99 protein-coding genes (2 of these 99 only partly in view) are annotated in these 115,343 nt (G+C 46.7%); 38 read left to right on the top strand and 61 right to left on the bottom strand.

Going from position 1 to position 115,343, the window contains the following annotated elements; genetic code table 11:
* From MHI52_RS06670 to MHI52_RS06620, 11 genes are all read right to left on the bottom strand, one after another.
* Nucleotides 1–427, bottom strand: the beginning of a protein-coding gene (locus tag MHI52_RS06670; protein ID WP_127547891.1) for a baseplate J/gp47 family protein. It extends 713 nt beyond the left edge of the window; the window shows 427 of its 1,140 coding nt (coding positions 1–427); its start codon is at nt 425–427; the stop codon falls past the left edge of the window.
* A 4-nt stretch (nt 428–431) separates the two neighbouring features.
* Entirely contained in the window at nt 432–887 is a 456-nt protein-coding gene (locus MHI52_RS06665; RefSeq protein WP_127547893.1) for a DUF2634 domain-containing protein, read from the bottom strand.
* On the bottom strand, nt 880–1,290 hold the full coding sequence (locus MHI52_RS06660; protein ID WP_127547895.1) for a hypothetical protein: 411 nt from the start codon (nt 1,288–1,290) through the stop codon (nt 880–882). The genes MHI52_RS06665 and MHI52_RS06660 overlap by 8 nt, the downstream gene beginning before the upstream one ends.
* Nucleotides 1,283–2,269 carry a phage portal protein gene (locus MHI52_RS06655; protein ID WP_405158708.1) on the bottom strand — a complete coding sequence of 329 codons (987 nt, stop codon included), beginning with the start codon at nt 2,267–2,269 and terminating at the stop codon, nt 1,283–1,285. Before MHI52_RS06655 ends, MHI52_RS06660 begins: the two co-directional genes overlap by 8 nt.
* A complete protein-coding gene (locus MHI52_RS06650) occupies nt 2,266–2,895 on the bottom strand; it encodes a LysM peptidoglycan-binding domain-containing protein (protein ID WP_127547967.1) in 630 nt (209 codons plus the stop codon). The genes MHI52_RS06655 and MHI52_RS06650 overlap by 4 nt, the downstream gene beginning before the upstream one ends.
* Before the next feature lie 54 nt (nt 2,896–2,949).
* Nucleotides 2,950–4,692, bottom strand: coding sequence for a hypothetical protein (locus MHI52_RS06645; protein ID WP_405158707.1), 1,743 nt, complete (start codon nt 4,690–4,692; stop codon nt 2,950–2,952).
* A gap of 182 nt (nt 4,693–4,874) precedes the next feature.
* The gene (locus tag MHI52_RS06640) at nt 4,875–5,309 is read right to left on the bottom strand and encodes a phage tail assembly chaperone (RefSeq protein ID WP_017690174.1); all 435 of its coding nucleotides are present in this window, start codon (nt 5,307–5,309) and stop codon (nt 4,875–4,877) included.
* Nucleotides 5,310–5,483: 174 nt separating this feature from the next.
* Nucleotides 5,484–5,891, bottom strand: coding sequence for a phage tail tube protein (locus MHI52_RS06635; protein ID WP_124117078.1), 408 nt, complete (start codon nt 5,889–5,891; stop codon nt 5,484–5,486).
* Between the two features lie 150 nt (nt 5,892–6,041).
* A complete protein-coding gene (locus tag MHI52_RS06630) occupies nt 6,042–7,505 on the bottom strand; it encodes a phage tail sheath subtilisin-like domain-containing protein (RefSeq protein ID WP_405158706.1) in 1,464 nt (487 codons plus the stop codon).
* Entirely contained in the window at nt 7,505–7,693 is a 189-nt protein-coding gene (locus MHI52_RS06625; protein ID WP_249911568.1) for a hypothetical protein, read from the bottom strand. Before MHI52_RS06625 ends, MHI52_RS06630 begins: the two co-directional genes overlap by 1 nt.
* Before the next feature lie 400 nt (nt 7,694–8,093).
* Entirely contained in the window at nt 8,094–9,017 is a 924-nt protein-coding gene (locus MHI52_RS06620; protein ID WP_127547903.1) for a hypothetical protein, read from the bottom strand.
* 405 nt (nt 9,018–9,422) lie between these two features.
* Here MHI52_RS06620 and MHI52_RS06615 point away from each other — a divergent pair, with 405 nt between their 5' ends.
* Nucleotides 9,423–9,899, top strand: a complete 477-nt coding sequence (locus MHI52_RS06615; protein ID WP_405158705.1) for a hypothetical protein — start codon at nt 9,423–9,425, stop codon at nt 9,897–9,899.
* Nucleotides 9,900–9,947: 48 nt separating this feature from the next.
* Here the strand turns inward: MHI52_RS06615 and MHI52_RS06610 are convergent, their stop codons facing one another.
* Nucleotides 9,948–10,535: a DUF3238 domain-containing protein gene (locus MHI52_RS06610; RefSeq protein WP_405158704.1), complete on the bottom strand. Its 588-nt coding sequence runs from the start codon at nt 10,533–10,535 to the stop codon at nt 9,948–9,950.
* A gap of 422 nt (nt 10,536–10,957) precedes the next feature.
* Here MHI52_RS06610 and MHI52_RS06605 point away from each other — a divergent pair, with 422 nt between their 5' ends.
* Nucleotides 10,958–11,302 carry a DUF3139 domain-containing protein gene (locus MHI52_RS06605; protein ID WP_405158703.1) on the top strand — a complete coding sequence of 115 codons (345 nt, stop codon included), beginning with the start codon at nt 10,958–10,960 and terminating at the stop codon, nt 11,300–11,302.
* Nucleotides 11,303–11,306: 4 nt separating this feature from the next.
* Here the strand turns inward: MHI52_RS06605 and MHI52_RS06600 are convergent, their stop codons facing one another.
* The 8 genes from MHI52_RS06600 to MHI52_RS06565 form a co-directional block, all read right to left on the bottom strand.
* Nucleotides 11,307–13,157 (bottom strand): DUF4127 family protein, encoded by a 1,851-nt coding sequence (locus tag MHI52_RS06600; protein WP_405158702.1) that lies wholly within the window; start codon nt 13,155–13,157, stop codon nt 11,307–11,309.
* Nucleotides 13,158–14,104: 947 nt separating this feature from the next.
* Nucleotides 14,105–15,064, bottom strand: coding sequence for a hypothetical protein (locus MHI52_RS06595; protein ID WP_405159365.1), 960 nt, complete (start codon nt 15,062–15,064; stop codon nt 14,105–14,107).
* Between the two features lie 293 nt (nt 15,065–15,357).
* The gene (locus tag MHI52_RS06590; RefSeq protein ID WP_405158701.1) at nt 15,358–15,993 is read right to left on the bottom strand and encodes a VOC family protein; all 636 of its coding nucleotides are present in this window, start codon (nt 15,991–15,993) and stop codon (nt 15,358–15,360) included.
* Nucleotides 15,990–16,448: a VOC family protein gene (locus MHI52_RS06585; protein WP_076327336.1), complete on the bottom strand. Its 459-nt coding sequence runs from the start codon at nt 16,446–16,448 to the stop codon at nt 15,990–15,992. The genes MHI52_RS06590 and MHI52_RS06585 overlap by 4 nt, the downstream gene beginning before the upstream one ends.
* Before the next feature lie 47 nt (nt 16,449–16,495).
* Complete coding sequence (locus MHI52_RS06580; RefSeq protein ID WP_405158700.1) at nt 16,496–17,071, bottom strand: NADPH-dependent FMN reductase; 576 nt, start codon at nt 17,069–17,071, stop codon at nt 16,496–16,498.
* A 188-nt stretch (nt 17,072–17,259) separates the two neighbouring features.
* Nucleotides 17,260–17,994: a response regulator transcription factor gene (locus MHI52_RS06575; RefSeq protein ID WP_169480232.1), complete on the bottom strand. Its 735-nt coding sequence runs from the start codon at nt 17,992–17,994 to the stop codon at nt 17,260–17,262.
* An 18-nt stretch (nt 17,995–18,012) separates the two neighbouring features.
* Entirely contained in the window at nt 18,013–19,737 is a 1,725-nt protein-coding gene (locus MHI52_RS06570; RefSeq protein WP_405158699.1) for a GAF domain-containing sensor histidine kinase, read from the bottom strand.
* 42 nt (nt 19,738–19,779) lie between these two features.
* Complete coding sequence (locus MHI52_RS06565; protein WP_253506193.1) at nt 19,780–20,262, bottom strand: ArpU family phage packaging/lysis transcriptional regulator; 483 nt, start codon at nt 20,260–20,262, stop codon at nt 19,780–19,782.
* Nucleotides 20,263–21,092: 830 nt separating this feature from the next.
* On the opposite strand from MHI52_RS06565, the gene MHI52_RS06560 reads away from it, so the two are divergent.
* From MHI52_RS06560 to MHI52_RS06550, 3 genes are all read left to right on the top strand, one after another.
* Nucleotides 21,093–21,536 carry a helix-turn-helix domain-containing protein gene (locus MHI52_RS06560; protein WP_082219000.1) on the top strand — a complete coding sequence of 148 codons (444 nt, stop codon included), beginning with the start codon at nt 21,093–21,095 and terminating at the stop codon, nt 21,534–21,536.
* A 42-nt stretch (nt 21,537–21,578) separates the two neighbouring features.
* Nucleotides 21,579–21,995 (top strand): ImmA/IrrE family metallo-endopeptidase, encoded by a 417-nt coding sequence (locus MHI52_RS06555; protein WP_017690190.1) that lies wholly within the window; start codon nt 21,579–21,581, stop codon nt 21,993–21,995.
* Nucleotides 21,996–22,167: 172 nt separating this feature from the next.
* Complete coding sequence (locus tag MHI52_RS06550; protein WP_405158698.1) at nt 22,168–23,967, top strand: 5'-nucleotidase C-terminal domain-containing protein; 1,800 nt, start codon at nt 22,168–22,170, stop codon at nt 23,965–23,967.
* A 597-nt stretch (nt 23,968–24,564) separates the two neighbouring features.
* Here MHI52_RS06550 and MHI52_RS06545 read toward each other — a convergent pair.
* Together MHI52_RS06545 and MHI52_RS06540 are read right to left on the bottom strand one after the other, a co-directional pair.
* The gene (locus tag MHI52_RS06545) at nt 24,565–26,349 is read right to left on the bottom strand and encodes a proline--tRNA ligase (RefSeq protein WP_282322221.1); all 1,785 of its coding nucleotides are present in this window, start codon (nt 26,347–26,349) and stop codon (nt 24,565–24,567) included.
* A 370-nt stretch (nt 26,350–26,719) separates the two neighbouring features.
* Nucleotides 26,720–28,666, bottom strand: a complete 1,947-nt coding sequence (locus MHI52_RS06540) for an FAD-dependent oxidoreductase (protein ID WP_315373371.1) — start codon at nt 28,664–28,666, stop codon at nt 26,720–26,722.
* A 435-nt stretch (nt 28,667–29,101) separates the two neighbouring features.
* Between MHI52_RS06540 and MHI52_RS06535 the strand changes: the two genes are divergently transcribed.
* Nucleotides 29,102–29,773, top strand: coding sequence for a 3'-5' exonuclease (locus MHI52_RS06535; protein ID WP_017690193.1), 672 nt, complete (start codon nt 29,102–29,104; stop codon nt 29,771–29,773).
* Between the two features lie 57 nt (nt 29,774–29,830).
* On the opposite strand, the gene MHI52_RS06530 is transcribed toward MHI52_RS06535, so the two are convergent.
* The 3 genes from MHI52_RS06530 to MHI52_RS06520 form a co-directional block, all read right to left on the bottom strand.
* Nucleotides 29,831–30,832 (bottom strand): YafY family protein, encoded by a 1,002-nt coding sequence (locus MHI52_RS06530; RefSeq protein WP_288991167.1) that lies wholly within the window; start codon nt 30,830–30,832, stop codon nt 29,831–29,833.
* A 121-nt stretch (nt 30,833–30,953) separates the two neighbouring features.
* Entirely contained in the window at nt 30,954–31,658 is a 705-nt protein-coding gene (locus tag MHI52_RS06525) for a hypothetical protein (protein ID WP_017690195.1), read from the bottom strand.
* Nucleotides 31,659–31,865: 207 nt separating this feature from the next.
* Nucleotides 31,866–32,033 (bottom strand): hypothetical protein, encoded by a 168-nt coding sequence (locus tag MHI52_RS06520; RefSeq protein ID WP_164783260.1) that lies wholly within the window; start codon nt 32,031–32,033, stop codon nt 31,866–31,868.
* Between the two features lie 330 nt (nt 32,034–32,363).
* On the opposite strand from MHI52_RS06520, the gene MHI52_RS06515 reads away from it, so the two are divergent.
* The 6 genes from MHI52_RS06515 (at nt 32,364) to queF (ending at nt 36,491) form a co-directional block, all read left to right on the top strand.
* Nucleotides 32,364–32,819: a hypothetical protein gene (locus MHI52_RS06515; protein ID WP_036611459.1), complete on the top strand. Its 456-nt coding sequence runs from the start codon at nt 32,364–32,366 to the stop codon at nt 32,817–32,819.
* An 18-nt stretch (nt 32,820–32,837) separates the two neighbouring features.
* The gene (locus tag MHI52_RS06510) at nt 32,838–33,542 is read left to right on the top strand and encodes an AIM24 family protein (RefSeq protein WP_036611462.1); all 705 of its coding nucleotides are present in this window, start codon (nt 32,838–32,840) and stop codon (nt 33,540–33,542) included.
* 373 nt (nt 33,543–33,915) lie between these two features.
* Nucleotides 33,916–34,596, top strand: a complete 681-nt coding sequence (gene queC / locus MHI52_RS06505; RefSeq protein WP_282322222.1) for a 7-cyano-7-deazaguanine synthase QueC — start codon at nt 33,916–33,918, stop codon at nt 34,594–34,596.
* On the top strand, nt 34,593–35,084 hold the full coding sequence (queD, locus tag MHI52_RS06500; RefSeq protein WP_036611465.1) for a 6-carboxytetrahydropterin synthase QueD: 492 nt from the start codon (nt 34,593–34,595) through the stop codon (nt 35,082–35,084). Before queC ends, queD begins: the two co-directional genes overlap by 4 nt.
* Nucleotides 35,077–35,850, top strand: coding sequence for a 7-carboxy-7-deazaguanine synthase QueE (gene queE / locus MHI52_RS06495; RefSeq protein ID WP_315371496.1), 774 nt, complete (start codon nt 35,077–35,079; stop codon nt 35,848–35,850). The genes queD and queE overlap by 8 nt, the downstream gene beginning before the upstream one ends.
* A 149-nt stretch (nt 35,851–35,999) precedes the next feature.
* A complete protein-coding gene (gene queF, locus MHI52_RS06490) occupies nt 36,000–36,491 on the top strand; it encodes a preQ(1) synthase (RefSeq protein WP_036668798.1) in 492 nt (163 codons plus the stop codon).
* 138 nt (nt 36,492–36,629) lie between these two features.
* Here the strand turns inward: queF and MHI52_RS06485 are convergent, their stop codons facing one another.
* Nucleotides 36,630–36,842 (bottom strand): hypothetical protein, encoded by a 213-nt coding sequence (locus tag MHI52_RS06485; protein WP_101314161.1) that lies wholly within the window; start codon nt 36,840–36,842, stop codon nt 36,630–36,632.
* A 254-nt stretch (nt 36,843–37,096) separates the two neighbouring features.
* Between MHI52_RS06485 and MHI52_RS06480 the strand changes: the two genes are divergently transcribed.
* The gene (locus MHI52_RS06480; RefSeq protein ID WP_315371497.1) at nt 37,097–38,371 is read left to right on the top strand and encodes an MFS transporter; all 1,275 of its coding nucleotides are present in this window, start codon (nt 37,097–37,099) and stop codon (nt 38,369–38,371) included.
* A gap of 421 nt (nt 38,372–38,792) precedes the next feature.
* On the opposite strand, the gene MHI52_RS06475 is transcribed toward MHI52_RS06480, so the two are convergent.
* From MHI52_RS06475 to MHI52_RS06440, 8 genes are all read right to left on the bottom strand, one after another.
* Nucleotides 38,793–39,281 carry a prolyl-tRNA synthetase associated domain-containing protein gene (locus MHI52_RS06475; protein WP_282322223.1) on the bottom strand — a complete coding sequence of 163 codons (489 nt, stop codon included), beginning with the start codon at nt 39,279–39,281 and terminating at the stop codon, nt 38,793–38,795.
* Between the two features lie 58 nt (nt 39,282–39,339).
* Nucleotides 39,340–40,185 (bottom strand): EcsC family protein, encoded by an 846-nt coding sequence (locus MHI52_RS06470; RefSeq protein WP_282319150.1) that lies wholly within the window; start codon nt 40,183–40,185, stop codon nt 39,340–39,342.
* A gap of 194 nt (nt 40,186–40,379) precedes the next feature.
* Nucleotides 40,380–41,360: a family 43 glycosylhydrolase gene (locus MHI52_RS06465; protein ID WP_282319151.1), complete on the bottom strand. Its 981-nt coding sequence runs from the start codon at nt 41,358–41,360 to the stop codon at nt 40,380–40,382.
* 883 nt (nt 41,361–42,243) lie between these two features.
* Nucleotides 42,244–43,659, bottom strand: coding sequence for an arabinan endo-1,5-alpha-L-arabinosidase (locus MHI52_RS06460; protein WP_405159364.1), 1,416 nt, complete (start codon nt 43,657–43,659; stop codon nt 42,244–42,246).
* Nucleotides 43,660–43,715: 56 nt separating this feature from the next.
* The gene (locus MHI52_RS06455; RefSeq protein ID WP_036611483.1) at nt 43,716–44,558 is read right to left on the bottom strand and encodes a carbohydrate ABC transporter permease; all 843 of its coding nucleotides are present in this window, start codon (nt 44,556–44,558) and stop codon (nt 43,716–43,718) included.
* Nucleotides 44,559–44,584: 26 nt separating this feature from the next.
* On the bottom strand, nt 44,585–45,475 hold the full coding sequence (locus MHI52_RS06450) for a carbohydrate ABC transporter permease (RefSeq protein WP_036611613.1): 891 nt from the start codon (nt 45,473–45,475) through the stop codon (nt 44,585–44,587).
* Between the two features lie 157 nt (nt 45,476–45,632).
* The gene (locus MHI52_RS06445; protein WP_036611486.1) at nt 45,633–46,973 is read right to left on the bottom strand and encodes a sugar ABC transporter substrate-binding protein; all 1,341 of its coding nucleotides are present in this window, start codon (nt 46,971–46,973) and stop codon (nt 45,633–45,635) included.
* A gap of 132 nt (nt 46,974–47,105) precedes the next feature.
* A complete protein-coding gene (locus MHI52_RS06440) occupies nt 47,106–48,017 on the bottom strand; it encodes a glycoside hydrolase family 43 protein (RefSeq protein WP_405159363.1) in 912 nt (303 codons plus the stop codon).
* 397 nt (nt 48,018–48,414) lie between these two features.
* On the opposite strand from MHI52_RS06440, the gene MHI52_RS06435 reads away from it, so the two are divergent.
* The 4 genes from MHI52_RS06435 (at nt 48,415) to MHI52_RS06420 (ending at nt 51,696) form a co-directional block, all read left to right on the top strand.
* The gene (locus MHI52_RS06435; RefSeq protein WP_036668788.1) at nt 48,415–49,332 is read left to right on the top strand and encodes a transcriptional regulator; all 918 of its coding nucleotides are present in this window, start codon (nt 48,415–48,417) and stop codon (nt 49,330–49,332) included.
* A 272-nt stretch (nt 49,333–49,604) separates the two neighbouring features.
* Nucleotides 49,605–50,522, top strand: a complete 918-nt coding sequence (locus tag MHI52_RS06430) for a YafY family protein (protein ID WP_127547927.1) — start codon at nt 49,605–49,607, stop codon at nt 50,520–50,522.
* Nucleotides 50,523–50,605: 83 nt separating this feature from the next.
* On the top strand, nt 50,606–51,115 hold the full coding sequence (locus MHI52_RS06425; RefSeq protein ID WP_127547929.1) for a DinB family protein: 510 nt from the start codon (nt 50,606–50,608) through the stop codon (nt 51,113–51,115).
* 11 nt (nt 51,116–51,126) lie between these two features.
* The gene (locus MHI52_RS06420; RefSeq protein WP_353882117.1) at nt 51,127–51,696 is read left to right on the top strand and encodes a YdeI/OmpD-associated family protein; all 570 of its coding nucleotides are present in this window, start codon (nt 51,127–51,129) and stop codon (nt 51,694–51,696) included.
* A 73-nt stretch (nt 51,697–51,769) separates the two neighbouring features.
* Here MHI52_RS06420 and MHI52_RS06415 read toward each other — a convergent pair whose 3' ends face one another.
* Entirely contained in the window at nt 51,770–52,642 is an 873-nt protein-coding gene (locus MHI52_RS06415) for a helix-turn-helix domain-containing protein (RefSeq protein WP_405158697.1), read from the bottom strand.
* Nucleotides 52,643–52,806: 164 nt separating this feature from the next.
* On the opposite strand from MHI52_RS06415, the gene MHI52_RS06410 reads away from it, so the two are divergent.
* Both MHI52_RS06410 and MHI52_RS06405 read left to right on the top strand, forming a co-directional pair.
* Nucleotides 52,807–54,321: a glycoside hydrolase family 43 protein gene (locus MHI52_RS06410; protein ID WP_127547933.1), complete on the top strand. Its 1,515-nt coding sequence runs from the start codon at nt 52,807–52,809 to the stop codon at nt 54,319–54,321.
* Between the two features lie 314 nt (nt 54,322–54,635).
* Nucleotides 54,636–56,936, top strand: a complete 2,301-nt coding sequence (locus MHI52_RS06405; protein WP_405158696.1) for a helix-turn-helix domain-containing protein — start codon at nt 54,636–54,638, stop codon at nt 56,934–56,936.
* A 151-nt stretch (nt 56,937–57,087) separates the two neighbouring features.
* Here the strand turns inward: MHI52_RS06405 and MHI52_RS06400 are convergent, their stop codons facing one another.
* From MHI52_RS06400 to MHI52_RS06365, 8 genes are all read right to left on the bottom strand, one after another.
* Nucleotides 57,088–58,140: a glycoside hydrolase family 18 protein gene (locus MHI52_RS06400; RefSeq protein WP_340032122.1), complete on the bottom strand. Its 1,053-nt coding sequence runs from the start codon at nt 58,138–58,140 to the stop codon at nt 57,088–57,090.
* 5 nt (nt 58,141–58,145) lie between these two features.
* Nucleotides 58,146–60,779, bottom strand: a complete 2,634-nt coding sequence (locus tag MHI52_RS06395; protein ID WP_405158695.1) for a transglutaminase domain-containing protein — start codon at nt 60,777–60,779, stop codon at nt 58,146–58,148.
* 7 nt (nt 60,780–60,786) lie between these two features.
* Nucleotides 60,787–61,809, bottom strand: coding sequence for a carbohydrate-binding family 9-like protein (locus tag MHI52_RS06390; RefSeq protein ID WP_405158694.1), 1,023 nt, complete (start codon nt 61,807–61,809; stop codon nt 60,787–60,789).
* A 63-nt stretch (nt 61,810–61,872) separates the two neighbouring features.
* Nucleotides 61,873–63,159, bottom strand: coding sequence for an alpha-L-fucosidase (locus MHI52_RS06385; RefSeq protein ID WP_405158693.1), 1,287 nt, complete (start codon nt 63,157–63,159; stop codon nt 61,873–61,875).
* A gap of 107 nt (nt 63,160–63,266) precedes the next feature.
* Nucleotides 63,267–64,862 (bottom strand): extracellular solute-binding protein, encoded by a 1,596-nt coding sequence (locus tag MHI52_RS06380; protein ID WP_405158692.1) that lies wholly within the window; start codon nt 64,860–64,862, stop codon nt 63,267–63,269.
* A 41-nt stretch (nt 64,863–64,903) separates the two neighbouring features.
* A complete protein-coding gene (locus tag MHI52_RS06375) occupies nt 64,904–65,812 on the bottom strand; it encodes a carbohydrate ABC transporter permease (protein ID WP_036668765.1) in 909 nt (302 codons plus the stop codon).
* Between the two features lie 16 nt (nt 65,813–65,828).
* Nucleotides 65,829–66,800 (bottom strand): ABC transporter permease subunit, encoded by a 972-nt coding sequence (locus MHI52_RS06370; protein WP_340983239.1) that lies wholly within the window; start codon nt 66,798–66,800, stop codon nt 65,829–65,831.
* Between the two features lie 934 nt (nt 66,801–67,734).
* Nucleotides 67,735–68,658 (bottom strand): S-layer homology domain-containing protein, encoded by a 924-nt coding sequence (locus tag MHI52_RS06365; protein WP_315371906.1) that lies wholly within the window; start codon nt 68,656–68,658, stop codon nt 67,735–67,737.
* Between the two features lie 361 nt (nt 68,659–69,019).
* Between MHI52_RS06365 and MHI52_RS06360 the strand changes: the two genes are divergently transcribed.
* From MHI52_RS06360 to MHI52_RS06350, 3 genes are all read left to right on the top strand, one after another.
* Complete coding sequence (locus MHI52_RS06360) at nt 69,020–70,762, top strand: ABC transporter ATP-binding protein (RefSeq protein ID WP_076214585.1); 1,743 nt, start codon at nt 69,020–69,022, stop codon at nt 70,760–70,762.
* Complete coding sequence (locus tag MHI52_RS06355) at nt 70,755–72,572, top strand: ABC transporter ATP-binding protein (RefSeq protein WP_282319157.1); 1,818 nt, start codon at nt 70,755–70,757, stop codon at nt 72,570–72,572. The genes MHI52_RS06360 and MHI52_RS06355 overlap by 8 nt, the downstream gene beginning before the upstream one ends.
* A 104-nt stretch (nt 72,573–72,676) precedes the next feature.
* A complete protein-coding gene (locus MHI52_RS06350; RefSeq protein WP_127547949.1) occupies nt 72,677–73,177 on the top strand; it encodes a hypothetical protein in 501 nt (166 codons plus the stop codon).
* Nucleotides 73,178–73,211: 34 nt separating this feature from the next.
* Here MHI52_RS06350 and MHI52_RS06345 read toward each other — a convergent pair whose 3' ends face one another.
* Nucleotides 73,212–73,643: an Lrp/AsnC family transcriptional regulator gene (locus MHI52_RS06345; protein ID WP_405158691.1), complete on the bottom strand. Its 432-nt coding sequence runs from the start codon at nt 73,641–73,643 to the stop codon at nt 73,212–73,214.
* A 131-nt stretch (nt 73,644–73,774) separates the two neighbouring features.
* On the opposite strand from MHI52_RS06345, the gene MHI52_RS06340 reads away from it, so the two are divergent.
* Complete coding sequence (locus MHI52_RS06340; protein ID WP_405158690.1) at nt 73,775–74,527, top strand: MBL fold metallo-hydrolase; 753 nt, start codon at nt 73,775–73,777, stop codon at nt 74,525–74,527.
* A gap of 524 nt (nt 74,528–75,051) precedes the next feature.
* Here MHI52_RS06340 and MHI52_RS06335 read toward each other — a convergent pair.
* Nucleotides 75,052–76,557 (bottom strand): alpha-N-arabinofuranosidase, encoded by a 1,506-nt coding sequence (locus tag MHI52_RS06335; RefSeq protein WP_051449607.1) that lies wholly within the window; start codon nt 76,555–76,557, stop codon nt 75,052–75,054.
* A gap of 182 nt (nt 76,558–76,739) precedes the next feature.
* Between MHI52_RS06335 and MHI52_RS06330 the strand changes: the two genes are divergently transcribed.
* Nucleotides 76,740–77,645, top strand: a complete 906-nt coding sequence (locus MHI52_RS06330) for an ArsR family transcriptional regulator (protein WP_036611621.1) — start codon at nt 76,740–76,742, stop codon at nt 77,643–77,645.
* A 120-nt stretch (nt 77,646–77,765) separates the two neighbouring features.
* On the opposite strand, the gene MHI52_RS06325 is transcribed toward MHI52_RS06330, so the two are convergent.
* The 5 genes from MHI52_RS06325 to MHI52_RS06305 all read right to left on the bottom strand — a co-directional run bounded on the left by MHI52_RS06325 (nt 77,766) and on the right by MHI52_RS06305 (nt 88,277).
* Nucleotides 77,766–78,560, bottom strand: coding sequence for a C40 family peptidase (locus MHI52_RS06325; protein WP_047841902.1), 795 nt, complete (start codon nt 78,558–78,560; stop codon nt 77,766–77,768).
* 526 nt (nt 78,561–79,086) lie between these two features.
* Nucleotides 79,087–82,362 carry a glycoside hydrolase family 48 protein gene (locus MHI52_RS06320; protein WP_405158689.1) on the bottom strand — a complete coding sequence of 1,092 codons (3,276 nt, stop codon included), beginning with the start codon at nt 82,360–82,362 and terminating at the stop codon, nt 79,087–79,089.
* An 88-nt stretch (nt 82,363–82,450) separates the two neighbouring features.
* Complete coding sequence (locus tag MHI52_RS06315) at nt 82,451–85,444, bottom strand: glycoside hydrolase family 9 protein (RefSeq protein ID WP_340984854.1); 2,994 nt, start codon at nt 85,442–85,444, stop codon at nt 82,451–82,453.
* A gap of 342 nt (nt 85,445–85,786) precedes the next feature.
* Nucleotides 85,787–87,523 (bottom strand): methyl-accepting chemotaxis protein, encoded by a 1,737-nt coding sequence (locus tag MHI52_RS06310; RefSeq protein ID WP_083677324.1) that lies wholly within the window; start codon nt 87,521–87,523, stop codon nt 85,787–85,789.
* 202 nt (nt 87,524–87,725) lie between these two features.
* Nucleotides 87,726–88,277: an undecaprenyl-diphosphatase gene (locus MHI52_RS06305; protein WP_127547959.1), complete on the bottom strand. Its 552-nt coding sequence runs from the start codon at nt 88,275–88,277 to the stop codon at nt 87,726–87,728.
* Nucleotides 88,278–88,461: 184 nt separating this feature from the next.
* Here MHI52_RS06305 and MHI52_RS06300 point away from each other — a divergent pair, with 184 nt between their 5' ends.
* On the top strand, nt 88,462–89,457 hold the full coding sequence (locus tag MHI52_RS06300) for an LCP family protein (RefSeq protein ID WP_340983247.1): 996 nt from the start codon (nt 88,462–88,464) through the stop codon (nt 89,455–89,457).
* A 139-nt stretch (nt 89,458–89,596) separates the two neighbouring features.
* Entirely contained in the window at nt 89,597–90,850 is a 1,254-nt protein-coding gene (locus MHI52_RS06295; RefSeq protein WP_340983248.1) for an acyltransferase, read from the top strand.
* 37 nt (nt 90,851–90,887) lie between these two features.
* Here the strand turns inward: MHI52_RS06295 and MHI52_RS06290 are convergent, their stop codons facing one another.
* Complete coding sequence (locus tag MHI52_RS06290; RefSeq protein ID WP_315373220.1) at nt 90,888–91,625, bottom strand: hypothetical protein; 738 nt, start codon at nt 91,623–91,625, stop codon at nt 90,888–90,890.
* A gap of 219 nt (nt 91,626–91,844) precedes the next feature.
* On the opposite strand from MHI52_RS06290, the gene MHI52_RS06285 reads away from it, so the two are divergent.
* Nucleotides 91,845–92,804, top strand: a complete 960-nt coding sequence (locus MHI52_RS06285) for a hypothetical protein (RefSeq protein WP_405158688.1) — start codon at nt 91,845–91,847, stop codon at nt 92,802–92,804.
* A gap of 23 nt (nt 92,805–92,827) precedes the next feature.
* Nucleotides 92,828–93,088, top strand: a complete 261-nt coding sequence (locus MHI52_RS06280; RefSeq protein WP_223199858.1) for an NHLP leader peptide family RiPP precursor — start codon at nt 92,828–92,830, stop codon at nt 93,086–93,088.
* Between the two features lie 77 nt (nt 93,089–93,165).
* On the opposite strand, the gene MHI52_RS06275 is transcribed toward MHI52_RS06280, so the two are convergent.
* A complete protein-coding gene (locus MHI52_RS06275; protein WP_127548308.1) occupies nt 93,166–95,064 on the bottom strand; it encodes a HAMP domain-containing sensor histidine kinase in 1,899 nt (632 codons plus the stop codon).
* Nucleotides 95,065–95,217: 153 nt separating this feature from the next.
* Nucleotides 95,218–95,499: a hypothetical protein gene (locus MHI52_RS06270; protein WP_036611533.1), complete on the bottom strand. Its 282-nt coding sequence runs from the start codon at nt 95,497–95,499 to the stop codon at nt 95,218–95,220.
* Between the two features lie 144 nt (nt 95,500–95,643).
* Between MHI52_RS06270 and MHI52_RS06265 the strand changes: the two genes are divergently transcribed.
* From MHI52_RS06265 to MHI52_RS06250, 4 genes are all read left to right on the top strand, one after another.
* Nucleotides 95,644–95,805 carry a hypothetical protein gene (locus MHI52_RS06265; protein WP_017690239.1) on the top strand — a complete coding sequence of 54 codons (162 nt, stop codon included), beginning with the start codon at nt 95,644–95,646 and terminating at the stop codon, nt 95,803–95,805.
* 121 nt (nt 95,806–95,926) lie between these two features.
* Nucleotides 95,927–96,298, top strand: coding sequence for a hypothetical protein (locus MHI52_RS06260; protein WP_036611534.1), 372 nt, complete (start codon nt 95,927–95,929; stop codon nt 96,296–96,298).
* A gap of 39 nt (nt 96,299–96,337) precedes the next feature.
* Entirely contained in the window at nt 96,338–96,529 is a 192-nt protein-coding gene (locus MHI52_RS06255; protein ID WP_076327356.1) for a hypothetical protein, read from the top strand.
* A gap of 161 nt (nt 96,530–96,690) precedes the next feature.
* Nucleotides 96,691–98,151 (top strand): IS1182 family transposase, encoded by a 1,461-nt coding sequence (locus tag MHI52_RS06250; RefSeq protein ID WP_405158687.1) that lies wholly within the window; start codon nt 96,691–96,693, stop codon nt 98,149–98,151.
* Nucleotides 98,152–98,319: 168 nt separating this feature from the next.
* Here the strand turns inward: MHI52_RS06250 and MHI52_RS06245 are convergent, their stop codons facing one another.
* On the bottom strand, nt 98,320–99,534 hold the full coding sequence (locus tag MHI52_RS06245; RefSeq protein WP_036612104.1) for an MFS transporter: 1,215 nt from the start codon (nt 99,532–99,534) through the stop codon (nt 98,320–98,322).
* 256 nt (nt 99,535–99,790) lie between these two features.
* Here MHI52_RS06245 and MHI52_RS06240 point away from each other — a divergent pair, with 256 nt between their 5' ends.
* From MHI52_RS06240 to MHI52_RS06230, 3 genes are all read left to right on the top strand, one after another.
* Nucleotides 99,791–100,441 (top strand): peptidylprolyl isomerase, encoded by a 651-nt coding sequence (locus tag MHI52_RS06240; RefSeq protein ID WP_315372497.1) that lies wholly within the window; start codon nt 99,791–99,793, stop codon nt 100,439–100,441.
* A gap of 483 nt (nt 100,442–100,924) precedes the next feature.
* A complete protein-coding gene (locus tag MHI52_RS06235) occupies nt 100,925–101,188 on the top strand; it encodes a YqkE family protein (protein ID WP_076251319.1) in 264 nt (87 codons plus the stop codon).
* Nucleotides 101,189–101,394: 206 nt separating this feature from the next.
* Nucleotides 101,395–102,189: an SDR family NAD(P)-dependent oxidoreductase gene (locus MHI52_RS06230; protein WP_036612094.1), complete on the top strand. Its 795-nt coding sequence runs from the start codon at nt 101,395–101,397 to the stop codon at nt 102,187–102,189.
* Nucleotides 102,190–102,326: 137 nt separating this feature from the next.
* Here the strand turns inward: MHI52_RS06230 and MHI52_RS06225 are convergent, their stop codons facing one another.
* Nucleotides 102,327–103,088: a TIGR02206 family membrane protein gene (locus MHI52_RS06225; protein WP_315372498.1), complete on the bottom strand. Its 762-nt coding sequence runs from the start codon at nt 103,086–103,088 to the stop codon at nt 102,327–102,329.
* 262 nt (nt 103,089–103,350) lie between these two features.
* Here MHI52_RS06225 and MHI52_RS06220 point away from each other — a divergent pair, with 262 nt between their 5' ends.
* Entirely contained in the window at nt 103,351–104,325 is a 975-nt protein-coding gene (locus MHI52_RS06220; protein WP_076327360.1) for a ring-cleaving dioxygenase, read from the top strand.
* A gap of 149 nt (nt 104,326–104,474) precedes the next feature.
* Here MHI52_RS06220 and MHI52_RS06215 read toward each other — a convergent pair whose 3' ends face one another.
* From MHI52_RS06215 to MHI52_RS06205, 3 genes are all read right to left on the bottom strand, one after another.
* Nucleotides 104,475–105,182, bottom strand: a complete 708-nt coding sequence (locus MHI52_RS06215) for a stalk domain-containing protein (protein ID WP_036672368.1) — start codon at nt 105,180–105,182, stop codon at nt 104,475–104,477.
* A 268-nt stretch (nt 105,183–105,450) separates the two neighbouring features.
* The gene (locus MHI52_RS06210) at nt 105,451–106,296 is read right to left on the bottom strand and encodes a hypothetical protein (protein WP_051449833.1); all 846 of its coding nucleotides are present in this window, start codon (nt 106,294–106,296) and stop codon (nt 105,451–105,453) included.
* Nucleotides 106,297–106,494: 198 nt separating this feature from the next.
* Entirely contained in the window at nt 106,495–107,772 is a 1,278-nt protein-coding gene (locus tag MHI52_RS06205) for a methyl-accepting chemotaxis protein (RefSeq protein ID WP_036672371.1), read from the bottom strand.
* Between the two features lie 294 nt (nt 107,773–108,066).
* Between MHI52_RS06205 and MHI52_RS06200 the strand changes: the two genes are divergently transcribed.
* Nucleotides 108,067–109,500: an aspartate ammonia-lyase gene (locus MHI52_RS06200; RefSeq protein ID WP_405158686.1), complete on the top strand. Its 1,434-nt coding sequence runs from the start codon at nt 108,067–108,069 to the stop codon at nt 109,498–109,500.
* 120 nt (nt 109,501–109,620) lie between these two features.
* On the opposite strand, the gene rpoN is transcribed toward MHI52_RS06200, so the two are convergent.
* Complete coding sequence (rpoN, locus tag MHI52_RS06195) at nt 109,621–110,925, bottom strand: RNA polymerase factor sigma-54 (protein ID WP_405158685.1); 1,305 nt, start codon at nt 110,923–110,925, stop codon at nt 109,621–109,623.
* A gap of 128 nt (nt 110,926–111,053) precedes the next feature.
* Entirely contained in the window at nt 111,054–112,601 is a 1,548-nt protein-coding gene (pruA, locus tag MHI52_RS06190; RefSeq protein ID WP_405158684.1) for an L-glutamate gamma-semialdehyde dehydrogenase, read from the bottom strand.
* A 320-nt stretch (nt 112,602–112,921) separates the two neighbouring features.
* Here pruA and MHI52_RS06185 point away from each other — a divergent pair, with 320 nt between their 5' ends.
* The gene (locus MHI52_RS06185) at nt 112,922–113,845 is read left to right on the top strand and encodes a proline dehydrogenase family protein (protein ID WP_405158683.1); all 924 of its coding nucleotides are present in this window, start codon (nt 112,922–112,924) and stop codon (nt 113,843–113,845) included.
* A 226-nt stretch (nt 113,846–114,071) separates the two neighbouring features.
* On the opposite strand, the gene MHI52_RS06180 is transcribed toward MHI52_RS06185, so the two are convergent.
* On the bottom strand, nt 114,072–115,343 hold the 3' portion of the coding sequence (locus MHI52_RS06180) for a beta strand repeat-containing protein (RefSeq protein ID WP_405158682.1). It continues 885 nt past the right edge of the window; 1,272 of the gene's 2,157 nt are visible here — the last part of the coding sequence; the start codon falls outside the window, past its right edge; the stop codon is at nt 114,072–114,074.

Below are 115,343 nucleotides of genomic sequence, written 5' to 3'. Positions count from 1 at the left end.
AGCCCTCTGCATCCAGTTCCACACGCCCCACCGTCTCATATTCGAGCGAAGCTTCAGCAGATACTTCATCCGCGAGCGTAGCCACGACCGTGCCCACAGGCACAACTTTCCCCGGCGTACCCATGAACCTCACTGCACCTTGTGCCGCCACAGCAGCCCGCCGCGTGATGCCGTGCTCTCCTGCCCGCAGATCCAGCTCTTCCGAACGAAAATTCGGATCACTGCTCGCCGCAGTACTAGCAAACCCTCGCCGAAGTAATTCCTGCGCCCACAATGCCGCTTCAGACAGCATAAACGCAACCGGAGCCTCCGCATCCCACAGAAACGATCCTTCCGACTTATCCAGATCCGCGGGCAGACGATCCAGCATACGCTGCATAATCTGTTCCTCCGTCTGGTCCTCCAAATAACGCGGAATCTCAGCCATCCCGTCAGATCACCTCACTTTCCAGAATAAACATCTCTTCCTGCACACTCGCCACCCGGCACGAGAACATGCACTGCTCCCGATTCCAATCGAACGTGAACTGGTCTACCGATTCCGTGCGTGGATCAGCCAGCAACGTTTCCGTCACCATCCGGGTAATCTCACTTTCCATCACACCTCGGCTATCACCCTGACCCACCAGATCCTCCAGCTCCGAACCATAGTTTCGAGAATAGATCACATGTCTGTAACGTGGCGTTTTCACTGCCTTAATGCACCATTGCACCCAGGCTTCATGTGCATCCGCTGCGGCTACTTTACCACTTGGGGTCAATACAAAATCCCCTACATCGTAATCAAATCGCCAGCTCCGCCCAAAGCGTACCTCTTCCGAATCCGCCCCCGACAGATCCTCCTCATCTCCCCATACCACACCCGTTTCCGGGAACAGACTAGGCATTCGCACTCACCACCTTACACAGCACCACAATGTCATTGCCGCCATTCACGCGCATCGCCAGCACACGATCTCCCGCTTTCAGACCTTTGCCAAGAGACAACACCGTTTCTTCCACTTCCTCTTCTTGCAAAAGAAACCGTCCCGTGCCCGTCGTTCCGCCGTTTGCCACGTCAGGTATACCGGAAATCGCGCCAGCAGCCTCGCGCTCCGGCAGTCCAAGCGTGCCCGGCAACTCGGCCACGAGATAATCCTGCACTTCGTGCTTGAAATCATCCAGCTTCACGCCGGATGAGGTCATCGTACCCAGTACCGCGCCCAGCCCGCTCACGGCCTGACGAGAATGTGTACTCATCGCACCCCGCATGACGTCGGCAAAATGCCCATACGGATCATCTTTATTCAAGGTAATACCTCCTTTTCACCAGCTCGGCTGTCCCCAGTTCCAACGTCATCATTCCAGGTCCGGCAGACAGATCACGGCTAACCGACATGACGATTAGCTTCAGTCCTTTTAACAACACCGCGTCCCCAGAACGAATCGTATTCACATCCGGTGCGGATATCGTAAAGGTCTCCTGAATACCCGTCAGATGACTTTTCGCCAGTTTTTTCGCGGCGGTTGTCGATTTCACCTGATCGTCCTCTACCAGCTTTTGCAATGTGCCCAGTTCTTCCACACGATCCTGCTCAATCGCAAGCACTTTGGAAGGAACTTCTTTGCCACTCGGTGACTCCGACGCCGCCATGACTTTAACTTTGGTAACCGCCCCTTCGAGCGTACGCATCTGGGTCAGATCAATTAGTCGATCAAGTTCATACACCTTTGCATTACTTCCAACCTGGAAGAGCTGCAACCCACCGGGCGTCATCCGTGGATGGTACATTTCCCCGCCGGACTTCGCCGTTTCTTTCAGATCGGCAAACATCATCGAGAAGATCGTCTGTGACCGATACACGGCTTTTCCCAGCTTTGTCTTGGTTTCCGGCAGCGTAGCATATGGAATCTTCCACTCTTTGGCGTAGGTTTTGAGTCGCTGCGTAGCGGTCTGATCCTTCGGCAGCAGGAACTCGTCCTCCGATTTTTCCAGATATATCATTCGGTCGTACACCGTGAGAGACAGCCGCTTGGTGCCGCTGTTCGAGCTTTCCACCTCCCAGATGACCGCAGGATGCAACAGATGAACCATGGATTTTTCGCCAAAAGGAACCCCGCTAATCCGCACCGCCATGCCCGGTGAGATCGAAGGCAAACCGGAAGATGCTGACACCGCCAGCCGGATGTTAGCCTGATAGGCAATCTGGTCGAGCGAGTCCTTCAGCGTAATTGTCTCCACCAGCTTGGTGATGTCATATTTGTCGTCGACAATGACCTTGTAGGTCATGGCATCACCAGCTTTTGCCCGGGCTTGATCCGGTTTGGATCACTCCCGATGATCTTTGCGTTGAGCTTGTAGATCTCGTTCCATTTGGAACTGCTACCCAGCTCAAGCTTTGCTATTTTGGACAGGGAGTCGCCAGATTTGACGGTGTAGGTCTTGCTACTCTTTTTCAAATCGGTACGAGAACCTGACTTGCCCCCGGATGCCGCAGAACCGACCTTCTCCACCTTGGAATCACGCCATGTGCGCAGGGTCAGGTCGAAGTAAATATCTCCTGTCTCCCCCCCACGAAAGCTCGAATTAAGCGAAACAATAAAAACAGGCACGTTCACGCCCGTCTCTGAAATGATGAGGCGCAGCGGCTTTTTGGAGATCAGAAATGTGTTCAGGACATTCATCGCTACACGCGGATCAGGCAAATCTTCGTACATGCAATAGAAGGCATCATACTCTTTGGGAAAAAAAGAAGAGAAGGTGATCTCCTTCACCTTCTCCCCCTGCGCAAAATCAAACTCGCCATGCTCCAGCATATTAATCGTTTCATACCCTTTGGACCTGGAAATACTCACCTCTTCCGGGTTCACCGGGAATTGAAATGATGTGCCGCCATCCTTCAGCGTAAATGCCATTTTGTTAGGACCTACTTCATCTTTAAGTACAGACATACACGGCCTCCTTTCTGCTTAGGCCATAATCGTTTTTCGGTTTTCCATCGCGCGGCGGAACTCGCCCGTAATCCGTTGTCCGACCTGCTTGGTGACAGCATCGTAATCAATCGCATTTTCGCGCACAGTCACCTGCACCGCACCTGGTGGAATATTTATCGCAATCTGATTGGTAGTTTCGGTTTTGAAATCCTTCAAGTATCCGGACAGGCTGCTCATCTGGTCTTCGGATATTTGTACCGTCATTGTGGAAGATTTCCCATTCGTCTGCGCACCGTTACCAAGCGCCATTGCTTGGTTCTGCATCATGCTTGTTCCCATGAATCCAGCAGAGGTAGGCTGACCGACCTTGCTGTTCATATATGCGGCTGGGCCTGTCATGGTCAGTGCCGGTGGCATATAGGCAGGTGCCATCTGCGGAGTAGCGGGTACGGAAGGTGATGAAGCTACCGTTGCGACCGAGACTGTCTTTTCTTCTTTTTTAGAACCAAAACCGAAAAAGCCGGATATGCCATCCGTGATTTTTTTTGTTTTCTCAGAGACGTAATCGGCTGCACCCGACAATGCGTCCCCTACACCCTCGGTAGCACTAGACATGAAGTTTCCAATATCCTTCGCTTTGTCTCCAATCCAACCGCCTGCTGCACTTCCGGCCCAACCCCCTACTGCACCACCAACCCATGTTCCGATGCCAGGCAAAAGAACGCTACCGATGGCGCTACCAATCGCAGTACCTGCTGTGCCGCCAATCATCGAACCCACCGCTCGGCCACGCTCTTCCGGGGGTGCTGTCGCTACATTTGCCACATCAGCAAGCATGCTGATGGGTCCAAGCAACCTTTTTGCTCCTTTGGCAAAACCACTACTTAAATTATCCATCAATCCATTACCAGCCAGCATGTCGGTTAAAGATCCCAATCCACCATCCGCAAATCCTAATCTACCGCTTCCTCGTATTCTTCTACCGCCTCCCCTATTACGGTTGCGATCGGTCGGAGGAGTTGGAGTATCAGGTACAGGATTGGGTACTGGTGATGGGCCCCGGTTCGAACGATTACTAGACCTTCTACCACTTCGGTAATTTCGTCTTCCACGATCTGATCCACCACCATCCGCATTCGGTGAACGAACTCTACGGTTTTTGCCCATCTTTCCACCTGCGCAACAGCAACATTTGGATGCTGGACTTCTGGTTGGATCAGATGCAGGACTTTCTTCTTTTTTCTTTTTGAATTTATCAAATATTCCCTTGATGTTATTAAATACATCAAACAAACTATTAACCTTTTCGGCAAGGTCAAAAATCCATTTATCCAACCAACTCTTAGGATCTTCTTCCTTCGTAGCATTAGTGATATTTTTATTGTTTTGAATCACGACAGCCATAGTAGGACCCGAAGCCCCTCCTTTGCCCATCGCCACTTCGATCTTCTGCCGAACTTCAAGGGATACTGTTCCCGAAGCCGTAACCATCTGGTCCCTGAATCTATTCAGTTTAACCCATGCGCGATCCAGTGCCGGACTCAGCTTATCAATCAACCCAATCGTCGGTGTGATTCGCAACCTGCTGATTCGCACAGCCATACTATAAATATGCTCCAACCTGCGTCCAGTCGTTCTCAGCTCATTATTCACCTTGATCAGACTCTGATAACGAACTCTGCCCAGACGTTCCGTGGAACGCTGAATCTGATCTAGGTATCGAAGGGTTGTCCGCATTTCCGCATTAGATTTGGATAAACCTACAATCATTTCTGCCATTTTTTCACCTCCTAGCCTATTTCGTTATCGATTCATTTGCGAAGTTATCGCTGACATTTCCTCTTCCGAGAACGCAATTAACAGCGAGCGCTCCCCACGTGGCAAAGACCAGAACTCTCCGGGCCGGAGATGATGACGTACCCACATGTGATACAGGAACGTGGTCATTCCGCCGGAGTGAATCAGTTTTTTAGGTCTTCAATCTCCACACCAAAGCCGGACAGCTCCAGCACTTTATCGCCTACAGCATCCAATTCACCAGCCAGCAACATACGACGTACTGCCTGTTCGCCACCGGACAACTTCATGCGGCCGGTAATGCGTGTGTCTCCCCAGCCGGACAATTCCAGGCTGCGGACTTTCAATTTCACGGTTGCTTCGGAAATGAGCAGCGCGTTAAACGTTTCGGTGTCCACCTTTTCCTCTGTGCGGCCTTTGGTCGTTTTTCGAATGGTACAGCGTTCGCGAATGTGATCCACTTTGGAGGAAGTCAGTCCACGCAAGGTCAACAGCAGATCCAGACGCTGAATGCGCACATTTTCCTCTGGCAAACGTTCTGCTGCTTCAAACAACTGATCCAAAATCTGTTCTTCGGACATATTTTCATTCATACTCATCGGGCGTTATCTCCTTCTCATTTCACAAATGGGTTTATCTATGCCAGCTTCCAAGCCTGTAGAGACAACAAAGAGACCGAGATCATCTCGGCCCGCATTGGTGTCCATATTAATATGAAGTAACTATGCAATCACGCTTGAGCAAACTAGCTCAATTCGTGCCTATTACAAAGCTTAATTCGCCACAATCGGATTCAGCAATTCAAATCCTTCAAACGTAAAGCCTGTTTCTTCCGGTACTTCTTCGCCAGCTGTCCAGTTGGCAAGCTGAATTTTATCCACCATACAACCTTTAAGCAAAACGCTCTCATGTCCATACGATTCAGGGTCGTTCAGCTTGGAAATAATCTCGAATTTGGTGAAGCCGCGCTGGATCATATCCGAAGTGACTTTGTAGCCGGTCATCGTGCCTGTTCCTTTTTTTGCGCCGTTTTTGTGCACTTTCCAGTCGTTACCGACCAGATTCAGCTCACGCTTTTCAATCTCCACACTCGCTTCCAACTTGTTAATGTTTGTCTGCCACACACCATCGATATGCAACTGACCATGGGTACCGAGAATTACTCTTGACGCATCCAACATATATTTTCCTCCTTGGGTTCGTTGAACTAATAAATATTACACGGTATAACTCCGCAGTCAGAACAATCTTCCGATCGCTGTTATCGTGTAAACCATCAGTTCAACGTGTAGTAATTATTCTAGAAAACGGTTCTTTCCTTTCACACAACCTTATTGCACGTAAAATGTACCAAACAACTGCTCCATCACATCCGTCAGCTTCACATTCCATTGCAGGAATACCTGATCTGCTTCCGGTTTGAGAACTGGTGCCGTACCATAATATGCCGGGTCAAGAATGACATCATAACCGTCGGCTTCAATCACATTGCTCTGTGCGAGCAGCGCCAAATAGGCCTTCATGGCACTAATCAGTGCCTGACGACCCTCTTCGGTATTGTTTACTTTACCGATATACGTATCTTCCGCGGAACGCTGCAAATCCGTGTTGATCGCATCCAACACACGAATGGAACGGATTTTTTTCCACGCATTATTCTGTCCAGCGGCCGGAGTTACAAGTGTATTTACACCGCGAAGTGCTTTCACCTGACGTCCATCATGGAAGAAAATAAATACGCCATTCTGTACCGCCTGCTCCTGTTCTGCACGCGTCCAGCGACGTGTCACATCATCGAACGGAGTAGCTGCATAGGTTGTGGATTGGTTCAGACGTTGTCCGGCGATCAGTCCTGCAACATAAGCAGACGTTTCCGCCGAGCTGTAGAATGCATCTCCAAGGCGCACGCCTGTACCGACATTAATCACACCTTCATGGTTGAGCGTAAGCGAACGTGTTGACGCTTTTTGTGCTGCTGTAGCAGAAGTATCGTCTGCTGCGGAACCGCCAAATACAGCCACCACCGGTTTGCCTTCACTACGCACACGTTTCACCCATGCCGCAAAACTCGCAAGCAGAGGTGCATCTGCCGCCTGATCCAAAGCCAAGACGTCGAATTGCTCCCCTTCCAGCGCACCCTGTACAGCAATGTATTCTGCATTGGTCAGGTCATCGTTGCCACTTACGCCGCCTTTGAATGCCGCACCCGCAATTGTTGCAACTACACCTGCACCATCGCCAATCGCCTGAGCCGTTACCCAGACATTTTGTTCATCCGCGTTAATCTCTTTTGCCAGAGAAGCTGCTGTAATATCCGCTGTCAGGAGCGCATACAACATCCGGTTACCTTCGAAGAGACGCACTTCATGCTTCGTATTATCAATCACACCTGGCTGGATGGTGACGTAGAATCCATTTGCACGATCCCCCGGATACTTCGCGTCCAGTTGCAGCACATTGGCATCACTGCTATCCTTCAAGGTAAGCGTAGCTACTTTGGCCGCAGCACTTGCTACCCGATAAGCGAGCAACTTCTTCGGCCCACCCAACAGGGCGAGCTTCAAGGAAGTATAAGCCGTACCGTTATCCAGCACATTCGCCGCATAAATACGTTCAATCGCCGCTTCGCTCCCTACTTCAACAAAAGTCCCTACCGGACCCCAGTTGGCCTTGATCGGCACAACGACGGTTCCCCGCGTACCCGCTTGAATGGCCGAAGATGCTGCCGCCTGAAAATTCATATATAAGCCCGGAAGGACCGGACGATTTGTTTGCTCCCAATTTCCACCTGCCATTATCCCTTCACCTTCGCTTTCATAAATTGGTTAATTCGTTCCTGCGTTTCTTCAATGGAAAACGTCTCTTGCGCCGCTTCGTACAGCGCACCGTACAGCACCTCTGCCTTAACGGCAAAGAGGGCTTCTGCATGATTCATCAGTTCTGCCCGTGTATACCGCGGGGCTGTCTGTTTGCTTTTTTTCACTGAGCTTGCCATCGCCATCTCACCTCATTTGTTGGATTACTGATTTCGTGAATCGTTGATCTTTAAGCTTGATCTATGAATTTTCGATCCTATGAACCATGAATTTGAAGCTATAATGTTGAAGCTACATCTATCATCTCAAAGCTATAATCTGGAACCACTCTTAAAAGTGCATGTTCAAAAAGATCGGTTTTCAGTACCGAGAAGATGGGATGAAGTTAGAAATGGAGTAGCAGAGCGTAGGGAAAACTACAATGTTTCCGAAGGAAACATACTTCGTAAGCTTATGCTTATTAGGCTGAATTCCATATTCGATGCTGATGATGCCGTTAGGCATCCTTTGTAATCAAAAGCGGGCTTTTTGAATAACCTCTAATAGAAGGTTCCTCTCGACTAACGTTTACTCCATACCTTTGCTATGGTGAATCTCACGAATCAAAGGTACATTCGTACCCGGACGACGAATCCGCTGTTGCAACGTCAGGCGAATCTGACCATTCAAATACGCATCCGTCTGTAAATCTGCCGTGACTTCATCCACTGTGATATATCGCGTGTTACCTTGGTGCTCTTCGCCACCCGTTTCAGTGACGGCAAGACGAGATTGCACTGCAAGTTGCTCTACCAATCGAGTAACGGTCTGCCGTGTTAGCACCGGATGATCGGTGAGCACATGCCCAATCCACTGTTGTCGAACCTCCAATGCCGAAGTGCCCGCCACAGACGTGCTGCATCCAGCCAATCGCCATAACACAGACGGCATCTCATATCCTCCAGGCCAGGCATCACCATATACCGACCAGTTCGAACCAAGTTCCGATTGTGTCCAGTCTTGAAGCGCAGCTAACCACGCGTCCCCTGTTTCAGCGAGGACAACTCCCGAGTCTTCGGGAACATACACTCCGAACCGCAGACTGCGCGTAACCATGCCAGACCCTGCATCCACCCGGTCACTATCTGAAGAACCCAAATAGATGCAAGTGAAGGCCTCACCTGCTTCATCCACCAGTCTTACCTGGTGCAACCCTTCGATTAGATCAGCTGACCAAGCTTCCACTTGTTCAGCGCCACCATCTTCCGGGCGAGCGTAGGGTGAGATTTTAATAATCCGTCGATATCCCGCCCAGGCAGACTTCGGCACTTCTTCGGCAAACGCAACGACTGCACAAGGCCCGGCCAACATTTCGCCTGACGCAGGTACATCCAGCACACGACCGTTCCAATCTGGAACAAGTACCGCGAGCTTCTGTTTCAGCGTTTTTTTAATGAGCGTACTCATTTTACTGGTGCTCATGTCAGTGTTAATCTCATTTCTCATAGACACATTCATTTCGCCCCCTTTGTCTGCAAGTTTGAGACCTGCCCACACCGTGCAGCGGCAATGCAGCAGCAGTAGACTCCCCCTTTTAACTCAGAGTCGTATTCCGACCGAACCAGTAACGGGACTACATTCACCGCATCAAAAAGACCGGCCACCTGGCCGGTCTGTACATTAGCGTATGTGCTTTCGGTGCGTCCCTTGTTATTGATCCGATAATACAATCTTACACCCTCTCATACCTAGCGCGGATGGTGATTGGTATGACTTAGGTGCTATTAAGGGAGTATCTCGGGTGGAAAAAAGACGACTCTAGATTGTGATTTTTTTCTCATTCATCTAGACAAATAAACTGTAAAAATATACTATTGAATAAAGTGATAGCGTTATATCATGATTGGAGGCGAAGTAATGAAAAAATCGGATTTAATTTATATATGGGTGTTGATCTCTAGCTACTGTGCAGGAATAGTTGCCTACACTTTAAGCATGTTTCTTGTGTATAATGAAGAAGTTAGTGATTGGGGACAACTAATTACTTGGACTGCACCGACTTTTTTCACAGTAAACTTGTTATTATTTATTTTGTCCGTTTTCTTTTTGAAATTGATTAATAAATACTTTTTTTGGACACAAACCATTTTATTTGCAATTGTAGCAATTATTCCGGTTTATATTATTCCATTCCTTTCTGGTTTTTTTAATTTCGCTAGTATTAGTTTCCCTTTTACTCAAGAAGGATTTTTATTTTATACATTCTTTTTAATTGCAGCTCTTGTTTCATCATATGGAATATGGGTGGCGCAAAAGCGCTTAAATCCTAAATCATTTCTATTAGTATCTTTTGTTATATTTATTTTATTAATAATTACCATCATTTTAAATTAAACGATAGAAAGCGAGCTACCATTGACCTGGCAGCTCGCTTTCTTTTATTTATACTGTTTTGTTAACCTCTCTTTCCATTGAACCAAATAAGGATAGCGGTGTATCTCCTGTTACACGAGGATCATGCGTATAAATTCTGATAGGAGTTCCCTTGTCAACTCGTTTATAAATTTCATGAGCCGGGTACCCATCATGTCTTCCTTTCACTGTAACCTTACCCTGATTAGTAACGGTTACCGAGTATTCCCAATCAATTGGAGGAGCATCACCATTTAATGGGTTAGCCGCACTAGCTCGGAGTGAGAACGAAGCAGATGAGCTTGTAATCACTTTGTTAGAAATGGTTAAACCAGTATCGGGAGCATGGCCGTGTGCCTGACGCAATACTTTCCCACTGGAGATCTCGACCGTTCTTTCTGTTGTTGAGCCCGTAGATTTAAAATATTTAATTTCCTTAGAGCTGAAATCGACTACCATATGCTGTACCATCTTCGAAAGCTCAGGTTGATTCTCTGTATTATACGTAAAATCTCTATTATTACCATTATATTGAATTATCACTTGAGATGTACGCATATATTCAATCCAAGCCTGAGGAATAAATGCTGCGAAACGGACTTCAACGATATTTGCCATTATAAAAAACCTCCATTTTTCGTTTTTTTAAAGTATGAAATATTAGTACCTTTATTTTCTACCCTCCTCTATTTGAAATCGTAAGCAAATGCTATCGAACCAGTAACTGGACTACTTCACCGCATCAAAAAGACCGGCCACCTGGCCGGTCTTTACATTAGCGTATGTGCTTTCGGTGCGTCCCTTGTTATTGATCCGATAATACAATCTTACACCCTTTCATTCCTAGCGCGGATGGTGTTCCGTACGACTTCGGTGCGATTAAGGGAGCCGTTCGGGTGGAAAAAAGACGATTCTGGAATCATCATTTTAAAGAATATCTAAGTAAGTTTTAAGATCAATTAATTGATGAATTTATCCAAATATATTAAAATTTCATTATCAAATTCATTGTCGCTTACGTAAAAGAAGGAGAAATACCTATGAGTAAAACATTCAAGATCACTTCACTGGCTGTCTTAGCATTTATACTCGGGATATCCTGCTGGGCCTACTTCGGACTGTTTGGTAATCCGCTCAAGAAAAATGATGCTGAACAACAGATAACCACTTACCTTATTGAACAGAAAGGTTATTCACCAGAACAGCTTATTGAAGTACAAGGTACCTACTCTTCAAAAAGCTCTGAAGCACCTTACGGTGCCTCAGTAACATTCGCGGATGAACTCGAAGCGAAGTACCAATATATCATTTTTAACAACGGAGAGATTAAGCAGTACAGTCATACCAGTGATTACCCTAAACATGAGGAACCCATGGTGAGATAACAGTTTAGTTCAGCGTAACCTGCGGGTTCAACGTAATCTCAAATGCACGGCCCCAGATGAAATCAGGATTCGTATATTCCAGCAGCGCATTGCTATACGTCGCATAGGACAATTCGTCATTACAGATCTGCTTAATCGCCACATTGCCTGTCTGGAAGGCTGTTTTATTCGCAAGTGCGGTGGTATAAGTCTGCATCAAATCACGGAGCAATGTTTGCAAATGGGCATAGTCTTCCTCTGAGTTGAACAGCAACATATTCTGATCCGAAAGGGTAGCTACGTTGGTATACAGCGCATGGGCTCGGGAATATGTGCGGATGTCCGCAATCGCTACCGCTTTGTAGTAGTAATCCTTCAGGAAACGCTTAAACAGCAGTGAGCCATGCGCATTCATAGCATCTCGCAACTTATGCTCATGCTTCTCTGTTGTGATCAACGCGTACCTCGACTGCCCCATACCTACAGCAATACCGATCTTGTTACCCGGTGTATTCCAGGCACTGTATCCCAGAACGCGTCCGGTATATGGACTGTTTAGCAACGCTTCAGCAACATCAACATTGGCTGGTCCTTTACCTACAAAATCAATCAATACCGAAGGCAGACCTTGCTCACTATTCAGCGTCAATTGCTCCAACGCAGCCTGCACCTGATCCAGAGCCGTAATGGCAATAATCTCAATGTCGATGCCCGTGTTCTCCCCGGAATTACCTGGGTGACCCTTCGTCATACGATCCAGTTCGGAGGTCATGTCAAACGGGACAACTTGATCGGCTGCTACAGCCACTAGCTGTTCATTTTCCAAGCCAGCACCCACATCCGTCACCACATCCGGTTCAGGATATGCCGAATCCGCTACAAGCACACCACCTACAATATCCACATGACGAACCACATTCTCGTGTACATCCATGTATTCATACGTGTTAATGATGGTATTGCCGTGAGGACCAAAATATTTCACTGCGTAACGTGTCCTCGCCCCGCCTCGGAACAACTGGTTAGCCATGCGAGCAACCAAAGCGTGCCCCAGACCATCCGCATCCGGCAATACGATAGCTCGATCCGGATTTTGCCCATTGGTTCCACCCAGCCATTCATTGATCCGCGCTTCTACATATTTGATTTCATTGATCTGAACACCCTGCGTGTTGGCATCGTCGACTCCAACTGCAAGGAAATCGATATAACCTGTGCGAGCCAGCTGATCCAGAATGTACAGATTTGTTTTGAATTTATGCTGTCTTGTATTGTAATACTGTTCTTTATCAAAATAGGTCGTTGTCCCATATTCCACTCCATCCGGGGACAGGTTATAACCTTCAATAATATCCTCAAACTCAGTGTATGTCTGACGTGGCTGCTGCATCAACGCACGGGACTCATTATACGCATCGAGCGCTAAGCCATCTGCAAACGAGGTCGTAGCCAAACGCATGATCGTGTCCATTACGAATACAGGTTTGCGTGGGTATTTCTGCTTGATCACGCGAATCACATCCAGCAAACGAGTAGTTTCCTCATCGTATTCTGGATAGGCACCCCCTCCATCTCCGCGGAGCTGACGACTGCCAATCAGACCGCCATAAGCGAGCATATCGGATGAGATAATGAATCCGTCGACCTTGGCAGCATGTTTCAGAATAAAGTCGTGAATCTTGGACGGTTTGCCATAAACCGGCGTGGAGGTGCCGAGCAGCGTTGTGCCATCTACGGTTTTCTCCGAGTCCAGACGATTCTTAATATCACTCAGGTTTGGTGTAACGATATGGATACCGGCTGCTTTCCCTTGCACAATCACATCATCCAGATTCGCTGGACGATCATCCAGTGGAACATACAATACTGTTTTCATATCACGTAGCCTCCTGTTATCTGTTTAGTCTTTAATACCCGATCAGGGCAAGGATGCAATCACCGAATTAAAAAACGGCCCCTTGGCCGGCTGTACGTCAGCGTATGAGCTGTCGGTGTGTCTTCCTTGCTGCTGATCCGATAATACCATCTTACCGCCTTTTCCCACTCGCACTGATGGTAATTGGGATGAATTACGCCTGAATATAGTCGTCTCTATGGCGGTTAATTGTAAATTTTAATCTGAATAAAAATAAAGGATATCCTCCAATTCAAGCAAGCTATACGATGATGGATTCTAGAATGATGGGTGGCCGTGTCCAAAAAGCTTGAAGTCCCAGTCCGCTAATTCTGGCGAATGGATAGATGATTTTCTAAGGAACGTGGGACGTCTTATTTGGTATTCAGGTTCTCTTTTTAAATTATAAGGAACATCAGACACCCTATTTTCTAAAAAACCTGACATTAACGCTGAAAATGGCTGTTTATTCTAATATAACTTGTCTCAGGTTCCTTAGATTTCTACAGACGCTTCAAATCCTTGAATAAGACGCCTCCGATTCGTTAGCTCTCACGCCTCTAGGCTTTGCTCCAACCGCAAACCGGAGGGGAGACCTCGAATCCATCTGGAGCAGGGCTCTGCATGAGAAGGGAGACAATCCGCCTTTTACGATATCACGAGCGTTTCTCGCACATGAAGGACATGGGCTCGTAAATGAAGGGTGCGCTCTCGAACATGTAGCGAATGGTCTCGCAGATTCTGGATACAGTGCGCTTGCAGACTCCGGACACATTCGGATCCGCTTCGGCTTTTAGTAGCTTGGAATATTAACGCTAGAACACCAAAAAGCACCTGCCAGCTTTGGCAAGTGCTCTTCATTTTGATTCTATATCGTTGGTTCCATATCCTTCGTTCTATATCGTTTGTTCCATATTGTTGGCTCTATCTCACCCGATGATATAACGAAAATTTTCCCATGTTCCCGGTACGTGCTCCCCGTTCTTCGCATGGTGATAGAAGCTGAACGGGAATTTAAATACATGACCTCCGTTCCAGTCACGGGAACGTCTGTCGGTGAGCCAATATTCCAGTTCATGAGGGAGCGCCACTGATCGTTCCGCCCGTTCTAGTGGCAGCAGGTCTACGGGTGATTGCAATGTCGGCATCTCCTGTTCAATATCCACATCTCGGCTTAAGCGTAGTGCCTTCACCATGATAAGGAAGGGCGGAATGCCTTTGTGGAATAATGCCGGATAACCCAATTCATATAATATGTTAAGCGCATGTCCATAGGTGAGCATATGACCGATCAGATCATGATGCGCTTCCGCGTGATAGATAGTCTGGAACGCACCAAGCTCATCCAGAATCAGGCGTGACAACTGCGTTGGATCTTCGATCTCAGGGAAACCATCGCTGTTTTCCGGCTTCAGACTGCGAATTTCTTTCATCGTTGTGTTCATCCAGGATCTTCCCGGGATGGTTCGATCGAATGAATCGATCAGTTCAACCAGCCGACCAATATCCTCCGCAGTACCCCATCCATCCAGTTCGCGAATAGCTTTCAGACTGATTGCCCCGTAGATGGCCTGGTGTCCAACCCAGTGCAGTTCTCCAATCGTTCGATCCAATGCGTCCGTAATACACGCCTCGGCATCTTCCCTGGGCATCATCTCACCAATCGGAGAGGTCTGACCAGGGCTGATTCCATGCTGGCGAAGCATGGCTTTTGCTTCGGCGGTAACACTGCCGGCGGCAAGGGCAGTGAGACGATTTTCCCGCAACCAAAAATATGCCGCAATCGCACCCGCCCCATAATGGGCGTGCCACAGATCTCCTGTACGTTCCCGACTGGAAACGATAATCGCTAGTCCATCTTCCAACAAACGTCGATCCAAGCTTGCCACCACCCTTCATCATCTGTAAGCCTGACAGAACAACCTTCCAATCACTGTTATCCCCAGATTTTTTTTCGATCCCCTTTCCTAAGGGAAAATCCGGTGATAAATGTGAGATTATGCTTACGAAGTAGCTTTCTTTCAGAAAGCTTTCAGCTTCGCTTTTTCAGGTTTTTTCTGTCCTCTCCGTTATCGTGTAAATTTAGTTCAACTTATATATCCTAATTATTAAATAAAGCGTTTACTTCTATAACATGATGGAAATGCTCCACATATGCCTGTTTTGCCCCGGAATACAATCTTTAGCCAATTCGAAGCTTGCCCACGCCACGGATGGATACTTCCAGCGGATAGATCTGTGCTTTTTGCTTGGAGAAAAACCACGTCCGATCCTTCCTCACCACAATAAACAGACCGTGCACATCTCCTACAGGAGCAAAGGTATCACTAACCTCACCCCAGCGCGTGAGTCCAATCTGATGAAGCTCATTCACCGTAGACAGAACATCCTCCGTCACCAGTCCAACTTCACACACCTGTAATATATCTTGAGTCGAGAAGTCATGGTCACTCTCGTTCTGAATACGATGATGAGCAATCAGCTCAATAATATTGCCTGCTGGATCTTCGAAATAGAGAGAATGAGAGTTCCAATTAGTAGAGTACGTCTCATCCCGATCTCCTTCTCTGCTTAAAACAACACGTGATGCAGCCCACTGCTTCGCTTCCTTGAACCGATTCGTCGGAATCGACCAGGCCACATGATAAAAGGGCTCACGATCTGTTTCACACGTTTTGAAAATCATCTTTGTCCTTCCAACCTGCAGGTTGAAGGCCTGATCCGTCGCATTGGACACCTCCATTCCCAACGTATCACGATAAAAATGCTTGAGGTCCTCCATCCGTGTTGTATATAACTGTAATTCTTCAATCATCATACGGTCTTCTCCTGCATCTCCTCCCACTGACTCCACGGCACCATGCCGAGTTCAGGCTTCGCTTCATCCGGGAGCATGGCGATGAATTCAAGCAAATGACCATCTGGATCCTTAAAATATACAGATACCGCAGGCATCCAGCCGAAGACGTACAGTTCACCGATATCATCATTCAGGAAGTTCTGTGTCTTGATCCCTTTGTTCTCCAAGTGAGCCACCGCGTGTTTCATATCCTCCAGAGATACATGAAAAGCAAAGTGCTGACGTTTCACCTCGGAAGATTCCTTTTGCCACAATCCCAGCATGGCTTTGCCTTTTCCACCAATCCAGTAGAAGGAGTTCCCACGTTCTTTCTGCCCGTAGGCATGAGGTAAACCAAGGACCGTTTCATAGAAATGATGGGATCTCTCCAGATCCGTCACGTTTAGATGTGTTTCAAATATGCCAGTAATCATAATGCTCAACCTCTTTTCCTTTTCCGATTTTTCATCTTCCTTGGTTCTCAACTCATGGTTGAATTCCGCGCATTCGTTAACGTCTGTGCCAGATTTAAAAACGATCCAATAACCCGCTGCACCCGGTCCTCTATATCCTGACTGCCTTCGTACTCTTCATATCCGTCAAATGTCGCTTCGAATCGTCTGCGCTGCGCACCACCAATGGATATCCACTCCTGGGCATTGATGCCATGCAGATTGCGAACAATCGCTTGCAGTTGTAAAAGCGAACTTACCCCCACCGCTCCGCCAGAGGAGCTGATGGACAGGACGAGCTTGCCGCTGAAATGAGCCTGACTCAGGTGATCCAGTGCATTTTTGAGCACACCGCTAATACTGCCGTGATACTCTGGTGTAGACAGGATGATCGCATCAGCCGCGAGCATACGTGTATTCAGGTCTGCCAGATGTTCATGATCCGCTTGTTTTTCATCTGGTGCGTAGAATGGGAGTGGTGTCTGATACAGATCAAACAGGCTGGCCTGATGTCCCTGACCGCGAATAATCTCCACAGCATACTCTCCCAGACGTGTACTGGTTGCATTGTTCCGATTGCTTCCTGCCAAAATAACAATATTCATTCATGTCACTCTCCTTGGTTTTTTAATAATTCAAACTCTCATGTTTCAACCGATCTGTTATTTCTACTCTTATCTTACCTTTCTTTTGCATCCAAATCGTCAGCAGATAGACTTAACTTGAAATGCCAAAAAACTCAACCTTTAGGTTGAGTTTATACGACTTAAGTATGAACATATGTCGGAATTGGTCACACGACCCAGCCATTTCTTACGGCATGAAGAGCCGCTTGCGTCCGATCTGCCAGCCCCAGTTTGTCGAGCAGATGACTGACATGGGTTTTGACCGTTTTTTCGGTGATGACCAATTGAACTGCAATTTCCTTGTTGCTCAATCCTTGAGCAATCAGCCCCAAGACTTCTTGTTCACGGCGAGTGAGCATATCCAGTCCGCCAAGAGACGCTTCAGTTGATTTCCCCTTCTGCTTTGGCTCCTGATGTTGATTGTCTGCTGACCGATCTGTCAGTATATGCTGTGGTTGCTGTTCATTTATGGACCAATCGGATGAAGCCATCACATGCATCAATTGACCTGCTGCGGCAGGATGCAATTCCACCTGACCTGCATGCACATTGCGAATGGCTACAGCCAGATCCTCCGGTTCAATATCCTTGAGTAGATATCCTTTAACTCCTGCGCGAACAGCAGGAACGACATGATCCTGATCCGAAAACGAGGTGAGCACAATGATTCGCGTTGCTGGCAATAACGTGCGCAGCCTTCTGGCTGTTTCGATTCCGTCCATGACCGGCATATGCAGATCCATTAATACCACGTCAGGTTTTAACGCTTCCGCCTGAGCCAGTGCTTCCTGTCCGTTCGATGCTTCGCCCACAACCTTCATGTCTTGCTGTGTCGTCAAAAAAACGTGCAACCCCCGTCTCACCATCGCATGATCATCTGCGAGCAAAATCGTAATCGGCATCTCTTCTTCCCCCTGACTTTATACAGATTCGAACGGAAGTGGAATGACTGCCGTTACTGTCGTTCCCTTACGGGAAGAACTCACTATTTCTAAGTTGCCTCCGAGCGATTGAGCCCGTTCCTTCATAATGGACAGGCCAAGGGAGCTTCCAGACGACGCTTTTGGCCTGTTCGCACCACCTTTTCCCTGATCTGTGACAGTGAGCACCACTTCATGATTACTTAACTTGAGGGTGACCTCAGCAGAAGGAACATCCGCGTGTTTCCGTACATTATTCAGCGCTTCCTGTCCGATTCGCCACAATGCTTCTTCTATATTACGTGGTAAAGACCGCATTCCCGTCCGATTCGTCACCACTTGAAGACCCTGGCTGGTGCCGTATTCCTGTAGTGCATGGAGCAGCCCTGCTTCCAGTCCCGCGGGACGGAGCTGCATAATCAATGCGCGCATTTCCTTGAGAGCCTCCTGAGACAAAGCCCGAATATCCTTCAACGCTTCCGTTGCCGGGAGCAACTGCTCGGAGCCGGATAACATACTTTCCGCACCTTTAGCCGTTAACGATAGTGAAAATAAAATCTGATTAACCGAATCATGCAGATCGCGAGCCAACCGGTTTCTCTCTTCCATTCGTGCAAGTTCGCGACGATTCTCCGCCAGCTTCAGACTCTCCCATGAGGCCGCAATATGTTCGGCCAATGCCTCCAGCACTTCACGGTCCGCCTGTGCAGGACCTGATGTTCCTATTCCGATCACCAGAATTCCCGTTTCTCCCGGCGTATGGTACGGAAGTGGAGCAGCAATTCCCGAGGCAATGGAATTCGTAGTCTGGTCAGGCTTGCACAGGGTAAATATTTCAGCGATCTCTGTCCCAGACAGAGATGTTACACGATGACTATTGATTACATGGTTAATGTGGCTCGTCACTTCGGAAGATAACGGAGTACCTGATAACGTTCGAACCGTATCATTTGCATAGGCTGCCTGCAAAACGAACATTCCGCTTTTCTGCTGAATGATTGTAGCAAAAGGCCAATCATAATGCTGCCCAAGCAGCTGTACAACTTTTAAACAAAAAGCATCAGAATTGGTGCATTCGTTCACTGCAAGACCCAAGGCCGTGCTGAACTCCCCCAGCTTGGCATACAGATCAGCTCGTCGCTGCTCCGTGCGATACAATCTCATCCGCTCTACCGCACTACCAATCTGGTATGCCACGCCCTGTAACAGCGCCAGTTCACTGTCGCTGAAATGTTCCTTGGCTGGCGCAGCCACGTTGAGCAGGCCGAGCATCTTCTCACCTGACCTTAACGGGACGGTTGCATGGTGGGTAATATCATGGGTATCTCCCCATTGGAATTCCACCGCATCCTCCAGCCGTTTACAGTTAATGATGTTGACCGCATGATTGAGTTGACCGTCCTTAAAGCGGTTCACACACCAGCAGGTACCCGTTCGCATGGGCTCTTTATCTTCACGCAGTAATGCCGGGGGCAGATTGTAATCCGAAACACAGGTATAGTCTCCACGTTCATCAATCAGAAACATCCAGCCTGCCGTTAATCCGGTCAACTCCAGTAATTTGCCGACCACGGTATCCAGCATTAAGTTCAGATCATTGGACGTATTGAGCGTTTCCGCGATTGTCTTCAACGTGATCATTTCCTGCATTCCGACTTCTTCCGACATGGCAGACTTCTCTCCTTTGGCTGTACCAACTGTGGTTTGTTCAACTATTGTAACCAATCCACCTTGGATATTAAAGGATCAACTTCTTCAATCGCTCACTCAGCCAAGCTTCTGTCGCTCTTTGCGGGACACAGACAAAGGCTCCATATTAATCAGACCTCGATCTGACAGAGCCAGTGCCATTTTATAGAAAGCACGTGTACGAATCTTCGTATACGTATCCTTGCTGACAGGCGGATCAAACACATGGTTATACACTTTATAGTCAAACACATCATCGTCTTTCAGATATCGTTCACAGACGAGTACACGTTCCTTTTCACTCAGCCGGGATACAACAAAATCAATCGTATCGCAATATGCCTGACGCGCGCGCTGCAAGTCCACATTGTAGATTGCCGTTCTCGCCGTGGAATCCCCCGTCACATTGGTTGCACCGTGGAAACGCTCGGCGTAACTTGCCGTCACCATAACCTCTCGTTCTTCAAATGCAATGGTTTTATAGATTCGGTATTTTTCCAGCGCAGCTTCAACAGCTGTTTGCGTTTTGCGTCGGTCCAATTCGGGTAGCATCAATTCCATATTTATCTTCCTCCTTTAGTATTCTTTATAAAATAAATTTCTAATAGTTTCGCATGATCACTCCGATGACAGACAACCTAGTTAAACATGCAACCACTTCATCTTTAGCAATTTCATTTCTCAACTCATATCACTCATTCAATTTTTCACATGAAATTGTTTTGCAATCGTGAACGATGGCAAAACGCTCTTATCCATAGAGTTGTCCAGTTCCCTAAAAAAGTAACGACATTTTTTCAATTTTCCCCTGTTGCCTTTTGGAATCACTCCAAACTGCTATAATCCGGGGAATTCAACTTTTCAGAAGGTGATTACAAAACACACGTTCTGCCTCAACTTTACATTTTGTTCGTATAGTGTTCGTATTTCTATTTGAGGATACCACTTTCTGGAGATCGGAGTAAACCTCCATTTTGGTTCGTTTTGACGATAAAATAAAACCTTCGCTCTCATTTCCTATGCCTTTTGGCATAATTGTTTCATATCTCTTTACCTAATGGTATATATACGTTATAGTACTGTTTAATTAATGAACTTCCGTACAAGTCATTTGATTTTTATAAAGAAGCCACTGAGATTTTTAGGGAAGGGACTTAGGTGTGTATCACGCGCATACGCAGTGAAGGAGACGGAATCGATTCTGAAGAAGCGAAGCGTTCGCCTTTATCCCCGGATTTCTCCCTTTAGAGAGGGAAATAGGAAATCTGGGGATAACAGCGATCAAAAGAACGATCCGAATCCGAAACGGGCATTGAACGCACACCTACCTCCCCCATCCAACTGCCTTCTTTATAACTCAAGCACTTGTACGAATCGAAGGAGTTGGCATAATTGTGGAGCACGCTTTTGGTCCTTATATGAAACAACTGCGCGAGCAACAGGGATACAGCATCAATCAGCTCGCCGAAGCAGCTGGAATAAGCAACTCACAAATTTCACGTATTGAGAATGGGGTCCGGGGTGTGCCAAAACCAGCGACCATCCGCAAGATTTCAGATGCACTCTCGGTGCCCTATACAGAGATGATGAAGCAGGCTGGTTATATTGAACCAGGGAGTGCCGCTGAACTTCAGGACGTACCGGAATGGGCTACATACAAAGACCGTCGTGATTTCAAAAAGATGCTGGAGGACGATGATGATCTGATGTTTGACGGTATTCCACTCGATGAAGAGGACAAGAAACGAATCAAGGATGTGCTGACAGGTCTGTTCTGGGAAGCGAAACAGATGAACAAACGCAAAAAGACAGACGAATCGGACAATCGCCCATGAGGCATGACCCACTGAATTTAATGAGGCAGCAGGTGAGATCATATGGATGACATCGTAACAAAGCTGATTCGAAAACACCGGACCAACTGCCCGTTCAGCATTGCCCGCGCGGTTGGAATACAGATTCGTTTCACCAATTTGGGGAAGTCCACCAAGGGACTGTACTTTCGCAAGCTCCGGCGCAGGTTTATCGTCATACACAATGATTTGCCGCCGGAGTGGCAACGGTTCGTGTGCGCCCATGAGCTTGGACACGACCGACTTCATAAAGGTATTAATCGATTCTTTCTGGAGGAACATTCCTATTTTGCTCCAGGCAAGCTGGAAAGACAGGCTAACCGTTTTGCCATTCAATTGCTGACCTCCGGAGTGATGCCTGAACCGGATGAATCTTTGGAGAAATTTTGTTTGCGTACCGGACTGCCACGTGAAGCGCAGCATTTTTTTTACACTCTTTAAGAACATATGTTCTTTCTGAAGATTATATTTTCCAACAGCAGATTTACATGTCACTTTCAGGTTACTTATTTTTACGTAATTCGCGAGATTTCCTAATAATAGTCTGTTAAAATACTATTTGAGCTGTGTAAATGCTCAAGTAGATTATTATTTTGGGAGGTTTCGGAATCATATGAAAATCTGGAAGAATTACGTTTCACTTCTGCTAACGGTCTGTTTGCTGTTTGGCAGTGTAGGTATTGCCGCAGCTGCAACGGATACCACTCCGGGCACAGGTAAACACATTACCATTCTACATACGAATGATACGCATGCCCGTGCAGTTGAATCTTCACCTGCTATGGGTTTTGCCAAAGTAGCTGGAATCGCTGACAAATATCGTAGCGAAAACCCGAACACACTCTTGCTCGATGCTGGAGATGCTGTGCATGGTACAACATTTGCCACTCTTGTGAATGGTGAGAGCATCGTGAAAGTCATGAATGAAATGGGGTACCAAGCCATCGTACCGGGTAACCACGAATTCAACTATGGTTCAGATCGTCTGATCGAACTGGCAGACATGATGAACTTTCCCATGCTGAGTGCCAATGTGAAGAAAAAAGACGGAACACGTCTCTTCGATCCTTATCTCATTAAAGAAGTAGATGGCGTGAAGATCGGTATCATCGCTTTGACTACACCGGAAACGTTATACAAAACGAATCCAAAAAACGTAGAAGGTCTTGATATTACAGATCCATATGCGGAAGCTAAAGTTCTGGTAAACGAAATCCGCAGCAAAGTAGATGTTGTTGTTGTACTGGGACACCTTGGACAAGACGCGTCCAGCACCGATACTAGCTTTAAAGTTGTTAAAGAAGTCCCTGGCATCGACGTATTCATCGATGGTCACAGTCACACTGTACTGCAAGATGGCCTTGTATCCGATAACGGAACATTGATAGCAAGTGCAGGAGAATACACCAACTATGTAGGTGTCATCGATCTATGGGTAGACGGTGGTAAAGTAACAAAGAAACAAGCAACATTAATTGATGAAACGGAAGCAAAAGACATCAAACCAAATGAGAAAGTCGCGACTCTCGTGAACTCCATTCAAAAAGAACAAGAACCTATTTTGAAAGAAGAAGTAGCCAATACAGCTATTCTGCTGGATGGTAAACGTGAACAGGTACGTGCAGGTGAAACTAACCTGGGTGACCTGCTTGCAGATGCCATTCGTGATGTCAGCAAAGCCGATATTGCACTGACTAACGGTGGTGGTATCCGTGCTTCCATCGAAAAAGGGATCGTAACCAAAGGTGATATCATCACAGTGCTTCCTTTTGGTAATCAAGTAGTAACCCTTGAAGTGAAAGGGTCCGATATTCTGGCAGCCCTTGAAGTCGGTGTAGCTTCCTACCCTGAACCAAGCGGTGGATTCCCGCAAGTATCTGGTATCAAGTTCAAAATCGATACTTCCGCTGCAGAAGGTAGCCGTGTACATTCCGTAACCGTGGGCGATAAAGCCCTTGATCCGGAAGCAACGTATACACTGGCAACGAATGATTTCACAGCTGTTGGTGGTGACGAATATAACATGTTTGCCAAATATCCAACTACGGGTATGTATGGCGCGCTGGACGAAGCATTGATCAATTACATGCAGAAGCTTGGCGCTGTAGACATCAAAACAGATGGTCGGATCAGTGAAGCGGTAAAACCTGCAGTAGAGCCGGAAACTCCGGCAACAGAAACACCAGCTCCAACCAAGCCAAAACCAGAAACACCAAAACCGGAAAAACCGTCTAAACCAACGCCGAGCAAACCAGCTCCAGCCAAACTGCATGTTGTGAAATCCGGAGATTCCCTGTACTCTATCTCCAAACAATACGGCACAACTTGGCAGGCATTGCAAAAGCTGAACAATATCAAAAATCCACACTGGATTTATCCAGGTCAACAATTGAAATTGCCTGCAGCTTCTTAAGCTCAGCAAAGCAAAGTGCATATAGGCATGACCGCTTATAGTGCATCAGCATACCGATCTATCTTGTCATAACTAAAAGGGTGTCCCCAAAGCCAGATTACTGGTTAAGGGGACACCCTTTTGTATCTCCGTTCTTAAACATCAATCCATATCAGATACTTGAACATTTCCTGTGGACATATCCTGCTGATCCTGACAATCATCTGAGGCAAAAATAAATCCCAGCCTGGCCTTTACGGACCAACTTCATCATGTGCCTTCCACACCGAACTATATAAAAACTCTCCGGAATGACCGTGTTCATGCGGTTATTGTACTTTTATTTCGACATCTCTATCTTCTCAACATTGCATACTTGCACATAAATCCGCCTGGGTATGATCATCTTCAAATCCTTAATCATAAAATCATTTGTATACTAAATACAACTATCCAAATATAGTTATTTCGTATGATATCACTCATAAAATCCTACCAAATTTTATGCCTATAGCCCTCTTTTTCATGCTCACATTGAAATTTTAGCAATCAAAATCAGCTACCGCATCATATTCGGTACTATTATATGAACTCATATAATTAGCGATTCCCCTGAATTTAGGAAGTGAGCTGTTCCTTCACATAAAGCACAGCTTCCTGTGCAGTCAACCCGATTCGTTTCGATTCACCTGTTGCTGCAAGTGCGTGTGACCCCAGTTCGACCTGTCCTTCGGCTGCTCCTCGGCCAATAACGATCTGCACAGGCAATCCAATCAGCTCCGCATCCTTGAATTTCACACCTGGACGTTCATCCCGGTCATCAACCAATACCGTGTAACCGCCATCGATCAATTGTTGTTCCAGTTCGAGGGTGAGCTGACGCTGCTGCTCATCCTTCCAACTTACTGTAATCAGATGCACATCATAAGGCGCAACAGCGGCAGGCCATCTTATGCCTTCATCTCCTGCATACTGTTCAGCTATCGCAGCCATCAGGCGGGATACGCCAATGCCGTAACATCCCATGACTGGCGCACACTGGCGACCATTACGATCCAGGAATGAAGCACCCATGGCATCACTATATTTCGTTCCCAATTTGAATATGTGTCCAACCTCAATACCTTTGGTAAACACAAGTGGCGATCCACATGTTGGACAAGCATCCCCTTCCGCAGCAAAGCGGATTCGTTCTACTCGCTCCAATGCAAAATCAACCCCTGGGCGTACACCGGAAACATGCACATCCACTTCATTGGCTCCTGTAATTGCACTCTTCATCACTGCCACGTCAGCGTCCACCACCATCGGCAGATTTAGTCCAATCGGACCCAGGAATCCTACCTTCAGATTTGGATGTGCCGCAATGGCTGCATCGTCTGCAAGGATCAGTTCCTCTGCCCCCAACACCTGCTTCAATGCGATGTCATTCAATTCATGATCTCCACGCACAAGCGCAGCGACGAGCTGACCATCCGCCACATAAACCAGCGTTTTGATCATATTTTCAGCCCCTTCGCCCACAAAAGTGGTTAACTCTGCGATCGTACGAACGCCAGGTGTCGAGATACGTACTACGGTTTCCACTCCTGAATGTTGATCCGTTTGAAGCGCGGAGTCTGCATTCGCAGAATCAGCTGGAACTTCCAAGCTTCCTTCTTTTTTCTCCATATCTCCAGAAGTCTGATAATCCGCTTTCTCCAGATTTGCAGCATATCCACAATGTTTGCAGGTTACAATTGTGTCCTCACCCACATCAGCAAGAGCCATGAACTCATGTGTTTCTCCTTGACCGCCAATCGTTCCTGCGTCCGCCTCAACACGGATATAGTCCAGACCACAACGCTCCAGAATGCGACTATACGCCGTGTTCATAGCCTGATAAGTCCGATCAAGCTCTTCCCAGTCCGAAGCAAAAGAGTACGCATCCTTCATGATGAACTCACGACCACGCAGCAATCCAAATCGAGGACGGCGCTCATCCCGGAACTTGGTTCCGATCTGGTACAGGGTGAATGGCAACTTACGATACGAGCTCACCTCGTCCCGCGCTAAAGCGGTTACGACTTCCTCATGTGTTGGTCCAAGAGCAAATTCCCGTGCATGACGATCCTTCAGACGCATCAATTCGGGACCATACTGTGTGTATCTTCCGGATTCTTCCCACAACTCCGCAGGCTGCATAATCGGCAGTAACACTTCCTGACATCCAGCACGATCCATCTCTTCACGAACGATCTGTTCAACATTTAACAATATACGCCGTCCAAGGGGCAGGTAACTGTATATCCCTGCTGCCAGTTGGCGAATCATGCCGGAACGCAGTAACCAGCGATGTCCCGCTGCATCTGCCTCCGCTGGCGCTTCACGTAATGTTGGGACAAGCATTTCACTTTGACGCATCATAACACACTCCTAATCTTCTTTTTTTTGTTATCAAATACGGCGCATAAACAGCAAAAAGACACATCCGTCAAGGGACGAATGTGTCGTGGTACCACCCTTATTTAACTGCAAATTAATCCGTTCGCAACCTATGCGATCTGTAACGTGCAGTCCTACGGGGCATAACGGGCCCTGCCGGCGGAGGTTGCAACCCTGTATGGGCATTCTCTTCCGCAGCTCGCGAGGTAGGAATTTATGAAGCAGCTACAGGAACCTTGCACCACACTGTTCCCTCTCTGTTGAAGCTGGCTTGCACAATCATGTCCTCGTTATAACGCTGTTATCATTTTTGACCACATTAGTTCATTTACAAGTAATTGTCAACCAATTAGTCGAATACAACTCCAGAATAATACTCCACTACATCACGAATGAGCATAAACGCATCCCCATTTGTAAGATTGTTCTTGTCAGCAATGCCAGCAAGCGTGTCGGCACTTATAAAGTTTTGTGTTTGCAAATGAGCAAGTGCCTGTTCAAGTGAAGTTTCCGTTTCTGAAGATCCCATTGCCAGACATAACATATACGCAGCCTGATCCAACGTTAAAGGTAGGGTTACGGCATTCTCCATATTTGCTAGAGCTTGGTCAGCACTACCTGTGTAGGCTTCTGGAAACATCGCTTGCATTCTTTTCAATTTACTTAAAAATCGTTCTGGATTCATTCCTTTATCCAGTTCCCAACCATCGTTATTATAATTGCCTGAAGTCATATACATACTCGCTGCAGCCAGCAATCCCTTGTAATCCTTATGCTCCATATAATCAGGCTGTTCGAAACGATGTACTTTCAGATCCATCCCCTGATTCTCCAGCATCTTACGTAATTCAGATGCTCGCTCTTCGGAAGTTGAGAGTTCGCGGAAGGACTCCTTATGGATATATGCCAGCTTAACCGCCGCTCCTGCTGCTTCTCCCTCTGCCATTCCCAGTGGGACAACTCTTGCACTACCGTGTGGGATTGTATCAAAACTTGCTGCACGTCCAACGACGAGCAAACCATCAACCTTTAGCGGTACAAGCGAGCGAAAAGGTACACCATATTGAATCGGACTCAACATAATCGTGCCGGGATTTCCAACACTCGTGCTCTGAATATCAATATCGTATGAGCCGTATCCAATGGCATCCCAATGATCACGATTTTCCATGACATCAGCTAATGTTAATCGGTACTCGCCATAGATATGACGTGATTCTCTCACGTAAAGCTCGTCTGCTGTTCCAGCATATTTTAGCCCTGCAAATTCATCATAATTTTTCTTCAGAAAATCAACAATTAGTGGGGCTTCTTTACGCCCGATTTCCAGACCTTTTTTCACAGATATCGGATCTAACGGATCTACCCCAAAGATTTGCATCGTATTAATCAAGATTGTATCATCATTTTGTCTTCCGATATTCAGACTTCGAATCTTAATATGTTGTGGATTGGAGGATTCATATTTTCTAGCATCACCGTACCCCCAAGCACTCATCTTATCAACCCCGGTTCCCTCTCTTTCCCTAAACTTTTGCCATACCTCATCAGTAACACCGCTTAACTTGAATACAAGCGTAGAGACCATTTTGGATTTACCATCTCCAATATCTTGTCTACCTATGGAGTATGGAACTCCTGCAGCGGCTGCAATATCCGCATCTTGCGTTGCATCAATGATGGAGCGGGTTGAAATCTGAACAGTTGTTCCATCTTCTTTAGTTATGCTCATACCCGTTATTGTCGTGTGATCTCCCGTAGATTGTTCAGTAAGGGGGACTAATTCCTTAACATTCATCAACAGGTCAATATTAGGTTCAGAACGAACCATCCGATAGAAAATGTTAGCCGCTGTATTGGTATCAAATGAACTACCCTCGATCTGGTCGAACCATTCCTGGAAGATACCTTTGTTCAAAAAGTCAGGCTGCCGCAAACTACTCAATAACTGCGGTTGTTCAGGGGAATAATTTAGATCCAGCGTATTAAGACCTCCCTCGGTCAACAATCCTCCCAACATGTTGCGATCTCTTGCTTCCACCAGCAATACACGCATCCCATTACGAGCAGCTGATAAGGCAGCAGTAATACCTTCCGGATCCGTTCCGGCTACAATAACGTTATAGGAATCTTTCAGGTTTAGTGTAGATTGCACGTCCTCCAAAGGCTGCCATACATAATTATTATTAAATTTATAATTCTTGTTCCAAATATAGAATGCACCATATGCAGCGCTCATTAAAACAATAAACACACTGGCTATAATTGCTGTTATTTTCAATTTTCTACTAATCAAAGAAACAAACCTCCATATGTACTTTAAATTCAATAATACTAACTCGTGAAGTAGTTTTCCTATGTTATACCAACAACCGACTAACTTTTTCTCCTTTCCTACATGAGTATGCTATAAATAATAAAAAACTCCCCAACACTTCAAACCGTGTTAGGAAGTTCTGATAATAAGACGTAAAATTCTACTTTTATGTTGCCATAAATACAAACAAAACATAGGAAAGTCCCTAACTTTCCTCATTATAACGACCACTTTTGGCGAAGTAAAGACTTACCAAAACCGGAAATGCATTAGAAAGATCATTAAACACTCAGACTGTCCGTTCATCCTGACTACAATGAATTCTCTGGCGATGGCTGACATGGCAGCACGTTCCCTGTAATATAGAGAAATAGAAATCTATCACAGGTATTAATCGATAAAGGAGCTTGTCCTATGCCATATATCATATATGATCTTGAATTCACGGTAAGCCGCAATACTCGCTATTCTTCTGAAATTATTGATATCGGTGCCGTCAAAGTTACGGAAAGTGCGGATGGATTGGTCGTAACGGATACGTTCCATACGTATGTTCGTCCTTCCAATAAGTCTGTTCTTTCCACTGACACGATTCAGTTTACAGGTATCACACAGAAAGATATTGATGCAGCCCCTCTTTTTCCGGCAGCACTGAATCAATTCATCGCCTGGATGGGAAGTGACCCCTATTACATGTGTTCCTGGGGACCCGATGACCGCAGCAAACTGATCTCTCATTGTCGCACCCATCAACTTGATGTGGCCTGGATCACCAATCATAACGATCTCCAGCAACAATGGTCCCGCACCGTTCGTAAAGAAGGTAAGTTCCGTCAACTCGGACTCGCTCAGGCTCTTGAAATCTGCGGAATTGAATTTGATGGTACCCAGCATCGTGCCTTGGATGATGCCATCAATACAGCCAAGGTGTTTATGCATCAATTTGACCGTTTCACTCTGGAAAACAACTGTGCAGCCGATGATGAGGGCATTACATCCAAGGTTGTTTATTCCAGCTCCACAGAAGATGAAGAGAAAGAATCTCCATTTGGCAATCTGGCAAGCCTTTTCAAAACCAAAGAGTAACCGTCCACAGCACAGTACTTAATCGTGTTTTGGCTTAGGATAGGTGGCATTCTAATCTCAACTTTTATTGTACATTTGTTGCCAATAGTTTAGACGTTCTTTCATCTTGATGCGGCAGATCTCCGGTTCGAGAATTTCCGCATCAGGTCCATATTTAGATATCCATACAAGAAATTCGTCAACATCACTTAATATGGCTTCAAATAACAGGCTACCTTCCGGTTCAATGGTTAGGATGGGTCGTAAAAAAAATTGCTCCTGCATCACACGCTCCACAGCATGGGGTGCAAATCGAATTTTGAACGCAGTCCACTCCGTACTTCCCTCGTATGCCCAAGGAATGCGGAAGTGCGATTGCATCAGATAATCCTCTTTGCGAAACGTGCGTGGCAATATTCGTATCTTTTGCAGCCGGCTCACCTGAAATATTCGAAGTTTCTCCGACAGGTGACAATACCCTAACAGCTCAAATCTGTATTCACGAGGGATAAGACAGTAAGGATCTATACGTACGATCCCTTTTTTACCTTGAGACAGATACTCCCCTTCAATGGTGTTCTGTGAAATGCCAGCCTGAAGCAGGGTAATCATGGATTGATTCTGCGAATCGTTGTTTTCATTTTGCCATGCGGGCAATCCCGCTTTGAACAATCCACTAATTTGCTCCGACCATTCCACTCGTTCTGTTTTGTTTTTCTGACTCGCAGCAACCACTTTCTCATAAGCGCTCTCAAAAGCAGGTTTCAGCAAAGGACGAATATTCTCCATAACTTCAGCAAGATGCATGAAGGCTTGGGCTTCTTCATCAGACCAATTTAGCGGATACATGGCAAATTGGCTGATAAACATGTACCCTTGCCCGTGTCCCATATTGGCGATCGGGATATGCATTGCACTGAGGGCCTCCATGTCGCGGTATATCGTCCTTTCCGTCGTCTCGCATCGCTGGGCGAGCTCACGTGCCAGTATGCCTGGCTTCGCCTGCACCAGCGTTATAATGCGCATTAATCGGATTAGTCGGTCTGTCATTTTGCCGGACCCTCCACGATGTTGTTTCAATAAATTTGATACAACTCCATCCATTATTTAATATGATATTGATACATACATTCGACCTTCTCCTAAACTTCACCTTCAAATATGTAGACTCTCTCTATACCGTTAACATCTGAAATCAACCCTATTCCCCTAATATCTTTTTTTCACGATCATGATATCCTGTTGTAAACGTGATCTCATAGTGATAACGCAACTTTTCAACGATCTCGGCTTCCGCGTAATAGTCCAGATCTTGCTTCCGCGCAGCTTCAATTAACAAGGCATCAGCATGACGACGTAACATATTACTTCCTTCTTGAACCCGGCCTCTTTCGTAGGCGCGCAGGGCTTGTTTGATCAAGGGTACCGTTTCACTTAATTTGATCGTCTTTTCCACCTTGGGATCTTCTGGCTGTCGCAGCATGCCCAGATGACTGGTGTACTGAATATACAACTGTTCTCTTCGTAACAATACACGTTGACTTTGCTTCAACTTCCTTGTGCTCCAGTAGGCTGAACATACGGCAGCTTTTCCTGATACACGGGGTCCCATGACGAATTCAAGCAAAATTTGTTTACTTTCTCCCTTGTACATATCCCCAAGCCTCAATAACCAGCCAATATCCGTTTCTTTGGAACGACATCCATAAATGCCTTTTAGCTGTACTCCATATTCCGGTTTGAGCAAAAGTTCCAAATCTCTTGATACAATTTTGGGTGCTATTTTCCTAAGTCTTTTGGCAGGGGCACCGTTACGCCACTCTACCATCATATATACGGGGTCGGCTCCCCCTGTCGGTATGGCCTCTTTATTCCACGAATAAGATACTTCAAAGACTGAGTTCACTGGTAGTCTCTCCCCCGATTTATGTGTATTATCTTCTAAGTTATCAGGGTGAATGGACACTATATTGTCACGGAACACATGTTCTCATTAAATTTTTCCAATATATTAGTTTTATATCCCTAAATCCGTCTCAATACGACAATAAACGACGAAAAAGCCTGGCATTATGCCAAGCTTATCAATCACTTATCTATGACAAGTCCCAAATTAAACAGTAGGATGATCGATTCCCATTTTGTGTAAATATTGTACACTATCTGCTTCGTTTACCGGTGCATAGGTGACACTGTCAATGACCAGCTTACGCCCTACTGGCTCTCCATTAACAGTGATCATAATTGTTTTGGTTGATGTGTTCTGATCTGCTGTATACATATGTTTCTACTCCTTCATGTTCACGATCTTATATTCAATCGGATATATTGGTATCGTTCATTAAATTGCGCATTTGTGAATAGCATGCACCCGGAACTGAAGTAAAAGATCTGTAAAACGGTCCGGTATGCTTGCCTATCGTTCTATTACCCCGCAGATTTGTAAGCTAAACAGCCCTGTTCCTAAATAATTTTATATATTTCGGGTAATAAAACGATATCATCTTGAACCCATCGTCCCGGTTTTGACGTATAATGTAAGAGCCGTATTTCAACAATAGACGACGAATTCGGCGATTGATCTATCTAACCGAAGAAAGAGGTGTTAACGATGCCAAAATCCATTCAGGGTTATTTCATTCGGGTGTTATTCACCACATGCATTCTATTTACCGTTTCGATCGCTTCGACAGTAAGTGCAGCCAGTGCCAATATTTTTACGGATATATACAGCGGATGGGAGCGAGTCTCCGAACTGCCCGGAGAAGTGAACGCTCTGCAGGAAAGTTATAAGCAAACGATGGAGCAATTAAATCAAACGTCTGCTCAGTTGGGACAAGCCCAGGCCAATGTCGAAGCATTTAAGACCCAGAACGAACAACTACTGGCTCAGAACCAGAAACTAACTGAAATGGTAAGTAAATTACAGGACGACCAGAATGCCAAAGCAGCTACCACCAAACGAATTCAGACGACGATCATCACTGTCGTTTCTCTCATATTGGGTTACTTTGTTCTGATTCGTGTGATGCGCTGGGGAATGCGTCGCCGTTCGGGCCGAGTATAAAAGAACAGGAGCAACTGCATGAACATACACCTGAACAATGCTGAAGCAAGCGGAGCAGGACAAGTCGTCACATTTTCACTGATTAAAGATGACCGACTTCATATTTTACATCCGCAGCAAATTGTGGCCTTCCGCGGTCCGAGTGGGAGTCGCAATGATAAATTCATGAATATCACGGGCATATATCGCAAAAAAAAGCTGATTAAATCCGAAATCACCGGACCTTGCCAATTTGTGGCTGCCCTGCCTCCCGGATTCACGATGAAGGAAGTGGAGCTCACGGAGGACAGTGATCTGCTCTATGACTTCCGCCACCTGTTCTTCTACTCTGATGGTGTAACCATGCATACCAAAATTCAGAAAATCAAAAACATGCTAATCACCCGTGATGCAGTGAAAATGAAATTTTCCGGCAAAGGCAAAATCGGATTGCTCACTCAAGGTCAGGTCTGCCAACAGGAACTTCACCCAACAGCGCCGCTCTATGTGGATGCTGGTAGCATTATTGCCTATCCCGAAAATGCACATCTGGAACTCACCGTATATGGTAACAACCTTGCCAGTCAGCATATGAATTATCATTGGAAGATGACAGGACATGGATCTGTACTCTTTCAGGCGGGACGTGAGAATCACCGCTTGGAACAGGATCTTAACGATGAGGGACTGTTCAAACGAATTCTGAAAGAAGTGATCCCTTTCGGCAATGTATTGATCAAATAAGCTGTTAGTTGATGGAGCCGACCAATTAGCTTCCACTATGCTCCAGTGGGGTGGTCACCACACCGTTTCATGTTATAATGGTTCAGACAATTGAAGAAGAAAATCCATGCCTGTGGCATGGGAGAGGTTCGCGAACTCCCTCTATAAGACTTGACCATGTGATGGTCAGTATAAGTCTTGCGTACACATTGCGGTCACCATGCAATCATGTACGTAAAAAACTAAGGACACTTACTCTTGCCTGCTTTTTTGAAGCGGTTATCGGGAAGGTGTGTTTTTTGATGGATGCCAGTTCATGAACTTCTCTGTTCTTCCGACACTCTATGCCTATGTGCATGGTTTGATCTCAAGAAGATAGAGAGGTTTTTTTATGTTGAACGAAGAAAAAGCAGTCGTTGTATTCAGCGGCGGTCAGGATAGTACCACGTGTCTGTTCTGGGCCAAACAACAGTTTGCCGAAGTCGAGGTTGTTACGTTTGATTATGGTCAGCGCCACAAGCTGGAGATTGAATGTGCAGCCGAGATCGCTCGTGATCTGGGCGTACAGCAAACGGTACTCGATATGAGCCTGTTAAATCAGCTTGCCCCCAATGCGCTCACTCGCACGGATGTGGAGATTACACATGAAGAAGGCGAACTGCCGAGTACATTTGTAGATGGACGAAATTTGCTGTTCCTCAGTTTTGCGGCCATTATGGCCAAGCAAAAAGGAGCACGTCACCTGGTTACAGGTGTATGTGAGACGGATTTCAGCGGATACCCGGATTGCCGGGATTCATTTGTGAAATCGATGAATGTGACACTTAACCTGTCGATGGACTATCCATTTGTCATTCATACCCCGCTCATGTGGCTGGACAAAGCCCAAACGTGGAAGATGGCCGATGACCTTGGTGCTTTTGATTATGTCCGTGAGCGTACTCTGACCTGTTATAACGGCGTGATCGGCGATGGATGCGGAGATTGCCCCGCTTGCAAACTACGCAAAGCCGGACTGGATCGTTATGTACAGCAACGTACTGCTGTTGAATCGGCGGGAGTGGATGTACGATGAGAGAGCCTGGAACATTCCGTATTGTAGAGCATCTGCAACGCATCGGAGAAGATATTCTGCCCACCCAGCTACGCTACCACCGCAAACGTGTGCTTGTAAGCAAAGAATTCACCTTTGACGCAGCACATCACCTGCATTGTTATGAAGGCAAGTGCAAGAACCTGCACGGTCATACGTATAAAGTTATTTTTGGTATCAGCGGTTATCCGGGTGAAACCGGGCTGACGGTTGATTTTGGACATATCAAAGATATATGGAAAACTCAAATTGAAGGATATCTGGATCATCAGTACCTCAACGAGACACTTCCTTTAATGAATACAACGGCTGAAAATATGGTCGTTTGGCTGTTCGAACAGATGGAACATGCGCTCCAGACGGAACCCTATGCCGGGCTGACCGATGGTGGGCGGACGGAGTTTGTCCGACTCTTCGAGACACCCACCAGTTACGCAGAAGCGAGACGGGAGTGGATGATAGATGAGTAGTGTGACACACCAGGTGAATGAGACGGGCTCTCGCAAAGAGGCTCGTATTCCCGTGATGGAGATTTTTGGTCCGACGGTTCAAGGCGAAGGCATGGTCATCGGACAAAAAACGATGTTTGTTCGTACCGCCGGCTGCGATTATCGCTGCTCCTGGTGCGACTCGGCCTTTACCTGGGACGGCAGTGGCAAGGACCAGATTCGGATGATTACGCCAGAGGATGTATGGGAAGAATTGCGCCGCGTTGGCGGCACCCGTTTCTCCCATGTGACCATCTCTGGCGGTAATCCCGCCCTGCTCGCTTCGCTGGGCGGATTGGTTGCTTTGCTGCGGGAGAACAGCATCCGCACCGCGGTGGAGACACAGGGCTCCCGCTGGCAGCCTTGGCTGGCGAACATTGACGAAGTCACCGTCTCGCCCAAGCCACCGAGCTCCGGCATGGACACCGATTGGGCCGTGCTGGATGATCTGATCGAACGGCTGGCCGCTGGCCCGGTAGAACGAAGTCACAGTCTGAAGATCGTGATCTTCGATGAGACAGACTTGGACTATGCCCGCCGTGTGCATGCACGGTATCCGGGCACGGATTTATTTTTACAAACCGGGAACCCGGATGTGACTTCCGCCGATACGCCAGATCTGGCGTCCTCGCTGCTCGCTCGTTATGAGTGGCTGATTGACCAAGTCAGTGCCTCCGATGACCTGAATGATGTTCGTGTGCTTCCACAGCTTCATACGTTGGTATGGGGCAACAAACGCGGCGTGTGATGGGCAGTATGGGTGGAATGGGCGGCATGATGTAAGGATGAGGGCGAAAGGTCCTTAGAAAATAAGAGAATTCAACAGGCAAAAAAATGCCTATTCATATATACCGCGAGGCTTCGGCTTTGACGGAAACAAGGAGCGTTTAATAACCGATGAGACAACCTGATGAGATGCAAGATGTGACGTTGCTGGGCAACCAGAACGTTAAATATACGTTTGAATATGATCCCGGAATCTTGGAAAACTTTGACAACAAACATCCGTACCGCGATTATTTTGTGAAATTCAACTGCCCGGAGTTCACTAGTCTGTGCCCGATTACGGGTCAGCCGGACTTTGCAACGATCTATATCAGCTACATTCCGGATGTGAAAATGGTCGAGAGTAAATCACTCAAGCTGTACCTGTTCAGCTTCCGTAACCATGGTGATTTCCACGAGGATTGTGTGAATATCATCATGAACGACCTGATCAAGCTGATGGACCCCCGCTACATCGAAGTATGGGGCAAATTCACACCGCGCGGCGGTATCTCCATTGACCCGTATACGAACTATGGTAAGCCGGGAACAAAGTACGAGCAGATGGCCGACCATCGTATGATGAATCATGATATGTATCCGGAAACGATTGATAATCGTTAATTCGTCAGGTTCATCCATTCTGTATAAAATAGAATCATAGAATGCCAAAAGCCGAACTCTTCAAATCTGAAGAAGTTCGGCTTTTTAGTATAAACCTTTAGAAACTCAGACTCTCGATGCAGTGGGATCGCAGCGCATTCAAGTAGATTGATCATTCTTCAGTTTTTTGACTTTTTTGATGTAATGTCGCAACATCAGCACACCAATTGACTGACAAATGATAAATATGACGATAGCAACAGACAAAGATGCTGGGGCAACATATATAGCCTGAAACGTTATTACAACCATATACAAAATAGTCATCACCAACTCACGTTTGGCGGATTCATAAGGTGATAAGGATTTCATATCCATCCCTCCTCCATCCTTATTACACATAAATATAGGTCTTCTTACAGTAGATGCTAAAGTAATACGTTTATTTTGTAAATGTAATGCTATTAAAAAAACACCTCGGAAATAGAGTTCAATTCATCAACGTTTTCCCTTGTTCCCCTTGTCGGTCCAATCAATCTATCCTATTATGTAACAATATGCTTACACGCATATATTACAACATCAGGCGCTGATCCCTCGTGACCGCGACCAAAGGAGAATTGTACATGTCTACTCAATCCACTTTAACCAAGGACGCCACAGCGCGTTCGAAAGCCCCACCCGGATCGGATGCCCAAAGCACCGTTTACCGGATACTCATTGCCATCAGTTTGGTTCATCTCTTCAATGATTCGATCCAGTCGGTTATTCCAGCCATTTTTCCGATTCTAAAAGATTCCATGCATCTCACGTATACTCAGATCGGATGGATCTCATTTGCTATTAACTTTACCGCATCCATTATGCAGCCTGTCGTAGGCTGGTTTGCTGATAAAAAACCGACACCATCTATCCTGCCCATTGGCATGGGTTTTACATTTACCGGCATGTTGCTGTTGGCCTTCGCCGACAGTTATATGGCTGTCCTGATCTCCGTTATCTTTGTCGGTCTGGGTTCCGCCGCTTTCCATCCGGAAGGTTCACGGGTATCCCATATGGCTGCTGGTCAACGCCGTGGACTGGCACAGTCCATCTTCCAAGTTGGTGGTAACGCCGGACAGTCCCTTGCCCCATTGCTTACACGCTGGATCTTTATCCCGTTTGGACTGTTCGGTGCCATTGGATTTACAGGCATTGCTGCCATGGGGATTGCAGTTCAGATCTACATAGCCCGTTGGTACGGACGTATGCTGCAATCGGGAGGATATCTGCGTAGACAGGCTACTGCACGTCGTGCACCCAATCCTGCTTTGCGCAAAAAGATTACTGCCGCCATTACGCTATTAATCTTGCTCGTTTTTGTTCGTTCCTGGTATATCGCTTCCATCGGCAGCTTCTATGCGTTTAATCTGAAAGATACTTTTGGATTGTCCACAGAGGACGCGCAGATCTATATCTTCTTGTTCCTGGCTGCTGGAGCACTTGGTACGTTCTTCGGAGGCCCACTGGCAGATCGATTCGGCAAACGTAACCTGATCTTCCTGTCCATGGCTGGAGCTGCTCCGCTGGCTCTGTTGCTACCCTATGCGAATCTGTTCTGGACAGGTGTACTGCTAACCATTATTGGTTTTATCATGTTATCCAGCTTCTCGGTTACGGTTGTATACGCGCAAATGCTGATTCCGGGCAAAATCGGAACGGTTTCCGGTCTAATTACTGGTCTGGCATTTGGTATGGGAGGCCTGGGCGCACTCGTGCTGGGGAACTGGATTGACGTCTTCGGCGTATCACCGGTAATGCAGATGTGCAGCTTCCTGCCCCTGCTCGGGATTTTCACATTCCTGCTTCCATCCGATAAATTACTCAATATCTGGGCGAAAGAAAATGGTAGTGAGGAATAAAGAATACATCAACAGGTGTCCACTTTTTATTCTATATTAGATCCATTCCTTACGTGGCAGCATCGCCTTATAAGACGTTATCTTGCGCTAACGAACCTGACAGCACTTATTTGAACGAATACTGCCGGTTTCGCAATCTAAAGAATCTGAGCAACGCTATTCCTGAGAAAAAGGCCGAAAACCTTGGAATGTGCGTGTGAGATGCAGAAATAACGTGTCTGAGATTCTTTAGAAATCGGGATTAGTGAAATATCGCCGAATAACGTCTGCTGAGTTCGTTAGATTTCACTTTAGTCACCAACATTTGTAGTCTAAATAAAATGTTTGAACCATAACAAAAGGGTTCTTGCCAACTCTGTATTCACAGACTGGCAGGAACCCTTTTGTTATATATGTTTTTCTCGTATTTAGCTTCAACCATTTATTCCACGTCACACATGACAACGCTGCTACCTTGAGCTGTAATCAGTTCCTTCACATCTTCAAATTCAAGAAATACCGTTGCCGTATTTTCCATGGGATGAATTCCAATTTTCTGACCAACTAAATCCTTGTCAAAAACTACGGTCACGTTTTTCTGAATATTATTGAGAACCCCCATAGGGTTGACGTGCCCTTTTTCCAATCCGAGGAACTCCAACAAATCCTTTTCACTGGCAAAACTTAATTTGCGGCTAGGTATCTTTTCGCTTAAACTTCTCAAATCAACTGACTTCGTTCCAGCAATCGTCACCAGATAATAGTTGCGCTTCTTGTCATCACGCAGAAACAGATTTTTAACGATACGTTCTGTATGTGGAATCTGATAAGAGAATATTTCCTCCATCGTGTATACTGCGGGATGTTCAATACTTTCGTAAACGATATTATTGCGATCTAAAAGATCATAGAAACCCTGTTTGTTTAACATATCAAATTCATCTCTTTCAATATAAATATTCTTCTCTAATATTACTTCTTCTGTAATATTACTTCAAACGCTGAAGGATCAGCCGTTTCTTGTACAACATTTTGCCTGCTTCGGCTACATCTCGAATTGTATTTTTGTTGCTCACGGAACCAAACACCATGCCGGCAATAGGCACGAGTTGGAACAGTTTCTTCCAACCAAAGGATTCACTGTAGGAGTTAAACACTTCCCGCCATCCCTGCATCTGCGATACCACTTCAATTGGCTTGTCCGGATCGTCGTAGGCGGCCAGTTCTTCAATGATCGCTTTCTTGCCTACAATATCGGCGGAAGAGAATTGCAGACATTTGACAATGAAGATGCGCTCCAACGGTTCATCCGGATCATAACCATAACATAGAGCCATCTCTTGCAGTACCTTCAGAGAAAGCCCCATCACCATCGGAATATCTGCTGCTATGGTTACAATGCCACCAAACCCTGTAGCTGCTCCCTGAGCCGCGGCAAACTTGGTTCGACTCTCTGTGATGTTATCGGCCACCCGGTCCAGCACCTGAAGTGGCAGATTCTCTACACTATGAATCTTTGCTGTCCCCTCCGCTTCAGATTCCTGCTCCAGACGATAGGTCGTGTCCATCATGGAATAACCGGACCTCTCAGCTTCCTCTTGCAGCAGCTTGGCTACTTTTTTCTTCTGTACGAGGAACTTGCCCCCATTCTGCACATACTGACCCACGTCGTTCAGGGAATCTCCGATCTTCTGTTTCAGCGCTTTAGGCATCACTTTATCCAACATCGCAAAGGGCAAACGCCCGATTTTATCCCAAATAAACAAGTCTTTCTGTTGTTTCTCCCATTTCAAAATCTGTTCAAGTTCCTTGTCCAACGTCTCGCGTGAATCCATATGTGATCCTCCTAATAGGTTCTGCATCGTAATCTGTATCTCTCTCATACGCAGAAATCATCGTTGTGGTTGCTTTGTTTTGTGTCCAGGACACATATGTTCAGGCCACTCTATCTTATCGTTCACACCCAGAAGAGCCCTTAATCAGCATCACTCGCTAACTAAGGGCTCTCATATTAAGGTTTCATTACCTCTTATTTTGCTTCTGCTACTGCGCTGCCATCTGGGACCGGAACACCGAAATCAGGTGTGCCATCTTCACGCCAATGAATCACTTGAGCACGGGCATGGCGGTTCGGATCATACAAGGGATCACCCTCGATGTCTTTGTAATTACGCGCATGATAAATCAGAATATCGGTCTTGCCATCCGGTGACACCGTAAAGCTATTATGACCCGGGCCGTATTGGCCGTTCGCTTCACAAGTCTGGAATACCGGCTTGGGTGATTTCACCCAGCTGGCCGGATCAAGCAAGTCGGCATTTTCATCTGCAGTGAGCAGACCCATACAATAATTGTAATCAGTCGCGCTGGCCGAGTAGCCGATGAACAAACGCCCATTCCGATGCATCACGGCTGCTCCTTCATTGACCTTAAAGCCGATGATCTCCCAATCATACTCTGGCGTAGAGATCATAACCTGTTCGCCGCGTAGCGTCCATGGGTTCTCCATTTCGGCAATGTACAGGTTGGAGTTGCCCACAATATCGGGATCTTTCTGTGCCCAGACCAGATAGCGGATTCCCTTATGTTCAAAGGTCGTTGCATCCAGCGCGAATGATTCCCACCGGGTGTGAATCTGCCCTTTCTCTACCCACTCTCCTTCGAGTGGATTCGCGGAATCGTTCTCCAGGACATACATCCGATGATCGAACAGACCTTCGTTGGTCTCACTGGTGTGAGCGGCAGCGTAGTGTATGTACCATTTGCCATCGATAAAATGAATCTCCGGTGCCCAAATGTTGGCACTCATTGGCCCTGTGTCACGCTTCGTCCAAGCCGTTACCGGCTCAGCATCTCTTAACTCTTCCAACGTCTCTGCTCTTCGGATTTCAATCCGGTCAAAGGCTGGCACGGAAGCGGAGAAATAATAGTAACCGTCTGTATGACGGTACACCCACGGATCAGCACGTTGCTCCAGGATAGGATTAGTAAATGTAATGGAATCAGTCATGGGAATGCTCCCCTTTCAAATGTTGTTTGACTCGTAGTTTGGGGATGTAACCCAATTGCGAAAAAGCGAAAACCCTTTTGGGGTGGTGCACAGCGGATGCTCGGGGGTGGCAGGGCCTTGGTGCTCTCTTGTCCTCCGATTTCTCTTTCCACCGCTCTTAGCGGTTGAAATCGGATGCCAAACTCGCTCCTGCGGCTCCTCCCTCCCCCTCACTGCTTGTGCACCCTCGGAGCGGTAGCTCGCTCTTACCGCGCTCGCTGGGTTACAACCTCACTTCGAGCCATTGTGTGGCTCGATCTTATGGGGTCGACCACTTCGCAGGGTCAACTCTCCCCCATGTAATGTAGGGCTAGCCGCAGAGATACAGGCTAGCTTTGTGTTGCACAGCGGACGTTCGAGGGTGGTAGGGCCTTGGTGCTCTCTTGTCCTCCGATTTCTCTTTCCACCACTCTTGGCGGTTAAAATCGGATGCCAAACTCGCTCCTGCGGCTCCTTCCTCCCCCTCACTGCTTGTGCACCCTCGGAGCGGTAGCTCGCTCTTACCGCGCTCGTTGGGTTACAACCTCACTTCGAGCCATTGTGTGGCTCGATCTTATGGGGTCGACCGCTTCGCAGGGTCAACTCTCCCCATATTTAGTGCATGATTGGCCTCAGACATAGGCCAGCACAGATGAATCTTAAGTGTCTATCTGCGTTAGCGCAGCTTAATAGGACAGCTTGCATGCACAGCGGACGTTCGGGGGTGGCAGGGCCTTGGTGCTCTCTTGTCCTCCGATTTCTTTTCCCCACCGCTCTTGACGGTTGAAATCGGATGCCAAACTCGCTCCTGCGGCTCCTTCCTCCCCCTCACTGCTTGTGCACCTTGGCGCAGCAGCTCGCTCCCTTACTCCTCCGCTGCGCTGATCTGCTTGCCCCAGACCGCCACACCGTGGTCATCGAGGCCTGTTACCACCAACGCGGGCTGGCTTCGCTCCCAGTCCCAGGACGGGAGCAGCTTCAGCTCTTCCGTGGAGGCTCCGCCCCATGGGCTTTCTTTCCACTTCAACGTCAGTGTTTGTTTGTCATCAAATGTCCAGGTTCCTGAACCTTTTTCACTTTTAATTTTACCGTTACTTGTTAGGGTATAAGGAACGGCTTGAATCTGCCCGTCTACGGACGGATCAAGCGCTATACCTTCCCACTCCCCCGCAATCATGGATTTCGGAATGTCCTGCGCTGTCTCACCTGCGTACCGTTCAGGTGAAACCACAGGCCAGCCATCCTTCGTCCATAACATTTTGCGCACATGCAGATAGGGCCAGTTTTTATCCGTCTCGCCCCGTGCATGATGCACGATGTAATAATCGTCTCCGTCCTTCAGAACCGAGTTATGTCCGGGCGCAACCCAGCCCTCGCCTTCTGTGAAGCGATAACCGCCGAGAATTTTGGTGCCGATCTCATATTGCGGCAGATGATCCGTATCCAGCATGTTCATGCCATTCATGTCCGTGTACGGTCCTGTGATTGAATCAGCACGCGCAACCCGCACGTTATAATCTTCGAACAAGGAATCATACGAGACGAACAAATAATACTTTTTGAACTCCGGGTTATACACAATGTATGGACCTTCCACTGCGCCCTCTTCAGTTGCACGATCCCGAGCAGCAATGCGAGTACCGTAACCCTCGTCCTTGAATTTCCCGGTGTCGGGATCAAGTGGCGCAATGTAGATTCCGTCAAAGAATGAACCGTATACCATCCACGAATTACCCTCGGCATCCACAATGGGATTGGCATCAATGGCATTTAATTTGTCTTGTTCATTCGCAGAGGTTTTCACAACGAGTCCTTCATCTGTCCATGGACCTTCGGGAGATGAGGATGTCTGAAGACCAATAGCCGACTGTGTACTGCCAAAAGAAGAAGCCGAATAATACATCCGATAGGTATCACCAGCCTGAATCACATCCGGTGCCCACAGATTGACCGCACCTGTCCAGTCCAGCGCTTCTTGCGGAATCCCGGGCAGAGCCTGACCTACCCATGTCCAGTGGATCAGATCATCTGATTTGCGTACCATGACGCCGGGTTTCGCTTCTCCTGCTACACGAACGTCTGTGGAATAGACGTAGTATCCCTGGTCTGTTTTGATAATGGCCGGATCATGCGCATTGTTAACCGTCCAGCGTGATTCATCGTCCAAAATGGAAGTGTCGTACAACTGAGTATCTTGAGGAGCTTCAGGAAAGACGGGACGGGACACCGTTTCTCCTGCTCCAGAACAACCCATAGCTCCAACAACCAACAATAACAACATGGAAGCAACCACTCCTTTTCCTGAATTCGACCACCGTCGGAATTTCTTCCGCTGGTTCATCCCTTCACTCCCGAAATGGCAACCGATTCAATAATCTGTTTCTGGAAGATCAGGAAGATGATTAATACAGGTAACAGAGCCACAATCGACGCCGCCATAATAAGCGGGTAATCGGTTTGAATCGCATACGTGGCATTAAAGTTTGCTATAACGAGTTGTAACGTCTGCTTCTCCGGTGAATTCAGATAAATAATTGGTGCCAGATAATCGTTCCAGATGCCCATGAACCAGAGAATCAACTGTGCAGCAATCGCCGGTTTGATGAGCGGGAACGTAATACTGGAGTACAGCCGGAAGTAGGAACTACCGTCAATCTTGGCCGCCTCAATAATCGCATCAGGTACACTAAGCAGGTACTGGCGCAGGAAAAAGATCATGATTACGTTACCGAACAGACCAGGAACAATCAATGGTAACAGCGTATCCACCCAGCCCAGCTTTGCAAACATGATGAATTGTGGGATCATGACTGTTGGATAAGGAATCATCATGGATGCCAGCAACGCGAGAAACAGTTTGTTTTTGTGCGGGAATCTTAACTTGGCAAAAGCAAAGGCTGCGATACTGGACGTAAACGTACCCACCACCGTTACACTCACCGCAACAATGAGACTGTTTTTGATCCCGCTGAGTAGGGGACCGGCTTCCCAGATTTCTTTATACTTACCAAATTGGAATACTTCAGGTATCCATACAGGCGGAAGCGCGAACACATCCTGCTTCTCCTTCAATGACGTGGACAACATCCAGATCAGTGGTGCAATCATCGCAATCGCCCCAATCGCGAGTACGATAAAGATGATCGAGTTTGTTAATTTCCTCTTTTGACTGTAAGACATCTCCGGTTCACTCCTTTCCTTGACAATCAATCCCCATCATAGGCTGATTTTTCGTTCATTTTGAATTGCACCAGGGTAATGACAAAAATGAAAATACCAAGAATCATGGCCATCGCTGAGGCATAACCCATCTGCAAGTTACTGAAGGCTTTCTGCCAGATGTAGAAAACGATTGATGCCGAAGAGTATTCAGGACCACCCGTAGGTGTCATAATGTTCATCTCGGTGAAGATCTGGGAACCGCCAATGATATTTGTAACAATGAGGAAAAAGGTAACTGGCTTCACCATAGGCCAGGTGATATTGCGGAAGATTTGGAACCCGTTCGCTCCATCCAGCTCAGCCGCCTCGTAGTATGTACGTGATACACTTTGCAGTGCTGCCAGGTACAACAACATCGTGTATCCCAAGCCTTTCCACACCGTCATAATAATCAAAGCCGGTTTAACCGTGTCTTTGTTCGCGAGCCAGTTAGGACCTTTAATCCCAAACAGGTCAAGGAATTGGTTCACCAGACCGTAATCTCCGTTGTACGCCCAGTTCCACATAATGGACACCGCAGCGAGAGAAGAAATGACCGGGATGTAATAGATTACTCGGAATGTTGTGGTGCCGGGAATTTTACGATTTAGACCCATTGCCAGCAACAGCGCCAACAGCAGACCAATCGGGATACCGAGCATCAGGAAGAATGTATTAAACATCGCTTTGTAGAAAAGGTCATCCGTGAGCAAATCCTTGAAGTTGGCCAAACCGATAAAGTTCATCTGTCCCAGTCCGTCCCAATCCGTAAAGGAACCATAAAGGGAGTAGAGGAACGGGAACATGACAAAGATCAGCAATCCAAGAATCGGAGGTAAAATAAACAGATATCCGTACAGCATCTCTTTGCGATACAAACTCGATTTCGTAATCACGGCGTTCACCCCTGTTTCTAGTATCAGCATGTGGCATTCTTCGATTGAACCTTGTCGATCAACGAATGCCACATGCCCGTATGGAATCCAATAAGTTCCAATACGAATGATGCCAGCAGCATGATTGCAGGCTGCCGGCATCACCCTTTCCTATCTACTATTTCTGAGATTTCTTTTCTTGTTCAACCGCTTTGTCGAGCAGTTTTTGCATTTTCGGTTGTTGCTGCTTCACATAGTCTGCGGCTGTAATCTTGCCATCCAATACCGGCTGGATATCCGTGAAGAACAGGTCATACCATTCCGCATTGTACGTGTAGTTACCTGGCAGAGCCCGGCCGTAATCTTCAACGATATCAATGAATTCCTGTTTGTTGGCTGGTTTCGTGGATGTATCTTTGGCCCACTCGTCTGCCATATCAAGCAAGTTCGGAATCTGTACCTTGGCATCTACCAGTTGCTGCATACCTTCCTTCGAAGCTGTAAGGTAATTCACCAATGCTGCTGCTTCTTCCGGATGTTTTGTCTTCGCCGACACTCCGATTCCCAGAGATCCAATCCACGTTGCCGATTTGCCAGTCGACCCCGCAGGGAAAGGCAGCAAATCATAATCGAAAGGCAGTTTCTCAAATGTACTCATATCCCATGGTCCTACAGGGAAGAAAGCCATTTCACCTTTCATCCAGCGTTGATACGTATCCAATGTTTGCGCTTCCTCAATGGAAGGTGTAATTTTGTATACGTTCTGCATATCCGCGAAGAATTGCAGTGCTTCAGCGAATTTTGGATCATCAATCGTTACTTTTGTTTTGGTCTCATCCAACCAATCCCCACCGTTGCTCCATACAAAGGATTGCAGTGCCCACTGTACGTTGAATCCAGTACCGTATACATCCGGTTTACCATCTCCATTGGTATCCTTGGTCGCTTGCTGGTTCACCTTGATGAACTCTTCCCATGTGTATGGTTTATCCTTGTCAGGGAGTGGGATGCCCTCTTTTTCAAACAACGTTTTGTTGTAGCCCAGTGCAAATGGCCCCAGATCCTTCGGCATACCGTAGATATCACCTTGACCTGCCATTTGGCCGTCATAACGATACAGGTCCACGCCGTATTTCCAGATATTATCGAGATCAACATCCGGATTGTTTTCAATATACGAAGTGAGGTTCATCAGCACATTGCTGTTCACATACGCTTTCACGTCACCCGGATTGATATAAAATACGTCAGGCAAGCTGTTGCCTGTAATTGCCGCTCTTAGCTTGGTTGCATATTGATCCGCAGCCGTTACGATAATTTTGACTTTCACACCCGGATGATCTTCTTCGAATTTCTTGACCACCGCTTGGTATGCTTTCTGCTCATCAGTACCGCCGCGGAACATAAACGTTAACTCCTTGTCCCCACTTGCACCGCTGCTTCCTCCGCAACCTGCGAGTACCAGCGCACTTACCAGCATAAGAAGCATAAATGTGACCCAATTCTTTTTCTTTACCATCTGAACCCCTCCTGATCTGGACTTGTAACCGTATTCAATTGGATGAAATAAGATTTCTGTTGTTAAATTTATCAAATCCAGATCACTTTAGTCAACACTTTTATAAAACATTTTATATTTATATAAAATAAATCAGTATTTCGGCCAGCCACTCGAGTCCCAAAGCAAGTCATTAATCAGCAATTTCGGATTGCCATTATCCTCTGCATCATAGGCATGTCTTGCGATGACATTGCCGTTGTACACGTCCTGACCACCTGGACCTTTCCATTTCACATTGCCTGTATCCAATATCGTTCCGCCACCATTCAGCATATTAACTCCGTTTTTGTCCACATAAGGGCCTATTATACTAGTCGAACGTCCATAGACCATTTTGTAGGTACTGTTCACCCCTTGGCAGCAAGAATCAATGGAAGCAAACAGGTAATAATAACCGCCACGATATACAATACTTGGTCCTTCAATAGCACCTCCGTTATTCGGGCGCGCAGCAATGGAAGTTATACTTCCCGTTGGTTTCATCGTGTTTTTGTCCAACTTGACAATCTTCAGACCGCTCCAGAAAGAACCAAAGGCCAGCCATGGATTGCCTGAAGCATCAATGACCAGATTCGGATCAATGGCATTATAATTATTGGCGGTCGTGGTTTGAAGCACCAATCCTTCATCCTTCCACTGCCCTGCTCCAATGCTGTTCGCAGAAGCAAGACCAATCGCAGACCGATTGGAGCCAAAGGTGGAGATTGAATAATAGAGCCATACTTTTCCGTTATACTGCTCTACATCCGGTGCCCATACATCCAATCCGCTTTGTCCCGGAACGGCAGAAGCCCACCAGGATGGCTTACTTAAGAAGATTTGTGGAACACGATACCAGGACGAACCATTATCGGATTTCAATACTTGAATGCCCGGGCCGGTTGAAAAGGTGTACCAGGAACTGCCCTCTTTGATAATCGACGGATCATGAACAGCGGTATCTCCGGTCAGATTCCAGAATGCCGCCAAAGCTTTTGACTGACCTGCCAGCAGTAATACCATCACAAGTAATGCCGGTAACGCCAACCGTTTCCACTTAAACCTCTTCACATTGCTTAACTTTTCCAAACTGAACTCCACCTTTCCTGTTCAAATGGTTAATTAGGTTCATGAAGTATTGAATCAATTTAGGTATAATAGAATTATAAAAGCGGTTACATTACATTTCAATGGTATATTTCAAATATATGTGAACTGATTAACACTTATTTTAACCGGAATAGTGGACAAAATATAGATTATATTTTCGTATTTGCGCTATATACAAGGGTTTTGGCTTCTATTTCTCCACCCTTCCCTTCCATGAGGGAATGATTTATAATTATCTGAAATAAAACATATAAATGTGCAAATGTCTGTGTCGAAGACTTTGTTCAGAACGGGGAAAGGAAATCCACCTATGATTTATATTAAAGATCTGATGTCGGGTGTGAATATCTTCAAAGCGCTCAGTTCGGAAATCCGGATTCAGATCATCGAGCTGCTGGCCAAGAACCAAAGTCTTAATCTCAATGATCTTGCAACCAAGCTGGGACTGAGCAATGGCGCCATCACAATGCATATCAAGAAGCTTGAAGAGAGCGGATTGATCGAGATCAACACCGCCGTTGGCAAACATGGAATTCAGAAGATATGTTATCTCAATGAGGAAAAATTGATGGTTGATCTGCGTTCACAGGAGATTAACAATCGTTATGAGGTGGAAATTCAGGTCGGTCATTACAGCGATTATCAGGCCGCACCTACATGTGGTCTCGCTACCCGGGACAGCATTGTTGGAGAGTTCGATGATCCGCGGTACTTTGCTGATCCACTGCGAATTGATGCGGAGATGATCTGGCTGGCTGAAGGTTATCTGGAATATCGGATTCCCAACTATCTCAAGCCTAATCAGTCGTTTAGCGAAATTCAGTTGTCGATGGAACTGGGTTCGGAGGCCCCTGGCTTTTGTGACAATTACCCTTCGGATATTTACTTCTATGTCAATGGGATTGAGATTGGCTGCTGGACAAGTCCGGGGGATTTTGGCAATACACGCGGTACCTTTAATCCGGAATGGTGGCCTCCGCACTTGAATCAGTACGGCATGCTGAAGCTGATCCGGATTACACAGGAAGGCAGCTATATTGACGGATGCCGCATCTCGGACGTAACGCTGGACCAGATTGGGCTGGATTACAAAAGCGATATTCACTTCCGCATTGCCGTTACGGACGAACCTTTGAACAAACGGGGCTTAACGATCTTTGGTAAAAACTTCGGAAACTATGGACAGAATCTGCTCGCTCGGGTTCTCTATAACGTGCAAGAAGAGTAGAGCTGGCTCTGTCTATTCACTCGATATGAAGTTCGATCGATCTGCTAACGTAACTGTTCAACACAACAACAATCATGTGTCTTCGAAAGGGTGCTATCCAGCACTCTTTTTTTGTTTCATCACACCGAATAACTTGTCCAATCATGTTGGAACAAAACTTACTGCATGATATGACCTCCTATAGACCCTGTGTAATCCTCCATGTTGTTTACCCTGGCGTGATATAATAATGGCCTGTAATGACAAAATGGAATAACGGGCGGGGATACCTTTTGAAATTGGAGCGATTAATCTCAATCATATACAAACTGCTGAACCACGAAGTATTGTCTGCTTCCACCTTGGCTGAAGAGTTTCAGGTGTCCCCAAGAACGATCTATCGGGATATTGATGTAATCTGTGCCGCCGGCTTCCCGGTCGTCTCCCATCAGGGACTCAAAGGTGGCTACGGCATGATGGACGGATACAAGATGGATAAAAGCTTACTCGGTTCTTATGATGTAGATTCCCTGATTACGGTCCTGAGCAGTCTATCCACAGTATTCGAAGATGCACGTGCACAAGGCACGATTGAACGTCTGCAAACGATTGGACCAGAGCATCAAACCTCAAGTCTATCGGTGGATCTGGAGACTCGCCGAACAGAACCTGATGCCCTTCCTCATCTGCGTAAAGGTATTACGGATCATCAGGTTGTCCGTTTTGACTACATCAATACAAAGAATGAACATACACCCCGCCATCTGGAACCGGTAAGACTCCATTTTAAATATCGTAATTGGTATGTATATGGATTTTGCCAGACACGGCAGGATTATCGCGAGTTCCGACTGTCCCGGATGATGAACGTGCAACTGACATCGGAACACTTCCAACCCCACCTTGAGCTTCCCCAAGAGACGGTTGTGTCAGATCCGTCATGGCAAGATCAGGTAAGTGATGTAGTATTTCGGGTGAACCCGGAAGCGCTCGCGGAAGCCATGGATCATTTTCAACAGGCAGATAAGCAATTTCACGAGGATGGAAGTATGACGATGCGTATCCAGGTTCATCAACCGTTACAAGCCAAGTGGTTATGGTCGTTTCTACTTAGTTTAGGCAGTGGTGCCGAGGTACTTGAACCGATTGAATTAAGAGACATTCTGAAAGAACAACTTCGAAACGCACTTAAGCTCTATGAAGAAGTATGACACGCTGTTGTCATACTTCTTTTTTTATAATCATCTCAGTAAGTTCATCTAATCCATCGCCAAATTAAAGGAGACGATCATCAATGAATCATCCGGAACAAATGTATAACTACCACGCATGGGCCAACCAAACCATCCTGGGCAGAATCAAGGAACTGCCCTCTTCTGTACTGAGTCAGGAAGTGAACAGTTCATATCCAACTATTGCTCACGCACTCAGCCATATCTACGCGGTAGATAAAATGTGGTACGAGGTATTGAATGGCACCAGTATGCCCGAGGCACTGCAAGCATGTATACTGCTTAATGGTGAGATTCACGGTTCTGTAGATGAGTACATCAAACGTTTTACCGACCTGTCGACACAATACAGTGAGTGGTTACGAGGCCATGCTGATCTGGAGCAAACCACTCTACTCGATAATCCATTTGCAGGAGTTCGCGAAACCAGCTTATCCGATATAGTAATCCATGTGGTTAACCACGGAACCTATCATCGAGGCAATGTTTCTACCATGCTACGTCAATTGGGGCATGCCTCCATCATGAATGACTATTCACTCTTTTGGTATCAGGAACCGGCTCAGGTATAGTTGACAATCGGATGGAAAATGTACATTGTATCCCCGTGACGTCGAGGGATGAATTGAGAAATTGGTTGCAGACGCATGGAAAAGTTGAGAATTCTTGCTGGGTAATGATAAGCATAAAACCCGTGCCAAATACCCTGCTGTATTTGGACGTGGTTGAGGAGTCGCTTTGCTTTGGTTGGATCGATGGATTCAAAAAGAAAATATCCGAGACTCAATTAGCACAGCGATTATCTCCTAGAAGGAAACGTAGCTCATGGACTGAATTGAACAAGGAACGTGTCCGTCGTCTTGAAAAGTTGGGTTTCATGCATGACGAGGGGAGAAAGGTTCTTCCTGTTATGGACCCGAGTGCTTTCATTATTGATGGTGTAATCGAACAGAGGCTGAAAGAAGACCATCAGGTTTATGCAAATTTCATGGCCTTCCCTACCCTGTATCAAAACGTTCGGATCGATACGATCCAAAGTGTTAAGAATCAGCCAGCATTATTCCAGATCAGATTGGATAAGTTCATAACCAACACAAAGGAAAATAAAATGTACGGTCAGTGGCATGACAACGGACGGCTCTTGAACCATTGAATTTTCCCTGAGACAGCAGACAGGACCTCCATATGAGGAGGCCCTGTTTTGGTGTTTTATATTCGATCAGGTATTAATGAGTCTGCCTGTATGTTTTGGGAGACTTGCCAAAAGCTTTCTTAAACTGGCGGGTGAAATAATTACTGTCGTTAAATCCACATTCATACGAAATTTCCGTGATGGACAGATTCCCGTTTTTCAACAAATGACACGCCTTCTCCAGACGCAACTTTTGCAGATAAGAGATCGGGGTCATCTGATAATAGGATCGAAAAATCCGATTCAGATGCCTTATTGAGATATTCGACTTCCCCGCAATATCCTCTAGCGACAGTGGCTCCAGATAATGATCTTCAATAAATGAAATGGCATTTGCCAGATGCATCAGATTATTACCTTCGATCCCTTTCTCCTGCGTATCATATTGCCTCGACAAATAAACAACCATCTCCGTAAGACGTGAGATCAACATCGTCTGATACCCTTGCTGTTTACTCTGATACTCCTCAATCATGAACGATATCAGTGATTCTACATACTCCAGACTGGAAATGGATAACGCCAATTTACTCGGAAAGGAGTGAATATTACGATAAAACGGTTCCAAAACAAACAGCGCCTGGAAGCCGTTAGATTTTCTCAGATCGGGCCCAGCCGAAGCAAGCATCTCGGGACTGAACATAATGTTACAGATCCTAAAATCATGAGGGTCTTTATACGCATGATGGGTGTCGCCATTAATCACAAATGCGTTCCCTTTTTTAATAAAAAATTCCTCGGTGTTCACCACATGGGTTGCATGACCATTCAGAACAATCACAAGTTCCGTAAAATCCATATGATTATGAAGCTCCATGTCCTCAACATGTCCACCGTACTGGATAAAAAACGGAAATTGTTGATGGTCCGAGGTAAACCATCTCAAATATGCATTACTCAAAAGCATTCCCCTCCGCGAACATAGTTGGGTTGAATGTCTATATCATGCTATTCCAAGACCGAAAAATCAAGGTTCCATATACTTATAAGCGTTATAATTCGCCTTGTAGCAGGGATTTTCAATGTGTCCAGATTCATACTAAACTCTCGAAATGAATAGGAGCATAAATGATGAAATATACCAATCCGGTCATTCCGGGGTTTTATCCAGATCCAAGTATCTGCCGTGTAGATGAAGACTATTATCTGGTAACCAGTACCTTTGAATATTTCCCTGGTGTGCCCATCTTCCACAGCAAAGACCTTGTGAACTGGCGACAGATCGGCCATGTCCTCACAACAACTGAGCAACTCCCTTTAGCGAACGCGGGCAGTTCTGGCGGCATTTTTGCCCCAACACTCCGGCACCATGATGGCTGGTTCTACATGACAACAACCAATGTCAGCGGCGGCGGAAATTTTTATGTGCGTAGTGCCCTGCCCGAGGGACCATGGTCTGCTCCGATTTTTATTGATCAGGGCGGCATTGATCCCTCTTTTTTCTTTGATGAAGATGGACGTGTGTATTTTCAAACGGCCTGTAACGGCGATGAAGGCGAAGGCATCTATCAGTGCGAGATAGACATCACGACCGGAGCCAGACTAACCGATAGTCGATTGATCTGGACTGGAACCGGAGGAGCAGCCCCCGAAGCTCCCCACATGTATAAAATAAACGGCCTCTATTATCTGATGATCGCCGAAGGTGGAACCGAGTATGGCCATATGGAGACCATCGCTCGGAGCACAGAGCCATACGGACCATTTGATCCGTGTCCTCATAATCCGATTCTGTCCAATCGGAGCATGAAATCCAGCATTCACGCAACCGGTCATGCAGACCTTGTCCAGATCCAGGATGGAAGCTGGTGGGCCGTATGTCTGGGCCTTCGTCCAGCAGGTTACCCCATGCGACACCATCTCGGACGCGAGACCTTCCTGGCACCTGTCACTTGGACGGATGACGGTTGGCCGATAATCGGTGTGGACGGACATATTGAACCAGAGATGACCGGACCTTCATTGCCTGAGCATCCTTGGTCACCTCGGGCTATACGGGATCATTTTGACGAACCAACTTTGGACATGAACTGGATCTTCTTACGGAACCCGGCTCCGAATAGTTGGACACTCACAGAAAATCCCGGGCAACTCATCCTGCGGGGTCAGCCGGTTTCACTCGATGATGGACAAAATCCAGCCTTTGTTGGGCGTCGATTGAGCCATTTCTTATGCAATATGGCCACCGAGCTGTGTTATGAGCCATTTGCGAGCGGTGAGGAAGCCGGATTAACCTTATTTATGAATAATAAATATCATTACGATTTGGCTGTAACACAGGTCTATGGGCAGAAGAAAATCGTATTGCGGCGAACCGTCGGCTCTCTGCGAACCGAACAGGTGCTTGACTGTGACACGGGGCCGGTTGTATTACAAATCAAGGCTGACCGTAATCACTTCACGTTCCTCTACCAGCAAGGTTCATCCGATGCCATCGAAGTGGGTTCAGGGGAAACACATCTGTTATCTACCGAAGTAGCAAGTGGTTTCACAGGTGTGATGATCGCCATGTACGCTCATGCTCCATCGGGGGAGTGTACGCCTGCAAGTTTCGATTGGTTTGACTATGAACCTCTGGACGAATAATCGTTGTAACTCCTATATTCAGTAATAGAAAATATAATATATGATCAGCTAAAATTATCCCCTTAAAGTAGATACTCTTTGAAAAGCCTTGTGTGGTAGCATAAGGAAATGAGTGAACTTTGAGGGGATTTTGCTATAGCTATATCTTTCTTACGGATTGCACTGGAATTTATAAAAGAACCATTGCTTTATTAGAGAAGTTCTCCTAGTATTTTTAGAAGGAACACCCCAGCAGCTACCATCTTGGCAATAACTTCACTGCCCATATGAGAGCGCTATCGCTGCAGCACTAAGATAAACGGGAGGTTGCAGATATGAAATGGAATCACTTCAAGTCCAAGCTTCTGTTTAAGTACACCCTATCCTATATCTCCATTTTCCTTATCCCTCTTGTTATTTTAACCATCATTATTTATCACAACGCTGTGAACACGCTCCGTTCAGAGATTGAACAGACCAATGTCAATCAGCTCACTCAAGCCAAAACTGTCATTGATGATCGCATGAAAGAACTCCAAGACATCGCTTTTCGCATCGCCTACGATGAGCAGTTAACGCGGTATTGGACCCACCATCCGTACTATAGCCGGGAATCAATCGGCGCATTGGTCAAATACAAAGCCACCAGTTCCATTATCGATGAGTTATTCCTGTTCTTCCGTGAAGATGATAACATCTATTCTTCTCAAGGTTCTGAGAACCTGGATGTATTCACTGGCCGCTACAAATTTACTACGTGGAACAAAACAGACATGATCCGGGATTTGAATAACGTACAGTCCCCCACAATACGTCCAGCGGAGCAGGTCGTCCAAGGAACCAGAATACCCAATTCCATGCTGGCCTACCTTGTACCGATTGCACCTAACAATACGCCTGCCCATGGAACCGTCATGTACTTGATTCACGAGTCCAATCTGACGGGCTTAATTGATTCGATCCTCAGCGACTATCACGGAATGACTTATATTTTCGATAATTTCGGGCAAGTACTGGCAGCCAATTACAAGGGAGAAATCATATCCGAACAGGAAGTAAACGCTCTGTTTGCTCTTGAACCCGGAACGCACAGCATCTCCTTAAATCAAGAACCACATTCGGTTGTATCCGTTAAATCGGATGCGGGTTGGACTTATGTAACCGCTATGCCCAGCAACCAATTTTTTAGCCGAATCGTTCATATTCGCACCTTTGTTGTTCTTGTTTTCTCCTTCATGGTGGTGATGGGCACGTTCCTCGCCATTATGTTGGCCCGAAGACAGTACCATCCGATTTCAGACTTAATGGAGTTCATTCGGTTGAAAAATGATCCTGATCCATCCTCCACCACCAACGAGCTGGAATGGATCAAGAAAACACTGCATGATTATAGTCAGCGCGTAGATCTTCAGGAGCCCTATGCTCGCAATCATATTTTGCTCATGTTGCTGAAGCACGGTCACACCGGAGATTTCCCCTCTGAGTTTACGGATAAGCTTGGCATACGCTTTAACCGATCCCATTATTTTGTCATGATCATGGGCTGGGAAATGCATTCTTTTCCTATCGGTGGTAACCCCGAGCAACCTACTGTCATGCAGCTGATGAACGATGTGGACCTGCCGGAGTTGTCTGCATATGCTTACGGCGTAGAGCTGCCACAGGCAGACCAATTGGCCCTTATCGTGGGATTCGATGCCGAAATTGGGCATGAAGGAAGCCTGAATATCCGTATGGAGCCTATCGTTGAAAAACTGCAATGGATGGTGATTGAACACACCGGAGTTGCGCCCGCAATCGGGATAGGCAATCGGTACACTTATCCGAAACAGCTGAATCAGTCCTACATTGAAGCCTCGACCGCTCTGGAAGCATCGATGCTGCATGGACAGGGCAGCAGTACATACTTTAACGACCTTTCCGGTTCCGATGTACAGGATTCTTCCTTCTGGGTCCCTAAGGATGTGTTATTAAAGCTGGTTCAAAGCTTAAAACAAGGCAGCTATGATGTGGCAGTTCAGATGGTGTCAACTGCGTTGAATACCCTGAAATCCGAAATGCCGTCTGTACCGCTGCTGCGTTGCATCTGCTTTGATATTCTGAATACAATGCTCAAAACCGCTTCGGAGCTTGGAATCCACCATGTGGTTGATCAACTTCCAAGGATCACTTCCTACGACTCGTTAGAGGATTTGGAGAAAAAACTGACAGGCCTTGCCGCCGAAATCTGCGCCCATGTCGAGGCGAAGAGTGAGACGGAAGAAAGCTCTCTTATGAATGAAATCGTGGCTTATATCGATGCCAATTTCTCTGATTATGATCTCAGTTTAGGTACGATTTCATCGAAATTCACGATCTCTTCATCCTATTTCAGTCGTTCATTTAAAGAAAAGATCGGCATGAACTTTACCCAATATATCTGGCAGAAACGGATGGATGAGGTCATTCGACTACTGCTTCATACTACCGATCCGTTAAAAGATATCATCACGCGTGTCGGTTACCTGGATACACCAAACTTCATCCGTAAATTCAAAAAAGAGACGGGTTATACCCCAGGGCAATACCGTAAAATGCACCGTCCCAACGGCTCCGCCGATTCTCCTGATGATGATGACGAGGAATGTATTGGATAAATGGTGATATCGTCTAACATGTGCCAGATTCGTTAGACCAAAATATCGCAAACAAGGGGCCGTCCTATACGTCATGAGCATGACGTATAGGACGGCCCCTTCGTATGTTTTTAGTCCGAAGACATAATCTGCTTCGTCGCGGCCAGCGGCCTTATCCGATTTTCCCAGCCGGAAGAACCTTCAGCCCTTGATGCACTGCACCCAGCAAACGGTGAGTTGGATCACAGCCGTACTCCCAGAACATGATTCCGGCCAGACCTTGTTCCTTTACGTAATCACATTTGCATTGAATCGATTCTTCATCATCATAAGAAATGAGGCTGGATCCATTAAACAGAAATGGTGCACAGGCTTCTTCATCCCAATAACGAGTGTAACCATTCTTGTTAATGTACTTCGCTTCCAGCTCGGCAAATGATGGTCCATATCCGCCTGTACTACCGGCCATTTGATGGAGCCCGTAGTTTCGGTCAGGAACCTCAGTCCATATCCGGGAATAGAACGCAGCTCCGATCACAATTTTCTCCTTTGGAACGCCTGCGCTAACAAACAGGTTCACGGAAGCATCCGTACTGATTCGAAACAGATCTCCGGTTGGCGTGTACAGATTCGTATGATGTCCGGTCAGAACTTGAAAACCGCCACGCATATCATAGGTCATCAACTGCACGTAGTCCAGGTACTGCTGCACCTTAGCCATCTCTGTACCATCAACGTAGTATTGATCAGCCCCTGCTGCAATGGTGAGCAGATAATGACGGCCATCCTCTTCTCCCTTGGCACTCAGTGCCTCACGGATCGTCTTGAGAAGTAAAGTGAAATTCCGTTTATCATCAGGACTGGATGCGATACCAGCTTCACCGTAACAAGGATATTCCCAGTCCAGATCAATCCCGTCAAAAAGATATTCCTCCAGCACCCTAACCGCCGATGCAGCCATGCTGTCCCTCCCCGCCTGGGTTGAGGCGGCTTCAGAGAAACCGCCTGCGCTCCATCCGCCTACAGACAACAGCACTGTAAGATTTGGATGCTCCCGCTTGATGTTCCGAATCACATGGCCGTTTTTTAAATGCTCGGTGGTGATTGCATCATTCTTGACATGTCCAAAGGCTACGTTCAGATGTGTTAACTTCAAGAGATCCTCATGTGTCATGTCGGGGAGAACTGAATCAACAGCATAACCCGCAGCAATATATTTCGTCACTCTCTTCACTCCGATCTGTTCAATGATTGAGATATCGCAGCAGCAATCTGCAAGGCTTCCTTCCCGGTACCAATCTTGTACCCGGAAGCCATATAACGGATTTGGTACTGAGTATCCAGCACGAACAGATGTGGATAACCCGCTTCATAAGCCGCAGGCTTCAAATTGAAGCCGGACAAGGAAGCATAACTGGAATCTCGTACAAAAACCGTGCGTACAGGCAGTTTTGGATAACCAGCAGGGTCAAAGGCAGCGTTCCATTCCATATCTCCGATCATGAGTACGATTGGTATACCCAGCTTATCCAGCGGCTCTGCCAGCTCGCACAGTTCACGAATCAGATGTTTGGTCGGTTCCCGCTCAGGTTCAATCCAGGCAGCAATGGCACCCTCCGATCCCAGAAGTTCCTCCAGTTCTACCTCTGAACCGTCCAGAAGGGTCAGTATACTTCCTGGTGCCAGTTTACCCAGTACAGGAATATCAACCTCATTCTCACGATAAGACAATACAACCTCAGTGGTATCTCCAGCGTTCACGGTAAAGTAAACGAATCGTACTTTTGCCGTTCCATCTTTCAGACGAATGCCTGTCGTTAAGCGATAAGCTCCTGCCTCAACCTCATATGGCTCGCTATAGACATCCGTACTGCCATAAGGATAAATCAATGTCTTATAGACGCCATCTTCCAGACGGGCAAACGAGAAATTTTCGAAATAAGATGCTTCAGGTGTATCCTGCGGAACTTTTATATCCCTATGAAGTTGGAGCATCCCCCAGCTTGTGCTCTCCTGAGTTAGAGGTGAGGTGAGACTAAACACTGCATCCTCCCAGCCTCTATCACTTAGATACTGTGGTTTCTGTGCGCTGGGATGTAATCGGGCCGGAATACCCAAACTGCGACATACAGCCACAAACAAAATATCCAGGGACTGAAAGTCTCCCTTCATTAGACTAAACGTCCCTATTGGATTCCCTTTGCCTTTTAGATTAGGAAGATCTTCATAGTGTTCATATTGCTGTTCCAGTATTCGGGCAAGTTGCGAGGGATTCTCCCTGAAAGTTGCCGCTTCATCTGCCGAAAAGGCATTCTGGAATACACCCCGATAAGGGACCAGCATCTCATAGGAGATCCGCGGACACAGGATGTATCTCACGAACGTATATTCCGCCCATGATCCTTGTTGCGAGAGTGCACCGATCAGATGATCATCCAGCGTCTGTCGAAAAGTATCAATTAAATCTTTTTCATTCATCGACTCCAGCAACCGGAGCGGCCACTCATCGTATGGATTGGAACGTTCCTCTAGGAAAGCTACAATCTCCCGGCTGTTCCCCCGTGCCTTGCGGAGAATATCCCATACACGTACCGAGGGCAGTCCAACCTTTTTAGCCAGCGAGACAGCTTCCTCCTCACTCAGGAACGTGTCCTCATACTCGCTCCGGGTCTGCGCTCCTTCCTCCAGACGACGATTATGAATCTCAATCTTCTCTTCCGGTAATGCAACCACGACCTCTCCCTCCCTTTCCTGAGGAGGAACCATATCGAAATCTACAATCCCTGTAGGCTGCTCTGATGAGTTCAGCACAAGCTCTACATCCTTATTTTCCTGAGCCTTGAATAGGACCTCACTCCACTTGCCTCCGCTGACCCCACGAATCAAAAGGTCACCACGGCCAGTCTTAAAGGTCGCTTCCCCTTGTGCATCCGTCCTAATCTCGGCAATCGGATAGAATTCAGCCGAATTGTACAGCTCCAAACGGACACTCGCTCCGGGTACGGGCTCTCCCTGTTCATTTTTCACCTTCACATAGATGTTGCGTGTGGGCGCATAGTTCTCAAGTAAATTAATTTCCGTATATCCCTTTTCGGAGAGCGTAATATCCTCTGGTCCGGGATAGTCGGCATAGATCCTCGTATTAATCAGCATGGCCCTGCGGGCTGGCGGGCTGAACCACCCTTGATTCAGACGGGCTTCCGGCTCGCATGCCCCGATGTAATACCATTGACCATCTGCCCAGGCTTCTACCCAAGCATGATTGCTGTCACAGTGAGCCCAGCGCGGCGTATAGACCTGACGGGCAGGTATGCCGATGCTGCGAAGAGCGGCCACCGCCAGCGTGGATTCTTCGCCGCATCGACCACGAGCATTCCGGATCATCGTCAGCGGTGATATCGTGCGCAGATCGCTGCCAATATAGGTCGCTTTCTCATGACACCAGTAATTGGTCTCCAAAATGGCATCCGCCATGGATAACTTTGCTGTCCGCTCGGCTAATTCGTCATACATCAACCCGCGGTAATCTTCAATATTTTCTGTATTTATCCGATAAGGTAGCACAAAATGAAGGAACAGATGATCCGGAACGCGATCTCCCCAAGGCACACGTTTACGGGTGTCCAAAGCCCGGCGTACATGGCTCAAGAACAGGTCCCCGTTATAATCAGCCAGGTCGTTTACCGGCATATAGGCATATATATACTTCAATGCCCATGTCTCTTCTTGCGTTAGCTCCTGCTGAAAAATATGAAACAACTCCGATTTGCGGGCCTCTGCAAAACGCACCTTCTCCTGGAACTTCTGCTCGATCCTCTCCAATAACTGTGCATCAAGGGAAAATACCAAAGTTTGGCTGGTCATTGCGTTATCACTCCTTCCACAGCTTTCCGTCTTCCCGAATACAGATCAAGGCCGTTCCGTCCGAAGACGATGCAGTAATCTGGAACAGGCTGCGAGTCGTTTCAATAACAGGCTCACAGCTCAACGATTCCTCACCCAAAAGCAGCTTCACATCCTGTGTAAATTCACCATGGGTTTCATAATAATTACGTTCACGGTAGTAGAGCTTGCGAAGCTCCCATTTGATTCGTTCGTCTTCAGGCAACTCAAACGACTGATCCGTTCCGTCATCCGAGAATACAACATAACCCCATAACTCCGGGTAATGCATGTTGATAATACCCATAGGTGACCACACCCAGTTGTCCTCCGGATAAGGTTTACCCGTATCTGGATTCAGCACCTTGCGGTACTCACCGTCCTGTACCTCGGTTTGCCACTCCACACGCGAGAAGTTGACACGCCAGAACTCACCCGGCGCAGGTGGACGGATTCCTTCGGCACATTCCTTCAGACTGGCCCAGGGAATAGCGACTTCCACGCTCCATTTCCGATTCTCTGCACCAGGTCTGTTCAGTTCCCCATCGATATATACGGCCGTCTTGAGACCGCTGATATCCCAACCGTTAACCGGAGGCCCACCATCCCGATAAGGCTTCACTAATAACAGGTCCCATACCGTATTGAGCGCATTGATCTCGAACTCATAATATTGATGGGAATCCCCGTCGGGATCGATAAAAATCTCGAAGTCATTGTCATAAAAAATAACGGAATCACGTTCAGTCAGGGTAGCCCATATCTGATCTTCAATCAGCTCGGCAGCAAAATAGAAATAGTCGTCATCCCACAGCATTTTTACCCGTGTCTGTTTCTCTGGCTTCGGACGAAGATCACCTTCGATATCAACGAAATCCTCCGTCCAATGAGCCGCATCCCAGAATGCCTTATCCACACGACCGTCTAACACCAATGGTTCCTGCGCACGCTTGCATATATAATGTTTGGGAGCATACTCAATCCTGGGTTCTGGCACTCCAATTCTGTTCATGTCACTCTCTCCAATTCGTAAGGGAGGGCATGCATCTACCAGCACACGCCCTCCCCGTAATGGTTAGTTATGGGTGACAACGGCCCCAGAGCCGCCGTACATTTCCAGCTCCTCATCAAATTCGAGCTTAAGAACGGTCACCTGTTCATGCGTGTCCTCCGGGGTCATCTTGATCCACGTTGTCCCCGGGATATTGAACCAAGGCACGCCCCCATGAATCTCATGATTAAGCTCTTTGCCCGAATGCAGCACGGTAATTTTCTTGATTGGATTGCAGAGACCCTTGATGCACACATTCTCTTTTGGATCGTCATACACAAACAGGTACAGCGTCTTTCGATCCTCGGATACAGTGCTTCCCCCCAGATAATAGCGAGGCATAATGCCTTCACCCGTGCCAAAGACGGCCTCTTCATGGGTTCGGATCCAAGCTCCCAGTCCAAGCAGAATATCCTCCTGCCTCTGATCGATGGTGCCATCTTCACGCGGACCGATATCCAGCAACATATTACCGCCCATCGAAATGCAGTCGCAGAACATTCGAATGATCTGATTTAACGATTTGTATTTATGATCTGTTGGCACATAACCCCAAGATCTATTGATCGTGGTGCAGAATTCCCAGGGTCCCTCCGGTCTTGTGATCGGAATGCCTTGCTCAGGCGTTTTGTAATCCCCATAACCTTGAAGGCGGGAGTTGATGATGATATCCGGGTTAAAAGATTGCAGATAATGCTTGAACTCCGGCAGATTCCACTGCTCGGCACTCCGTTCCCAGTCCCCATCAAACCACAGCAGATCCACCTTTCCGTAATTTGTTAAAATCTCTTCCAGTTGATGGTTATTAAATCGCAGGAACTTCTGCCACTTTTCCTGAACTTGAACGCCGTCCACAGGACTTGAGTGCCGGTTGGCACTGCTGAGATCCTCAGGCACTTTTCCACCTTCATACACGCTAGGATAATCCGGGTGTGACCAATCAATGAGTGAGTAATACATCCCTAGATGAATGCCCTTTTCCCGAATCGCTTCCGCATATTCCTTCACAATGTCCCGATTCGCTGGTGTCTGTTTGACAACATTGAGATCACTATATTGCGTATCCCATAGAGCAACGCCGTCATGATGCTTCGTTGTTAATACGGCATACCGGGCACCAGACTTCTCAATCAATTCCGCCCACTTCTCCGCATTGAATTCCGATGCCGTAAAACCATCCAACTGTTTCATATATTCTTCATAGGATATCCTGCCATTATAGAAGGACCAGGATTCCGCAACCCCGTCCACCGCATAGATGCCATAGTGAATGAATATCCCCAGTTTGGCTTCTTCAAACCATTTCTGCATAACGGTTCACACCTCCCGCGAGAATTCTTATATGCGAAAAATTTAATGCAGCTAACAATATTGAAGCTAACTGCTCTCTTTCTGCATGGGATGTACCTCGATAGGCTTTATTGCCCCGAATTCCAGCGGTCATATGCCCCCTGATACAGTTCGATGATACGGTCACTGCCCATTTTCTCCATCTGTGCAATGTACTTATCCCAGTTCTCAAGTGGTTCCTGGCTGGTCACAAACTTCGCTTCCATCTGTTTAACGTACGTATCCAAGTCAGACAATAGAGCGGTTGCTTCGCTTTGCTCTTCATTTGTCAAATAAACGTTAGGAAATGGTGCTTTTCCGATAGGTACCAACTTCTCTTGATTTTGCGTGTCAATCCACTCATCAAATTCGGTGCGAAGACCCTTCGCTACATCCGGATCATTAATACCCGGTGTCAAGATACCAAAGTTCGGCGTGATTTTACCGCGGTATTCCTCACGATCCCCGCCGCCAGGAACGGGGAGCCACTCTTTCACGTGATTTTCCTTGTCTTTGAATTTCCACAGCACACCTTCCGGACCTTGATTGAACAGTGTCGCACCTTCATAACTGTATAAGTAATCGATCCATCGCATCGTCGCCTCGGGTGACGGGTTGCTGCTTGTAACAGCAAAGGTACCCCGAGCCGACATGCCCGGATGCTTGCCGTATACCGGAGAGTCTGCCACCTCGCTCTTCACGGGTGTCATTAGCGGATGATCCGTGCTGGGTTCACCACCGAGCGTGAAGTATGGATGGTAATCGTTGAACAGTGCAAGTTTGTTGCTTTCACCTTTAGCTTTTTTCTGATCACCTGTTTGAGAGAAGGTCTCATGATCCAGCAAGTCTTCCTTCCACAAGCGGTTCATGAATGTAAGATAACCTTTGTAACCTTCTTCTTGATAAGGATAGTGAACTTTACCGTCTTTATCGGAATAGATGCCTTCGTTGTACATTCCCCAGAAGCCGAAGAAAAACATGCGAAGATCATCCAGTTTTACAGAAGTAAGTGGAATTTCATCTTGCTGGCCATTGCCATTGGGATCTTCTTCTTTTACACGCTTGAGATACGTATACAATTCTTCCGTAGTCTTGGGCTCTTCTACGTTAAGTGCCTTCAAGAATTCCCCGTTGTACCACATTGGGCCTCTATACCACACGGCGGCTTTATCAATGAATGGGAGTGCATACATATGCCCATCAGGTGTTGTAAATGATTTGCGGACATCCGGGTTCTCATCGAGAATCTTTTTGATATTTGGGGCGTAACCTTCGTCAATGTATTTTTCCAACGGGATCAGGATGCCCTGGCTTCCATAAGTCACCTGTTCGGCTGGCTTGAGGTCCGCAGCATAGAACATATCCGGCAAGTCTCCGCTCGCGAAAACCAGATTTTTCTTCGTTTCAAAGCTGTCGATTGGTGAGAGCTGGTATTCCAGCTTGATGCCCGACAGTTTCTCCATTTCTTGCAGCACAGGCATCGTGCTCCAGTCGGCTACGCCCGCATCCTGGGACATGACCTTTAACGTTAGCGTTTTGTCTACAATGGGGAAACCTTCTTTTTTGACCCCCTCTACTTTGGTGGTCGTGCTTCCGTCTTCATTGGTTGAACCACAAGCTGCAAGCAATGTTGCGAATAAGGTGAGACAGAGTGTAATGGATGAAGCCTTGCGAAGCTTTTTCATAACAACAACTCCCCTTGTTTAATGTGGTATATGGATTAAGATCATCCCTTAACGGAACCGATCATAACACCCTGTACAAAGTAACGCTGGAGGAATGGATACACCGCAATGACAGGTAGGGTGGCAACAATAATGACGGCATATTTAACCAGTGCAGCGATCTCCGCTTTGGTATTCATCGCCGTGGCTGAAGACGTATCGATAGCGCCTCCCCCTTGAGCCGCCATTTCTTGAAGCACCAGAATCTGGCGCAGAAAGAGCTGTAGCGGGTACTTGGAGGAATCATTCAGATAGATCATGGCACTAAAATAGCTGTTCCAGTGTCCGACTCCATAGAAGAGCGCCATCACTGCAATGATTGGCATCGAAAGCGGGAGCACAATCTTGATGAACAACCGGGTGTTGGTACACCCATCAATATGCGCCGCTTCCTGTAACTCCTTGGGAATGGTCGATTGGAAGAACGTCCGGCATACGATAATATTCCAGATGGATGCAGCCCCGGGCAGAATAAGTGCCCACATGCTGTTCACCATACCAAGATCCTTGACCAGCAGGTAACTTGGGACAAGCCCTCCGCCGAAGAACATCGTTACCATAAACATCGCCATGAAGAATCCGCGTCCCACAAAGTCCGAGCGGCTGAGCGCATAGGCTGCCGGTAGTGTAACAATCAGGTTAACGATGGTGCCTACAACGGTATAGATAATCGTATTTTTGTACCCAATCCAGATGTTGGTGTTCTCAAACACCCGGGCGTAACCTTCAAACGTAATCCCTTTTGGAAGCAGCCACATCTCACCGGAGGCTACATATTTGGGATCACTGATTGAAGCACTGATGATGTATAACAGCGGATACAGCACAATGACGAGCGCTACCGTCAGATAGATGTAATTACACAATAAGAACAATTTATCACTTCTACTTTCTTTCACAGCGGATGACATGTATATTCCCCTCCTTTTACCATAGGCTGTTTTCACTGGTGCGGCGTGCAATCTGATTCACGGTAATAAGCAGAATCGCATTCACTACGGAGTTGAACAATCCCACCGCCGTAGAGAAACTGTACTGCGCATCGACCAGACCGGATCGATAGACAAATGTTGAGATGACATCGGACGAGCCCATGTTCAGCGGATTTTGCAGCAGCAGGATTTTCTCGAATCCGACGCCCAGAATACTGCCCATATTCAGAATTAACAAGATGGTGATCGTAGGGATGATCGCTGGAATGTTAATATGCAAAATCCGTTTGAACCGGCTCGCACCATCCACCACAGCCGCTTCATGCAGTTGCGGGTCCACACCCGATAAAGCGGCAAGGTATATAATGGTGCCCCAGCCTGCACTTTGCCAGACTCCTGATAGTACATACACTGTCTTGAACCACGCAGGGTCCGTCAGGAATTGAGGTGCCTGGAATCCAAGGGCCTGTACCAAATTGACAATCATGCCTGACGAGGGTGATAAAAAGGTAATGATCATCCCCGACATCACCACGACCGAAATGAAATGCGGTGCATACGTGACGGTCTGCACAGTACGCTTGAAGAAGGAATCCTTCACTTCATTGAACGATAACGCCAGAATAATCGGCAGTGGAAAACCTATAGCCAGCTCATACAAGCTGATGCTAAGGGTATTCCATAGTAAATCCCAGAAATAATACGAATTGAAGAAACGGATGAAATGATCGAATCCGACCCATGGGCTTCCTGTGACACCAAGCGTTGGGATAAAGTTTTTAAATGCAATTTGTATGCCGTACATCGGACCATAATGGAATATCAGAAAGTATAAAAAGGCTGGCGCAATAAACAGATACAACTCCCAGTTCCGAATCGTCCTTCTCCATAATTTATTTTTCTTGCTATTCGGAATCGTGTTTACCGTTAAGTTTTGCGTCGAGGGAGACTCCCCATTTAGCTGCATCAGTTGTTTCCTCCTTTTCTAATGAAAATCCGGCCGTTTGTGAGGAAGAGCGAAGCACTCCTGTTTTAATATAAGAAGGAGTTCCGAACCGCGTCTCCATAACGAGCGGCTCTGTTCCCCCTCTTAATTGGTAACGCTTACATACTGAGTTTATGGATCATTTTCGAATCCGTAAATATGCCATTTCCATCTTCACTTCTAAAATCACGGAATATACTGTTACAACAGGGGTTTACACTTTTGTTGCCAGCTTGTCATTGTCATTTCGCGGGTATAAAACATGTAGAATTTGACCTATTTCCCTCCTGTAGTTGTCATTGAGAGTTTCATCACATCAACTTGAAAGATGTCAGATCCGAACTTAGGTTAGAAAACAGACCTTAAAGTCAAAACCCACATATACGCATGGGACACGGTATTGATGTCTACAGCCATCATACTGAATTCTAAGGTTTGCAGGTTTCAAGGTTTTACCGACGTGATACAATGTAATATTATCTATCATACATCTCTCGCAAACTACAAGCCTGTAATGGCTTGCCTTTATTCTATATTTCTCCTCCCTCTTTCGTATATATGTTGTTTTTATCTTTGCCTTCAGGATACATAAACGCTTATAAACACTAGTAATTTGGAGTCATATATGTAAATTTTGCACAAGGTGTGGAATCTGAAAACAGTAGATATTTCGGAAAAGACCATTAAAAAAAGCCATTCCGCTAACACGAACTGGCTTTACATCCTAAGTAGATATCCATTTCTTTATAAAAAAGCGACAGGATTAATTACACTACATGTAATATAAATAATCATATGAAAACCTGTGTACAGTTTCAACTCAAATAAAAAACCACTCTCCATACATGTATGGAGAGTGGTTTGGAAGATACACATCCGTTTTAACCATGTTCAGTTTGTAGGGTTTGCAGTGAATTTACTTACCAGAAGGTTGAGCTTCTGCTGTATACCCTGTTGGGATATCCGTTTCTGCAGTCACATTGGTGATAACCATCGGATACATCATGTCTGGATCAGGTTGAATAATGGAATAGAGCACGATAGCGCGTCCATCCTTCTCCAATTTCACATCATCAATCTTCAATCCATAACCAGGATGCGGCATTTCAGCACTGAGTTTAACTTTGGTTGTTTTGTCATCAACCTTTGTCGTTGTTACTTCAGGTACAATCGCTTGTTGGCCTTCACCTGGATTGGTTGGAGTTGGCTCTGCTGAGCCGCCATTGCCGTGTTTATCCACAAATTCAAGTGCATTAAAGATCATGCTTGCAGCCTCCATACGGGTAAGCGACTGATCTGGACGGAAGTTACCGTCCTTATCCAGTTCAATGATGTTCATGTTCAGCAGGTTCTGGACTGCAGATATGGCGTCCTTACCGATTTTATTTTCGTCCTTAACAAGATTATACTTCATGATGACCGGATAATTCCCGGTTGTGTTAATCCCTTCATTCAGCAAAATGACAAACAGTTCACGTGTCATCTTGCCCTGCGGGTTCACTTCAACCGGAATGGACAGTCCATTCTGAGTAGCGGCCTGCACCGCATCGGCATACCACGTATCCGGACTGATTTTATTCTGAGCGGATGCTTCCGCAAATTCATTTTTCAGACCAAATGCATTCACAATCAGTTGAACACCCTGTGGCTCGGACAATGCAAGATCTGGACGGAACAGATCCGCTGTTACTCCGCTAACAATACCTTTTGATTTCAATGAATCCACAATCGACTTCTGACCTTCATCCTTCACATCTGTGAAAGCAAATACCGATGCACCTCCTGCTGTCAAAGAAACGCAGAGCGCAAGTGTTGCAGCCAAACCTTTTTTATGTTTCATTTCCTGGCACCTCCATATGATTAGTAAAGCCTATTTTTTACCTCTTCATTCCTACAGACGGGGCATCCTTAGAAAATGTTTCAGTAATTTCGACATCTGGTGAATACAACACGAGAACACGGCATAGAACCCTTCTCCAACGCCGATAATCTAAATCACCTGCTTTTTGCTAAGTGGCTTCGTTGACATCCCATCGGATTAGCGCAAAAATAAGAATAGAGAAATCTATCGGATGACGGATAAACAACGAACTGGATCGCATACAGTAAGAGGGCACGACGCGCTAATAACAGGTGTCGGCCCTTTTCTTGACTCCACCTGCTGAACTGACTTCACCTATAACAAAAGGAGAACAACGCTTATGTCCAAGAAAGGATTACTTCGCGGTTATGTTGTGTCGAACTGGCCTGTTTATCTGGTTGCTGTTCTTCTGATTATTGCCTCCAATGTCGGGCAAGCATCCTTGCCCCGCATACTCGGCAGCTTCACGGATCAGTTGATGCAGAACACGCTTCAGATGCAGACGGTCGTAAGGTACAGCCTGTCCCTTCTAGCTATTGCCATCGGGTATAATCTGCTGTTCGGTACCGGGCAATTCATGATTATGAAGCTCGGTCGACGCTTCGAATTCATGACGCGTGAGCGTATATTCAGTAAGTTTTCCGAACTTAGCGAACATTATTTCTCCAAACAGGGGAACGGAAAACTCCTCAGTTATGTCATGAATGACGTTACTTCCGTACGTGAAGCGATATCCAATGGTGTGACACTCATGACCAATGCCACCTTCCTGCTGTTGTCCTGCATTGTCATGATGCTACTTAGCGGGATTCCGTTGACGCTCATTTTAATCAGTGTTGTCCCTTTGCTGGCGATCCCATTTCTGGTCGTGTTTTTTGGTCCGCGGATTCGCAAGCGCTCTCGCGACGTGCAGGAAGCTCTTGCAACCATGACGGAATCGGCGGAAGAGCAGCTGGGTGGCATTCGCGTAACCAAGACGTTTGCCATCGAAGACAGTGCTCGTGCACGCTTTGGAACCACCGTCGATGAGATCAAGAGCAAACAGCTTCGACTCGTTCGTCTGTCTTCGTTGTTTCAAGCATTGCTCCCGCTGCTGGGAGCCATCTCATTGGTCGTTTCTCTGCTTGTCGGAGGTATTATGACCATGCAGAATTCTATTACACTCGGGAGTTTTGTCGCCTTAACCTTATATCTGCGCATTATTATGGGACCGCTTCAACAGATCGGCAATGTTATTAATACCGTTCAGCGCTCAGGCGCATCACTGGAGCGGGTGAATGACCTGCTCAGCGAAGTAGCAGATGTACGTGAACTTCCTGAAGCCACAGCGCTCCAAACCGTACAAGATATCACCATGGAGAATCTAACCTTCTCCTATCCTGGCAGTTCATCTCCTGCTCTCCAAAACATTCAACTCAATATCCGTGCCGGGCGAACGGTCGGTATTGTAGGCAAGACCGGCTCAGGTAAAAGCACCCTCGTTAAGCTATTGCTGCGTACATATGAACCACCTGAAGGAACAATTCGCATCAATGGTACCGATATTCGGCAGCTGTCGCTGGAAAGTCTAAGATCGCGCATCGCCTATGTCCCTCAGGATGGATTCCTGTTTAGTACCACCATCCGAGATAACATCGCATTTAGCGACCGGGAAGTATCGCTGGATACAGTGGAACATAGTGCACGGCAAGCCATGATCTATGATAATATTGTCCGTTTTCCTGATCGCTTCGATACACTGCTTGGCGAACGTGGACTCACCCTGTCTGGTGGACAACGTCAGCGAACCAGCCTTGCAAGAGGACTGATCAAACAAGCACAGTTACTTATTCTGGATGACAGTATGAGCGCGGTTGATGCCGTCACCGAGAGTGGTATTCTGCGCAGTTTGCGCGAGATTGGCAAGGGCAAGACTACATTAATCATCTCTCATCGCATCAGCGCGGTCCGTCATGCGGACGATATTATCGTTCTGGATGAAGGGCGAGTCGCTGAACAGGGAACACATGCGCAGTTGATGGCTGCCAAGGGGTTATATGCGGCCACCTACCGTTTGCAGGAGGAGGGATTACATCATGTCTAACACTAACGCTGAACTTCACCCAGATGCAGAGGCCGATCAGAGTAAACGAACTTCGTTTAAGGCCATGATGGCATACGCCAAACCGCATAAATGGGCTTTTGCCGGTATCTTCTTCTGCTCACTGCTCGGCATATCGGCAGATCTGCTGCAACCCTATCTGGTGAAGATCGCCATCGATGATCATCTGGCCGTGGGCCAGACCAGTGTGGGCTTTCTCGTTCAGCTCGCAGCCATCTTTCTTGGGCTGGCTGTCATCAGTTTTATTTTTACCTATATCCAGAATAATCTGTTGCAGCATGTGGGTCAGAACATTGTATCCCGGATCAGAAAGGACCTGTTCAAGCATATCTCCAAGATGTCCATGTCCTTCTTTGACCGTTTTCATATCGGCAGTCTGGTCACGAACGTATCCAGTGATACGGAGACCATCAGCAGCTTTTTCACTCAAGTACTGCTCAGTCTGATTCGGGATGGTATGATGCTGGTGCTCATTATCGTCTTTATGTTCCAACTTGATCCTGTGCTGGCGACATACTCCCTGATCGTTCTGCCTGTCATTGCGGTGGTTGCGGTATTATTCCGTAGTCGACTGCGAAAAGCTTATCAAAATGCCCGTACGCGTCTTTCCCGTCTGATCGCATTTACGGCGGAGAACCTGTCCGGTATGTTTCTGATTCAGGCTTTTCACCAAGAGGAAGAACAGAAGAAACGTTTCTCGGAACAGAACGCACTTCACCTGAAAGCCAACATTGCTCAAGCCCGCTCCAATGTTATCTTCAACCGGACGTTTGATATCCTTGGCAATGCGGCACTGGTTATGATGGTCTGGCTTGGAGGTCGCGCTGTACTGGGTGAGTCCCTGCAAGTCGGGGTATTGTATGCGTTTATCAGCTATATTCGTCAGTTCTTTCAACCGATTAACCAGATTACGATGCAATGGAATACATTCCAGTCCACGACCGTATCAATGGATCGCATCTGGAACATTCTGAATACACAGCCTGAAGTTGCCGATCCCAAACCCGGTATGGCTTCCTTGCTGGAACCAAAAAATGTGATGGGTCAGATTGATTTTAATGATGTGTCGTTTGGTTATCGGGCAGACCGGCCTTTGATCCAACAGATGAACCTGCACCTCTATCCGGGTGAAATGGTAGGTATCGTGGGAACAACAGGCGCTGGTAAAAGCACACTGATCTCCCTGCTCAATCGCTTCTATGATGTAGACAAGGGCAGTATCGAGATTGACGGTACCGATATCCGGCATCTGCCGCAGGCTAAGCTTCATCGGATCGTGGGTCTGATTCAACAGGAACCCTTCCTGTTCTCCGGTTCCATTATTGATAATGTGAGAATGTTTCGTGAGGATATTACGCGAGAGCAGGCAATTGAGGCCTGCCGGTTTGTCGGGGCACATGCGATGATTTCACGTTTGCCTCACGGATATGATACACATCTATCCGAACGTGGAAGCGGACTATCCGCTGGGGAGCGGCAGTTGATTTCATTTGCCCGGATCGTGGTGTTCCAACCCCGAGTGCTCATCCTGGATGAGGCAACCGCCAATCTGGACTCACACACGGAACAGCTTGTGCAGCAGGCGCTGGAATCGGTATCCCAGGGACGCACCACCATTGTCATTGCTCATCGCCTGTCTACGGTGATGCATGCCGATCGAATTCTGGTGATGGAAAATGGTGAGATTGTGGAGGAAGGACCGCACCAGGAACTAATCACAGCCAAAGGTGTATATGCAGACTTGTACACCCATGCGCGTGATGCAGGTAAAAATTCAGCTATATCAGGGTAATGAACCTGAGTTATAGTAAATACAGAACGTTGAACATGCCGCTCTGCTTATGCAGGCGGCACGTTTGGCATATCGATCAGCATTGTTAATTAGGAGGAACATCCATGCAACAACCCGAAACACCCAAGCGTGACCATCAGCAGATTCGTTACCAACGCAGCACAGCTCTATGGAAGGGAAGTTTATGCTTCCTTTTCCTTCTCTTGTGCGTGAGCTTATTATGGATCATCGTGGACGGACAAGCCGAAAGACTGGAGACCATATACTATTCCATTGCAGCCGTGCTGGGTATGTGGTTGATCGGACCGCTGTTCTTCATGTTTGTGTCACGACTAACCAAAACCCCTGCCGTGTTGTTATCCTGGGATGATGATGCGTTAAGCACGGGCAAACGTAAGATTGCTTGGAGCCAGATTCGCAAAGTCGAACTCGCCTCACCTGCCCGCAGCAAGTGGCTCCTGTCCGCTTCTCCCATGTTTGTCCTGTACTTAAAGGACGGCACACGGTCTCATATTCAGACAGATCATCTGCTGAGCAAAAAAGAGCTGAACCAGGCTGTGTCCTTACTTCAGGAGACTTTGCTGGAACAGAAACAGGATCGTTGAGTACCGGGATGGATGAGGACAAGCTCCCCACACATCACTGTGATTTCTCTACACCTATGGACAGGCTGACTTTGTAATTGCCGTAAGGCAACAACGCTTCAAGTAGTTGACCAAGCTGCTCTGTGGTGCCTGTCTGCACTCTCATCAGATAACAGCCTTCTCCGCTGACGCGATGGACTTCAACGATGTCCTCACGTTCAGCAATGAATGTACGAAAGGCGGCATGTCTGTCGCCGGAGTTCAAGAAAACTGTGACAAAGGCCTGTAGGCCGAGGCCAAGGCGTTCCGGGTTCCATTTTACCGTGTACCCTTCGATTACACCCATATCTTGCAACTTGCGCACTCTTGCACCAACCGCCTGTCCCGTGAGATGAACCTCTTCACCGATCTCTTTGTGAGAACGTTTGGCATCCTGAATCAGAATCTGCAAAATACGTATATCCGTGTCATCTATCATTTCATTCATCTTGCTTCAGCAATCCTTTCACGGTGAAATTAGCGTGGCCTAATTCCATTCATCATGTTATGTACGCCGTTAAACGGGTTGTATACCATATAGGGTAATACTATTAAACAACTCGAAGGAGTGCAAATATAATGAAAATCCAATTGATTCGCAATGCTACACTGTGGCTGGAATACGGAGGGCTGAACATTCTCGTTGATCCGATGTTGATGGACGCCGAAGTCATGCCTGCATTCCCGAACACACCCAATGAGCTACGTAATCCAAGAGTGAGTTTGCCCGAAACCGAAACGGATTATCTGAATCCGGATCTGTTGATTGTGACACACACCCATGTGGACCACTGGGATGAAGCAGCGGCGAAACAACTTGGCAAAGACATTCCCCTGATCTGCCAGCCTGGGGATGAGAATGTATTTCTGGAGGCTGGATTCACGAATGTAACAGCTGTAGATGAAAAACATGAGCATCACTCTGTCCGATTCGCCCGTACATCCGGGCATCATGGCACAGGTGAAATCGGCGAACGTATGGGCAAGGTGTCCGGTTTCGTACTTGAAGCAGATGGAGAACCTGTCACCTATATCGCTGGAGATACCATCTGGTGTGAAGAACCTGCTGAGGCCATCCGCCAATATACGCCTGAAGTTATTGTCGTAAATGCCGGAGGTGCACGCTTCGTGGAGGGTGATCCCATTACAATGGATGGGCCTGACGTTGTCGCCGTGAAGCGCCATGCGCCATCTGCTCATGTCATCGCTGTGCACATGGATGCGATTAACCATTGTGTGATGTCTCGTACGGATCTTGCGACTTATCTGGCATCCGAGCAGTTGGATGGTCAGGTGCTCATCCCACGTGACGGTGAAAGTTTTGAGTTTTAAATTGAAGCGGAAGCTACGCTGAATCAAAGCGGAAGAGAATTAACCTTTTCACACAGGTGGGTGGATTGTAACGAACTCAGCACACGTTATTAGTCTGTTTTTGGCTAATCTGATATCCTAACGAATCGGAGACACGTTATTTCCGCTCTGGGCATGCTTTTACCGAGATTCATCCGTCTTTTTGCAAGGATAACGTGTCTCCGATTCGTTAAATATCTACTATAACGATAATCGGCACAATAAGGTGTCCCAGGTTCGTTAGCGCGTATGACAGGACTGTGCACTTCATTTTCAACACACGCCATTACCTAATTTATATGCTACCTTGTCTGCCACTTCATTACTCATGCCTCCCATGCCTTCCTTTTTCCTATAAAATACAACGAAAAAAAAGCTGGATGCGATGAACTCGCACCCAGCTTTTTTGATTGAAAGAACACGCTAATCCGCTGTTCGCTGGCTTCCCTCTCGGGCATCATGCCTGCCACTGCGCTCTCACGTGTCCCATCCCTTTATGCTATCTCTTACTGGACTTTCAAACGGATCACGTTCCATGATGCTTTTGCCAAGCTCGCCGTAATCAGGGTATCAGATACAACTGCACCCCCGCGATTATGAGGAGCAACGCGGTTTGGTTGTGCTGCCGTATTAGATGCTTTGAGATCATCACTTTCCAGCACGATATGCTCAATCACGGTACACTTCCCGAAGCTGCGCAGGTCCACTTCGAGCGGAAGGGATTCTTCCAGATGACGGTTGACTGCAAATACAGTCACTTCACCCTGCTCTTCGTTATGAACCGCAATAGCTTCCAGATAAGGTACATCTGTGATTTGTTTTGTATCGTATTTTGGAGACTGGATCAATGGCACCAATGCTGTTCCACGCCCGAAGAGGGACGTATGCATGAATGGATAGAAGATTGTCTGTCTCCATGAACCACCGCCCGTATCTGTCATGATCGGTGCAATTACGTTAACGAGTTGTGCCAGACAAGCCATTTTAACCCGATCCGCATGTTTGAGCATACTGATCAACATACATCCAACAAGCAGTGCATCCTCATGATTGTAGATATCCTCAAGCTGTGGCGGAGCAATCTGCCAAGGGTCCATCTTCGAATCATTTTCATTGGAGTGATACCATACATTCCACTCATCAAAGGACAGATACATCGTCTTTTTGCTACGTTTCTTCGCTTTGATATAATCACAAGTCGCCTTCACGGTATCGATAAAACGATCCATTTCAAGCGAGCGTGCCAGGAACGTTGGCGTATCTTGCTCTTGATTGCCGTAGTATTGATGCAAGGACAGATACTCCACGTGATCATACGTATGATCCAGCACCGTTGCTTCCCATTCCGGGAACGATGGCATATTCAGATTCGAACTTCCGCAGGCTACCAGCTCAATCGTCGGGTCCGTCCACTTCATGACTTTTGCCGCTTCAACTGCTAACCGTCCATACTCTTCTGCCGTTTTGTGACCAATCTGCCAAGGACCATCCATCTCGTTGCCCAGACACCATGTTTTGATCGCATGCGGCTGCTTGTATCCATGCTTGATGCGAAGATCACTATAGTACGAACCTTCCGGATGGTTGCTGTACTCCACAATGTTGCGAGCTGCATCCGTACCCCGTGTTCCCAGATTAACGGCCATCATGACTTCAGAATTAGCCTGTTTTGCCCAGTCCACGAATTCGTTGAAACCAAATTCATTGGTCTCAATCGTTCTCCAGGCCAGTTCCAGTCTGCGTTTGCGTTCTGACACAGGTCCAACCGAATCTTCCCAATTGTAACCGGATACAAAATTACCTCCAGGATAACGTACAATCGGTACATTCAACTCTTTGACCATCTCCAGCACATCCGTGCGGAAACCCTGTTCATTCGCTGATGGATGCCCCGGCTCGTAAATCCCGCCATAGACGGCACGTCCCAGATGCTCAATAAATGATCCGTACAAGCGCTTATCCACTACACCAATAGTAAAATCTTTATCAACCGTCATTTTTGCTTTTTCCATAATGAATTTCAACTCCCTAAGATTAATATAAAAATTAATTGATATTCTATGGATCAACGTTCATATTTATATTAAAATCGATTATAGCCTTAATTTCAACCTGAATTTTGCAAAATGTTATTCTTTTTACTGAATTTATGTTTAACTTAATTCTATACAGATAAAATGGAGGAACAACTGTGATCAGAGCAAATACCGATGCCGAATGGCTACCCCTATATGAAGCACTTGCCAGTGAAGTCCGTCTACAGATCATCCGCCTTGTTGCAGAGACTCCGATGAATGTGAAAGACCTTGCTGCTTCACTGGGTCTGAGTAGTGCCATCGTGACCATGCATGTCCGCAAACTTCAGGATGTGGGCATTATTCAGTCCAAAATGATACGCAAAGACGGCGGCACACATAAAATGAACAGCCTTGCTGTAGACTGGATTGGCATCTCCATGCCGCAGGAAAGCGGGACAGCCCGCAAGCTTCACGAGGTTTCCGTCCCTGTGGGACACTATACTCACTTTGACGTCTATCCGACATGTGGTCTGGCTACATCCAATCATGTTATCGGACAGTATGATGACCCTCGTTATTTTCTCGACCCCGAGCGGATGCATGCGCATATTCTGTGGTTTGGCCGTGGATTTGTGGAGTACAAAATTCCAAACTATATCTTATCCGGACAGCAGATCAATGCCATTGAACTGGCCCTCGAAATCGGATCAGAAGCCCCTTCGGTGAATCCAAATTGGCCCTCGGATATTACATTCATGCTGAATGGCATCCGATTAGGGGAATGGACAAGCCCTGGAGATTCAGGCAACGGACGTGGCATGTTCACCCCGGAATGGTGGAGTGACAGTGTCAATCAGTACGGCATGCTCAAGGTACTGCGAATTACCAATGAGGGTACGTTTATTGATGGACAACATCTATCCGACATTACACTCGCAGATATCCCGGTCGAACGCAACCAATGGACTCTTCGTCTTTCGGTGGAGGAAGATGCTCAGCATGTGGGCGGGCTTACCTTATATGGCGAGGGATTCGGCAACTACAATCAGGATATCCTGTTCCGGCTGTACTATCACGATTGAGTTCTTCAAAATAATAAATAACACCAAAACACCTCCCAGTCGCCTGTCAAAGGCAGAATGGGAGGTGTTTTGTATGCATATGAACATGCGTAGATTATTTAAGAAAGTTCTTGTTCTAACTTACAGCGCACTGCCACCAAACAGGAAGCGATACTCCCAGTGTTTGCCGGAGATATCACTAGTTGTTACACCACCGCCAGCGTTGGAATACGTATGTAATACCTTGCCGTTGCCCAGGTAAATCCCTGTGTGCGTAATGGTTGCGCTAGATTTATTCACGCCCGAATACGATGATGCAGAGCTGCCTTTATACGACATGAAATACATCAGATCGCCGCGTTTCAGGTTTTTCCAGTTCGTCTGAACTGTACCCTTGGCTTTTACATAATCTCCCTGTTTGCGGGAATCCGCTGGAAGCTTGATGCCCAGTGCATCAATGAAGGCCTGGCGTACAAAGCTGGAACAGTCAAAAGTAGCTGTGCTGTTACGACTGGCTCCGAACTCATAAGGTGTTCCCAAATATTTCATTCCGGCTGCAATCACTTTTTCTACAGATGCATTGCCGGTCACCGATGTACCACTATTCGAACCCGATCCGCTTGTGCCGCCACTAATCGCTTGTGTGTATTTGGATGAAGAAGATATGTAGCCTGTCCGGTTAGCAGAATCCTTAATCTTATACCAATCCGAACCGGATTGCTGAAGCACCGTTACCGTTTCCCCTTTAGCGACCAAGCGAACAATCTTCGCAGAAGAAGAAGGTGTTGTGCGTAGGTTTACGCCCCAAATTACTTTTACTTGTGAATTGTTAACAGCAGCTGCCGATACCTGTGCCGTTAGTGCTCCTGTCGTCAGACTTCCCATCAGCATCGTTGCTGTGACACTTGCCGTAATAATCGTTTTTTTCCAGTTCATGATGTCGAGTTCCCCCTGATGTTACAGAATTTTAACCTGGCTTGGTTCTCCCGGGCTTGCCCCATTGTAAACGGGCTATCCATAACGTTCATCAGTCAAAAGTCCTGTATTGATATAGGCGAACTTGAGCACTAAGTATCAGGATGTGTCCATAATCTACTGGAAAAATTCACTGCTGATCCCTTCTTTTTGAAAGGTTAAATTATTGTAACTATTTGATATGCTTCATTTTACCACGATAAAAGAGTTAGGTCGTTTCTCATTCAGGGCATATGCCATATGACCTAGATTTTAATGTTTAAAATCGCAAATATGGTAAACATTACTATGATTCATTTGCCGATTACCGTTCACCGAATTCACATTTTTGCCTCCAGACTCAATACGGATCGATTTATCAGCAGTGTCCGGTGATTATTTCGAATTTCATTTTTGCACTCCATAAAAAAAAGAAAAGCCAGGGATTCCTCCCCGGCTTAACCTGTATGATGAGTAACATCACTCTACAATCGGTCGATCAACTCATTTAAGGTTCAATTCCCCATACCTTGGCGCCATCCTGATAAGCTGTCACTTTTGTCCAGGCACTGAAGGCCGATTGGGTGGAATCAAAGGAATAATCATTCGTTTGATCAAAATTCGTCCAGTTGTTTTTCGAGAAACGTCCCTGGATGATTCCGGTTTCGGCACCCGCGGCCAAACTGCCGGCACCCGCTTTGAATCCAATCTCCAGATACGTATCTGCCGTGCCCTTGGCCGGATCTATTGAAACAAAATGCCCTTCCACGTTACCACTGCCAATCTGTGCATAATCACACCAGAAGCTCAGATCAGCGGCGCTATCCTTCGTGAAATAATACCGGACCTTCACTTTGCTCAAGTCCACAGCAGTTGTACCAGTATTCTTCACATTAAATTGTGGAGTAATCGCATTGACCGAAGCCCCTGAACTACCATTACGGTATTGTACTTCAAGCGTTCCCGTTGTAACTGGAGGTGCCAATGGGGTCAACACCAATACATTTGAATTCGTCTGACCACTCGTATTAATAGCTACGACTCTATAATTATAAGCCGTACCATTTACCGCTGTAGCGTCGGTATACGTCAGTGCGGTCAAACCTGTTGCCAGATCAGCATATGCCCCGCTGCCTACCGAACGTTGTACCTTATAACTCGCTGCTCCAGTTGATGCAGTCCATGTCAGGACCGCCTGGGCATTGCCAGCCGTTCCAGTAAGGTCGAATACGCCTGGCACAACGGTACCTGCGAGTGGTGTTGCAGATGCCTGTGTCGACGGTGCAGACTCACCTACGGCATTCACCGCAGTGATGACATAATAATACGTTGTGCCGTTGGTCAAGCCTGTATCCGTGAATGTCGATCCTGTGACCCCTGTCGCTACAGACGTATAAGGACCACCATTCACTTCTGCACGTTTCACGTTATACGAGGCTGCACCAGCGGCTGCGTTCCAATTCAGAACCACTTGCTCACTTCCTCCAGTTGCTGTTACGCCAGCAGGAGCAGCGGGTACTTCCACTTCCGGACTATCGGAATCTCCGAGGAGACGATCATACTCGCCATACGCTGTAGCCATATCCACCTGTGACCAGAACCGGTGATACGTAAAGGTAGGTGCACCGTTTTCCCACTGCTTCGTGGTTGTGTTATATGACGTTTTGTACAGATTATCCAGGTAAGCCCATGCCGGATCTTGCTTGATAGCCGGACGCAGATCGGAGTATCCAATGTATACGCCATTGCCACCTTTCGCCGGATCGGAAGGTACACCTGCTGTACCTGGAATCGTATTGCCTTGACCAAAGGTTCCAGACCAGTTCGCTGGGATATAGATCTCTTTGGCAAAGAAGCGGAAGTAGTCTTTACGTTCTTCTTCCGTAACAATCCCCACACCATCATTGTAATCCCAAGCTGTATCCAACAGAGCCTCAGCCAAATCCTTGGCTTCTTGGCCTTCCGCGCTAAGTGTACCGTTCTCTGCCTGTGTTCCGGCTGCGAAGAAGGTCAGAGCTTTAACGTAACTTCCCAGAACTCCTGTGTCCTGCACTGGATCTTTGGTCGTTACACGGAAGTTCGGATTTTCCGTAAACGAACTGAATCCATTCCACTTGTCCGGTTGACCCTGCCATTCCTGACCACCCGGAATCCAGAACTCTCCCGGCGCCGGCGTTGTTGCTACCTGAACATTAGTTCCTCCCAAAATGCGCTGTCCAGCCGAATTCAGATAATACCCTTGCGCATCCGTCACCGGACGCTCACCTACAAATACATAATCCTTACTCCAGTCGATCCACTTCGTGATTACCTTCTTGGCCATCTGGAAGTTCTCAGAGGTCAAATCCCCGCTCTCCGCAAGAATATAGTACATCTCGGCTACACGCTCCAGCGGCCATGCCTGGAATCCAAACCAGGTGTTGGAATCCGGATCACGATATACAGGCGCCTCCTGATATGCCATGTCATAGAATGTACTTACCCCTGCTGGATAAGCTTTGTATGAACCATCCAGACTGTTCGTTGCTCCCCCGCCGATGGCTCCTTCATGGGATTGTAGCCAAGTGTAGAATTCCAACTGACGTTTCAACGTCGCATTCCAATCTGCCTTCGCTGTAGCTGATTCCGGAATCAAGCCGCCAGCCGGGTCAGACAAGGCATACGCTGCAACCGGGTTTTGATAAGCCTGATGGGTATGGCTCGCTCCAATGCGCCAAGCCCAATCCCCACCTTGACCCAAGCCACCTCCCCAAGACGTATACCAAGCCATGAGATACATGTTGGAATCCTTGCCTGTACCCGGAGTTGGTGTACCGCTCTTTGCACTCCCAATTTTCTGGAAGTATTTATCATACATGCCGTAGCGCAGATAGTCCCCCATCTTCTTCGCTTTATCCAGATATTCCGGATTGTTGTATCCCATCTCCTTCGCCCAATACAGCACCTGTACTGCACGTGCATCGGCATCCGTTGCGTTTGTGTAACGCCATTGCGCTGACGGTACCTGAGTTTCCTTTGTGAACAAGCTCATGAAGCCTTCGTTTGCCTTACCAAAAGATTTATCATCCTGAGATGGATGCGGAATGGCTTCCCACACAGACTCCTGCTCCCCACGCTGGAACGTGTTCACATAGGTAGCCGTATGTGATGGATTCAACAGGTTTCCATATCCATACCAGTCATCCACATCGACCAGCCAGTGCATGAGATAAGTCTGATTGTTACCATAGGTCGCCTTAAGTTCGGCATCAATCGGGTCTTTACCCGCTGCATATTGACCATTAAGTGGCGATGGATATTGATCAGGAAAAGGTTTTTCCGCTGCATACGTAGCAGGGCTGTTCGGATTGTACGAGCTCATCGTAGGCTGTTCTTCCTTGCCGTCACCTTCGTTGACCGGGATAATGTATTTCTCCATACTGTCCCAAGCTGCTTCCAGTTGGGACCAGTCTCCAGTGTAGTGACCATACATGGTTTCCAACCACAGCCAGTAACTGTATGCCTCTGACGTCGTCATATGACCATAATCCGGGGCCTCACTGAGCAGGGTCTCAATGGAATGATACGGTAGACCCTCTGGCGAAAAATATCCGTTCGCCGGATCTTTCAACTGATCATATAATTGCAAAAACCGGGCTTCATTAATGCCGTCTGCCTGAATCTCGATGGCCTGATCTGCGGCATGTGCTGTTTGCGGCCCTGCCCAGAGTCCGGTGTATCCGGTCAACATGACGGTTCCCGCCAGCATGGCTGTTAAACTTTTTTTCGCAGCTGATTTCAACATTAATATATACCTCCCTGGAATAGTGGAAATTGAATATAAGTGCTGTTGGTCTGCCCATGCTGCTATTCGGCCAATGATCTTGAGCTAGTTACGGCTCCAAGCCCCATACTTTGGTGTTTCCCTGATACCCTGTTACCTTGTTCCATACGGCAAAAGCCGTCTTGGAAGCATCATAGGAATAATCATTACTTTGATCGAAATTACTCCAGTTATTTTTGGAAAAGCGTGCTTGAATCACGCCGGTCTCTGCTCCAGCGGCCAAACTGCCTGCTCCAGGCTTAAAGCTAATCTCCAGATACGTATCTGCGGTACCCTTCGCCGGATTCACTGCGACAAATGTACCTTCAACATTGGCCGTGCCCATCTCGGCATAATCACACCAGAAGGTCATTTGATCCGCACCATCCTTGGTGAAATAATATCGGATCTTCACGGTACTGAGATCAATCGCCTGTGTTCCGGTATTCTTCACGTTGAACTGCGGAGTCGCCGCATTACTTGAATTCCCAGACCCTCCGCTGCGGTACTGCACTTCGAGTGTACCCGTCGTCACCGGAGGTGCAGAAGGCGTCAGTGCCAGGACATTGGACAGTGTCTGTCCGTTCGCATTCACAGCTGCAATCCGGTAATTGTACGTGGTGCCATTCAGCGCTGTTGTGTCGGTGTAAGTCAACACGGACAATCCGGTTGCCACATCTGCATATGTCCCGCCTGCCACCGAACGTTGTACCTTATAGCTAGTAGCGCCCGAGGCTGCTGTCCAGGTCAGGACCGACTGCGCATCACCAGCTGTCCCACTTAAAGTCAGCGCTCCTGGCACCGTCGAAGCTACTTGCGGGGTAGCCGACACCTGCACAGAACCCGATGATTCCCCTGCTGAATTCACAGCAGTCACTACATAATAATAAGCCGTCCCGTTGGTCAGTCCCGTGTTTGTGTAGGTCAATCCATTAACCCCTGTCGCAACAGTTGTATATGGTCCTCCACTCACCTCGGAACGCTTCACCGTATACGATTCGGCCCCGGATACAGCGGCCCAGGTCAGGTTAACCTGACTACTTCCCGCTACAGCCTGCACGCCAGCAGGTGCGCCTGGAACCGTGACTGGTGTAACACCAGGCTCCTGTCCATACACCTTCACCCCCGCATCATAGACTGGAAGGTATATGCTCTTCACAGGAGTGCCTGTGGTCAGCGTCTGGAACGAATGGTCATTGCTGGCATTCCATGCACCCTGTGGGCCTGTAATGCGGAACTGTACTTCTTTACGATAATTTCCTTCCCCACCTGGATAGATCTTGGTATTACCGAAGTTCGCCGTAATGGCATAGATATGCTGAGCTGCATTCACCACAACTGGTTGAGATACCGTCGCCCCCTCCGTATAGGAGGTTGTCACTTGCACGTCCGATACCGTACGTCCGGCAGCATACACTTCACTCAAATCCAGGAAATACTTAAAAGAAAGTTGATCTCCCATTCGGGCGGGCCAAGCGGAACGATTATTAAGCTGTGCCCTGATTTCCGTATAATTGGCACCTGATGATTTGATCGCAGCTTCCACAAAGAACTCATCTCCCTTCACCTCAGGTGCAGGGAAGTTCGCCAGGGGCTGATGATTCTGACCAAACAGCAAATTCATCTTTGCCAGTGCGCCGGTAAAACCAGCATTGTAATCGGTTGCGACCTCATTACTCACGTAATCCCCGATATCATCGGTATATCCATCCGATGCATCCGGGCCACCGACCATGGCACCATACAGAATGTGGCGATGGTTAGCCGGGATATCTTCGTTATTCAGCCATGAACTGTGAGCGGTCCGATGATGCGGATGTTGAGGTGCATTTTGCCCATATCCGACCACATAACTGCTCTGACGCGGATTATCGCCCAGAATATAATTCATCTGTGAGACAGCAAAATCCTGATATCTTGACTTTTTCACAGGATCACTGACCCAGTCGGAGTATACAAAAGAAATAAAGGATGCATTCGCTGCATATCGGAGCGATCCCCACTGATCCAACCACGCCAGACCTCCTGGCGTATACTTGACTCGTGTCCCATTGACTCCAACCGTCCAATAATCCAGATTGCGCTCAGTCGACTGAATAAATCTTGTCGCCTCCGGCATGTTCAAACTGGACGTAATACGGGCAAGCAGAATCTGGGCACCATAATGTTTACTGTCCCAACCTTGTGTCCAGGTATAGGGCCAATTGGCTGAGCCTCCGCTAGAAGACCACCGGTCCGTAGCTGCAATGGCTTTGGACAAGTAAGCGCTATCATTAGTAGCTAAATAAAGCCATGCGCCACCCCATGCCAACTCGTCTTCGTATCCTGTCCACGAATTATAAAACGCTGCAGCATCAGTGATACAATCGGTGTATTCCCCCCGATATGTATCTGCGAAGTTGTACAGCTCTTTCGCATGTTGAAGCAGTCTGGCCGAATATGCCGGATCATCATCTGCAAATACAATCGATGACGCTGCCAGCGCTGCAGCCGTTTCTGCCGCCAGATCACTGCCCGGGCATGAAGCATCAATCTTGAACGAAGGACGGTTCATCTGCATGACTTCTGCGGGTCCCCACCAGGCATGGTCGGTATTACCTGCCCCCACTTGTCCCCATAATTCATTTGGTTTCGTATGCGCTTTCATAAAATAGTCGGTCGCCCATCGGATATTATCCTTGATCTCCTCCAGTTGTCCGGCCTGTTCATATCCGTCACTGTATTCCACGACAGACCAGGCGAGCATCGTTGCGGAAGCAGCCATCGGAAAACCAAACTTCACGTGATCTCCGGCATCATACCATCCTCCGGTCAGATCAACACCTACATCAGCTCCATCCTGCATGCCCGAATTACCACGCCATTCGACCCGATTACTCGCTGGCAACGGACCCGAGCGCTGTGCCTCATAGAAGTAAATGGCCTTTTGTAGTGCTTCAGCATAGTTCTGATTTCCGGCGGCCGCATCCGCCTTACGAATTCCTGTGCCCATCGATAAACTCCCTGCCAGTAATCCTGCCGATAACGCGATCATAGCGACTCGTCTCCACCAGCTCCCCTTCATGTTCAACTATTCATCTCCTCTTCATCAATATTCCGTATGCATTACTCTGGACTGCAAGTTTATATCGCTCCTTCCCATGGTGTATTTCAGTGTAAGTTCCACCATTAATTACCATTATAGCCGTTTGTTTCACCAGCTATATAAGCGTTGGTGACTTCTGAAATAACATTGTTGTGACCTGCTCTGCGTCATGCGACAAAAAAAGCTGTTTCTCTAACGCATATGCGCGTTAGAGAAACAGCTTCTCGCCCTTGTTATCATCAACAGTACAAATCGAATGGCATTCTGACCATCCTGTCAGTATGTTTCTGTACACCTTAGATATCACAGAACATCTCTTAGTTACACTTTGAACTTGTTAATCTGCTCCTGCAGTTCTTCGGCCATTTTGGATAATGAACCTGCGGATGATGCAATCTCTTCCATCGAAGCCAACTGCTGCTGAGTTGCGGCAGATACATTATGAACCCCGCCCGCTGCCTCTCCAGCAATGTTGGAGATTTGACTTACATATCCTACAACCTCAGTTGTACTCGCCGACATTTCCTCTGAACCTGCAGATACTTCCTGGATTTCCCCCGCTACTTTGTTGACCGCATCCGAGATCTGCTCGAAGGCTTGTCCTGCCGCAGTAACCATCTCGATTCCGGCTTCTGTCTCACTGCTGTTCACTTTCACTGCCTGAACAGCATGATCCGTATCTTTCTGAATCAATTGAACGAGATCCGTAATTCTTTGCGCAGATGTAGAAGATTCCTCAGCCAACTTACGCACTTCTCCCGCAACTACGGCGAAACCACGTCCGTGCTCTCCTGCTCGTGCGGCTTCAATGGCTGCATTCAGTGCAAGCAGATTGGTCTGCCGGGCAATGTTGTTGATTACCTCGGTAATGGTTCCAATCTCTGCTGAACGTTCCCCCAGCCCTGTAACCAATTCAGTAAGCGAAGCAATGGAATTTCGAACAGAACCCATCTGTTCAACCGCTTGCTGAATAATCATATTTCCTTCGGAAGATTGATTCGCCGCATCTACAGCAGATACGGATACACTCTGAGCAAGCTCGGCAATCTGCTCTGATCCCAGAGCCATCTCATTCATCGCCTGTGAAGAGCGTTTCACAATATCAACTTGATCTGACGTGCCCACGGCCAGTTCCTCAACCGTTTCGGAAATCTGTTCCGAGGCTTGAGTATTTTGCTCTGCACTTGCAAGAAGCTCTTCCGATGAAGCCGCTACCTGTTCGGAAGTCATCGATACCGATTCAATCATGGAGCGCAGATTGCCACTCATGGTATTGAAGGAAGCCGCGAGCGTTCCCAATTCGTCTTTGTTCTTGAGCACAATCGTCTCACCCGTCAGATCACCATTGGCAATAGCCATGGCCGCTTCATTCATCTTTTTGATTGGACGTGAAATGATGCTTGCAATGAAGAATGCAATGAACACGGCGATCAGGAATGCAAAAATCGTCACGGCCAAAATCACATTAAATGTATTCTCAGCCAACTCGACAGAATCATTCGTTGCTGCATCCGATCCTTTATTCCCAGATTCGATCAGCTTGGCAATCGTGTCGTTAGCTGTATACCACAATGGATAGGCTTCAGTGTGCAGTCTACTTGCTTCTTCATAGTTATTTGCAATACCGAATTCTATGAATGCAGGCATTTTCTCCACATAAGCATCATAATTCGTACTGAAATCATTGTAGAGCTTCATTGCTTCATCATTGCTCTCAATGAACGTTAGCAGCTGTTTACGCTCATCTTCAATCTTCGTGAGGAGCAACTTTAACGCTTCATTCACCTTGACGTTTTCTTCTTCGTCTTGTTCAACGATAATCGCCAACGCCAACCGCTCTACATCCGAAACATCACCATTCATCATACCTAGCAGGCTTACACTCGGCATCCAGGTCTGGTCCACATCATTGGCTTTACCAGACATATTATGGATCTGTATTAACGCATAAACGCTTACAACAATCAACAGAGCCACGACTATGAGAAAACCAGTCAGTAACTTGCCTCGAATCGTTAACTTCAATATCCCCAACTTATTCCCCCGCGTGTCTTCCATGTGTCCCACTCCTCAAAATAATACATATTTATAATATATCGTCACCTATCGTCATGAATTGTAGATGTTAGGATTCAATTTCTATAAATTTCATGTAACTTCGAACATAACACAAAAAAAGTCTCCCATCTTTGGCAGAACCAGAGATAAGAGACTTCTTTCAATAAACTACCAAAACTTCACTAGACATTACTTTCAAAAGCTAACGAAAAACACGACGGTGTATGTTAATGAAGAAGTCGGGAATCGACTTGGTATAATTGCGGGTTGTAATCAGAACCACACTAAGCAGACTTCCGAGAATGAATCCTCCCAGAATATCTCCTGGATAATGCACACCAACATATACACGCGACACCCCTGTCAACACAGCGAGTAACAACATCCATGACCCGAAGCGACGTCCAATAAAGAATGAAGCAGCCGCTAGAGCAAATACAAAGGAAGCATGTTTACTTGGAAAAGAAGGATCAGGTACATGGGCAACCAGCTGATGCACAGTCCCTTCCACAAAAGGTCTTGGATGACCGACCGCTGGTGATATCCCCCATTTGGCCAGAACTAGCGCTACAATGGAAGCCACACAGGCATAAAAAACAATTCGCTGTTTCGATGGATCGCCGAGAAACCATACAATAACGAGCAGTGCGATCATGATCCAAACCGCATACTCGGATGATGTGATCATAAACCAGTCCAGAAACGGTATTTGGTCTGCAAACTGATTAATCCAATTAAATAGTGATTGATTCATAACTGGCTTTTAATACCCCCATTACACAAAACAAGATTATTTTTTACATAATAAATATACACTAACTATTTGTCAAACATTCCTCACATTGACCGAAGTTACGAAATCAAAGAGGACATTTTGCTTTCTTTTTGTTAAACTAGTTTGGGTTACATATCAGTTCAATCATAGAAAGGTGAAGATTATGCTTAAAAAATGGTTATGGGGTACAGCCCTGACCCTGGCACTTGCGATTACAGGTGTCGTTGTATATTACGGATATTCGATTGTTCATTTTGCCAATAGCATCTCCACGGCTTCCGGGACTTCATCCAACTCGTCCTCTTCCGGCACAGACAGCGATTCAGACACACCAACGACAACGATTCCCAGATGGGAGGGCCAGGAACGAGTGAACATTCTGCTCCTTGGTGGAGACTCGAGAGGCGACGATGCAGGACGCTCAGACTCGGTCATGGTCGCTTCCATTGATCCGGTCACCAAGAAAGCCCATCTATTCTCCGTACTGCGTGATACCTATGTCGCCATTCCCGGGCATGGCAAAAGCAGACTTAATGCAGCCTTTTCCTACGGGGGTGCGGAGCTGACCAAACAAACCGTCAGTGATCTGCTCGGTATTCCCATTCAGCATTATGTCTACACAGACTTTACAGGTTTCATGGCACTTGTTGATGCGGTAGGCGGCATTGAGATCGATGTGGAGAAAGACATGTATTACACCAGTAAAGCAGATAAACATATGTACGACATTGACTTGAAAAAAGGATTGCAGCATATGGACGGCAAAACCGCCCTGCAATATGTTCGGTTCCGGCATGATGCCACATCGGATTTCACCCGTACCGAACGGCAGCGGATCTTCATGACCGAGCTGGCCAAGAAAATGCAGAGCACTACGTCGCTCTTCAAAATCCCTGATATCCTGGAAGCGATCGCTCCCTACATTGAGACGGACCTCAGTCCAACCCAGATGTTAAAACTCGCATCACTTGGCTTCGATATCCATGTGAACGATATCGATCAGCAGCAAATTCCACCGAACAAACTACTCACCAATGAACTCGTCGGCTCAGCTCAGGTGCTGGGTGTTGATGTAACCAAACTCCAGTCCTACATTCAGAAACTGTTTGAAGAAGATGCCGAGTCCTCAGAGACTCCATCATCAGAGGAACAGAACTAAAACAAGCATGAGATATATCAATAGAAAAGACGGCCAAAGCCGTCTTTTTTTGTACCTATTTTCTCCATTTAATGCAGTCTTAATGTTTAACGGGTACCCTTATATGATGAACTCCGGTTCCTGGAGGGAGGATTACAATGTGAAAAAACCGCGAATAACGGAATGGACCGAACTGCGGGGCATTGCCTTTCTGGCAATCGTCATGCAGCATAGTATCGCTGAGTATATCTATCGCGCTGATATTGAACAACCGGATTCCATTATGCTGACCATGATTTATCATCTGACCCGATTTGGTACGCCAACGTTTGTATTTCTATCGGGTGTAATGTTGTTTTACCATCATCGTAACACCAAACCGGAATATCCTCGCTTCATTCGAAAGCGATTTGGCGATATCTATATGCCGTTTGTCGTATGGACACTGATCTACTGGCTTTCTGTCCGTATCTTCACCCCCGCGTTCTGGCTTGCAGGCATACCGGATTTTCGCAGTCTGATTCGTGAACTGTTTATACCACAGACGGGATATCATCTCTGGTTTGTCATTATGGTGTTTCAATTCTATATTCTGTTCCCCCTGTTCTGGACAGGAGCAAAAGCCATTCAGAGACGTATCCAGAACACCTCACGTTTCACGCCCATGCAAGTCATTATAGGACTAATTCTCTTTGCAGCAGTACTATATGCCCTGCTTATGCAATGGTCCTACTATAATATGGAGGGCTGGACAGAATCCATGTCTGAGCCTTGGTCAACGTTGCTGCAATATCGCTCCTATTCATGGGTGATGTACTGGTTTTACTTTTTACTGGGTGCCGTATGTGCCTGGTCAGTGGATAGCTGGAGGAGCTGGACCACAAAGATCCTGCCATGGACGATCTGTCTGTTTATAGGGATGTATATATGGCTTGGTTACGATGTGCTGCGTGGGTCCGGGGATGTTGTTAATCTGAATATCTCCACCTATCTGAAACCAACCACATTCCTGATCATTATGGCTCAGATGTTTATGATGTATGGTTTCCTTGTACTGATGCGGGGCAAAGATACATGGTTTCAGCGCCTCTTAGCCTGGATTGGCCGCTATTCATTTGGTGGATATCTGGTTCATGCACTGGTGATCTACGCGATCGCTTACGTCACCAGACCGCTTCAACTCAGTGGATGGCATCTGCCTGTAACGTTGCTATCGTTCCTTGTAACAGTTGGCATTGCTCTTGCAATCAGTTGGGCGCTATCCAAGCTTCCTGGCTCACGTTTCACCGTAGGGTTAATGCGCAAACCACGTTTAACTCCCAATCCATCAGCTGCTATGGACAAAAGAAATTCACCTGAGCGAACTCCGTCACCCGGCTCAACTCGCAGTCCGGGAACGAGTGAGCCGTTTTAGAATAAAGAAGAGCGTCCCCTCACGGAGACGCTCTTCTTTAATTTACTTCGCTCGAAGTTGATCGTCCAGGAACAGGTTCCTGGGGACCCGGGGCTGGATGTACGTTGCCCTTCTGATTCACAAATCTCTTCAGATCACCCGTTAATTGTTCCTTCAGCTTGTCCACCAGCTGCGTTTCACTAATGCCTTTTGCCTGAGCAATCTCAGCCAGGGATTTCCCTCCCTGAAGCTGCTCATGCAGTTGAGCAGGGGTCACTCCAATAAACCGGGCAATTTCGCCCTTATCTACCATGGAACGTTTGCCATGGTGGGCAAATTCACGCCGCAAATCACGCAGCGGGGTATTAATGACCTTTTTCAACTTGGTATCCATGTCCGCCTTCGTGGCTGCTGCTTGTTCCTTGGTGAGACAACCTTCTTCCACAGCTTGATCCAGACGCTGTGCAAGTGTAGGCTTCAACTTCTGCAATAACTGTTCCTCACTAAGTCCCTTACGCTCTTTCGCAATCTGGGACAACGTCTTGCCAAGTTCCATCTGTTCTTTCAGATCCCGAAGTCCAATCCCAAGCAAGTCTGCCGTCTCACCAATCATGAACAGACCGTGTCCTGCCTGCATGCATGGCTTCGCTGGTTTACCGGAGGAAGAAACTTTTGACGCATCGTCATGTTCCTCAGCCCGAACCGTTGAATCAGCAAATGCTACATGTCCTGTTGCTGCTGTTATGACTACGGCCGCCAATCCGGCTGCCATCCATGTTTTCCATTTCAAATTCATTTTTCTGCCGCCTTTCCGATGTCGAAATCCTGTGCCTTCCTAGTTTGAGCCTAAAATCCACTTTTTTATGCCATAAAATACAAAAAGTCATCATTTTTCTCACAATTGATCACAAAAAATCCTATTTTTTTCAGTTTATTTCCGCTATACTAAGTGTAACTTCATGATCTAGTCGAACAGTCCTTAGTCACCTTATCGCAGGAAGGACGATATGTAATAATGCTGAGAGATTGGTTAGATCCGTTTAGATCCGATCTGGAGGTCGTGTTTGCTTCAGCGGAGCAACTCGTACGGGAATATCCCGAACCCTTGTCAGGACATGCATTAGAGCAGCTTCGTTCGGTTAATCCGCTGTTACGAGATTCAGGACACAGCTACATCGGGTACATCACTCCACTTTGGATGCAACACTCAGATAAACTACCCCCAGAGAAAGCACACCAATTAAGTACAGCCTGTCTCATCCATATGTTATATTTTCTGAATCAGGACGACGTGATGGATGAACAACCGGAGAATGCCACATTGAAGTTATCCCTGGGTAATCTATATTACATGGATGCACTTCAATCTTACTCGGTATTATTCAATCCTTCCTCCACGTTCTGGGTCTATTTCAGACAATATGTAGTGGATTGGGCCGTGAGTGTTACGGGTGAGCATTCCATTGATTATTTCCAACAGAATCCCTTGTTGATTGCGCAAAAGGCTGCCCCTCTCCTCATTGGAGCTACTGGTGCACTGCTTCTGCTGAATCAGTCCGACCGGATCATCCCGGTGTGTTCTACCATCAACATCACACTCATGACACTCCAGATGACCGATGACTTCACAGACACGCAACAAGATGCTGTGCATGGAAACTACAACAGCTACCTCTCCCACATATCCGCAGCATTGAATCATAACTATCCAGTTCATCCTCTAAGCGACCGTATACATGACAATGTATACAATACACAACTCATGAACTCTTACGTAGACATTGCTTATCACTATAATCGTACACTAACATCGTCTAACTTAGGAATATCGCATCTCGAGGCGTTTAATTCTTATTTATGCAGCACTTTAGTACAAGCTGTTCAGGACATTACACAACGGAAGAAACAGCTCCTCCAAGGCGGGTTTCATCACTGGATTAGCGAGCACAATTGGGATTCTGAGCATAAGGACTAAGCTGATTCAGTTTAATTTTAAATATGAAGGGAATGTTGACGATGATGGTATCAGAGAAAACGTTGCATGAGGATATTATTGAAAAGGCTTGGACTGACGAGCACTTCAGACAACAATTGCACTCCAATCCGAAGCAGGCGCTTCGTGAAGCGTTTGGCATCGTAATTCCGGAGCACATTCAGGTACGTACTGTTGAGGAGCAGCAGAATGACTATGTACTTGTCATACCTCCCAATCCTTCCAAAGTAAATTATGATGTGAATTGCGGACCTTGGAGAAGTTAATTCGGGTGAGCTAATCTTGTAGTGTAAGAAATTAGGGGTAGGAACAAAAAAAGCCGCTGTATCCTTCTGTGAGTTCGTCAATCGACGAACTCGACAAAAGATACAACCGCTTCTGTTCCTACCCCTTTGGTGCTTGTAAAGCTGATCTGTCCTTGCATCGCTTCAACAATTCGGAATGTCACCATCATGCCGAGGCCTGTGCCTTTGATTTTATTGGAGAAATAAGGCTCGCCCAACCGGGAGAGTGCTTCCTCGTCCATTCCTTCTCCGTTATCCCTGACATGCACCTTAATCATTCCATCCTGCTTGTACGCCCAGATATCAATCTGACCTTGTCCCTGCAGAGCTTCAATACTGTTCTTAATAATATTGATAAAAGCCTGCTTAAACTTCGAGGAATTGCCTCGAATATATAGATCTGGCGGAATGTCAGTGGTGATTTTACCACCTTCCAGATTAGCCATCGGTACAAGAATGCCTTCAATATGATTGAACTCATCCGAGATATTGAGCGAGATAATATGATCAAACTCAGGTTTGGCAAAGGTAAGAAAATCCGTTATGATGCCCGAAGCCCGATCAAGTTCTTCCAGTGCAATTCGCACATACCCCTTATTTTTGTTGTCTTCCTGTTCCGTCATAAGTTGCAAGAACCCTCTTGTCACCTGAAGTGGATTACGTACTTCATGGGCAACGGAAGCGGCCAATTCACTAATAATCTCCATCTTTTCGGATCGCTGCAACTCATTGTTGAACAGCTCCAGTTCCTTGGAATACTCTAGAACTTTAGTATGTTTTTCGGCAAAACGACTTCCGAGAATGGCAATCAACGAGATCACAAATGCAACCATGGACCATTTCCACCATAACAGATGATACGTCCCACTCCGCTGATAATACCATAACAGTTCAGCCACACTGATCAAGGCAAATGTACCAAATCCCGTTGCAAGCAGCATAGCTTCCCGATTTCGTTGCAGCGCTTTGGCGATGGTACCAACTAACAGGATTGTCAGCAGAATGACCAGCACAATGCCAACCACACGCTGTACGAGCAGATTGTAGAGGATCTCCCATTGCCCACCTGAAGTAACATAAATAAATAGAGATAACACCGCGATAACTGAATATATGAATAGTATTTTTCGAAGTTTGGTGAAGATTCCATGCAGTCCTGGCCCGATAATCTGTTCAAAAAAATAACATAGCGCTGGCATACCCAGCAGCATCGCCAGATCAAAGACTACGGAATACAGGTCACCATATACCTGATAGAACGTATACAAAAATTGCGAGTACGTGATGATCATCGTGCCGATGGAACCCATCACGATGCATAGCGAGATCCATAATCCCTTATGGAATTTGCCAAGGAAGAATGTACAACTCAGCATCGTAATCGCTGTGAACACAAAGGTCGCGCCCAAAATTACATCAATAAGTCCGTTATGAATATATTTCTCTTGTAACGCGGCATAAGGTCCAACCTGAACAATACCTTGTATCCCCAGACGGCCTTTTTCATTTTGCGACCATACATAGAGCGTGTCACCTGAATTTTCGCTGGATAAGGGCAGCAACACAGCATTATTATCATAATTGTAATGATAGTTCTCGTAGACCTTGCGGTCTTCCAGATAAACAACAATATGATTGCCTTTAATGTTCTCAAATCGAATGGCTGAACTTTCCTCACTCAACTTAGGAATGGTCAGGCGAGTCCACAAAGAATTCGATCGATCCGTATTGCTATACTCTAACTTATCACTGCCCTGCTTTTCCCATATTTCGTCTGCTCCCTTAACCTCACTGATGAATCCTTGATCGTCAACGTTCCCCCATTTTACTTCCCATCCTGTAATGGATACAGGTTGCTGAACCACTCCTGTAGTTGCAAAGACTATCCCATGTGGCATGCCTAGAATAATCAATACACTCATCCATAAGATGACGATAGCTTTGGGCACATTTTTCATTCACAGCACCTCAAAGTTCTAATTTTCCCTATCTTAGATTCTCTCATTTATCATTCGCCACCGTTTGTCACGTCACCTTCTTGAGATAAAATGAAATTTCACATTTAAGTCGATTTATAGTCTTATTTCCATTTTATTGTTAAAGTTGTTCAATTAATCACGCAGGTCTTCGAACTGGTTCACTATCATTTCCCGTTCTTTCTGTTCAACTTGACTGCGAAATTCAAGCCACTGCTCTGTCTCCTCATCATCATAGATGGTCCATATGTCGGAAAAAAGGAAATCCCGTAACTGGACAACTTGCCCAGACCATATACCGCCTACCCAAAACAAACCATCCGGACGACGGATGACGGTACGGGAGAACCCGGGTGTGGACGCCTTTTGCCCGATACGGATGCGTGTGATCATATTACCCAGTGTATACCAGTCCACATGAATCCCTCCCTTACATATTCAAGCTTCATCATAACATAGGCAAAACAGGAAAAGCTGTAAAAACGGTGGCTGCGATTCAATCCTTTGCTCCGGGTGTAATGGTTTCTCAAAGCAAACAAACACGCTAAGGAGATGATTACAATGAATGAGCCCCATCGTACGGTTGAGGTAGAACATAAGGATGTTCAGCATAAATCGGATTCAAGTATGGTCGCTTCCACATTTATTAAATATGCCGCATATATCATTATCTTTTTCGGATTCTTATACTTCTTGGTTAAATATGTATTCCCCAAATTCTAAGGCATTCATATCGTAGTGAACACCCGGAGATAATAACCTGTGCAAGATTACAACACTAGCGCTTTGGGTAACTACGGAGTAAGAAGCTTTGGACAACCGACAATGAAAGGAAGTGTTACTCATGTCTGACAAACCAATTAGTAACGAAGAGAGCGACCGCTATTATGACCGTTATCAGAGGTCCCGCGATATTCCACCAGAGACGGAAGTCCCGGAAGGCGATATGGACACCTTTGATGAAGTTTCCGGCAGACGGATTGTTACGGAAGATTCGGATCTGGCACCCGTAGCCGCAACCGCTGTGGATGAGCCGGAATTGGATTCACGTTTGGCTGAGACACCGCTGGAATCTGTACCGGATGCAGATCTTCTGCAACCGAACAGTCCGGTTGATCCTGCTGCACCCGATCCGGATGCGTTGCATGGTACCGACTTGCTTAATGGTGCTGGTGCGGATGCTAAACCAGAGAACGACATTCCACCGCGACATTAACAGCTGTTATGACATCCTGAATGAGGAGGTGCATACACGATGAAGGAAGATCGCCAAAAGCATGTGCATGAACCGGATAATCTCGTGACCGAACGGGATATTGACCCGGGCTTCGGACTGTTCACTGAGGACTCCTTCCCCGAAGCACTTGAGGATGAGGATCAACGTGATGCGGTCGAACATGCCATTCCCAAAGAGAAGGCTTCTCGTAAGCCCTCTTCGGATGACTAACTTATATAGATCCGTAGTAGACTTAAAAAAGATGACGTCTGTAATTTCAGAGGCCACTGAAAAAGTCCAACATCTATAAACAGATATCCCTCCTCATTTTTTTGAGGAGGGATATCTGTTTTCCTGTATAATTAAATGATTAATTTCAGGTGGTGTCTCGGATGATTTCAAACCAACAATCTCTTAACCTTAGTGCATTTATGGACATATACGATATCGTCGTACCTAAAGATAATATGCTTCGTCAAATCAATGATCTCGTAGATTTTTCATTTGTTCAGGTAGAATTGCAACATAGATACTGCCTCGACAATGGTCGCAATGCAGTGCCTCCCATTCGAATGTTTAAATACCTATTGTTGAAATCCATTTTCGATGTATCCGATGCGGATGTTGTGGAACGTTCTAAATATGACATGTCCTTTAAGTACTTTTTAGATATGGCGCCTGAAGATGAAGTCATTAATCCTAGTTCACTAACGAAGTTTCGCAAGCTTCGCCTGAAAGATGTGAACCTCCTCGACATACTTATTCAAAAGACCATGGAGATCGCGTTGGAAAAAGAAATTATCAAAAGCAGTGCAATTATTGTGGATGCCACCCATACGAAAGCGCGATTTAATCAGCTATCACCCAAAGAAATATTAGTGCAAAAGTCTAAGTTGTTGAGAAAATCCGTTTACAAGATCGATGAAAAAATGAAGGATAAATTCCCACCGAAAACAACGACGAACGAATTATCTGATGAACTGGACTATTGCCAAAAAGTTGTAGATACAGTAGAAAAAGAAGAATCCCTCCGTGAATACCCAAAGGTGAAAGAAAAGCTGAACTACTTAAAAGAAATCATAGCTGATCACCATGAGCACTTTCAACTCAGCAATGATCCAGATGCACGAATAGGTCACAAAACGGCAGACTCCTCGTTCTTCGGTTACAAAACACATTTTGCTATGAATGGAGAACGAATTATTACAGCTGCGGTAATTACGACTGGTGAGAAAAGTGATGGAAAACAACTCCAAACTCTCATTGAAAAAAGTCGCGACACAGGTATGAAGATCGATACCGTCATTGGAGATACTGCCTATTTTGAAAAAGATAATATTCAATATGCCAATCACAAAGAACTACAATTAATATCAAAATTAAACCCTAATATCACACAAGGAACTCGTAAAAAAGAAGATGAATTTGAGTTTAATAAAGATGCATGTATGTACGTTTGTAAAGCTGGACATATGGCGATTCAAAGAGCGCGCACAGGTAAGAAAGGTATGAATAATAACCAAAAGAATACCTACATGTTTGACATTGAAAAATGCAAAGTATGCCCAATGAAAGACGGGTGCTATAAAGAAGGTACGAAAAGTAAAACCTATTCTGTAACCATCAAATCGACCGAACATAAGGAACATGAGGCATTTCAAAATAGCGATGGTTTCAAAGAAAAATCAAAAGAACGTTATAAAATTGAAGCGAAAAATAGCGAACTCAAGCACAGACACGGGTATGATGTTGCATCGTCCTCGGGTCTTGTTGGCATGCAAATGCAAGGTGCCATGGCCATATTTACTGTTAATCTCAAGCGAATCATTACACTCATGAAAGACTCAAAGTAAAAGGATAGAGAAAAAGGCTATATTCCGTTCCAATGTGAACGAAATATAGCCTTTTTGATTTAAAATGAATCTTAACAATTGAAATGGTAAGTTTTTCAGTGGCCTCGTAATTTCACAGCGTCATCTTTTTTGTTACCTGTAAGTTCACTTTCTCTTAGTGATTTAGCATCATCGCTTAGCGGAAACCTTACTTGCCACGGGCAGTTTGTGATCCAATCCTGACCACTTCGCTACCATCGCAGTGATGATCAATGCCACTCCATTAATAATAAATATCCAGCGTATCGGTAGCCAGCCCCCAAGTACACCACCAATAATCGGTCCCGCCATCGTCCCGATCTGGGCAGCGGATTGATTCAGACTAAAAGCCCTGCCCCGGAAACTCGATGCGGTAGCCTGCACAATCATGGCGTTAATTGCCGGAAATACAGCGGCAAAGAATAAACCATACACAAATCGTAAAATGCCGAATGCGATATATCCTGTTGTAAAGAACTGCAGAAGATTCCCTACAGCCCCACCAACAAGTCCAATGATCAACACTTTACCGTATCCAATCCTTGAACCAATCTTGCCCCAACGCGGTGCCATAATAACTGTTGCTACCCCCACCGCTGAGAAAATAATACCCGAGCTGAGTGAGGCACGATCCGGCTGAACGCCCATCTCCATCACATAGACCGTCAATAATGGCTCCAGAATCATGACGGAGAACGTACATATGCCCATCATGCCAAGCACCGTCATAAACAAACGATTCGCTCTTGCTTCACGAATGTCATCCATGACGTGGGAACGCGCTTTGTTCCGATTGAAGTTCTCTTCTTTTACCCAGAAGGTTGCGATGATCGCGGAGACTAACACAACAATAGCCGAAAACAAAAATGCATTCCGGTTCCCATAATAATGACTCACCACGCCACCAATTAACGGTCCGATAATACCACCAGTGGCTCCTGCAGTGGACATAATACCAAGTGCATAACCAGTCTTCTCTTCAGGTGTATTCGTGCCTACCAGGGCTATCGCTGCTGGAACAAACCCTGCAAGCAGACCTTGAAACAATCGAACAACAATCAGAGAATACGGGTCCTGCACGAAATAATTAATTAAATACAAGACGGCAAGGCTGTATCCCGACCGGATCAGCATGGGCTTGCGTCCGTATTTGTCAGCCAGTGATCCCCAGAACGGAGACACGAGTGCACTCGCAAGAAACGTAATGCCAAATGCCAGTCCTGACCATAACTCCAGGTGATCACGAACCCCCAAGTCAGCACTTAGAAACAGGGGCAGAAATGGAATTGAGATCGAATAGGCGGTGCTGCAAAAAAATACACCAATCCACAATATGACCAGATTGCGCTTCCACGAGAAGTTCATATACCCGCACGCCCTTTCCGTTACTGACGCCGGGACTGCCGTGTATTGGAGCGGACGGAACAGACCCGTACGTCCCCGATGCGGAAGCATTTTCCTTATTTTACACCCATCATTCCATGAAGGCCATCCCTTGTTCACCACAAACACATGTATTACATTGCCATCCTGTCCACAAAAACGGTATGATAGTTGGGTAAATATCCAAATATGATTTGGAGAAAATATATAATGCAGAGATGCAAGGAGGAACGTTTTCATGTCTTTACGGTGGAAAAAAACAACCGCAGTATCGCTCGTTCTTGCGATGTTGCTTATCGTCATTAGTGGTTGCGGACGCCCTGCAACCAGTGCCGAGCAAGCGCCGGTCCCGGCCGCACCTGAAGGTCCAAACCCGGTGGCTACCATTGAGATGCAGGATGGTCAAAAGATCGTTATTGAGCTCTATCCCGAGATTGCGCCCAACACGGTGTATAATTTCATTTCCCTTGCGAATAAAGGGTTCTATGACGGCCTGATCTTTCACCGGGTCATTCCGGGCTTTATGGTTCAAAGTGGTGACCCAAATGGTAACGGTTCGGGCGGCCCGGGATACACGATTAAGGGCGAATTTACATCCAACGGTCACAAAAACCACCTGAATCATACTCGCGGAGTTATTTCCATGGCACGAAAAGATGGAGATCTGGATTCCGCAGGCTCCCAATTCTTCATCATGTTAGCTGACGCGGATCATTTGGATAATGCCTATGCTACTTTTGGAAAAGTGACCGAAGGTATGGAAGTTGTGGATAACATTGCAGCTCAGGAAATAGGTGAAGGTGACAAACCCGTTACGGATCAAGTTATGAAAAAAGTTACGGTAGATACCCACGGTCTGGAGTATCCAGAACCGATAAAAATGCCTTAATTAACTTCCTTTCCAAACGGATAATAATCCATGGTTATGACTTGAAAGGAACTCTAAACAAACAAAAGCTCTGTCCTGTGCGTATCTCGCAAGGCAGAGCTTTATTTATTGATTTTAATGATAGCGGTTACATATATGACTTTATAAAAAATGACCTCTTCCGGCATCATCCTCAATACATCCATCCCATCAAACGTAACCAGCCGATAATCGCAATCCATAACGGGCAGCTAAAGGCAACGCCCCATGCAAGCCCTTTCAGTAAACCACGGTTTACTTCCACGAACAACGACTCCTTTCTCCAGGGAATAGTCGCAGTATCGGTAATAGTATATGATTTTATACCCGTTTTCATTCGTCACGCAACCCTCGTTTTCCTGCTTTTGTTCCGGAGATTCATGGAATGCTTTACGGGAACCTGATATACTATGACTACTGTACGATAAATGGAACCTGATTCATGTTTGGAAAGGAGATTTTCCTATGGCAAAATCCAAAAAACGCACTCCTGCTCCCAAAGCAGCAGTAGCACAGGATAAACCCACAACACTGAAGGATCTGCTTAGCAGTGATGTGCTGGAGAAGCTGAAAGCTCAGGCGGATGAAGCGAAGGCTACTGAAGCGGCTCTTAAAGAGCAGGAACGTCAGCAAGCAGAAGAAGCTCGCCAAGCGGAGCAGAAGCGCCGAGATAACGATTTCGAATATTTGCTCAATAACAGTGCAATGGACTGGAAGAAACATAAGTAAGCCAGGGCATGACCTAAGGATGTCTTCTATCACACATGCCAAAATAATATTACTGCAGACAGATCATGAAGATGATCTGTTCAAAGAACAGGGCCGCATTGCGGTCCTGTTCTTTTTGATATATACACATATGATTCACGCATCTTGAGCCGGGTATGTTAGAAGTAGAGCGTACAACGATAATCTAACTCTTGGAGGGATCAGAGATGACAGAACAACGTTTGGAAGGCAAAGTCGCGATTGTAACCGGAGGTGGATCCGGTATTGGTCAGGCTACTGCTATTCGATTCGCCGAGCATGGGGCCAAAGTGTACATGCTGGATCGCACACCCGAAAATGCGGAGGAAACAAAACAGACGATTGAAAAGGCTGGTGGAGAAGCGTATGTGATCGAATGTGATATCTCCAAACCGGATAATGTGCAGAAGGCGATCAATCAGGCTGCGGCTGAAGCGGGTAAACTGGATATTATATTTGCAAATGCAGGCATTAACGGAACAATGGCCCCGATTGAAACGATGGAAATCGAGGACTGGGACCAGACGATGGAGATCAATATGCGAGGAACCTTCGCAACCGTAAAATATGCTATTCCCCATCTGAAAGAACATGGCGGCAGCATCATTATCACCAGTTCCATCAACGGTAACCGGGTCTTCTCAGGGATCGGTTTCTCTGCATACGCTTCCAGCAAAGCGGGACAAACTGCGTTTACCAAGATGGCTGCACTGGAGCTGGCTCGTTATAAGATCCGTGTAAACGCCGTCTGCCCAGGTGCCATCGATACCAATATTGATGATAATACCTATCCGTCGGATGATCTGAAAGAAGTACAGATTCCCGTTGAATTCCCTGAGGGTCATGAACATCCGCTTAAGGGCGAACCCGGAACGTCGAAGCAAGTCGCAAACCTCGTCCTGTTCCTCGCTTCCGATGAAGCCTCTCATGTTACAGGTACACGAATCTATGTGGATGGTGCGGAATCTCTGCTCCGTGGATAAAAATATAAAGATAAGTTGGTCCCTTCCAGGGACAACGCCAAAACATCCCGTAAGCAATCTGATCCGTTCAGATTACTGCGGGATGTTTTATATAAAGAGTTTATAATGCGGCGCAGGCGCAACTACTAGGATTATCCCTATACCGCGGAGCTTTTACCTTTTTTCACACGATGCTTCAACCGATCTGGAATGGCAAAGAGCAAAATGTACATCAGCGAGAACAAGACTAATGCAAGGATCTCTTCCCCAAGGATGTACATGGGATACGGACCTAGCACATCTAGCACCGAGGGTGTACTCGGTTTGTGTCTCAAAAACATGTAATTCGCGTCAAGCATGACATCTACAATGTATACGATTAGTGCTGCCACATTCACAAATATCATCGAACCTGCTACAGATCTCCAGCTAGGTCGCAGCTGTTCCACCCAGGTCATGTAGAGTAAAGCCAGAATGATACAGGCATGAGCAACGAAAAATTGAATGAATCGAAAATGTGCATAACCATAACCCAAATTAGGCGTCAGGATCGCCATAAGGGCTCCAGCAATGCCTGCAAAAAGCAGTGCAGAATGTAACAGTCGACTGCGTGTCAGTAGTAGCAACGCCGATAATAGCAGAGACAGACTGCATAGTTCAAGTGGTAGTGAAGTCTGCAGGCTCCATATCCCTCCATACACATACCAGAGTTGCAGCACGATTTCGCAGGCAAACATGATGCAGGCCAGAACAATCCGCAGTATGCGGCGTGCCCTCTCTGACCATGATCGAAGATGGTGTCGAAGCAAAAACATCAGTACAATCATTGCTGTAATTACGCTAATTGAAACGATATGTGAAGTGGAGAACAGGATAAACGGCTCTGCATCATACGGGTCCAGCCATGGTGGATACGCCATGAATCTCTTCTCTCCTTTACAAGGATCTCACCAACAGTATCTCTCTTTAATGTTAACTTTTTCATTTTGCCATTGAATGAAAGAGCTGTCCAGTTGGAATTCTAAATAAGCATTGTAATTTAAATATCTTTATGTTAAGATAAATTCAGAAACAAAACAAACGAAAAGTTAGTAACTTTCTTAATTGAAATAAAATATACCGTACTTAACAAACGTTCAACTGAACATTTACACTATCCCATTTCATCTAGGAGGAATTATTATGCAAATCAAAGGACTTCACCACGTATCCGCTCTAACAGCACATGCCGATCAGAACTATCGTTTCTACACCAACATCATGGGTCTGCGCCTCATTAAAAAAACGGTCAACCAGGACGACGTGTCCGTCTACCATCTCTTCTATGGCGATGAAAAAGGCAATCCGGGTACCGAACTTACCTTCTTCGAGATTCCGATGGCCGGACAGACTCGTGAAGGGGTGAACAGTATATCTGGCACGTCACTGCGCGTTCCAAGTGATGCAGCACTGACTTACTGGCAGCAGCGTTTTGACGAATTCGAAGTCCCACATGGAGAGATTGTTGAACGGGGTGGTCGTGCCACGCTCTCGTTCACAGACTTTGAAGGACAACGTCTGATTCTGGTCTCGGATGAAAATAATACAGGTGTCGCTGGTGGTAAACCATGGGATCAGAGCCCTGTGCCTGCCGAGTATGGCATTGTAGGCCTTGGCCCTATCCATCTTACGGTAAAAGATGCTTCCCTTACCGCTCCGGTTCTTACCGAACTGCTCGGTTTCAGAGCTAAAGGAAGTTACCCTGCCTTTACTCCAGGTCAACCTGATGTACTCGTTTTTGAATCCGGTGAAGGTGGTAGCGGCTCCGAAGTGCATATTGAGGAACGGAATGACCTTGCCCAAGAGCGTCCTGGACGTGGCAGCGTACACCATGTTGCATTCCGTGTGGATAACGAAGAAGAACTGAAACAATGGGTGGAACGGGTTCGTAACTTCCAATTCCCTAACTCCGGTTTTGTAGATCGCTTCTACTTCCGCTCCCTGTACTTCCGTGAAGCAAACGGTATTCTGTTCGAACTTGCAACTGATGGTCCGGGATTTGATACAGACGAAGAATTGGAGCATCTGGGTGAATCGCTTGCTTTGCCTCCATTCCTTGAAGGTCGCCGCGCCGAGATTGAAGCCAATCTCAAACCGCTGGATACCGTCATTCGTTAATATTCGTAACAAAAAGAAAATAAAAACGATGTTCACCAGGCAACTCTGAATACCGGATACGGTTCAGGAATCGCCTAGTGAATCATCGTTTTTTTATGTTTATGCTTGCCTTGCCCCTTCTGTAAGGTCGCAAACTTGCAGATTGTGTTTTACTTCGTCAGATACGATGTTGTGAGCGGTACAAACAGAGCCGAACCCGGATCTTCAGATACAATCTCTACATAGACAGCGTCTGTACCTTTAACATCCACATCTAGACTCATCATACCGCTTTCTGGAGTGATATTGAACTTTTTGAGTGTCGCGAGATCCTGATCATAGATATGAATCTCCTGATTTCCTTTCAGCGCGGCAAGTTCCAAGTGCAGAGAAGAATACTTTTTACCCGTATTAATCTGGATATCATCCCCCTGTTTCGTAGGATCATTATGCAGATAAACATCCTTGTAATCCTTGCCTTTATATGTGGTATCCTTAGGATCTTTGGTGTGCCAAGCGGTAGATCCCAGTACGGATGTTCCAAGTGCACTCAGCGTTACTTTTCCGTTGGTTACGGGCGCAGACCCATTCTTTCCGCCAATCAGGACGGATGAAGTTGCACTGTCATAAGTGATCTCTGTCCCAAGCAAAGATCCCACAGCACGCACAGGCAAATAAGTCGTTCCGTTGTAAGTGATAGGCAACACTGTTTTACCATTGGCATCTTTGGCTGTCACCGTGGCACCATCCATTTTTAGCGTAATCTTGCTGTTTAGATAGGCTTTAATCTGCTCCAACCCTGTTGCTGCGAGTGCACCTGTTCCGATCCCAAGCGTTAGTGTGCCTACCATCAAACCCAGTACAACTTTTTTCTTCATCAAAATCCCTCCTGAATGTTAAAATGATTTGTCCTTTATACATTTAAACGACTAAAGTGATAATGTCAATTGTTTACTGCATTTTTAGTACACATTGCCTATTTCCGGGCAACACAAAAAGAGGCTGTATGTCCCCATTTTTTTCAGCCTCGCCCTGTTTCCCATTGTCCGTATACGGAGAAAGGAAGATATTCTTGTCAGTTGTTCACTTAACTCCACAATCGAGAACTTTTAATTCCCACTGCACTATGATATCAACAGGATGATATCAATCAAAAGATTCATAATATTCTTCTTCATACACTTCCATGCTGTACTTCAAATCTACGGCCTTCCACTCGCCATCTTGATACTCATAAGCAAATGTCAGATCACCCGCATACAAAGCCGCACCGTAAGATCCTGCTGCTGATACGACAAGCTGGCCATCCTCTACACTGTAATAGGTAACTCCACCGAACCCCAACTCTTCGTTATATACGCCGCCACTCGTATCTTCCTCGATCCGTAAAGGTTCTGCTTGAACGCCATCAACGGCGACATCAACATCCACACGGTCTGATCTAACCGTAACTTTTGACTTCACATGTTGTTTCGCAATCTCATCCAGAGATTGCATCTTCATCTCTTCCAGCGTTACCGGATTAATGATACGTGCTTGTCCCAAATAAATACCTGTTCCATGACCTTCCGTGTACAAAACGATAATTTCTTTCTGGCCGTCTCCATTCAGATCCAACTCGTGCACTTCGGGTTTGTAAGACCCGCCTTCTCCCTGCCAATCACTAAATTCTCGCGTTTTGCCGTCCACTTCCAAAATCATTCCGTTATATATATATCCTGAACCCTCAACTTTCATGGGGTATAATCTGACGTTCTCATTCTCTGGAGCTACCGAAACGTATTCCTCTTTCACAGGAATGGATTCCTGTGTTGTCTTCGTTGTGTCATGCAGTTTATCTATATTGGAAGCCTCGACCACTTCGGTCTGGCTGGATTGATCATCTATGTTAAGCTGTTTTTGCGATTCATTCATGGTTCTGGCAGCCGAAGTTGTACTAATCGTAGCTACCGCCAAAATAATCATCAGCAGGATACCTGTCCAAGTTTTCAATATACTGGGCTCCTTTATCTGTTGTGATAATCCTATTATATCTTCATTTATCGCCTGCAAGTTGCGAATTTGTTAATCTTTCATAAAATAATCTTTACAAATTTTCGTTTTCACGAAAGAACGTTCGGCTTTAACCAGAATAAGCAAATTATCATGCCAAAACTGTGCTCCAAAAACAAAAAAAATCCCGAACACAGCTTAAGGCTGCATCCGGAATGCTTTGGTTTTGTCCAATAACCGATCGGTTAATTGTCTCAGTTCTTCAGCCGAGGATGAAATCTCCTCCATGATGGCTGTCTCTTCGTGTGCGGCATCCATAATTCGTCTCGCCTCATCCGAGAACGATCCAGCTTTCCCTTGGATCTTCTTCACATGACCGTGCGTTTGCTCCACGCGACCGGTCTGTTCTGCAATCTTGGAGCCGATATCATGTGCACCCTTCATAAATACTTCCACTGTACCTGTCAGTTCATGCAACGTCTGATCCACAGAGACGGTCCGCTCCGATTCATTAACCACGAGACCATGCTGCTCATGAGACAGTTGGGCTGTCTCCCTGATCCGCTCTTGCACACGACTAATCAGCTCATTAATACGGTGTACCGATTCCTTACTTTCGTCTGCCAGCTTGCGGATCTGCTGCGCCACGACTGCAAAACCAGAACCCTCTTCGCCAGCTCGTGCAGCCTCAATGGAAGCATTCAAGGCAAGTAACCCAGTTTCCTCTGCGATGTTTTTGACAGACTGGGTAATTACCTCGATATCGGAGGCTTCCTTCTCCAGCAACAGCATAATATCGCGGGAACGATTGTGCGACTCGGCCAGCTCGTCCATCCCTTTCATCAACGATGAGAAAGTCTGTTTTGTATGATCCACCGATCGTTCCATCTGACCGGACATCTCTGTCATGTCCATTGACTGGCTATGCATACGTTGGAAATCGTTCAGCATCTCATCCGCAGTGATCAAAGATTGATGGGAAGTGACCTTCTGCTCTTCTACGCCTACTGCAATATGATCTACCGCATCCGACATCATCTCGATCTGTTCAGCGGCCTGGGTAATCGCTTCACTCAGAGACTGTGCGTTCTGTGAAGTCGTTCTTGTACTGTCTGCAATATCATTTACAATGCTTCGAAGGTTAGAAACCATTGCGCGAAAAGCATCATATAATACAGTAAGTTCATCCTGTGTGCGTCGCTGCGGAATCTCGGTTGTCAGATCTCCCGCTGAAACCTGCTGTGCAGCCCGGGACAGGTGAACGATTGGACGAGTCAGCCAGCGTGAGGCAAACCATCCCAGAATCCCGTTCCAGCATACTCCCATGATCAGGATAATCGATATGTATACCCAATTCGGAATATCTAACGTAACCCAGTCTTTGACAAAAAATATAAAAAAGCCGCTAGTTCCGTAGGTAATAATCGAAATCAGTACCAGACCTGCGACAGTCTTTGCTCCTAAAGTCCATTTCATGTGCACACCCCGTAGTCCTTTTTTCCTATTTTACCAATCAAGTACCAAATTTCATGTGATATACATCACTGAAAACGTTCTATTCCCCCTCATACTTGCCGTTCATGCATGACTTTTCTACCATATAGCGCATAATGTATAAGACAAGCTTGGATATCCCTAATTTTATTTATTATCGGCACAAGAGGCCAAATGATTTAGATTGGCATCCATTTTGCTTAAATGATATACTGAGTGCGCTTCAGCAACGCTGGAGCCGAACTATTTTTATTGATGCCACTGGAGGCGAACGAGATGTCTACTATGTCCACACGGACGGAGAAAGATTTTATCGGTGAAAAAGAAATCCCGGCTTATGCTTATTACGGAATTCAGACGGTACGGGCCGTGGAAAACTTCCCGATTACCGGCGTTCCGGTACACCGGGAGCTGATCACGGCTCTGGCTGCGGTGAAGAAGGCAGCAGCGATTACCAACATGGAGTTGAAGATGCTGCCGAGCAAGATTGGCAATGTGATTGTCATGGCAGCTGAAGAAATGATGAAAGGCCATCATCTGGATCATTTTATTGTAGACTCCATTCAGGGCGGTGCAGGCACCTCCATGAATATGAATATGAACGAAATTCTGGCCAACCGCGGGCTGGAACTGTTAACCAAAAGCAAGGGAGACTACTTCCATTGCAATCCCAATAATCATGTGAACATGTCCCAGTCCACCAATGACGTGGTACCTACAGCACTGCGCATTGCGGCGTACCGACTGTCGGAGACGTTACTCGCTACCATGAAGAGACTACAGGATGCGTTCCGTAAAAAAGAAGTGGAATTTAACGATGTGGTCAAGGTTGGCCGTACCCATCTTCAGGATGCCGTACCTATTCGCCTTGGACAAGAATTCGGAGCTTATGCCCGTGTAATCGGACGGGATATTGAGCGTCTTGAATTCGCCAATCGCCGCTTGCTTACCATTAACATGGGTGCAACTGCGGTAGGTACAGGTCTCAATGCCAAACCCGAATATATCGTCAAGGTTACAGAGCACCTGTCTGATGTTACCGGACTTCCACTACAAACTGCTGAGGATCTCGTGGATGCAACGCAGAACACAGATGCCTATCTTGAACTTTCAGCGGCGCTGAAAGTATGTGCGGTTAGCCTTTCCAAAATCTGTAATGATATTCGCATGATGGCTTCAGGTCCGCGTGCAGGATTCAATGAATTGCGCCTGCCACCGCGTCAGCCAGGTTCGTCCATTATGCCGGGCAAAGTCAACCCCGTTATGGCAGAAGTCATTAACCAGGTATCCTTCCAGGTGATGGGGAACGACCATACGATCTGTATGGCGTGTGAAGCCGGTCAATTCGAGCTGAATGTCATGGGCCCAGTTATTGCGTTCAACTTGCTGCAATCGCTGAAAATTATGAATAACGGCATCGATGTTTTCACGCGTTATGCAGTTGAAGAGATGGAAGCTAACCGTGAGCGCTGCGAATTAATCATGAAGCAAAGTTTCAGTGTGGTTACGGCGTTGAACCCGCACTTAGGTTATAATGTGGCAGCTTCCATCGTGAAGGAAGCGCTCAAGACTGGACTTTCCTTGCAAGAGATTATTCTCGAACGCGGATTGCTGACACCGGAAGAACTGGAAGAGATTCTTCATCCGGAACAGATGACTACACCAGGGATTGCCGGAGAACACTTCCTGCGTAATATGGAACGTTTGTAGGTAATCAGGAAAACTAATGCAGCAACCCAAACACAAATAATTAACAAGAACCCCCGCAGACCGTTTATCCGGTTTGCGGGGGTTCTTGTATTCAGAGATGATAAGACGCCAGCTAATCGATTAAGCCCAACGTTTACGCTCAAGGGAAGGCAGAATCTGAAGTTCCTCCCTGTACTTGGCAACCGTTCTGCGGGAGATGATAATTCCCTCCTCGGCGAGCAATGTGGCCAAATGACTATCCGAGTATGGACGCTGAGTCTGTTCCATGCGAATGATTTCTTTTAATCTACGTTTCACCGCTGATGCTGATGTTTTATCCCCTGACGTTGTACTGATTCCCGAGTCAAAAAAAGCCCTGAGTTCATATACACCATGTGGGGTCTCAATGTATTTACCGTTCACCGCACGACTTACCGTTGATTCATGTATGCCAATCTTCTCTGCAATAACAGCCAGATTAAGCGGTTTTAGCGCGGATGGGCCTTTGACCAAAAAGTGCTTCTGTTCTTCCATCACTGCCGCCAGCACACGCACTAAAGTTCTGCGCCGCAAGTGTACACTCCGAATGATAGCCCTCGCCTCTGCCACGCGGGTAGACCAGGTTGCGTCGGGAGCCTCTTCCCTGATCCAGCGGAAGCACGCTTCATTCATCGATACCCGAGGGTTACCTGTTGCATGCAGACTATAATGGACCTCACCGTTACGCAACCCAACAATAGCATCCGGAATAATGTAATGTGGCCGTTCTGTACATCCGATCGATCGACAGGGCTTGGGGTCCAGACGTGTAATATAGTCATAGGCAGTCTGAGCTTCCCGTGAAGTCATACCTAATCGACTCCCTGTTCTACCTGGGTGAAAAGGAACCAGTGCTTCCAATCCCGCTTCCACCATCCACTCCGCATTCAGCACTGCTGATGGATCACGTCTAATCTGGAGCAATAGACATTCTTGCAGATTCCGCGCCCCTACTCCAGCAGGGTCCAGCGATTGGAGAAGCTCCAGTCCCGCTGCAATCTTGCTCATCGGAAGCTCAAGTGTTGCTTGCACCTCTGCCAGTTCAACCGTCAGATAACCATCATCATTAACGCACCCTGCCAAATATACGGCCATATTTTCCAATTCGTCTGGAATTTTCATCACTCGAATTTGCGCAATCAGCAATTGTTCCAGAGTAGGTTCGGCACCTTTGGCCTGAAGCAGCGGATCATAGGAACCATACCTGCGCTGATCCATTCGCCGCGGAATCCGGGCAAGGGGCGTAGCTTGTTCTTCCAGTTCAAGCACCGGATTTTCCTCCGCCGCATCCTGCAAATAACGGGTCAGTTCCTGACCAGACATGGTTAGCAATTGAAAGGATTGTTTCATCTCCGGCGTGATGGACAGCCGAATACGTTGTTCCTGTACCAACTGAACACCTAACATCCGTTACCCTCCTTATGCCTTCGGTAATAAGCATCTGTGTTTCTTATACGAACAAAAGGATTTGCAGGGATAATAGCATACTATTCAAGTGAATGTAAGAAGTTTTTAGTTGGATCATGGGTTTCTGTCTAGTATTTCTCGGATACCAGCTTCGCCTGGGTAAACAACAGCAGATAGTCTCTTCCACCTGCCTTGGAATCCGTGCCTGACATGTTAAATCCGCCAAATGGATGTGTGCCCACCAGTGCTCCGGTACATTTCCGGTTGAAATAAAGATTACCCGCAAAGTATTCACGTCTTGCCTGTTCCAGATGTTCACGATTTCGTGAGATCACCGCGCCGGTCAGACCATAGTCTGTATTATTAGCGATATCCAATGCATCCTGGAATGATCCTGCTTTGATGAACGCAAGCACAGGTCCAAAAATCTCATCTTGAGCAATTCGGGCTTTCGGGTCCACATCGGCAATTATAGTTGGTTCAATGAAATATCCTTCAACGTTCCCGGTACCGCCACCGTGCACAAGACGCCCCTCGCCCTTGCCGATTTCAATATATTCCGTGATCTTTGCATATGCCTTGTCATCGATAACTGGCCCAACCTGACTGCCAACTTCAAGTGGACTGCCCATCGTCAGTTTCTGTGTCCGTTCAATCACTTTTTGCAATACTTCATCATATACATCCTTATGAATAATGGCACGGGAACACGCCGAACATTTCTGTCCTGAGAAACCAAATGCCGAAGCGGTAATGGACTCTGCCGCGAGTTCCAGATCACTGTCACTGTCTACTACGATGGAATCCTTGCCGCCCATCTCTGCAATAACCCGTTTGATCCACTTCTGACCTGGAGCTGTTCGTGCTGCACGTTCATTAATTCGCAGTCCTACATCTCTGGAACCGGTGAAACTAATAAACCGGGTGAGCGCATGATCCACAAGATAATCACCCACTTCACTGCCTGGTCCTGGTAAAAAGTTCACGACGCCATCCGGCAGACCAACTTCTGCGAGCAGCTCCATAAACTTGGCGGCAATCACCGGCGTTGTGCTGGCGGGCTTTAATACCACCGTGTTGCCGGATACCAGTGCAGCAGAGGTCATACCTGCCATAATCGCCAGTGGGAAGTTCCAAGGTGGAATAACAACACCAACGCCCAGCGGTATATAACTCAGTTCATTATCTTCCCCTGCAATCCGCACGAGAGGCTGCGGTTCACTCAGTCGCTGCATATCTCGAGCATAGAATTCCATAAAATCAATGGCTTCCGCTGTATCCGCATCGGCTTCAGGCCAAGTCTTGCCGGCTTCATAAACCATCCATGCGGAGAATTCATGCTTGCGACGGCGCATAATGGCAGCTGCTTTGTATAGATAACGAGCCCGTTCATTCGAGTCAGTATGTTTCCATGTGTGGAATGTCTCCGCCGCTGTCTGAATGGCCTTTTCGGCCAATTCTCGATCTGCCTGATGGATCGTTCCGACAACTTGATTCTTGGCTGCGGGGTTCACGGAAGTTAACGTGCGGCTGCTTGTTATTTTTTTCCCACCAATAATAATCGGGTATTCCTGCCCAAGTTCAGCTTCTACCTGACGAAGTGCGTCTTCAAATGCTTCCTGGTTCGCCTGGACTGCAAAGGGTGTGAATGGTTCGTTAACAAAAGGGATATTCATCAATGATTCCTCCTTCAGGATGTAAGATTCGCTGGCTGCTCGCCTGAATTATTTTGCATGTTACTCATCACCAAATATATGTAGCAAAATCCGTGCCAACTCCGGTTGAGATTGAAATATTTTTCTCGTTAAATTTAACTAAAGAAAATTCACACGGGCCACTCCGATGACAGAATAACCTTCCGATCGCTGTTATCCCCAGATTTTTTTGATTCCTTTTTATAAAGTTAAAATTTCCGTGAAAAACAGTAGACCATCGCCAAATCTGGCACGTTTCTTGCTTGAATTAAGGATGCACAATGCTGAAGGAGGAAACGAAAATGAGTGTGGGAACGGAAATATATCGCAAAACCTTATTAACCGTGGCAGGCAACAAAGCTGTAGAGAACCTGTCCATTAGATATGGTAAGAAGCTGGCAGGCAAATTTATTGCAGGAAACATCTTGGAAGAAGCTCTCGAAGAGATCCGCATACTCAATAACAAAGGCATTATGGCTACGCTCGATCATCTGGGTGAAGGCATCACCCGCCTGAGCGAAGCGGCATTGTACAGGGATGAGTATGTACGCCTGGTAGAAGGCATTGCACGTGAAGGCGTAGACTCCAACGTCTCGCTAAAACCAACCCAGATGGGCCTCGCACTTGACCCGGAAGAGGGTTACCAAAATATCCGTACCGTTGCCGCACAAGCCAAATTACATGATCTATTTGTTCGAATTGATATGGAGGATAGTCCATTTACTCAAGCGACGCTGGATATTGTCCGAAGACTGCACTCGGAAGGACTGCATAATACAGGCACAGTATTGCAAGCCTACCTGCATCGCACCGAAGAAGATACACGTGATATGATTCGGGAAGGTATTCGGCTTCGGCTGGTTAAAGGTGCTTACAAAGAACCCGGATCAGTCGCCTATCAGAATACTTCTGAAGTCATTCATCAATTCAAAACGATGATTCGTAATCACCTCGATCAGGGTGTGTACACTGCGGTTGCCTCGCATGATGATCACATCATTAACTGGACGAAACAATACGCCAAGGATCGGGGAATCTCGCCGGATGCCTTTGAATTCCAGATGTTATATGGTCTGCGCATGGGCGAACAGGAACGTCTCGCCAAAGAAGGTTATCGCATTCGCTGTTACGTACCTTATGGCACCATGTGGTATCCGTACTATACCCGCCGTTTGGCCGAAAAACCGGCTAATCTCTGGATGGTCGTTAAGAATATGTTCCGATAGTTATTCTCCAACTGGATCAATATATATGAAAAAAGACAAAAGAAAACCATGTTGCCTCTTTTTTTCTGGGCACATGGTTTTTTCTGTACGAACACTTTAGCAGAGCATCCAACTTTCCTTTTCTCCGGTTCTCCTCTTAATGTCTAAAAAATTAGCATCCCCAATTTTAAATGTCTATTTTTTTGGACACATCCATTTATTAATCAAAATTATACGCTCGAAAAGTTTAACTGCTTAACTGTTGAATAAGAATAGAAGCATTAGCATTGGTCTGTGTTCCACCTGCTAGTGTTTGCAGACCAACAGCTGATGCGCTGGAATGATTCCGTAATGTCAGCACATCACCGGGAGCAGCCGTAATAATGACCATGCCTGGATTCGGTTGAGTGCCAGCTCCTGAACCATAGACACTGCCACCTACAGGGGCTCCGTTTTGATAAAGGGTGAATTGGTTTGCCTGTACACCTGCAACGTTGAAAAACACCGCATAGTCCCCGGCATTACCAATAATAATCGCAGCAGTATTGGGCGCGTGAGTAATATTAGTAAGATTTTGGTTGCTGTCGAAGATTACATCCGCTTCAATAGCTACAGTTTGAGCTGAAGTATTAAAAATATAGGCATACGAGGACAACCCTTGCCCTGCTGTACCAGTTGCTCCAGTGACACCTGTTGTTCCGGTAACCCCAGTGCTTCCTGTTACTCCCGTAATACCCGTGGCTCCTGTTACTCCAGTAGCTCCAGTGCTTCCCGTTACTCCAGAAATGCCCGTGGCTCCTGTCACTCCGGTGGCCCCGGTGCTTCCCGTTACTCCCGTAACGCCCGTGGCTCCTGTTATTCCGGTGGCCCCTGTGCCTCCTGTTACTCCTGTAACGCCCGTGGTTCCTGTTACTCCGGTAGTCCCCGTTGCTCCCGTAACGCCCGTGGTTCCTGTCACTCCGGTGACCCCGGTGCTTCCCGTTACTCCCGTAATGCCTGTGGCTCCTGTCACTCCAGTAGCCCCGGTACTTCCTGTTACTCCCGTAATGCCTGTGGCTCCTGTCACTCCGGTAGCCCCGGTACTTCCCGTTGCTCCCGTAACGCCCGTGGCTCCTGTCACTCCGGTGGCCCCGGTGCTTCCCGTTGCTCCCGTGGCTCCTGTCACTCCAGTAGCCCCGGTGCTTCCCGTTACTCCCGTAACGCCCGTGGCTCCTGTCACTCCGGTGGCCCCTGTGCCTCCTGTTACTCCTGTAACGCCAGTGGTTCCTGTTACTCCGGTAGTCCCCGTTGCTCCCGTTGCTCCCGTTACGCCCGTAACGCCCGTGGCTCCTGTTATTCCGGTGGCCCCTGTGCCTCCTGTTACTCCTGTAACGCCCGTGGTTCCTGTTACTCCGGTAGTCCCCGTTGCTCCCGTTGCTCCCGTTACGCCCGTTGCTCCTGTTACTCCAGTAGCTCCGGTGCTTCCCGTTACTCCAGAAATGCCCGTGGCTCCTGTCATTCCAGTAGCCCCGGTGCTTCC

This window comes from Paenibacillus sp. FSL H8-0283, from assembly GCF_045040675.1.
GTDB lineage: Bacteria > Bacillota > Bacilli > Paenibacillales > Paenibacillaceae > Paenibacillus > Paenibacillus amylolyticus.
The sequence above is the reverse complement of the archived record's forward strand: the minus strand, read 5'-3'. Positions and strand labels throughout refer to the sequence as shown.

Excerpts from the sequence above, each read along its gene's own strand:
- MHI52_RS06665 (WP_127547893.1), bottom strand. The coding sequence starts at position 887 with ATGCCTAGTCTGTTCCCGGAAACGGGTGTGGTATGGGGAGATGAGGAG.
- MHI52_RS06655 (WP_405158708.1), bottom strand. The coding sequence starts at position 2,269 with ATGACCTACAAGGTCATTGTCGACGACAAATATGACATCACCAAGCTG.
- MHI52_RS06650 (WP_127547967.1), bottom strand. The coding sequence starts at position 2,895 with ATGGCATTTACGCTGAAGGATGGCGGCACATCATTTCAATTCCCGGTG.
- MHI52_RS06645 (WP_405158707.1), bottom strand. The coding sequence starts at position 4,692 with ATGGCAGAAATGATTGTAGGTTTATCCAAATCTAATGCGGAAATGCGG.
- MHI52_RS06640 (WP_017690174.1), bottom strand. The coding sequence starts at position 5,309 with ATGAGTATGAATGAAAATATGTCCGAAGAACAGATTTTGGATCAGTTG.
- MHI52_RS06635 (WP_124117078.1), bottom strand. The coding sequence starts at position 5,891 with ATGTTGGATGCGTCAAGAGTAATTCTCGGTACCCATGGTCAGTTGCAT.
- MHI52_RS06630 (WP_405158706.1), bottom strand. The coding sequence starts at position 7,505 with ATGGCAGGTGGAAATTGGGAGCAAACAAATCGTCCGGTCCTTCCGGGC.
- MHI52_RS06615 (WP_405158705.1), top strand. The coding sequence starts at position 9,423 with ATGAAAAAATCGGATTTAATTTATATATGGGTGTTGATCTCTAGCTAC.
- MHI52_RS06610 (WP_405158704.1), bottom strand. The coding sequence starts at position 10,535 with ATGGCAAATATCGTTGAAGTCCGTTTCGCAGCATTTATTCCTCAGGCT.
- MHI52_RS06605 (WP_405158703.1), top strand. The coding sequence starts at position 10,958 with ATGAGTAAAACATTCAAGATCACTTCACTGGCTGTCTTAGCATTTATA.
- MHI52_RS06600 (WP_405158702.1), bottom strand. The coding sequence starts at position 13,157 with ATGAAAACAGTATTGTATGTTCCACTGGATGATCGTCCAGCGAATCTG.
- MHI52_RS06590 (WP_405158701.1), bottom strand. The coding sequence starts at position 15,993 with ATGATGATTGAAGAATTACAGTTATATACAACACGGATGGAGGACCTC.
- MHI52_RS06585 (WP_076327336.1), bottom strand. The coding sequence starts at position 16,448 with ATGATTACTGGCATATTTGAAACACATCTAAACGTGACGGATCTGGAG.
- MHI52_RS06580 (WP_405158700.1), bottom strand. The coding sequence starts at position 17,071 with ATGAATATTGTTATTTTGGCAGGAAGCAATCGGAACAATGCAACCAGT.
- MHI52_RS06575 (WP_169480232.1), bottom strand. The coding sequence starts at position 17,994 with ATGCCGATTACGATTTTGCTCGCAGATGATCATGCGATGGTGAGACGG.
- MHI52_RS06565 (WP_253506193.1), bottom strand. The coding sequence starts at position 20,262 with ATGGAATTGATGCTACCCGAATTGGACCGACGCAAAACGCAAACAGCT.
- MHI52_RS06555 (WP_017690190.1), top strand. The coding sequence starts at position 21,579 with ATGGATGACATCGTAACAAAGCTGATTCGAAAACACCGGACCAACTGC.
- MHI52_RS06550 (WP_405158698.1), top strand. The coding sequence starts at position 22,168 with ATGAAAATCTGGAAGAATTACGTTTCACTTCTGCTAACGGTCTGTTTG.
- MHI52_RS06545 (WP_282322221.1), bottom strand. The coding sequence starts at position 26,349 with ATGCGTCAAAGTGAAATGCTTGTCCCAACATTACGTGAAGCGCCAGCG.
- MHI52_RS06535 (WP_017690193.1), top strand. The coding sequence starts at position 29,102 with ATGCCATATATCATATATGATCTTGAATTCACGGTAAGCCGCAATACT.
- MHI52_RS06520 (WP_164783260.1), bottom strand. The coding sequence starts at position 32,033 with ATGTATACAGCAGATCAGAACACATCAACCAAAACAATTATGATCACT.
- MHI52_RS06515 (WP_036611459.1), top strand. The coding sequence starts at position 32,364 with ATGCCAAAATCCATTCAGGGTTATTTCATTCGGGTGTTATTCACCACA.
- MHI52_RS06510 (WP_036611462.1), top strand. The coding sequence starts at position 32,838 with ATGAACATACACCTGAACAATGCTGAAGCAAGCGGAGCAGGACAAGTC.
- queD (WP_036611465.1), top strand. The coding sequence starts at position 34,593 with ATGAGAGAGCCTGGAACATTCCGTATTGTAGAGCATCTGCAACGCATC.
- queE (WP_315371496.1), top strand. The coding sequence starts at position 35,077 with ATGAGTAGTGTGACACACCAGGTGAATGAGACGGGCTCTCGCAAAGAG.
- queF (WP_036668798.1), top strand. The coding sequence starts at position 36,000 with ATGAGACAACCTGATGAGATGCAAGATGTGACGTTGCTGGGCAACCAG.
- MHI52_RS06485 (WP_101314161.1), bottom strand. The coding sequence starts at position 36,842 with ATGAAATCCTTATCACCTTATGAATCCGCCAAACGTGAGTTGGTGATG.
- MHI52_RS06480 (WP_315371497.1), top strand. The coding sequence starts at position 37,097 with ATGTCTACTCAATCCACTTTAACCAAGGACGCCACAGCGCGTTCGAAA.
- MHI52_RS06475 (WP_282322223.1), bottom strand. The coding sequence starts at position 39,281 with ATGTTAAACAAACAGGGTTTCTATGATCTTTTAGATCGCAATAATATC.
- MHI52_RS06470 (WP_282319150.1), bottom strand. The coding sequence starts at position 40,185 with ATGGATTCACGCGAGACGTTGGACAAGGAACTTGAACAGATTTTGAAA.
- MHI52_RS06465 (WP_282319151.1), bottom strand. The coding sequence starts at position 41,360 with ATGACTGATTCCATTACATTTACTAATCCTATCCTGGAGCAACGTGCT.
- MHI52_RS06460 (WP_405159364.1), bottom strand. The coding sequence starts at position 43,659 with ATGTTGTTATTGTTGGTTGTTGGAGCTATGGGTTGTTCTGGAGCAGGA.
- MHI52_RS06455 (WP_036611483.1), bottom strand. The coding sequence starts at position 44,558 with ATGTCTTACAGTCAAAAGAGGAAATTAACAAACTCGATCATCTTTATC.
- MHI52_RS06445 (WP_036611486.1), bottom strand. The coding sequence starts at position 46,973 with ATGGTAAAGAAAAAGAATTGGGTCACATTTATGCTTCTTATGCTGGTA.
- MHI52_RS06440 (WP_405159363.1), bottom strand. The coding sequence starts at position 48,017 with ATGGTATTACTGCTGGCAGGTCAGTCAAAAGCTTTGGCGGCATTCTGG.
- MHI52_RS06435 (WP_036668788.1), top strand. The coding sequence starts at position 48,415 with ATGATTTATATTAAAGATCTGATGTCGGGTGTGAATATCTTCAAAGCG.
- MHI52_RS06425 (WP_127547929.1), top strand. The coding sequence starts at position 50,606 with ATGAATCATCCGGAACAAATGTATAACTACCACGCATGGGCCAACCAA.
- MHI52_RS06420 (WP_353882117.1), top strand. The coding sequence starts at position 51,127 with ATGGAAAATGTACATTGTATCCCCGTGACGTCGAGGGATGAATTGAGA.
- MHI52_RS06415 (WP_405158697.1), bottom strand. The coding sequence starts at position 52,642 with ATGCTTTTGAGTAATGCATATTTGAGATGGTTTACCTCGGACCATCAA.
- MHI52_RS06410 (WP_127547933.1), top strand. The coding sequence starts at position 52,807 with ATGAAATATACCAATCCGGTCATTCCGGGGTTTTATCCAGATCCAAGT.
- MHI52_RS06405 (WP_405158696.1), top strand. The coding sequence starts at position 54,636 with ATGAAATGGAATCACTTCAAGTCCAAGCTTCTGTTTAAGTACACCCTA.
- MHI52_RS06395 (WP_405158695.1), bottom strand. The coding sequence starts at position 60,779 with ATGACCAGCCAAACTTTGGTATTTTCCCTTGATGCACAGTTATTGGAG.
- MHI52_RS06390 (WP_405158694.1), bottom strand. The coding sequence starts at position 61,809 with ATGAACAGAATTGGAGTGCCAGAACCCAGGATTGAGTATGCTCCCAAA.
- MHI52_RS06385 (WP_405158693.1), bottom strand. The coding sequence starts at position 63,159 with ATGCAGAAATGGTTTGAAGAAGCCAAACTGGGGATATTCATTCACTAT.
- MHI52_RS06380 (WP_405158692.1), bottom strand. The coding sequence starts at position 64,862 with ATGAAAAAGCTTCGCAAGGCTTCATCCATTACACTCTGTCTCACCTTA.
- MHI52_RS06375 (WP_036668765.1), bottom strand. The coding sequence starts at position 65,812 with ATGTCATCCGCTGTGAAAGAAAGTAGAAGTGATAAATTGTTCTTATTG.
- MHI52_RS06370 (WP_340983239.1), bottom strand. The coding sequence starts at position 66,800 with ATGCAGCTAAATGGGGAGTCTCCCTCGACGCAAAACTTAACGGTAAAC.
- MHI52_RS06365 (WP_315371906.1), bottom strand. The coding sequence starts at position 68,658 with ATGAAACATAAAAAAGGTTTGGCTGCAACACTTGCGCTCTGCGTTTCT.
- MHI52_RS06360 (WP_076214585.1), top strand. The coding sequence starts at position 69,020 with ATGTCCAAGAAAGGATTACTTCGCGGTTATGTTGTGTCGAACTGGCCT.
- MHI52_RS06355 (WP_282319157.1), top strand. The coding sequence starts at position 70,755 with ATGTCTAACACTAACGCTGAACTTCACCCAGATGCAGAGGCCGATCAG.
- MHI52_RS06350 (WP_127547949.1), top strand. The coding sequence starts at position 72,677 with ATGCAACAACCCGAAACACCCAAGCGTGACCATCAGCAGATTCGTTAC.
- MHI52_RS06345 (WP_405158691.1), bottom strand. The coding sequence starts at position 73,643 with ATGAATGAAATGATAGATGACACGGATATACGTATTTTGCAGATTCTG.
- MHI52_RS06340 (WP_405158690.1), top strand. The coding sequence starts at position 73,775 with ATGAAAATCCAATTGATTCGCAATGCTACACTGTGGCTGGAATACGGA.
- MHI52_RS06335 (WP_051449607.1), bottom strand. The coding sequence starts at position 76,557 with ATGGAAAAAGCAAAAATGACGGTTGATAAAGATTTTACTATTGGTGTA.
- MHI52_RS06325 (WP_047841902.1), bottom strand. The coding sequence starts at position 78,560 with ATGAACTGGAAAAAAACGATTATTACGGCAAGTGTCACAGCAACGATG.
- MHI52_RS06320 (WP_405158689.1), bottom strand. The coding sequence starts at position 82,362 with ATGTTGAAATCAGCTGCGAAAAAAAGTTTAACAGCCATGCTGGCGGGA.
- MHI52_RS06315 (WP_340984854.1), bottom strand. The coding sequence starts at position 85,444 with ATGAAGGGGAGCTGGTGGAGACGAGTCGCTATGATCGCGTTATCGGCA.
- MHI52_RS06310 (WP_083677324.1), bottom strand. The coding sequence starts at position 87,523 with ATGGAAGACACGCGGGGGAATAAGTTGGGGATATTGAAGTTAACGATT.
- MHI52_RS06305 (WP_127547959.1), bottom strand. The coding sequence starts at position 88,277 with ATGAATCAATCACTATTTAATTGGATTAATCAGTTTGCAGACCAAATA.
- MHI52_RS06300 (WP_340983247.1), top strand. The coding sequence starts at position 88,462 with ATGCTTAAAAAATGGTTATGGGGTACAGCCCTGACCCTGGCACTTGCG.
- MHI52_RS06290 (WP_315373220.1), bottom strand. The coding sequence starts at position 91,625 with ATGAATTTGAAATGGAAAACATGGATGGCAGCCGGATTGGCGGCCGTA.
- MHI52_RS06285 (WP_405158688.1), top strand. The coding sequence starts at position 91,845 with ATGCTGAGAGATTGGTTAGATCCGTTTAGATCCGATCTGGAGGTCGTG.
- MHI52_RS06280 (WP_223199858.1), top strand. The coding sequence starts at position 92,828 with ATGAAGGGAATGTTGACGATGATGGTATCAGAGAAAACGTTGCATGAG.
- MHI52_RS06275 (WP_127548308.1), bottom strand. The coding sequence starts at position 95,064 with ATGAAAAATGTGCCCAAAGCTATCGTCATCTTATGGATGAGTGTATTG.
- MHI52_RS06265 (WP_017690239.1), top strand. The coding sequence starts at position 95,644 with ATGAATGAGCCCCATCGTACGGTTGAGGTAGAACATAAGGATGTTCAG.
- MHI52_RS06260 (WP_036611534.1), top strand. The coding sequence starts at position 95,927 with ATGTCTGACAAACCAATTAGTAACGAAGAGAGCGACCGCTATTATGAC.
- MHI52_RS06255 (WP_076327356.1), top strand. The coding sequence starts at position 96,338 with ATGAAGGAAGATCGCCAAAAGCATGTGCATGAACCGGATAATCTCGTG.
- MHI52_RS06250 (WP_405158687.1), top strand. The coding sequence starts at position 96,691 with ATGATTTCAAACCAACAATCTCTTAACCTTAGTGCATTTATGGACATA.
- MHI52_RS06245 (WP_036612104.1), bottom strand. The coding sequence starts at position 99,534 with ATGAACTTCTCGTGGAAGCGCAATCTGGTCATATTGTGGATTGGTGTA.
- MHI52_RS06240 (WP_315372497.1), top strand. The coding sequence starts at position 99,791 with ATGTCTTTACGGTGGAAAAAAACAACCGCAGTATCGCTCGTTCTTGCG.
- MHI52_RS06235 (WP_076251319.1), top strand. The coding sequence starts at position 100,925 with ATGGCAAAATCCAAAAAACGCACTCCTGCTCCCAAAGCAGCAGTAGCA.
- MHI52_RS06230 (WP_036612094.1), top strand. The coding sequence starts at position 101,395 with ATGACAGAACAACGTTTGGAAGGCAAAGTCGCGATTGTAACCGGAGGT.
- MHI52_RS06225 (WP_315372498.1), bottom strand. The coding sequence starts at position 103,088 with ATGGCGTATCCACCATGGCTGGACCCGTATGATGCAGAGCCGTTTATC.
- MHI52_RS06220 (WP_076327360.1), top strand. The coding sequence starts at position 103,351 with ATGCAAATCAAAGGACTTCACCACGTATCCGCTCTAACAGCACATGCC.
- MHI52_RS06215 (WP_036672368.1), bottom strand. The coding sequence starts at position 105,182 with ATGAAGAAAAAAGTTGTACTGGGTTTGATGGTAGGCACACTAACGCTT.
- MHI52_RS06205 (WP_036672371.1), bottom strand. The coding sequence starts at position 107,772 with ATGAAATGGACTTTAGGAGCAAAGACTGTCGCAGGTCTGGTACTGATT.
- MHI52_RS06200 (WP_405158686.1), top strand. The coding sequence starts at position 108,067 with ATGTCTACTATGTCCACACGGACGGAGAAAGATTTTATCGGTGAAAAA.
- rpoN (WP_405158685.1), bottom strand. The coding sequence starts at position 110,925 with ATGTTAGGTGTTCAGTTGGTACAGGAACAACGTATTCGGCTGTCCATC.
- pruA (WP_405158684.1), bottom strand. The coding sequence starts at position 112,601 with ATGAATATCCCTTTTGTTAACGAACCATTCACACCCTTTGCAGTCCAG.
- MHI52_RS06185 (WP_405158683.1), top strand. The coding sequence starts at position 112,922 with ATGAGTGTGGGAACGGAAATATATCGCAAAACCTTATTAACCGTGGCA.